At 40.7% G+C, this 115,343-nt stretch carries 100 protein-coding genes and 2 tRNA genes (1 of these 102 cut by a window edge); 43 read left to right on the top strand and 59 right to left on the bottom strand.

Annotation, left to right across the window (positions count from 1 at the left end; all coding sequences use genetic code 11):
• Positions 1 to 22 precede the first annotated feature (22 nt).
• Both apcB and CAL6303_RS07595 read left to right on the top strand, forming a co-directional pair.
• A complete protein-coding gene (gene apcB, locus CAL6303_RS07600; RefSeq protein ID WP_015197260.1) occupies positions 23 to 508 on the top strand; it encodes an allophycocyanin subunit beta in 486 nt (161 codons plus the stop codon).
• A gap of 234 nt (positions 509 to 742) precedes the next feature.
• The gene (locus CAL6303_RS07595) at positions 743 to 946 is read left to right on the top strand and encodes a phycobilisome linker polypeptide (RefSeq protein ID WP_015197259.1); all 204 of its coding nucleotides are present in this window, start codon (positions 743 to 745) and stop codon (positions 944 to 946) included.
• A gap of 134 nt (positions 947 to 1,080) precedes the next feature.
• Here the strand turns inward: CAL6303_RS07595 and CAL6303_RS07590 are convergent, their stop codons facing one another.
• Entirely contained in the window at positions 1,081 to 2,496 is a 1,416-nt protein-coding gene (locus CAL6303_RS07590; RefSeq protein ID WP_015197258.1) for an ATP-binding protein, read from the bottom strand.
• A gap of 410 nt (positions 2,497 to 2,906) precedes the next feature.
• The gene (locus CAL6303_RS07585; RefSeq protein ID WP_144051011.1) at positions 2,907 to 3,266 is read right to left on the bottom strand and encodes a PAS domain S-box protein; all 360 of its coding nucleotides are present in this window, start codon (positions 3,264 to 3,266) and stop codon (positions 2,907 to 2,909) included.
• Between the two features lie 419 nt (positions 3,267 to 3,685).
• On the opposite strand from CAL6303_RS07585, the gene CAL6303_RS07580 reads away from it, so the two are divergent.
• Positions 3,686 to 5,575 (top strand): FAD/NAD(P)-binding protein, encoded by a 1,890-nt coding sequence (locus CAL6303_RS07580; RefSeq protein ID WP_015197256.1) that lies wholly within the window; start codon positions 3,686 to 3,688, stop codon positions 5,573 to 5,575.
• Positions 5,562 to 6,104 (top strand): YbfB/YjiJ family MFS transporter, encoded by a 543-nt coding sequence (locus CAL6303_RS07575; protein WP_238993782.1) that lies wholly within the window; start codon positions 5,562 to 5,564, stop codon positions 6,102 to 6,104. Before CAL6303_RS07580 ends, CAL6303_RS07575 begins: the two co-directional genes overlap by 14 nt.
• Positions 6,105 to 6,325: 221 nt before the next feature.
• Here CAL6303_RS07575 and CAL6303_RS07570 read toward each other — a convergent pair whose 3' ends face one another.
• Complete coding sequence (locus CAL6303_RS07570; RefSeq protein ID WP_015197255.1) at positions 6,326 to 6,976, bottom strand: recombinase family protein; 651 nt, start codon at positions 6,974 to 6,976, stop codon at positions 6,326 to 6,328.
• Between the two features lie 102 nt (positions 6,977 to 7,078).
• Between CAL6303_RS07570 and CAL6303_RS07565 the strand changes: the two genes are divergently transcribed.
• Complete coding sequence (locus tag CAL6303_RS07565; protein ID WP_015197254.1) at positions 7,079 to 10,084, top strand: Tn3 family transposase; 3,006 nt, start codon at positions 7,079 to 7,081, stop codon at positions 10,082 to 10,084.
• An 81-nt stretch (positions 10,085 to 10,165) separates the two neighbouring features.
• Here the strand turns inward: CAL6303_RS07565 and CAL6303_RS29060 are convergent.
• Positions 10,166 to 11,403 (bottom strand): ISAzo13 family transposase gene (locus CAL6303_RS29060; protein WP_085953333.1). Its coding sequence is split into 2 segments (ribosomal slippage): positions 10,166 to 10,923 and positions 10,923 to 11,403, totalling 1,239 coding nucleotides; the frame shifts between segments, so codons are not numbered across the junction.
• A gap of 201 nt (positions 11,404 to 11,604) precedes the next feature.
• On the opposite strand from CAL6303_RS29060, the gene CAL6303_RS07550 reads away from it, so the two are divergent.
• The 10 genes from CAL6303_RS07550 (at position 11,605) to CAL6303_RS07510 (ending at position 21,097) form a co-directional block, all read left to right on the top strand.
• Positions 11,605 to 12,222, top strand: a complete 618-nt coding sequence (locus tag CAL6303_RS07550) for a YbfB/YjiJ family MFS transporter (protein WP_238993781.1) — start codon at positions 11,605 to 11,607, stop codon at positions 12,220 to 12,222.
• Positions 12,219 to 12,806 (top strand): glutathione S-transferase N-terminal domain-containing protein, encoded by a 588-nt coding sequence (locus CAL6303_RS07545; protein ID WP_015197253.1) that lies wholly within the window; start codon positions 12,219 to 12,221, stop codon positions 12,804 to 12,806. The genes CAL6303_RS07550 and CAL6303_RS07545 overlap by 4 nt, the downstream gene beginning before the upstream one ends.
• Positions 12,806 to 13,027: a hypothetical protein gene (locus CAL6303_RS07540; RefSeq protein WP_015197252.1), complete on the top strand. Its 222-nt coding sequence runs from the start codon at positions 12,806 to 12,808 to the stop codon at positions 13,025 to 13,027. The genes CAL6303_RS07545 and CAL6303_RS07540 overlap by 1 nt, the downstream gene beginning before the upstream one ends.
• Positions 13,024 to 13,197, top strand: coding sequence for a hypothetical protein (locus CAL6303_RS30255; protein ID WP_015197251.1), 174 nt, complete (start codon positions 13,024 to 13,026; stop codon positions 13,195 to 13,197). Before CAL6303_RS07540 ends, CAL6303_RS30255 begins: the two co-directional genes overlap by 4 nt.
• 76 nt (positions 13,198 to 13,273) lie before the next feature.
• Positions 13,274 to 14,449 carry an FtsW/RodA/SpoVE family cell cycle protein gene (locus CAL6303_RS07535; RefSeq protein WP_015197250.1) on the top strand — a complete coding sequence of 392 codons (1,176 nt, stop codon included), beginning with the start codon at positions 13,274 to 13,276 and terminating at the stop codon, positions 14,447 to 14,449.
• Positions 14,450 to 14,556: 107 nt separating this feature from the next.
• On the top strand, positions 14,557 to 15,117 hold the full coding sequence (locus tag CAL6303_RS07530) for a GNAT family N-acetyltransferase (protein WP_015197249.1): 561 nt from the start codon (positions 14,557 to 14,559) through the stop codon (positions 15,115 to 15,117).
• Between the two features lie 35 nt (positions 15,118 to 15,152).
• Positions 15,153 to 15,350 (top strand): 50S ribosomal protein L35, encoded by a 198-nt coding sequence (gene rpmI / locus CAL6303_RS07525; protein ID WP_015197248.1) that lies wholly within the window; start codon positions 15,153 to 15,155, stop codon positions 15,348 to 15,350.
• Positions 15,351 to 15,374: 24 nt separating this feature from the next.
• A complete protein-coding gene (gene rplT / locus CAL6303_RS07520) occupies positions 15,375 to 15,728 on the top strand; it encodes a 50S ribosomal protein L20 (protein ID WP_015197247.1) in 354 nt (117 codons plus the stop codon).
• Between the two features lie 1,938 nt (positions 15,729 to 17,666).
• A complete protein-coding gene (locus CAL6303_RS07515) occupies positions 17,667 to 18,494 on the top strand; it encodes an LEVG family PEP-CTERM protein (RefSeq protein WP_015197246.1) in 828 nt (275 codons plus the stop codon).
• 206 nt (positions 18,495 to 18,700) lie between these two features.
• The gene (locus CAL6303_RS07510; protein WP_015197245.1) at positions 18,701 to 21,097 is read left to right on the top strand and encodes a tetratricopeptide repeat protein; all 2,397 of its coding nucleotides are present in this window, start codon (positions 18,701 to 18,703) and stop codon (positions 21,095 to 21,097) included.
• A gap of 142 nt (positions 21,098 to 21,239) precedes the next feature.
• Here the strand turns inward: CAL6303_RS07510 and CAL6303_RS07505 are convergent, their stop codons facing one another.
• From CAL6303_RS07505 to CAL6303_RS07495, 3 genes are all read right to left on the bottom strand, one after another.
• Positions 21,240 to 21,941 (bottom strand): Rho termination factor N-terminal domain-containing protein, encoded by a 702-nt coding sequence (locus CAL6303_RS07505; protein ID WP_015197244.1) that lies wholly within the window; start codon positions 21,939 to 21,941, stop codon positions 21,240 to 21,242.
• 13 nt (positions 21,942 to 21,954) lie between these two features.
• Complete coding sequence (locus tag CAL6303_RS07500; protein ID WP_015197243.1) at positions 21,955 to 23,304, bottom strand: AAA family ATPase; 1,350 nt, start codon at positions 23,302 to 23,304, stop codon at positions 21,955 to 21,957.
• A gap of 239 nt (positions 23,305 to 23,543) precedes the next feature.
• Positions 23,544 to 26,069, bottom strand: a complete 2,526-nt coding sequence (locus tag CAL6303_RS07495) for a sigma 54-interacting transcriptional regulator (protein ID WP_041740338.1) — start codon at positions 26,067 to 26,069, stop codon at positions 23,544 to 23,546.
• A 13-nt stretch (positions 26,070 to 26,082) separates the two neighbouring features.
• Between CAL6303_RS07495 and CAL6303_RS30250 the strand changes: the two genes are divergently transcribed.
• Positions 26,083 to 26,226 (top strand): hypothetical protein, encoded by a 144-nt coding sequence (locus CAL6303_RS30250; protein WP_015197241.1) that lies wholly within the window; start codon positions 26,083 to 26,085, stop codon positions 26,224 to 26,226.
• Between the two features lie 65 nt (positions 26,227 to 26,291).
• Here the strand turns inward: CAL6303_RS30250 and CAL6303_RS07490 are convergent, their stop codons facing one another.
• Positions 26,292 to 27,170, bottom strand: a complete 879-nt coding sequence (locus CAL6303_RS07490; RefSeq protein WP_015197240.1) for a metallophosphoesterase — start codon at positions 27,168 to 27,170, stop codon at positions 26,292 to 26,294.
• Positions 27,171 to 27,305: 135 nt separating this feature from the next.
• Here CAL6303_RS07490 and der point away from each other — a divergent pair, with 135 nt between their 5' ends.
• Both der and CAL6303_RS07480 read left to right on the top strand, forming a co-directional pair.
• Entirely contained in the window at positions 27,306 to 28,673 is a 1,368-nt protein-coding gene (der, locus tag CAL6303_RS07485) for a ribosome biogenesis GTPase Der (RefSeq protein ID WP_015197239.1), read from the top strand.
• 62 nt (positions 28,674 to 28,735) lie between these two features.
• Positions 28,736 to 29,671, top strand: a complete 936-nt coding sequence (locus CAL6303_RS07480) for an energy-coupling factor transporter transmembrane component T family protein (RefSeq protein WP_015197238.1) — start codon at positions 28,736 to 28,738, stop codon at positions 29,669 to 29,671.
• A gap of 82 nt (positions 29,672 to 29,753) precedes the next feature.
• On the opposite strand, the gene CAL6303_RS07475 is transcribed toward CAL6303_RS07480, so the two are convergent.
• The 7 genes from CAL6303_RS07475 to CAL6303_RS07450 all read right to left on the bottom strand — a co-directional run bounded on the left by CAL6303_RS07475 (position 29,754) and on the right by CAL6303_RS07450 (position 39,499).
• Entirely contained in the window at positions 29,754 to 30,992 is a 1,239-nt protein-coding gene (locus CAL6303_RS07475) for a serine/threonine-protein kinase (RefSeq protein ID WP_015197237.1), read from the bottom strand.
• Between the two features lie 79 nt (positions 30,993 to 31,071).
• On the bottom strand, positions 31,072 to 32,727 hold the full coding sequence (locus CAL6303_RS07470) for a vWA domain-containing protein (protein WP_015197236.1): 1,656 nt from the start codon (positions 32,725 to 32,727) through the stop codon (positions 31,072 to 31,074).
• Between the two features lie 161 nt (positions 32,728 to 32,888).
• The gene (locus CAL6303_RS07465) at positions 32,889 to 35,525 is read right to left on the bottom strand and encodes a PAS domain S-box protein (protein WP_015197235.1); all 2,637 of its coding nucleotides are present in this window, start codon (positions 35,523 to 35,525) and stop codon (positions 32,889 to 32,891) included.
• Between the two features lie 280 nt (positions 35,526 to 35,805).
• The gene (locus CAL6303_RS29055; protein WP_015197234.1) at positions 35,806 to 36,111 is read right to left on the bottom strand and encodes a hypothetical protein; all 306 of its coding nucleotides are present in this window, start codon (positions 36,109 to 36,111) and stop codon (positions 35,806 to 35,808) included.
• 710 nt (positions 36,112 to 36,821) lie between these two features.
• Positions 36,822 to 37,562, bottom strand: coding sequence for a phycobilisome rod-core linker polypeptide (locus tag CAL6303_RS07460; protein WP_015197233.1), 741 nt, complete (start codon positions 37,560 to 37,562; stop codon positions 36,822 to 36,824).
• A 220-nt stretch (positions 37,563 to 37,782) separates the two neighbouring features.
• On the bottom strand, positions 37,783 to 38,538 hold the full coding sequence (locus CAL6303_RS07455) for a phycobilisome rod-core linker polypeptide (RefSeq protein WP_015197232.1): 756 nt from the start codon (positions 38,536 to 38,538) through the stop codon (positions 37,783 to 37,785).
• A gap of 97 nt (positions 38,539 to 38,635) precedes the next feature.
• The gene (locus CAL6303_RS07450) at positions 38,636 to 39,499 is read right to left on the bottom strand and encodes a phycobilisome linker polypeptide (protein ID WP_015197231.1); all 864 of its coding nucleotides are present in this window, start codon (positions 39,497 to 39,499) and stop codon (positions 38,636 to 38,638) included.
• A gap of 234 nt (positions 39,500 to 39,733) precedes the next feature.
• Between CAL6303_RS07450 and CAL6303_RS07440 the strand changes: the two genes are divergently transcribed.
• The 4 genes from CAL6303_RS07440 (at position 39,734) to CAL6303_RS07425 (ending at position 42,602) form a co-directional block, all read left to right on the top strand.
• On the top strand, positions 39,734 to 40,411 hold the full coding sequence (locus CAL6303_RS07440; RefSeq protein WP_015197230.1) for a response regulator transcription factor: 678 nt from the start codon (positions 39,734 to 39,736) through the stop codon (positions 40,409 to 40,411).
• 138 nt (positions 40,412 to 40,549) lie between these two features.
• Complete coding sequence (locus CAL6303_RS07435; protein WP_015197229.1) at positions 40,550 to 41,104, top strand: NYN domain-containing protein; 555 nt, start codon at positions 40,550 to 40,552, stop codon at positions 41,102 to 41,104.
• A 173-nt stretch (positions 41,105 to 41,277) separates the two neighbouring features.
• Positions 41,278 to 41,349, top strand: a tRNA-Asn gene (locus tag CAL6303_RS07430).
• A gap of 53 nt (positions 41,350 to 41,402) precedes the next feature.
• Positions 41,403 to 42,602, top strand: coding sequence for an aminotransferase class V-fold PLP-dependent enzyme (locus CAL6303_RS07425; protein WP_015197228.1), 1,200 nt, complete (start codon positions 41,403 to 41,405; stop codon positions 42,600 to 42,602).
• A gap of 478 nt (positions 42,603 to 43,080) precedes the next feature.
• Here the strand turns inward: CAL6303_RS07425 and CAL6303_RS07420 are convergent, their stop codons facing one another.
• The 5 genes from CAL6303_RS07420 to carA all read right to left on the bottom strand — a co-directional run bounded on the left by CAL6303_RS07420 (position 43,081) and on the right by carA (position 47,791).
• Positions 43,081 to 43,383 carry a DUF1816 domain-containing protein gene (locus CAL6303_RS07420; RefSeq protein WP_015197227.1) on the bottom strand — a complete coding sequence of 101 codons (303 nt, stop codon included), beginning with the start codon at positions 43,381 to 43,383 and terminating at the stop codon, positions 43,081 to 43,083.
• 117 nt (positions 43,384 to 43,500) lie between these two features.
• Positions 43,501 to 44,559, bottom strand: a complete 1,059-nt coding sequence (gene rlmB / locus CAL6303_RS07415) for a 23S rRNA (guanosine(2251)-2'-O)-methyltransferase RlmB (RefSeq protein WP_041740337.1) — start codon at positions 44,557 to 44,559, stop codon at positions 43,501 to 43,503.
• Positions 44,560 to 44,958: 399 nt separating this feature from the next.
• Positions 44,959 to 45,441 carry a Mini-ribonuclease 3 gene (locus tag CAL6303_RS07410; protein ID WP_015197225.1) on the bottom strand — a complete coding sequence of 161 codons (483 nt, stop codon included), beginning with the start codon at positions 45,439 to 45,441 and terminating at the stop codon, positions 44,959 to 44,961.
• Positions 45,442 to 46,062: 621 nt separating this feature from the next.
• On the bottom strand, positions 46,063 to 46,467 hold the full coding sequence (locus CAL6303_RS07405; RefSeq protein WP_083866296.1) for an STAS domain-containing protein: 405 nt from the start codon (positions 46,465 to 46,467) through the stop codon (positions 46,063 to 46,065).
• 145 nt (positions 46,468 to 46,612) lie between these two features.
• Complete coding sequence (carA, locus tag CAL6303_RS07400; RefSeq protein WP_015197224.1) at positions 46,613 to 47,791, bottom strand: glutamine-hydrolyzing carbamoyl-phosphate synthase small subunit; 1,179 nt, start codon at positions 47,789 to 47,791, stop codon at positions 46,613 to 46,615.
• Between the two features lie 111 nt (positions 47,792 to 47,902).
• Here carA and CAL6303_RS07395 point away from each other — a divergent pair, with 111 nt between their 5' ends.
• Positions 47,903 to 48,967: a TIGR02281 family clan AA aspartic protease gene (locus CAL6303_RS07395; protein ID WP_015197223.1), complete on the top strand. Its 1,065-nt coding sequence runs from the start codon at positions 47,903 to 47,905 to the stop codon at positions 48,965 to 48,967.
• Here CAL6303_RS07395 and trpD read toward each other — a convergent pair.
• Positions 48,912 to 49,952, bottom strand: coding sequence for an anthranilate phosphoribosyltransferase (gene trpD, locus CAL6303_RS07390; protein ID WP_015197222.1), 1,041 nt, complete (start codon positions 49,950 to 49,952; stop codon positions 48,912 to 48,914). The genes CAL6303_RS07395 and trpD overlap by 56 nt on opposite strands.
• A 240-nt stretch (positions 49,953 to 50,192) precedes the next feature.
• Between trpD and CAL6303_RS07385 the strand changes: the two genes are divergently transcribed.
• The 3 genes from CAL6303_RS07385 (at position 50,193) to CAL6303_RS07375 (ending at position 52,600) form a co-directional block, all read left to right on the top strand.
• On the top strand, positions 50,193 to 50,765 hold the full coding sequence (locus tag CAL6303_RS07385; protein ID WP_041739214.1) for a hypothetical protein: 573 nt from the start codon (positions 50,193 to 50,195) through the stop codon (positions 50,763 to 50,765).
• Between the two features lie 95 nt (positions 50,766 to 50,860).
• Positions 50,861 to 51,496 (top strand): lysophospholipid acyltransferase family protein, encoded by a 636-nt coding sequence (locus CAL6303_RS07380; protein WP_015197221.1) that lies wholly within the window; start codon positions 50,861 to 50,863, stop codon positions 51,494 to 51,496.
• A 156-nt stretch (positions 51,497 to 51,652) separates the two neighbouring features.
• Complete coding sequence (locus tag CAL6303_RS07375) at positions 51,653 to 52,600, top strand: NAD-dependent epimerase/dehydratase family protein (protein WP_015197220.1); 948 nt, start codon at positions 51,653 to 51,655, stop codon at positions 52,598 to 52,600.
• A 156-nt stretch (positions 52,601 to 52,756) separates the two neighbouring features.
• On the opposite strand, the gene CAL6303_RS07370 is transcribed toward CAL6303_RS07375, so the two are convergent.
• A tRNA-Thr gene (locus CAL6303_RS07370) sits at positions 52,757 to 52,828 on the bottom strand.
• 36 nt (positions 52,829 to 52,864) lie between these two features.
• Between CAL6303_RS07370 and CAL6303_RS07365 the strand changes: the two genes are divergently transcribed.
• Positions 52,865 to 53,158, top strand: coding sequence for a DUF3493 domain-containing protein (locus tag CAL6303_RS07365; RefSeq protein ID WP_015197219.1), 294 nt, complete (start codon positions 52,865 to 52,867; stop codon positions 53,156 to 53,158).
• Positions 53,159 to 53,503: 345 nt separating this feature from the next.
• On the opposite strand, the gene CAL6303_RS07360 is transcribed toward CAL6303_RS07365, so the two are convergent.
• Positions 53,504 to 54,553, bottom strand: a complete 1,050-nt coding sequence (locus CAL6303_RS07360) for a response regulator (RefSeq protein WP_015197218.1) — start codon at positions 54,551 to 54,553, stop codon at positions 53,504 to 53,506.
• Positions 54,554 to 55,023: 470 nt separating this feature from the next.
• On the opposite strand from CAL6303_RS07360, the gene CAL6303_RS07355 reads away from it, so the two are divergent.
• Both CAL6303_RS07355 and CAL6303_RS07350 read left to right on the top strand, forming a co-directional pair.
• Complete coding sequence (locus tag CAL6303_RS07355) at positions 55,024 to 55,284, top strand: chlororespiratory reduction protein 7 (protein ID WP_041739211.1); 261 nt, start codon at positions 55,024 to 55,026, stop codon at positions 55,282 to 55,284.
• Positions 55,285 to 55,641: 357 nt separating this feature from the next.
• Positions 55,642 to 56,067: a hypothetical protein gene (locus CAL6303_RS07350; protein WP_015197215.1), complete on the top strand. Its 426-nt coding sequence runs from the start codon at positions 55,642 to 55,644 to the stop codon at positions 56,065 to 56,067.
• Positions 56,068 to 56,205: 138 nt separating this feature from the next.
• On the opposite strand, the gene CAL6303_RS07345 is transcribed toward CAL6303_RS07350, so the two are convergent.
• The gene (locus tag CAL6303_RS07345; RefSeq protein WP_015197214.1) at positions 56,206 to 57,279 is read right to left on the bottom strand and encodes a WD40 repeat domain-containing protein; all 1,074 of its coding nucleotides are present in this window, start codon (positions 57,277 to 57,279) and stop codon (positions 56,206 to 56,208) included.
• A gap of 977 nt (positions 57,280 to 58,256) precedes the next feature.
• Here CAL6303_RS07345 and lysS point away from each other — a divergent pair.
• Positions 58,257 to 59,792, top strand: coding sequence for a lysine--tRNA ligase (gene lysS / locus CAL6303_RS07340; protein ID WP_015197213.1), 1,536 nt, complete (start codon positions 58,257 to 58,259; stop codon positions 59,790 to 59,792).
• A 93-nt stretch (positions 59,793 to 59,885) separates the two neighbouring features.
• Complete coding sequence (locus CAL6303_RS07335; protein WP_015197212.1) at positions 59,886 to 60,545, top strand: ribonuclease HII; 660 nt, start codon at positions 59,886 to 59,888, stop codon at positions 60,543 to 60,545.
• Between the two features lie 12 nt (positions 60,546 to 60,557).
• Here CAL6303_RS07335 and CAL6303_RS07330 read toward each other — a convergent pair whose 3' ends face one another.
• Positions 60,558 to 61,139, bottom strand: a complete 582-nt coding sequence (locus CAL6303_RS07330; protein ID WP_015197211.1) for a DUF1997 domain-containing protein — start codon at positions 61,137 to 61,139, stop codon at positions 60,558 to 60,560.
• A gap of 276 nt (positions 61,140 to 61,415) precedes the next feature.
• Here CAL6303_RS07330 and pheA point away from each other — a divergent pair, with 276 nt between their 5' ends.
• Entirely contained in the window at positions 61,416 to 62,288 is an 873-nt protein-coding gene (pheA, locus tag CAL6303_RS07325; protein ID WP_015197210.1) for a prephenate dehydratase, read from the top strand.
• A gap of 92 nt (positions 62,289 to 62,380) precedes the next feature.
• Here the strand turns inward: pheA and CAL6303_RS07320 are convergent, their stop codons facing one another.
• The 9 genes from CAL6303_RS07320 to CAL6303_RS07280 form a co-directional block, all read right to left on the bottom strand.
• A complete protein-coding gene (locus tag CAL6303_RS07320; protein WP_015197209.1) occupies positions 62,381 to 63,031 on the bottom strand; it encodes an LON peptidase substrate-binding domain-containing protein in 651 nt (216 codons plus the stop codon).
• Between the two features lie 185 nt (positions 63,032 to 63,216).
• The gene (gene rpsJ / locus CAL6303_RS07315; protein WP_015197208.1) at positions 63,217 to 63,534 is read right to left on the bottom strand and encodes a 30S ribosomal protein S10; all 318 of its coding nucleotides are present in this window, start codon (positions 63,532 to 63,534) and stop codon (positions 63,217 to 63,219) included.
• Between the two features lie 159 nt (positions 63,535 to 63,693).
• On the bottom strand, positions 63,694 to 64,923 hold the full coding sequence (gene tuf / locus CAL6303_RS07310; RefSeq protein WP_015197207.1) for an elongation factor Tu: 1,230 nt from the start codon (positions 64,921 to 64,923) through the stop codon (positions 63,694 to 63,696).
• Between the two features lie 22 nt (positions 64,924 to 64,945).
• Entirely contained in the window at positions 64,946 to 67,024 is a 2,079-nt protein-coding gene (gene fusA / locus CAL6303_RS07305; RefSeq protein ID WP_015197206.1) for an elongation factor G, read from the bottom strand.
• A 167-nt stretch (positions 67,025 to 67,191) separates the two neighbouring features.
• Entirely contained in the window at positions 67,192 to 67,662 is a 471-nt protein-coding gene (gene rpsG, locus CAL6303_RS07300; protein ID WP_015197205.1) for a 30S ribosomal protein S7, read from the bottom strand.
• Between the two features lie 548 nt (positions 67,663 to 68,210).
• Positions 68,211 to 68,591 (bottom strand): 30S ribosomal protein S12, encoded by a 381-nt coding sequence (gene rpsL / locus CAL6303_RS07295; protein ID WP_015197204.1) that lies wholly within the window; start codon positions 68,589 to 68,591, stop codon positions 68,211 to 68,213.
• Positions 68,592 to 68,758: 167 nt separating this feature from the next.
• Positions 68,759 to 69,208, bottom strand: a complete 450-nt coding sequence (locus tag CAL6303_RS07290) for a HesB/IscA family protein (protein ID WP_015197203.1) — start codon at positions 69,206 to 69,208, stop codon at positions 68,759 to 68,761.
• A gap of 141 nt (positions 69,209 to 69,349) precedes the next feature.
• The gene (locus CAL6303_RS07285; protein ID WP_015197202.1) at positions 69,350 to 69,766 is read right to left on the bottom strand and encodes a phosphomannose isomerase type II C-terminal cupin domain; all 417 of its coding nucleotides are present in this window, start codon (positions 69,764 to 69,766) and stop codon (positions 69,350 to 69,352) included.
• 255 nt (positions 69,767 to 70,021) lie between these two features.
• A complete protein-coding gene (locus CAL6303_RS07280; protein ID WP_015197201.1) occupies positions 70,022 to 72,040 on the bottom strand; it encodes a phosphodiester glycosidase family protein in 2,019 nt (672 codons plus the stop codon).
• A gap of 123 nt (positions 72,041 to 72,163) precedes the next feature.
• Between CAL6303_RS07280 and CAL6303_RS07275 the strand changes: the two genes are divergently transcribed.
• Together CAL6303_RS07275 and gltB are read left to right on the top strand one after the other, a co-directional pair.
• The gene (locus CAL6303_RS07275; RefSeq protein WP_015197200.1) at positions 72,164 to 72,538 is read left to right on the top strand and encodes a hypothetical protein; all 375 of its coding nucleotides are present in this window, start codon (positions 72,164 to 72,166) and stop codon (positions 72,536 to 72,538) included.
• A gap of 283 nt (positions 72,539 to 72,821) precedes the next feature.
• Positions 72,822 to 77,522, top strand: coding sequence for a glutamate synthase large subunit (gene gltB, locus CAL6303_RS07270; protein ID WP_015197199.1), 4,701 nt, complete (start codon positions 72,822 to 72,824; stop codon positions 77,520 to 77,522).
• A 405-nt stretch (positions 77,523 to 77,927) separates the two neighbouring features.
• Here the strand turns inward: gltB and CAL6303_RS07265 are convergent, their stop codons facing one another.
• The 10 genes from CAL6303_RS07265 to CAL6303_RS07220 all read right to left on the bottom strand — a co-directional run bounded on the left by CAL6303_RS07265 (position 77,928) and on the right by CAL6303_RS07220 (position 90,157).
• Positions 77,928 to 79,853 carry an SUMF1/EgtB/PvdO family nonheme iron enzyme gene (locus CAL6303_RS07265; protein WP_015197198.1) on the bottom strand — a complete coding sequence of 642 codons (1,926 nt, stop codon included), beginning with the start codon at positions 79,851 to 79,853 and terminating at the stop codon, positions 77,928 to 77,930.
• Between the two features lie 481 nt (positions 79,854 to 80,334).
• Positions 80,335 to 80,700 (bottom strand): hypothetical protein, encoded by a 366-nt coding sequence (locus tag CAL6303_RS07260; RefSeq protein ID WP_015197197.1) that lies wholly within the window; start codon positions 80,698 to 80,700, stop codon positions 80,335 to 80,337.
• Positions 80,701 to 81,177: 477 nt separating this feature from the next.
• The gene (locus CAL6303_RS07255) at positions 81,178 to 82,089 is read right to left on the bottom strand and encodes a polysaccharide deacetylase family protein (RefSeq protein ID WP_015197196.1); all 912 of its coding nucleotides are present in this window, start codon (positions 82,087 to 82,089) and stop codon (positions 81,178 to 81,180) included.
• A 760-nt stretch (positions 82,090 to 82,849) separates the two neighbouring features.
• Complete coding sequence (locus tag CAL6303_RS07250; protein ID WP_015197195.1) at positions 82,850 to 83,755, bottom strand: polysaccharide deacetylase family protein; 906 nt, start codon at positions 83,753 to 83,755, stop codon at positions 82,850 to 82,852.
• A 344-nt stretch (positions 83,756 to 84,099) separates the two neighbouring features.
• Positions 84,100 to 85,377 carry a membrane protein gene (locus CAL6303_RS07245; RefSeq protein ID WP_041739205.1) on the bottom strand — a complete coding sequence of 426 codons (1,278 nt, stop codon included), beginning with the start codon at positions 85,375 to 85,377 and terminating at the stop codon, positions 84,100 to 84,102.
• Positions 85,378 to 85,479: 102 nt separating this feature from the next.
• The gene (locus CAL6303_RS07240) at positions 85,480 to 85,848 is read right to left on the bottom strand and encodes an EamA family transporter (protein ID WP_015197193.1); all 369 of its coding nucleotides are present in this window, start codon (positions 85,846 to 85,848) and stop codon (positions 85,480 to 85,482) included.
• A gap of 30 nt (positions 85,849 to 85,878) precedes the next feature.
• The gene (locus CAL6303_RS07235; RefSeq protein WP_015197192.1) at positions 85,879 to 86,811 is read right to left on the bottom strand and encodes a glycosyltransferase family 2 protein; all 933 of its coding nucleotides are present in this window, start codon (positions 86,809 to 86,811) and stop codon (positions 85,879 to 85,881) included.
• Between the two features lie 15 nt (positions 86,812 to 86,826).
• The gene (locus CAL6303_RS07230; protein WP_255348461.1) at positions 86,827 to 87,495 is read right to left on the bottom strand and encodes a class I SAM-dependent methyltransferase; all 669 of its coding nucleotides are present in this window, start codon (positions 87,493 to 87,495) and stop codon (positions 86,827 to 86,829) included.
• A 106-nt stretch (positions 87,496 to 87,601) separates the two neighbouring features.
• Entirely contained in the window at positions 87,602 to 88,579 is a 978-nt protein-coding gene (locus tag CAL6303_RS07225) for a transposase (protein WP_083866358.1), read from the bottom strand.
• Between the two features lie 324 nt (positions 88,580 to 88,903).
• Entirely contained in the window at positions 88,904 to 90,157 is a 1,254-nt protein-coding gene (locus tag CAL6303_RS07220; protein WP_015197191.1) for a mannosyltransferase family protein, read from the bottom strand.
• Between the two features lie 400 nt (positions 90,158 to 90,557).
• On the opposite strand from CAL6303_RS07220, the gene CAL6303_RS07215 reads away from it, so the two are divergent.
• From CAL6303_RS07215 to prmA, 4 genes are all read left to right on the top strand, one after another.
• Positions 90,558 to 91,172, top strand: coding sequence for a hypothetical protein (locus tag CAL6303_RS07215; RefSeq protein ID WP_015197190.1), 615 nt, complete (start codon positions 90,558 to 90,560; stop codon positions 91,170 to 91,172).
• Positions 91,173 to 91,423: 251 nt separating this feature from the next.
• Positions 91,424 to 92,974, top strand: a complete 1,551-nt coding sequence (gene purH / locus CAL6303_RS07210) for a bifunctional phosphoribosylaminoimidazolecarboxamide formyltransferase/IMP cyclohydrolase (protein ID WP_015197189.1) — start codon at positions 91,424 to 91,426, stop codon at positions 92,972 to 92,974.
• Positions 92,975 to 93,233: 259 nt separating this feature from the next.
• The gene (locus tag CAL6303_RS07205) at positions 93,234 to 93,827 is read left to right on the top strand and encodes a hypothetical protein (RefSeq protein ID WP_015197188.1); all 594 of its coding nucleotides are present in this window, start codon (positions 93,234 to 93,236) and stop codon (positions 93,825 to 93,827) included.
• Between the two features lie 196 nt (positions 93,828 to 94,023).
• Positions 94,024 to 94,944 carry a 50S ribosomal protein L11 methyltransferase gene (gene prmA / locus CAL6303_RS07200; RefSeq protein ID WP_015197187.1) on the top strand — a complete coding sequence of 307 codons (921 nt, stop codon included), beginning with the start codon at positions 94,024 to 94,026 and terminating at the stop codon, positions 94,942 to 94,944.
• Between the two features lie 77 nt (positions 94,945 to 95,021).
• Here prmA and trxA read toward each other — a convergent pair whose 3' ends face one another.
• On the bottom strand, positions 95,022 to 95,339 hold the full coding sequence (gene trxA / locus CAL6303_RS07195; protein WP_015197186.1) for a thioredoxin: 318 nt from the start codon (positions 95,337 to 95,339) through the stop codon (positions 95,022 to 95,024).
• 139 nt (positions 95,340 to 95,478) lie between these two features.
• Between trxA and fabG the strand changes: the two genes are divergently transcribed.
• Complete coding sequence (fabG, locus tag CAL6303_RS07190; RefSeq protein ID WP_015197185.1) at positions 95,479 to 96,246, top strand: 3-oxoacyl-[acyl-carrier-protein] reductase; 768 nt, start codon at positions 95,479 to 95,481, stop codon at positions 96,244 to 96,246.
• Positions 96,247 to 96,339: 93 nt separating this feature from the next.
• Here the strand turns inward: fabG and CAL6303_RS28395 are convergent, their stop codons facing one another.
• The gene (locus CAL6303_RS28395) at positions 96,340 to 100,611 is read right to left on the bottom strand and encodes an FG-GAP repeat domain-containing protein (protein ID WP_015197184.1); all 4,272 of its coding nucleotides are present in this window, start codon (positions 100,609 to 100,611) and stop codon (positions 96,340 to 96,342) included.
• A gap of 454 nt (positions 100,612 to 101,065) precedes the next feature.
• On the opposite strand from CAL6303_RS28395, the gene CAL6303_RS07180 reads away from it, so the two are divergent.
• Entirely contained in the window at positions 101,066 to 101,338 is a 273-nt protein-coding gene (locus CAL6303_RS07180; protein WP_015197183.1) for a YiaA/YiaB family inner membrane protein, read from the top strand.
• Positions 101,339 to 101,659: 321 nt separating this feature from the next.
• On the opposite strand, the gene CAL6303_RS07175 is transcribed toward CAL6303_RS07180, so the two are convergent.
• From CAL6303_RS07175 to CAL6303_RS07165, 3 genes are read right to left on the bottom strand one after another with little or no spacing between them, the layout of a single operon-like run.
• Positions 101,660 to 102,124 (bottom strand): ferredoxin, encoded by a 465-nt coding sequence (locus CAL6303_RS07175; protein WP_015197182.1) that lies wholly within the window; start codon positions 102,122 to 102,124, stop codon positions 101,660 to 101,662.
• Complete coding sequence (locus CAL6303_RS07170) at positions 102,124 to 102,510, bottom strand: DUF1257 domain-containing protein (RefSeq protein WP_015197181.1); 387 nt, start codon at positions 102,508 to 102,510, stop codon at positions 102,124 to 102,126. The genes CAL6303_RS07175 and CAL6303_RS07170 overlap by 1 nt, the downstream gene beginning before the upstream one ends.
• Before the next feature lie 35 nt (positions 102,511 to 102,545).
• Positions 102,546 to 102,755 (bottom strand): DUF2997 domain-containing protein, encoded by a 210-nt coding sequence (locus CAL6303_RS07165; RefSeq protein ID WP_041740331.1) that lies wholly within the window; start codon positions 102,753 to 102,755, stop codon positions 102,546 to 102,548.
• An 847-nt stretch (positions 102,756 to 103,602) separates the two neighbouring features.
• On the opposite strand from CAL6303_RS07165, the gene bioU reads away from it, so the two are divergent.
• Positions 103,603 to 104,628, top strand: a complete 1,026-nt coding sequence (gene bioU / locus CAL6303_RS07160; RefSeq protein ID WP_015197179.1) for a (S)-8-amino-7-oxononanoate synthase BioU — start codon at positions 103,603 to 103,605, stop codon at positions 104,626 to 104,628.
• A 285-nt stretch (positions 104,629 to 104,913) separates the two neighbouring features.
• Here the strand turns inward: bioU and CAL6303_RS07155 are convergent, their stop codons facing one another.
• The 5 genes from CAL6303_RS07155 to CAL6303_RS07135 all read right to left on the bottom strand — a co-directional run bounded on the left by CAL6303_RS07155 (position 104,914) and on the right by CAL6303_RS07135 (position 108,902).
• Positions 104,914 to 105,471 carry a YqeG family HAD IIIA-type phosphatase gene (locus CAL6303_RS07155; protein WP_015197178.1) on the bottom strand — a complete coding sequence of 186 codons (558 nt, stop codon included), beginning with the start codon at positions 105,469 to 105,471 and terminating at the stop codon, positions 104,914 to 104,916.
• A gap of 203 nt (positions 105,472 to 105,674) precedes the next feature.
• Complete coding sequence (locus tag CAL6303_RS07150) at positions 105,675 to 106,247, bottom strand: DUF3727 domain-containing protein (RefSeq protein ID WP_041739200.1); 573 nt, start codon at positions 106,245 to 106,247, stop codon at positions 105,675 to 105,677.
• A gap of 229 nt (positions 106,248 to 106,476) precedes the next feature.
• Positions 106,477 to 106,965: a Holliday junction resolvase RuvX gene (ruvX, locus tag CAL6303_RS07145; protein WP_415748900.1), complete on the bottom strand. Its 489-nt coding sequence runs from the start codon at positions 106,963 to 106,965 to the stop codon at positions 106,477 to 106,479.
• Positions 106,966 to 106,987: 22 nt separating this feature from the next.
• Entirely contained in the window at positions 106,988 to 108,244 is a 1,257-nt protein-coding gene (locus CAL6303_RS07140) for a GNAT family N-acetyltransferase (RefSeq protein ID WP_015197175.1), read from the bottom strand.
• Between the two features lie 451 nt (positions 108,245 to 108,695).
• Positions 108,696 to 108,902 carry a hypothetical protein gene (locus tag CAL6303_RS07135; RefSeq protein WP_015197174.1) on the bottom strand — a complete coding sequence of 69 codons (207 nt, stop codon included), beginning with the start codon at positions 108,900 to 108,902 and terminating at the stop codon, positions 108,696 to 108,698.
• 355 nt (positions 108,903 to 109,257) lie between these two features.
• Between CAL6303_RS07135 and CAL6303_RS07130 the strand changes: the two genes are divergently transcribed.
• Complete coding sequence (locus CAL6303_RS07130; RefSeq protein WP_015197173.1) at positions 109,258 to 109,827, top strand: Uma2 family endonuclease; 570 nt, start codon at positions 109,258 to 109,260, stop codon at positions 109,825 to 109,827.
• A 92-nt stretch (positions 109,828 to 109,919) separates the two neighbouring features.
• Here CAL6303_RS07130 and CAL6303_RS31400 read toward each other — a convergent pair whose 3' ends face one another.
• Both CAL6303_RS31400 and CAL6303_RS07125 read right to left on the bottom strand, forming a co-directional pair.
• Complete coding sequence (locus CAL6303_RS31400) at positions 109,920 to 110,054, bottom strand: hypothetical protein (protein ID WP_255348450.1); 135 nt, start codon at positions 110,052 to 110,054, stop codon at positions 109,920 to 109,922.
• A gap of 233 nt (positions 110,055 to 110,287) precedes the next feature.
• Positions 110,288 to 112,369 (bottom strand): NAD(P)/FAD-dependent oxidoreductase, encoded by a 2,082-nt coding sequence (locus tag CAL6303_RS07125; protein WP_015197172.1) that lies wholly within the window; start codon positions 112,367 to 112,369, stop codon positions 110,288 to 110,290.
• A gap of 164 nt (positions 112,370 to 112,533) precedes the next feature.
• Between CAL6303_RS07125 and CAL6303_RS07120 the strand changes: the two genes are divergently transcribed.
• Entirely contained in the window at positions 112,534 to 112,770 is a 237-nt protein-coding gene (locus CAL6303_RS07120) for a hypothetical protein (protein WP_015197171.1), read from the top strand.
• A 317-nt stretch (positions 112,771 to 113,087) separates the two neighbouring features.
• Here the strand turns inward: CAL6303_RS07120 and CAL6303_RS07115 are convergent, their stop codons facing one another.
• The 3 genes from CAL6303_RS07115 to rplY all read right to left on the bottom strand — a co-directional run.
• Positions 113,088 to 113,588 carry a hypothetical protein gene (locus tag CAL6303_RS07115; protein ID WP_015197170.1) on the bottom strand — a complete coding sequence of 167 codons (501 nt, stop codon included), beginning with the start codon at positions 113,586 to 113,588 and terminating at the stop codon, positions 113,088 to 113,090.
• Positions 113,589 to 113,598: 10 nt separating this feature from the next.
• Positions 113,599 to 115,143, bottom strand: a complete 1,545-nt coding sequence (locus CAL6303_RS07110; RefSeq protein WP_015197169.1) for an AAA family ATPase — start codon at positions 115,141 to 115,143, stop codon at positions 113,599 to 113,601.
• A gap of 185 nt (positions 115,144 to 115,328) precedes the next feature.
• A protein-coding gene (gene rplY, locus CAL6303_RS07105) for a 50S ribosomal protein L25 (RefSeq protein WP_015197168.1) crosses the window boundary here: on the bottom strand, positions 115,329 to 115,343 show its 3' end. The gene runs 285 nt beyond the window's last position; 15 of the gene's 300 nt are visible here — the last part of the coding sequence; its start codon lies beyond the right edge, outside the window; its stop codon occupies positions 115,329 to 115,331.

Genomic DNA, 115,343 nt, shown 5'->3' with positions numbered 1-115,343 from the left:
TTGGAAATAAGGAATTAACAACATGCAAGACGCAATTACTGCCGTCATTAACTCTTCAGACGTTCAAGGTAAATACCTTGATAACAGCGCATTAGAAAAACTCAAAGGCTACTTTGCAACTGGTGAATTGCGCGTTCGTGCAGCTACCACCATCAGCGCTAACGCAGCAGCTATCGTTAAAGAAGCTGTAGCTAAGTCCTTGTTGTACTCTGATATCACCCGTCCCGGTGGTAACATGTACACAACACGTCGTTATGCAGCTTGCATCCGCGACTTAGACTACTACCTTCGTTATGCTACCTATGCAATGCTAGCTGGCGATCCATCCATCTTGGATGAGCGCGTTCTTAACGGTTTGAAAGAAACCTACAACTCCTTAGGTGTACCCGTTGGTGCTACCGTTCAAGCTATCCAAGCTACCAAAGAAGTAACTGCTAGCTTAGTTGGTCCTGACGCTGGTAAAGAAATGGGCGTATACTTTGACTACATCAGCTCTGGCTTAAGCTAAGACTAAATTTGCACTCTGAATCAATGATTTGATTGCAAATTAATTAGGACTGGAAATCAAGTGTGAGTGCTAAGACGTTTCTTGCTTATTAAATCCGATGAACTTCTGGATAATGAGTGTTTAGTGTCTCAGTATTGATATTTGGTTTCCAGTCTTGGAGTGAATAGACAAATATTCATTACTGCAATTTTGAAATAAAAAAATTATTACCATCGCCACAGGAGACGTTGTATCATGCGGATGTTTAAGATTACGGCTTGCGTACCCAGCCAAACCAGAATTCGTACCCAACGCGAACTACAAAATACTTTCTTTACCAAATTAGTTGCGTATGACAACTGGTTTAAAGAACAGCAACGGATTCAAAAAATGGGTGGAAGAATCGTTAAAGTTGAACTTGCCACAGGTAAACAGGGTGCAAACACCGGACTTCTGTAAATCTTAATCGCTTCAAAACGACATTTATGACTTATTTATAGAAAGTTGTAGAAGAGGTCAGAGAAGACCTCTTTTCTGGTTTGATAAATATTCATCGAAAAATTTCACTTTAAAACCCACTCCCTTCACTTTGCTCAAGGGTTATCATCTTCGCGTATTATTTTAGTCGGAATTTGAATTGTAAATTGCGTACCCTTTCCTGGTACTGAAAAACATGTTAGCTTACCTCCATGATTTTTGGTGATAATTTTGTAACTGATAGCCATTCCCATTCCTGTTCCCTTACCGACAGGTTTCGTTGTGAAGAATGGATTAAAAATGTGTTGTTGAATTGCTTCTGGAATTCCAGTTCCATTGTCTGCAATCACGACTTCAACCCATTGTGAATCAACAACAGATGTGCGAATTGTGATCTGACTAGAGTGATTTTTAATTTCCTGATACGTCCATTTAGCGTTTAACTCTTCAATCGCGTCGATCGCGTTTGCAAGAATATTCATGAATACTTGGTTAAGTTGCCCAGTGTAGCATTCTACTAGTGGTAACTGATTATAGTCTCGAATGACTTTTATCTCTGAAGACTCTGCTGTCAATTTCAGTCGATGTTGCAAAATCAGTAGAGTACTATCAATACCTTCATGGATATCAACTGCTTTGATTTCAGCTTCATCCATCCGCGAAAAATTACGGAGTGATAAAACAATCTGAGTAATTCGCTCTGTACCCATTTCCATCGATCTTAGGATTTTGGGAAAATCTGTTTGCAAAAACTCAATGTCTATCTTGTTAGCTACTTTTTCAATTTCTAATACTGGGTTAGGGTAATATTTTTGATACAATTTGACAAAATTTAGTAGGTCACATATGTACTCTTGCAAATAAGCAAGATTACCAGAAATAAAGTTGACTGGGTTATTAATTTCATGTGCGATTCCTGCAACTAATTGCCCTAGACTAGACATTTTTTCTGTGTGAATTAGTTGAGCTTGGGTCTGTTGTAACTCAGTCAGTAACTTTTGTAGTTGTTCAGCTTCCATTTGCAATTTGGTATTAGCTTCACTCAACTCTTGAGTGCGTTTAGCTACTTGTTGTTCCAAACCTTTGTTGACTTCTTCTAGTCTGCGCTTTGCTTCCCTTTGTTGAGTCACATCTCGTAGCACTAAAACTGAACTTGCAGAATCATCTGTTTCTGTCAAATCACTTGTAATTTCTACAAACGACCAAGCAATTTCCAGAATTATAAATTGCTTGGACTTCTCAAATTCATAACATTCTTTACCACTTTTTCTTGTCTCTAGAGCAATCGTAACAGGATGAAGGTTGGCAGAGAGCAATTTTCCATCAATTAATAAAGGTAGTTTATCTACTAACGAATTTCCAAGAAGTAACAAACGAGTCTTATCGAAAAAACGTTCGAGAGCAGCATTACACCACTTGATTCTACCCTGACGATCTGTCCAAACAATACATTCCTCAACTGTACTCAGGGCAATTTCCATTTTACTGAGAGTTGATCTAAGTTGTTTTATTTGGTAATCTGAATCAGACATCTGGTTATTACTTATTACTTATTACTTATTACTTATTACTTATTACTTATTACTTATTACTTATTACTTATTACTTATTACTTATTACTTATTACTTATTACTTATTACTTATTACTTATTACTTATTACTTATTACTTATTACTTATTAGACTAATTATGATTTAGGTATCTAGCATATTTTCTTGTAGGATCTGTTCCACACTGCGTTTATATTTAAACATAGCGATGAGACTTATAGTGTCACGCACCAATCGTGGTTGTGACACTTATATAAATCCTGACTCAATTTAAAAACACAATGCCAGAGATTCAGTTTTATAGAGACGCGTATAGCCTTTTGGGCATTCAAAAAGCGTAGCTTCTCGCTTTGCAAGGCAAGTATATGTTACTGATTTAATCATTATGCATCTATGCCATTTCCAGAGGACGTAACTTTGCAGCAAAAAGCCATTGCCCATCTTGTTTTTCAGCAATGATAAAGTGTTCAGATTCAATTTCTCGATTATCTTTTGTAACTGCTTTGAGATTTAATGGGTGATTGAGAACAGTAGCTTGCCCAGTGGCAGAAAAGCGAGCAAATCCTAAATTATGGGAGTCCCGAAAAAATGCTGGAAGAATCACCGTCAACGGCTGACCAATAATTTCTTCAGCAGTCCACCCAAAAATGATTTCAAAATTACTATTTATATCCACCACGATTCCCTCATGATCTGCAACGATCACTGGTACGTCACTTTGTTTAAGTTGATCAATTGTCGGAGTTGACATTGTTGACATTGTTGACTTTGTATTCGTTATATATAACTTATCTTCACAAATTGTACCCATTTTTTTCGGAAATTAAATATACTGCATTTTTTTAGTTACTAGTTTTTACTGATATTCGTTATTTGCATATCTTTAGAAAAGATGGAGAGATTTAACATACTTCAGTCTCTATAAGGATTCTGCTTAAAGCATAATTAATTTTCGAGGATGCTGAATATAGTAAATTTCTGATGTTTTGTATAAATACCTTATTTATTCTTTTATTTTTTCATTAGAGTTTAACCCAGTTTTTGGGGAAGTATAAGATTTAGAGTGCAAGTTGGGGAATGATGTTTTCAGACTTTTCCAGAGTTTGCTTCATTCTTCTGCCAACGAAATACGAACTATAGGAATATTTTTTTAGTCAAATAGATAAAATCATGGAAAAAATTTTAAACAATCAAACAAATTTTGTATTTGATTTGAGTAAGTGGATTGGACCGAATCCTGTTTCAGTGGCGATTATTGGATCTGGTCCAAGAGGTTTAAGTATTTTGGAGCGTATTATCACCTTTGCTAGGGCAAAACAGTTTCAGGTAGATGTAAATATTAGTATTTTTGATCCAAATTCCTTTGGTGCAGGTTGCCATTATCGTAATCAAGCAGAGCATTTACTGGTTAATACTATTGCTAGTCAGATTACTATTTTTTCAGATCATACTGTTCAAGGTTCTGGCTTGATTTTGGAAGGTCCCTCTTTCTATGAATGGCTTTGTGACCACATCTGTGAATCACATGACCCAAATGGATATTATTCTAGAGGTCTACTGGGTAAGTATCTACAATGGTGTTTTCATTATCTATGCGATTTTGCACCTGATACCCTAAACATTACACCTATTTCACAGCGTGTCATTTCTGCTTCTCCATCATCTACGATATGGCAAATCAAAACAGAGAATGGCAAAATGTATCACAAAGATTATGTTTTTTTAACAACAGGACATGAACATGAAATCTTGAACAAAGAGCAAGCAAAATCTCGTCTGTTCTCCGCTTATCCTCTCGACATATCCACATCAAATATTGAATCTCATGAAACGGTCGCAGTGGAAGGTCTGGGATTATCAACATGTGATGTTTTATCGATGCTAACAATAGGTAGAGGAGGAAAATTTATCCGTAATCAAGAGGGAATTCTTTGTTATGAAGCATCACAAAAAGAACCAAAAATAGTCGCATTTTCTCGTTCGGGATTACCACTATCTGCGAGAGCCAATAATCAGAAAGAAGTCCGTGAACAGTATAAAGCTAATTTTCTCACACGTCAAGCAATTAGTGAACTTAAAGAGAAGTATCAAAAAATAGATTTTGTCGTTCATATTCTGCCGTTATTATTAAGTGATATGGAGTTTGTTTACAGTAAAACTTATGTCAAAAAACATCATGGTTACATTGCAGCAAATATATTTGCTAATGCATATTTAACTACCAAAGAAGATGAGCGTAAATCTTTAATTTTGAATTATATTCCTCCACAACATCAGTTTATTTGGGAAAATCTTGTAGACCCCATACCATTAACAGCTTTAGAATCACAAGCTAACTTTAATCAATGGCTTGATGGTTATTTACATGAAGATATTCTCAATGCTAATGAAGGAAATGTATTAAATCCTCTAAAATCTGCCTGTGATATCTTAAGGGATTTAAGAGACAATCTCAGATATGCTATTGATTTTGCTGGACTCACAGAAAGTAGTCATCGCTGGCTTTTATCCTCATTTATTCCTGTGATGAATCGCTTGGCTGTGGGTCCGCCAAAAATCAGAATTGAGGAAATGCTGGCATTAAAGAAAGCTGGAATATTAAAAATTGATCTGGGAATAAAACCTAAATGGAGATTTGATGAAACAAGTAATTTATTTGTCATTAATGGTCAGTTTGAGACTATTAAAGCTGAAGTTTTTATTTGTTCGCGTATTGCCATGCCGATTCCTCAGGAAAGCTCAAATTTGTTGATAAAGCAACTAATAAATGATGGTTTTGCTCGCTCATTTTTTAATAATCAATTTCATCCCAATGGTTTAGATATTTCAGCAGATTTAAATTTGATTAACAGAGAAAATAAGATTTATCAGAACTTTTGGGTATTAGGAACGCCTACCGAAGGACCGAAGTTTTACACCTTTATTTTGCCACGACCTTTTGTTAACTCGACTGCTTTAGTTGATGCGGATCGAGTTGTCCAATCCTTGGCAAATCAAATCAGCATCAAATATACTCCTATTCGCAATCAGCAGATGGAGAATGTTTATGGCACTAAATAAACCTGGTTTCTGGTTAGCGGGTTTAGCTGCTACCTTCGTCGGCAATGGGATTGGGCGTTTTGCCTATATCACATTGATGCCTGCCCTAATTCAAGCTAATTGGTTCTCCAAGGAAGATGCTGCTCAATTAGGTGTAGCTACCTTAATTGGTTATTTACTTGGTCCAATATTTATTCAACGTGCAATCAAACGAATTAGTAATACGGTTTTGGTGCGATGTGGGATGATTTTATGTTCTTTGAGTTACCTTGCTTGCTCATTTCCCGACATGAGCTTTGTATGGTTCTATAGTTGGAGATTTTTGGCGGGTTTTGGTGGAGCAATTTTGATGGTTTTAGCTGCTCCGATGATTTTACCCCACGTACCCACCAATCAACGGGGACGTGTTGCTGGAGTGATTTTTTCAGGTATCGGACTGGATGCAGCTTTAGCTGGTTTGCTGATTCCTTTGATGGTGAATATTCATATCATTTTTGCCTGGTTGGCAATGGGCATCACTTGTGCTGTGTTAGGGACTTCCAAAGAATAAATTATTCCAAAAAAAGGAAAAGACAGGTTGATTTAAAGAATGATAATCATTTTGAGGGGGAGAAAAGGGTTTGCCGTCGGCAAGCCCTTTTCTCCCCCTCATTTATGCATAAGAGTCTATACACTTGTTATTTGAAGTTAAACAGTGTAAATAAGGGATATTTTGCCGCTAAAGGGGTGAAATGAGCAATCGTACAGAAACTTACGCTAAGGCTGAAACAGCTACTGGGCAAAGGTTTCAGATTCACTTACCGTCGAGTCCGATTTCTTGCTTGATTCCCTGTGGCGTTTTACAATATCGTTGACCGTTGTCTTACTAAGATTGAGTTTTTCTGCAATTTTGCGGTAAGAATACCCTGATTCCACCATTTGCAACACTTTGGGTTCAAACTTATCGGCTTTCACCCGTTGTCCCGGTTGTCTGCCAAACTTGTGACCTCGTGCTTTAGCCGCTGCCACCCCCGAACGTACCCTTTCTCGCACCAAATCCCGTTCAAATTCAGCCAAAGAAGCCATTAGATGGGCAATTAGCCGCCCTTGTGGAGTATTTAAATCAAATTGCAATCCAGTTTGGGCAATTAAGGAGACATGCCAACTATGAAGTTCTTGCAACGTCTCAATCAGATCAATGGTGCTACGCCCCCACCGGGTCATCTCTGTAACCAAAATGGCATCAATGCTATGGCTTTGAGCTAATGCCATAACTTTTTTGCGCTCAGTGCGGTTGTGTTTAATTCCACTCGCTGTTTCAAACCAAACTCCAACCACCTCAAACCCTGACTTTTCGGCATATTCCAGCAAGTCCCGTTCTTGTCGCTCACAGGACTGATCTGTTGTGGAAACCCGACAATAAATGGCGACTTTTTGTACCAATTAAACCCTCCAGAAAAAAGGGGTATCAAACCCGTGCTGTGCCGTTTGAATTTAGTGTACCAAACAGAGTAAACTTTAATTAGTACAAATTAGGGCTTATGGATGGGATTCCTTACTCTCGAACAGCGGCAACGCTACGGACGCTATGAGTCGGAACCAACACCTCGGCAATTGGCTCGGTACTTCCATCTTGACGATATGGATAAGGACAGCGTGAAAATTCGACGTGGGAATCATAACCGTCTGGGTTTTGCATTGCAGCTCGTTAGCGTCAGGTTTTTAGGGACTTTTTTGGAAAATCCAATTGATGTTCCGCCTGGTGTTATCACTTATATAGCTACTCAATTAAATATCGTAAATTACGATTTTTTGCCACGCTACCTTGAGCGCTCAGTTACCCATTGGGAGCATCAGGGCGAAATTAAGCAGCGCTATGGCTATCGAGATTTCAGCGCACAACCAGGAAACTGGCAACTGACTCGTTGGCTGTACGGACGTGCCTGGGTTGGTTCGGAAGCTCCTAGTGTTCTATTTGACTTAGTTACAGCTAGGTTGGTTGAACATAAAATCCTTTTACCAGGAGTTACAGTTTTGGAGCGTCTAGTTGCTAGCGTGCGGGAGCGGACTGCTAATCGTTTGTGGCGAATTTTAGCCAAAATTCCTTCGGCGGAACAACGATTAAAGCTTGAAGCCTTACTGGTATCTGACAAAAAAACTTGGTACACACCACTCGACACATTGAGGCGCTCTCCAACTCGTCACAGCGCTCCGGCTCTAGTCAATGCCTTAAATCGTCTGGTTGAGGTACGTTCCTTTGGTATCAACACTTTGAATTTCTCAAAGCTACCAGCTAGCAGATTAAAAGCTCTTGCTCGCCACGCAGCAACAATTCGAGTAGCTGCAATCGCCCGGATGCCATTTGAGCGGAGAATTGCTACTCTCGTTGCCTTCATTCAAGTGCTAGAAGCTACAGCCGCCGACGATACCCTCGATGTGTTGGAATTGTTGATCAAAGATTTACTCTCCAAGTCGGTGCGGGATGGGAAAAAGGAACGGTTACGCACGATAAAAGACCTGGATGCCGCAGCTTTGCGGTTGGGTGAAGCATGTTCCGTTATACTTGACCCCAATTGTGAAGATAAAAGTGTGCGTGAAGTTGTTTTTCAACGCATCCCTCAAGAGAAATTACAATCTGCTGTGACAAAGGTGGAAGAACTAGCCAGACCACCAGAAGATGACTATTACCCAGAACTGCTGAAGCGTTGGGCACATGTTCGCAGATTTCTCCCTTCACTATTACGGACAATCGATTTTCAAGCCACAAAAGCTGGTCAGTCAATTCTTAAAGCTGTGGAATTTCTCAAAAGTATTGAAAAAAAAGCGAATCCCAAGATGGATGCTGCTCCACTTAATGGTATTACTAAAGGCTGGCTACAATTAATTGTACAACCGAATGCAGATATCGACCGTCGCGCTTACACTTTTTGTACCTTAGAGCGATTGTGTGAGGGATTGCGCCATCGGGAACTGTTTATCACTCCTAGCATACGTTGGAGTAATCCCCATGCTAAATTACTACAAGGTTCATACTGGGAATCAGCCCGACCACAAGTTTGTCGAGCGCTGAACCTACAACCAACACCCGAACCGGAACTGTCCAAGTTGAAGCAGCAACTTGAGGAAGCATTTCATCGTACTGCCAATAATCTGCCTAGCAATGCAGCGGTAAGGGTCGAACCTAACAAAAAAGGACGTGATACTTTAACAGTAACCAACCTGGATAAGTTGGAAGAACCTGCAAGTTTAAAAGCTCTCAAAACACTGGTAGCTTCCTTACTCCCCTGTGTGGACTTGCCTGAAGCCTTGCTGGAAATCCATGCGAAAACAGGATTTATGGATGAATTTAACCACGGTAGCCAGGAAAGCTCACGAGTAACTGATTTACCCATTAGTGTCTGTGCAGTGCTGATAGCGACTAGTTGTAACATAGGTCTGAAGCCAGTGATACGCGCAGACATTCCAGCCCTAACTCGCAATCGACTGGCTTGGGTGCAGCAAAACTACCTTCGTTCTGAAACCTTGATTCGTGCTAATGCGCGGCTGGTTGATGCTCAAACTCAGATTCCATTGGCACAGACTTGGGGTGGGGGAGAAGTCGCCTCGGCTGATGGATTACGTTTTGTGGTGCCTGTGCAGACACTAAATTCTGGACCCAATAGCAAATATTTTGGTCGGGGTCGGGGTATTACTTACTACAACTTTACCTCAGACCAGTTTACTGGTTTTCACGGTTTGGTGGTTCCTGGAACACTGCGCGACTCTCTGGTTGTGTTGGTTGGGCTTCTTGAGCAACAAACCAGTTTGAGTCCCAGAGAACTGATGACGGACACAAGCGGTTACAGCGATGTGATATTTGGACTATTCTGGCTACTAGGCTACCAGTTCAGTCCTCGGCTAGCAGATGTGGGAGAGGCTCGCTTTTGGCGTTTAGATTCGCTTGCAGATTATGGGGTTCTAAATGGAATAGCACGCCAAAAAGTCAATACCTCTTTTATTGAGAATTATTGGGATGACATGCTACGAGTTGCTGGGTCTTTGAAATTGGGAACGGTAAGCGCGTCAGAAATTATGCGAACTTTATACCGAGGTGACAAACCTTCTGTTTTGGGTCGAGCGATTGGAGAGTTGGGACGTATAGCCAAAACTTTGTACCTATTAAACTATGTCGATGATGAGGCGTACCGTCGTCGAATTTTGACTCAGCTAAATCGAGGTGAAGGACGACATGGGCTTGCCAGAGTTATATTTCATGGTCAAAAGGGTGAGTTGCGTCAACGTTACCGGGAGGGACAAGAAGACCAACTTTCGGCTTTGGGGTTAGTCGTAAATGCTTTGGTACTATGGAATACATATTATATGGATGCTGCACTTACCTCTATCGGTTTACAGCAAAGCATAAATCAAGAGGATATAGCGCGGCTATCGCCTTTGGGGCATTCCCACGTCAATATGTTAGGGCGTTATCAGTTTTCTTTACCTCTGGCAGTTATGCAGGGAGAAATGCGTCCATTACGCGATCCAAATGACCCAAATGAGCAGGAGGATTAAAACGCTTATGTAGCAGGCGTTTCAGCCTTAGCGTAAGTTTCTGTACGATTGCTCATTTCACCCCCTAAATAAATGTTGCTATTAAAATGAAATCACGTTTGTTTTACTACAACAAATATCAATAAACCAATTACCTAAATTTGGGAAAACTTCATGATTAGAATCGGTTAGCCGCTCAATCTGTTTTTCGATTTGAGCCATAGCTTTTTTTGTAAGCTTTACCCCATTCTCATAAGTTTCGTGTACTAGCTTAACGACTGGATGTTTCCCGTTCCATTTCATAGTGCTAGCAAAATTTAAAGCCGTTTCTAGTTCATCTAAAATACTCCCATTCCAATGATTTTCTAGTACTGCCCATGTCCTTTCTATTGGATTGTATTTACTATGATAGGGAGGATAATAAGCTAAACGTATATTTACTTGATGTTTGTGAGCAAACTCTACTATACGTTTCATAAATTGGGTACGCCGCGAACTATTCTGCGGACCATTATCTTGATTCAGAAGTAGTGTTTTAACTTCAGAAAAACGATGCTTTTCACAAGACCAAAAATCTTCTAGAATATCAACGATAAAATCACTTGTAACTTTCGATTCTGTAAAGTACAAAAATAACTCGTCAAGCTCTGGAAGAAATATTCCATAAGGAGTTACAGTTGTTTTCGGATTATAATCATGGTCTGATGCTTTCACCCCATCCCGGCTTTTACCCCCTCGGTCAAATGAGCCGATCTTAACACAGGCTTTTCCGTCCATGCTTAGACGTAAAACACTCTTATCTTCATCTGCATCTTTATTTACTACATCTAATTGCTCAAAGATTGCATCAGTTTGTGGGATTTTTTTTGAGGCTGAACTTTCTTTACCCTTCTGAGCTTATAACCTAAATTATTTAATTTGACTCGAATTGTTTCTGATGTATGTAACTTTTCATCACTATAACCAGACTTTTCGATTAATTGCTTTCTAACTTCGGCTGCACTGAGTCTAGTATATAGTCTTTGACTTTTAAAACTCGGATCGGTTTGACTATAGAAGTCAACTATTTTTTTGATATCTTCTAAAAGATTTGGCAGATGTTCTTCTGCTTTGTAACGTCCTTTGCCACTCATGTTATCAACACAAGTAATACCGCTTTTTAATTCTCTTGTTCCTTTGCGAATTGTGTCTCGATTCCATCCTAATTCTGATTGTGCAAGTCTTTGCCCTCCTAAACCTAAGCTTTGAACTGTCGAAGCCATAAATCTACGCTTTTCTGCACCTTTTAATTGAGATGCAGTTTCAATGAACAACTTTTTCAGAGAATCAGTTAATACTATAGTCACCAGTTGCTACACTCAAAAACTCAGTCATTATTCAAATTACTACAAAAGGGGGATGAAGGGGCTGCCGTCGGCAGCCCCTTCATCCCCCTTTAAAATGATTATCATTATTTCCAATGGAATAGTTTATTTTCTGGAAGTCCCTTAAGTGTAATCACCTGGAAAATTTGGGCAGAAATATCTGCTGCATCCACTCCTGTGAATTATTCGCCCATTGGAGATGCAGGAGTAAGCTTTTGGCGAAATCATAGTATGTGGTACTTGTTGATAGCTTACGGGTTTAACGCTGTTGGTTTTTTGCCCCACACCTTATTTTGGGTGGATTTTATCGTGCGAGAGTTAGGGTATTCTTTGGGGGTGGGTGGTGTATCTTGGTCTTTATTTGGCATTGGTGCAGCTGTTGGTCCATTGTTAACTGGTATATTAGGCGATCGCTGGGGATTTAAACGCTGTTTATTAGTCTGTTTTAGTTTGAAAGCTTTAGGTGTGGCTTTACCTTTGGTAAGTACAAATTTGTGGGTATTACATTTTTCGGCGTTTTTGGTGGGAATGTTTACACCAGGAATTGTCACTTTAGTCTCAATGTACGCGCTAGAAATAGTTGGAGCCAAGCAACATCGTGGTGCATGGAGTGCTATGACTTTTTCATTTGCTTTAACTCAAGCCTTTGGCGGCTTTTGTATGGCGTTGTTCATTAGGGATACTAATTCTTATTTACCTTTATATGCCATTAGTGCTACAGCTTTAGTAATTTCAATTTTCTGTATTATGGCTACTAATCCTCAGCATTCCCAACAATTAACGCAGGATACATGAAGCTTTATCTTAATGATACTTCTCCATTTGCACGCTTGATTTTGATTTGTGCGCTGGAATATGACATCAAAGGAATGGAATTAATTTGGGTTAATCCTTGGGAAATGCCAGAAAACTTATTGGCAATAAATCCATTTTCAACTGTTCCAGTTTTACAATTAGATAATGAAGATATTTTATATGAAAGCAGTATTATTGCTATGTACTTAACATCTAATTCATCATTTTCTACGTTGCGAGATTATCAGCGGTTCGCTTTGGGAAAAATGCTAATAGAAACTGCATTTCGCCATGTTAGTTTAGTACGATATTCAGCAGAAAATTCTACTCCTCATCCTTTTATTGCCAGAACAGAGCAAATTCTCCAACAAGTATTAAAGGGGCTTTTAGAGGATGATTTACCTACTTTTAGTGCCAATGTCGTACCTGATGTAGCCAGCTTGCAATTAGCTGTGGCTTTAGATTATCTGACTTTCCGTCTTCCCAATTTAGTACAAGCTTATCTGCACACTAAAGTTAGCGAACAACTCAGTGCTTTCCAAGTACGTCAGAGTTTTGTATCAACTACATTGAAAAACAAGTAATGAGTCTATTTTGTGACGGGGATGCTTTTCCTGAAGTTGTTGTATATGGTGACAACGGTTTTTTGATTATGCGATCGCATCTTCTCTCTTGGCACCATTTTACAATGTTCAAGAGCCTTTTGCCTAAAATACTGCTCTGGATACTTGGTATTAAAATAAGTGTTGTTGCTGAAGAACATCAGTATATATTAGCTTTGTACCTGAATTTCAAGCAAATATGACTAATTTACTTCGATTATTGGTTACTATATCTTTGGTGTTAGGTATAGTGTCACCATCCTTAGCTAATTCTAGTAGTACAAAGGCTGAAAAACATTTTCAAGGTGATTCTTTACCAGATAAAACACCAGCACAGTATAAGTTTGCATACCATATCAAAATACTATGGTGAACAAGTTACAATGTTGCAAATTTCGACAGATGCAGTGTCATAATTTTGTATTCTATCTCCTGACTTCGACCAACCCGTGAAAATACTTCGTCGTCTTATACCATTTCTAGATGATTCTGTCAATACCTGGGCGCTAGAAGCGCGATTATTACGCTGGCTGACACTAATTTGGTTATTTATTGGCTTAGTGATGCTATTTTCTGCATCCTATCCCTCAGCTGGAATTCGCTACTTCCAACTACAGTTAGTCTGGGTAGTAGTGGGTTTGGTGGCATCCAACATTTTTATCAATTTGCCGTTGCGCCGCCTGTCTAATATTTCCCACTGGTTCATTATCCTTTTACTGTTACTAATTTTTGTCACCTTAATACCCGGATTAGGTAAAAGTGATTTGGGTGCAGCCCGTCGTTTATTAGGACCATTACCAATCCAGCCTTCAGAATTAATTAAACCCTTTTTAGTGATCCAAAGCGCCCGGTTATTTGGACAATGGGAAAAAGTTAGTTGGAAAGTGCGAGGATTTTGGTTAAGTATTTTTACGCTAATTGTGCTAGGAATTCTCGCTCAACCCAACCTGAGTACAGCATCCCTTTGTGGAATGACAATTTGGCTAATTGCCCTAGCCGCCGGACTCCCATATAAATACTTGGGTGGAACTGCCTTCGGTGGTATCCTCCTGGCAACATTGAGCATTAGTATCCGCGAATATCAACGCAAGCGGGTAATGTCGTTCCTAAATCCTTGGGCAGATGCCACTGGTAACGGATATCAATTGGTACAAAGCTTATTGGCAGTAGGTTCAGGCGGAAGATGGGGGGCAGGATTTGGACAATCGATCCAAAAGTTATCTTATCTGCCAATTCAAGATACTGATTTTATCTTTTCTGTATTTGCAGAAGAATTTGGCTTTGTTGGTTGCATGGTGTTATTTACGTTACTTGCCCTCTATGCCACCTTGGGTTTAATAGTTGCCTTCAAAGCTAAAAATCAAGTATATCGACTAATTGCGATTGGTATTACCACGGTGATGGTAGGTCAATCTTTGCTACATATTGGTGTAACCACAGGTGCATTACCCACAACAGGTTTACCTTTACCTTTATTTAGTTATGGAGGTAATTCGATGATTGCTAGCTTAGTTTCAGCTGGATTACTAATTCGTGTAGCGAGGGAAAGTAGCGAAGCGGAAGTAGTACCAATTAATCAAGAAGTGTCACGAGTCAAGCGTAGGCGCACCACAACTACAAGGTAAGTGGCAGCTAAAAATATTTATACATTCCGGAAACCCGAAAACCTGGGGATTGCTTGCGTCGCCATGACGGAAATTGCTAGTTAATACATCAGTCCTTCAAATAATAGATGGATAAAGCGGAAAAGATCGGTGATATGATTCGAGATGCTACAGAATCGGATTTGCCGCGAATTGTGGAAATTTACAATGCCTCAATTCCTGGAAGGATGGCAACTGCGGATACAGTGTCAGTCACAGTAGAAAGTCGCCAAAGTTGGTTTTTGCAGCATAATTGCACAAATCGTCCACTATGGGTATTGGAACGTGAATTGGTATCCGATGCTAATAGTTATGAGATAATTGCTTGGATTAGCCTTAACTCATTTTACGGTCGCCCAGCTTATAATAAAACGGCTGAGTTTAGTTTGTATGTTGCCCCAGGTTATCAACACCAAGGTGTTGGCTCCTATTTGTTACAAGCAATAATTGATAGTTGTGGAAAATTTGACGTAAATACCCTTCTGGGATTCATCTTTGGACATAATATTCCTAGCTTGCGACTGTGTGAAAAATTTGGTTTTAACCGTTGGGGATTACTGCCGGATGTGGCAGAATTAGACAGCCAAAAACGAGATTTAGTAATTATGGGTTTGAAAATAAAGAATCAGCACATAACGGCTAAAAGGTAGTAATATTGTAGATTGTGTTGTTTTAATAGCTAGTTATGCCTAAACTTAAGACTCGCAAAGCTGCTGCGAAGCGTTTCCGCGCCACTGGTACTGGAAAAATCGCTCGTCGTAAAGCTTTCAAAAGTCATCTTCTCGAACACAAATCCGCTAACAAGAAGCGCGATATGTCACAGATGGCACTGGTAAATGAGTGTGACGTGCCAAACGTGCGCGGAATGCTGCCTTATTTGTAAATTTTCATAGGAACATCGTAAGTTATGACACGGGTAAAACGCGGTAATGTTGCTCGCAAACGCCGCAAAAAGATTCTGAAATTAGCTAAAGGTTTTCGTGGTTCTCACTCAACTTTGTTTAGAACCGCAAACCAACAGGTAATGAAAGCGCTTCGCAGTTCATACCGCGATCGCAAAAAGAAAAAAAGAGACTTCCGCCGTTTGTGGATTGCTCGGATCAATGCCGCAGCACGTCTACACGGGTTGAGCTATAGCAAGTTGATCGGAAATCTGAAAAAGGTAAACGTCAACCTGAACCGCAAAATGCTGGCACAACTGGCTGTACTAGACCCTGCTGGTTTTAGCAAGGTTGCAGAACTCGCTAGCCAAGCAAAATAAAGGCTCACTGACGGGGCATTTTTCGCCCCGTACTTTTGAGAAAAACCCAACTATAGTTCTCTTTATTTATATTTTTTCCCCTGCCTCTTAGAAAACTCCACAAAAAAGATGATCCAATATTGTGGAATAGGCAGCGTTCGATGGTTCCTGAGCCTGTCGGAACGAAGTGTACCGGAGGTAAGGACTGACTTGTACTGAGCCTAGTCGGAACGAAGTGTACCGGAGGTAAAGTAGCGCTCACGCCGAAGTCTTGCCTGTTTTTGTATTAGTAACAGGCAAGATGCCTACAAGAAATTTTGGGATATTTTTTTATTTGGAAGTCTCTTATTGAATAATGGTGGTTTTGGAGCTTAAACACAAAATTCGCCCCACGGTTTTCCTCCAAAGTGCATAAATTTTGAGCTTTTAAATCCCATAACCTTCCACTTGTTTAGTTTAAAAATAGTTAAAACTCTGATTGGGCAAAGGTTATAGCTTTAATCAGCAAGCCCTACTTACACACAAGTTTTTGAGATTTGCATCACAGGCTTTTAACAAAGTCTGGGATTATTTTGTTGCTGCACACAGATGTATATGCACCGTAGACTAGAAAGCCCCCTTCCCCTCTGCCTCTTCGGTGACGCTGCGAGAATATTTGAAGGAAGCAATCAGACTTATTTATTATTTATAGCATCACGCACCAATTACTGACTGTCAGGACTTAGGCAATGACTACGCAGTTATGTCATTGCAACGCAAGGTAGACGCAAAGTGGCTTGTCGTTCCCCAAAGGGATTGCCGTTCACGTAGGCTAGGCTAGCATAAGGCCGAAAGGCTGGCTTATGCCTACTCAAAGGTAAATCCCTCACTCCACCTGGGATTGAAAATCCCAGTCTCACAACACAAGTCCATTTCAATGGACTAAAAACCAAAATATTCAGTCATCTTGTAGATGACTTTAGCTATTAGATGGCGGTTTCAACCGTTGGCGGGCGTAGGATTATAGAAAATCTAGAGAATTCAAGACTTGTGTGTACACCCTAGCCTTTTAGCTACGGTGTACACACAAGTACTCTCAGCATACGTTTCAGGGATTTCAACCCCCTTAAATTGTCCGAAGCGAGGAGGAACGACGTTGCTTGCATCCCGCAGGGTAGCAATCGCAAGGTGCTGGGATTGCTTCGCTTCGCTCGCAATGACAGGTTTTGAGCGATTTTATCTGAGTTTAAAACTCCCTTCCAGGTAGGATTTTAAGACTTCTGTGTACACCGTAGAGCCTTTTAGGGGGAAAGTTTTTGCTGGGAATTCAAGCTTCCTCCAAAAACCCCCCTCCTGCCTTCATTGACAACTATTCATACGTGCTACTTAGGGGAACCACTAATTTTTAATGAATCATTTATATAGATGCCGTAAAGTATCCTGTTGAGTACAAATTGTGAGGAAGGAAAACTTTTTAGAAGTTAACTATTTTTAGCAACATACACAAATAAAAGTATATTTTACAACACTCAATAGGCACTGATACATATATAAAATATTTGATTGCAGCTTTTTAAATCATTTAATCTCCACAAACTTTGATATTTCAATATCTCCAGATACCATAGTTTCCTTTTGAAAAAACTAAATTTTCTGCTTAAAGAATAATCTTTATCTAATTACTGTTTTTTTGATAAAAATTTTACAAAAATTCATCAAGGATTTTATTTATGTGTGTATGAGCGGAAAATATCTAGTTGCTTTAATAACTTTTTCTATACATATATCAACGAGAGATCTTGTCATTAGTTTTACGTAGTTTACCAAAAATTTGTCAGACAATCAAGTTCAAATGAACCTTGAGATTAGGGGATGACACTTACGTGAAAGCTCCCATAAGATGTGTACATAAGCAAAGGACAAGACGCAGAAAACAAACTGCAAACTACCTAGTAACACTGAATTAACAAGATTAAAACCATGAAAAAGTTAACATCAATCGCTAAAATCGCAACTGCTACCACCATCAGTATTGGTGCTTTAAGTATCTCCTCTGCAGCACATGCAGCAAGCTTTAACAGCTTTGATTTGGGTGCAGAAGGTGAAGTTGCACTGACGAATAATGGTTCTACTTGCCTTTCCAACGCAACTTGTTTACAAACATCACCTTTTGGTTTCACAGTTACAAGTCTTGATTATGATGGCACCAGTTCCAGCAGCAACAAACCCAGTCTTTTATTCTCAGATAACAGAGACACTGCTAACACCTACGCAACAAAATCAGGTAACTTTGGTATTACTTTCTTCGGTCAAGATAATGCCACTGTAGATGAAGGAACTAACACTACACTAGGTGAATACTGGCTACGTCCAGTTGCTGTAGACAAGAAAGGTAAACCATTAGAAAAAGGTCGCTTGGAAACTGGTTTATTCAAGTTTGATTTCCAGGAAACCGTGTCAAAATTAGTTTTGAACTTGTTTGATGTTGAGTACGCGGACTCCACTAAAGTCATCAAAATTAATGGTGTAGCTCAAACACTCGCATCGCTTGTAGCTGCTGGTGATCTTGGTGATAGCAATATTCAACAAATCACATTGAGAAATGTTGACAATTTTGAAATTCAACTAGGTCAATTAGGTCCCAACTCCGATCCAAATGGTACCAGTTTCAACACTGGCGATGGTGTTGCACTCCAAGGTACAGCGGTTCCTGAACCTGGTGTGAATGCAAGCTTGGGTGCTTTAGGTTTGGCTGCAATGTTTGGTTTGAATCGTCGCCGCAACAGCAAAGCTGTTAAGTTCAACTAACACTTAGTTCCAAATATCTTTGATTGAATTCTCACGATCCAGGTAATTAGGGTTTGTATCTACTTTTAGCATCTACTTTTAAAATATAATCCTTCTCGTTTTGATACTCAATGGGTAGATTAATTTCTACTCATTTTTTTTGTTCGGATTTATGGCTAAATATAATACAGGTTTATTTATGTATATTTAACCACTACCTATAAACTATGCAGTCGCGTTATTACTTATATTTAGCAGTTAGCACCCTGACATTGGGAATATCTAGTTTGTTATATCAGGGACTATCTCAACCTGGGAAAAAAATTCCCACTCCGCAAATAGCAGCGCAGCAAGCAGAAAAACTAACTCCAGAACAACTAACGCAAGTTGAAGTCGATGAAGAAATTCGGGATAAGTTGCGAACTAATCCTGAATGGATGGAGATTGCCGCAGCTATTCGTCAAGATATTATGATTCTGAAATGGGGAAAGGGTAAACCCCAAAACCCAGTTTGGAAGAAATATGGAGCAAAAGCTTATCCCCTACTGGACTATTACACCCGTTCCAAAGATGCTGTGCGTCAAGAATACGCAGTGCTGGGGATTCGCAGTTTGGGGAAACCTTACACAACTTTATGGTTAACTCGTCAGATTCAAAGAAAACTAACTACACCAGACATTGGTTTGGTGACAACCAGTCTGAAAAACCTAACTGATGGCACCTATGATGATAAAAATGAAAAAGCTTGGCAGAAAGAGTTTGGTTTAGACGAAAAAGCAACACGCGATCGCTTAATTAAACTAGCCCAACAAAATCTGCAACCAGAACCGTCTACCTTAGAGTATCGCAATTATTACCAGTTTAATGAGTCTGAGTTCAACAAAGATTTTTTAGCAGCGGTTTTAGGTTATGACAAAGTATATCCTTCGCCACCAGAAAACACAGAATCACCGCTAAATTTACCTGAATGGTCTAAATTTGAGCGTTTGACAAAACCTAACTCTAGTCAAATCAAAAGTGCAATAACTTACTACCGCAATCTGCCAGTAACAACCCAGGAACGCTTACTGGTAGAACGTTTAGGACAAGTTAAAGCGGGGAAAATTTCCCCCATTGGCAAGGCTGTTTTGCAATCTGAAGCCAATGATCCCAAATCAAAGGATCAAGTTTGGGCAATAGCAGAACTGGAACGTCACGGAGATACCCAAGGTATAAAACAATTACAACAAATAATTAACGGCGACCTCAGCCAAATCCATCCCCTCACCCGCGTTACTGGTTACGAAAGCCATACTATCAGAAATACTCACGCTTACTATCTCCTAATTAACATTGCTCAGAAATACCCACAATCTAAATTTATCAAGGGATGCCACGAGTACGGAGATTTAATAGGTGCATCTTACTTTGATCACGCTGAACGTCCTAAAGCCATCCGAGAGCGCAACGCCAAGAAAACAGCCGCCCAACATAGTCAAGATTGGCAACAGTGGCTCAGTAAATATCCCAATCATCCAGGTGCTGATGATGCCACCTATCATTTAGCTCGAAGTTTGCAGAATACCAATGATGTCATGGGAGCAATGCGGTTGTGGAATAAATTGATGACTCAATCTGTGGGTGATGGAGATGCAATATATCTAGCTTATCCCTATGTGCGATCGCTACTTGATGTCGGCTTAACAAATGAGCAACTGGAAACCCTAATAACGGAACCAGCAATCAAACCTATGGTTCCTTTATTGCAGTATGCTCTATCTGTGCGGTATGCCAGAGGTCAAAATTATGCCAAAGCCTTAGAAACTTCGGCAAAATTAGACTTGACAAAAATGTCTAATAATGTTTTAGGTAGTTATTATAACTACAATCCTTACTGGTGGGCTGGTAAATCGAACTCTCCAGTGATTGAAGTTCAAAAGCAAATGCAAACCATGCTGACAGAACAGCGGCAACGCTGGCAAAATCTGCTAAAACTGCAACAGGAAAACACCCCCGATTCCCAATACCGTTTAGCTTCAAATTGGGCAGGTGCAGGTGGTTGGAAAAACGGCTACATGGCAATTTGGGATGGTTTTCGAGCTTGGCATGTTCCTTTTGAAGATTGTGGAACTTGGTGGGTTTGTAACATGAAAATAAGGGATTCTAAGTTAGTGCGATCGCTCTATCAAGATTCTAGCCAAAATGCCGTAGGCATATCTCAATATCAAAAATTGCTAGCGAATCCCCGCATTACACCACAGTTGAAGGAAAAAACCCTGTATATGGTGGCATCCACATTGCTATGGCAATGGGAAAATCATCCCAAGGGTGAAACTCTCCGCATCCATCCCCCTGCTGGTGTTCCAGGGAAACCGCAAAATTTCTTCTTTGATGTTGATTACTCCTATACTGGAGATCTTCAAGATCCTTACAAGCAGATACAGCAAAATTATCAAAGCCGTGTAGATCAAATCATCAGCGAATTAAAAATCAGATTTCCTCAGAGCAAATATATAGATGATTTGTTATTTTCTAGCTATTACCTGAGCGGGAAACCAGAACATTTACAACAAATTGTACAGTTCTATCCCACAAGCGATCGCGTTGGTGAAGCAAAGTTTCTTTTGGAAAACCGCTCAAAATAAATAATCTGCCCTAGATCCCCGACTTATGCGAGAAGTAGGGGATCTGGACATCCGTGAATCTTATGTTTGACAGTCTTGACTCAATCAAATCTATGATTCTATGCACTAAACAGGCTTTTAAATACCAGGTTTTATTTGCAGATTAACTTACTGATAATAAGGCAACTAGCTCTTGCTTTTTTTTCTTGCTATATCCAGGTATTTTTTTATCTTTTGCCATATTTTTAAGTTGTGTAGTTGTCAAATTATTTAATCCCTGATTAGCATCTGTTGTCACTTTCTTTGTAATAACTTCTGAGCTAGGTTCAGGAGTTAGGTAAAAAACCTCTTTAAGTGCATCCAATTTCTTCCCCTTAGTGATGCCACATTTCAAGTTTGTAATCGGCTCTAAGTTTTCCCAGCTTTGACGTGGAGCCTCATCAATACGATTAGTGGCAATCGCCAATTTTATTCCTTTTAACTCAGTATTAGGTTTTTCAATCAAATATTCTAAGGCTGATTGAATTTCATCTCTGGTTGCAGTTGATAAATTAACTTTAGGTATTAACTCACCAGTCAAAATGCTGGTTAATTCAGATGTTTTATCACTAGAATCTGTAACAATGCACCATACTCTTTCTAAGTTTACTTCCTCAGCGATCGCATAAACAAAAGAGTTACCAATAACTTGATATTCATCTTCGGCAATTTCTTTCACAATCACTGGAACCCAATTACGTCCACCTGATTCAATTAATGCTTTTGCTGCTGCTTTAATTTGAAAATCTGGTACATTTGTGGCTTTCCCTGGTTTAATTTCAGTTCTGTAAAGACACATCAAATTTCCGACATTACTTAAACTCATATTTTTAAATATCCTATTGTAAAAAGTATTCTTTCGCTAATGCTACATAATGCTCGCAGGCTGTCTTATTTTTATAAGCAGCAGGTACACGAGTAAAAGCCGCAGATGCGATATCAGCGTAACTGGGTATACCAAAAATGTGTTGATCTATCTTGGTTGAAGTCGATCTCGGATAAAAATATGGTGTTAAATTAATCGGATTAGATTTATCCTTACCAGATTTGACTATAATTTCGTTTATTGCCTGTTCTGCACGAATTTTTGCAGCATCTGTAATCGACTCACCATTAAAAAAGATAGGTAGGGCAATCGGACCACCATCTTTCCTTTGACTCTGAATTTCCGGAACGAAATTTTTAATTACAGACACCGCATTTTCTAAAGAAAAAATACTATTATGCTTGGTGGGAATCAAAACCACATCTGCTGCACAAATCGCACTCCGGCTAAAAAATCGCCAGTTTGGTGGAGAATCAATTAATATATAATCATACTTCGATTTAAATGCCTCTAATGCTTGTCGTAATCTGACAGGGCTGATCATTCGACGCAATTCATGTTCTTCTGAATATTTAAGTTTTTCATCACTAGTAATGATGTCAAACTGCCATACAACACCTGACTTTGGTGAAAATTTACATTGCTCGATTAATTCATTAGATGGTGTATTATTCTTATTAACCAACCATGAATATATAGTATCTCCTTTGGGCTTGAGACCTAGTGAATTTGTTAAGTCTTGTTGGTTAGGATCAAAGTCTATAATCAGCGTTCGCTTTCCTAAACGTGCCAATGTTGCGGCTAAATTAACTGTGGTTGTAGTCTTACCTACGCCACCTTTGTTGTTATAAACTGCTACAGTCAAAGCTCTTTGTGACTCATCTATTTTCTGTTTAATTGCTGAAACAATCTTATCTACGTTATCTGGAGTAACTTCCAAGCATGTGGATGCAGGATGAATCACCTTGCCGTGTTTTCTAAAAAGCTGAATATGATTACCATTGGTAATAATTCCCCATTGAGCAGATTTAGATTTTGGGGCGAGTAAATAGCGTTTAATTTGATGAACTGCTGCCTTATATTGTGCTGAATTTGGACTGAGGTTAATATTTCTTCCTTTTGCCTCTAGTAACAAGTAGGGATTTAATTGAGTGTTTACAAAAATGTCGTTGTCAACATTTTTGCGAACAGCATAATCAACAGAATCACTGCTATTCCCAGTAGCAAACTGTGGAACAGTTTCCATTGAGCTAAAACCTAGTGCTTCTAGTAATTGTGGAATAATAAATACGCTACAAACGATTGGCTCTGGTGCTGCATTTGGAAGATTAATAAGTGCTTGTTTAAGCTTGGTAGAGTCCATAAAATTGAATATTTATAGGCAAACTCAGGTCGCCTTTAGGAGGAATATATACTTAGTGTATTAAGTAACCTAGTATTTGCCATCCCTAGAAATAACGATATAGAAAAGTAGCAAGCTGTGGAGAGGGCTTCTTTTGATGTGTGGAAATCACGTATCTTTAACTGAACCTTATTGGTATTTTGACTAGCATATTACATCTTTCCCAGGCGATGAAAAATAGCTTGGGGAAGACATAAAGCTCAAAACACAATAATAATCACCCACATACTAGCAGCCAACCCAGTAGCCGCAAGGTGTTGCCAAAGCAGTGTTTTTAAAGGTTGGCGTGCGATTTTTTGCGTTAACACTATTGTTAACAGCAGGGAAAATATGAGGGTACTGCCTTGCAAAAAGTCAATGACTGCGGGGTGTGCTATTAATACGGGTAACTGCTCGCCGCTCAAACCAAAGGTAGCAAATGTCACAGGTAAAATTCGTCCACCTTCTTCTAAGCCGAAGCGCAAATAATGGGCAAAGTTACCTCCTAATACTAATGGAAGGTAGCCGTAAGCAAGCTCAATAAATTTTTTGGGCTTACGTCCAGAATTAGATAGTTTGATGCAGCTATAGGCAACTAAGCAAACTGTAACTGGAACAATCAGAACTACCAGAGACAATCCTAAGTGCTGCCAAAAAATATTTAAATCTAAGTTTAGCCCTAACCAAGTTTGCAATTCTGGCAATCGATGCAGGTATACACCACCCAATAGCAAAAATAACAATGCGACTTCATAGCTGTGGGCTACATGAGTTGTCCACAGTTCAATTCCTGGGGGACGTAAGTTAAATTCAACTGAACGATGGGGACAGGCTTTGAGGCAAGTCATGCACAACACGCAATCTCTGTTATCTTCCAACTGGGCGGGGTGTGAGTACAAAGGACAACCGTTAGTTTCCATCCCTTCGCCTTTTTGTGGTCCACCTTTGTAGCATTGATAAGTGGTGCAAGTGGCGGAACAGATGCCTTGCTGGGCGCGGAGTTCTGTCATGGAAAGTTTGGCAAATAAACCATTCATTCCCCCGATTGGGCAAAGATAGCGGCACCAAAATCGCCGCTCAAAAATGGCGGAAAATATCATTGCCCCGGCGGTAATTAATAGCAGCAAGCAAGCTGAGAGATAAGCGGTATTTTCTAAGTCCCAGAGTTCTTCCCATAAGAAAATGAGGGTAAATAGCCCAAATAAAAACCAGCCGCCCCATTTTTCGGCTTTCTCTCGTTGCCAGCGCTGGAGTTGTCTTGGAAACAACCATAGAGATAATTGCTGCGTAATTTCACCGTAAATCATAAAAGGGCAGATAGAACACCAGATCCGCCCAAGAAAGGGGAATAGAAATAGGAAAAAGGGCCACCACCAAGCCCAAAATAGGTTTAAAGCGAAATTGCGATCGCGTGTTTGAGGACCTATAAATAATACACCCACCATAAAGGCAAAGGCGGCAAAGGTAAAACCATAATTAATGCGATCAGTCCACCAGTCACTACGCAAAAACCGCCGCAACGCTGGATAAGCATTTAATAAATTGACGCGAAATTGCTTTTTCTGTGGTTCTGTTGACCAAAATATCTCTTCTGTAAGTTCTTTCCTTTCTCCTGCTTGAACAATCGCTCGTTCTACCAAATTTTTCAATTCTTTGAGATTACCGGGAAAATCATACGACTGCAAGCGGCGCAAGGCTTCGGGGGTAATACGCTGTTTCTCCAGACCCCTAGCACGGCTGTAAAGACTGGAATAATATTGCACCTGGGCTTTGATATCAGTTTTACGTACCCGTAACGGTGGTACTTTAATTACATGACCTACACACCGTTCAATCTGAGAATCAGCTTTTTCGGAAACAATCAGAATTCTCGCTTGACTGGTGCGAGGTTCAGCTTTTGCTTCTCCAGTGCGACTAACGGGAGTATATGTATTTGTTTGCAGTAGCTGGGTGATTTCTGGTAATAATTCTTTTGGTAATTCTTGGATATTATTCAGGATTAAACTACCTTCCCCCAACCATTCCAACAGTCCTGCTTTTCCCCCAGCGCGACCAAATAAATCTGCGCCACTAGTTTGGAGAATGCTACAATTGACTTTAATAATTGGTTCTCGCCGTTTAAGGGAACTAAAGTGAATTAGAGTAGCAATATTATCTTTTTCTAAACCTGGTTCACCAAAGATTTCGACAGATTTCCTATCACTGGCAGCTTCCCGAATTTGCTCACGTAGACGTACCGCGTATCTACTTGTACCAACAATTCCCCGCTGGGCTTTAGTTACTAAATATGGACGCAAACCTACAGCCCTTTCTTGTTCGTAGGTTAAAGCAGATGTCACCTCTGCTAATTCCTGCACCAATAGCCGCGAAAAAGCCTGATTAATTTCTGGGTATTGAGTCACTAGGGTGTGAAATTTGTCAGCGGATATAACCCATAAGCGACATTCGGAGAGGGTAGTAATTGCGAAGGGCGTTAACTCATCTAAAAGTAACTCTTTGAGGTGAATCACTTCACCAGTTAGGAATCCACGAGGTAAAGCTGAGTTTGTTTGACTTGTTTCGCTTTCTAATTGACCATGTTGGACAATATAAAGCGCTGGCACAGGAGTACCCTCACTAACTAAAGTCGTGTTCGCTGGCACAACTTCTAATTCCATCACTTGCGCGATCGCTTCCAACACAGAAGGTGAGAGAATTTCTAAAGCTGTGCGTTCTTGTAGCCAAATCAATCTATCTGAAGATGTCATCATTTGGTTTTCCATGCAGCCCGGTTACGGTATAACAGAAATTATCCCTGATAATGGTTACGTGATGAGTTGGTCAGATGTCCCTAATCTCTCGGTTCCTTTGGCAATGTTAGGTTTAATTGTAGTCGCAGCGGTGTTTTTCAGTCGTAGTCGTTAAGTGTCGCTATGGCAGATGATCTGCTAGAACCCCTAATTCTTCAAGAAGTCGGGGATCTCCTACGTTTACGCAGCCGCATTTAAGGTGAACACTGTGATTTCTGGACGACTATTAAACCGTAAATGCAATCCAGTCATACCAATACCACGATTGGTATATAATTTCATTTCACCAAATTGATAAAGCCCTTCATAGTATTTCTCCCCTAGAGGTGGTAAAACTAAAGGACGAAAAAAGGGTAAACGCATTTGTCCAGCGTGGGAATGTCCAGAAAATTGTAAATCAAAACGTTTAGTTGCGGCACTAGTATCAGCAAAATCGGGTTCATGCGCCAGGAGGATGGTTGCACCTTGTGGAGGCAGTTTTTCCAAAACCACATCTAAACGGCTTTTCCCCACCCAAACATCATCAACTCCAGCAATATTTAGCTTTGAGTTACCGCGTTCAATAGTGTAGATATCATTTTGCAGTAGAGAAATATTAGCTTGTTTGAGTGCAAATGCGATCGCATTCGCATCTGCCCAGTAGTCATGGTTGCCTAAAACTGCTACAGTTTGATCTCTGGGATGAAGTTGAGCGATAGAATTTTGGAGATTGGGAATAAATCGTTGAGCATGTCGAGTCACAAAATCGCCTGTAATAGCGATCAAGTCTGGTTGTTGTTGATTTACGAGTTGAAAGAGATGATCTAGCCGCTTTGGTGTCATTGTCCTGTCTGTATGGATATCGCTAATTTGCACTACTCGATAACCATTAAATTCTGGGGCAAGATGAGGTAATGTAATTTGTACTTGCCGAATTTCGATCCAGTTTGGTTCAATAAAATAGGCGTATATAAATAGGCTGATTCCCAACAACAGTGAAAAGACTTGTACCCTGGGAAAAGTCGCCTTGATAAGTTGTTTTTTTCGGGCTTGCTTTTTTCGGAAATATTTTTTCACCATTTGCCTATTTTTTTGCAAAACTAATCAAATTTACCTGCGATAACTTAGCTGCACCCCGTTTCTACCGAATTTTTTTAAAGTTGACCTTTGCCAATTGTCGTTAAAATCAGGTCTTGAAACCTGAATCTATCTGTTATGAAGTTACCTATTGTTGCTATTATTGGTCGCCCCAATGTGGGCAAATCCACATTTATGAATCGCCTTTCGGGCGAACAGACTGCCATTGTACATGATGAGCCGGGAATCACACGCGATCGCACTTACATGCCATCCTTTTGGCGAGATCGGGAATTTTTGGTGGTGGATACTGGTGGTTTGGTTTTTAATGATGATACTGAGTTTTTACCCCTAATTCGTCAACAAGCAATGCTTGCCTTAGCTGAAGCCAGTGCGGCGATTTTTGTTGTGAATGGACAAACTGGACTCTGTGCGGCTGATGAGGAAATTACTGAATGGCTACGTCAGCAACCTGTCCCGGTGCTACTAGCTGTGAATAAGTGTGAATCTCCAGATCAAGGTTTGATTCAAGCTGCTGAATTTTGGAGTTTGGGATTAGGTGAACCTTTCCCAATTTCTGCCATCCACGGCAGTGGTACAGGTGAGTTAATGGATAAGTTAATTACCTATCTCCCTGATACCAGTAATATTGAGGAAGTGGATGAAATTAAAGTTGCCATCATTGGACGACCAAATGTCGGTAAATCAAGCTTGCTAAATGCATTTGTGGGCGAAGAACGGGCAATAGTTAGTCCCATTTCTGGAACCACTCGTGATGCAATTGATACAATTGTTGAGCATGATGGACAAACCTACCGAATCATTGACACTGCGGGAATTCGGAAAAAGAAAAATGTCGAATATGGTGCCGAATTCTTCAGCATCAACCGCGCATTTAAAGCGATTCGGCGGTCAGATGTGGTATTGATGGTGATTGATGCTATTGATGGTGTCACCGACCAAGATCAAAAATTGGCAGGCAGAATCATTGAAGATGGTCGCGCCTGTGTAATTGTGGTAAACAAGTGGGATGCTGTGGAAAAGGATTCCTACACAATTTACGATCACCAAAAGCAGGTTGAACAGCGGTTAAATTTCACCGAGTGGGCAGATATGATTTTTGTCAGTGCTCAAAGTGGACAACGGGTAGACAAAATTCTCGATTTGGTGAAACCAGCAGCAGAATCGCACAAGCGTCGTGTAAGCACATCGGTAGTCAATGAAGTATTGGAAGAAGCTGTGCGCTGGCACTCACCACCAGTCAGTCGTAGTGGAAAACAGGGTAAAATTTACTATGGTACCCAAGTCAGTTCTGGTCCACCTGCGATCGCGCTATTCGTCAATGATGCTACACGCTTTAATGATAACTACAAACGTTACATTGAACGCCAGTTCCGCGAGCAATTAGGATTTAAAGGGACTCCCATCCGTCTATTTTGGCGCAGTAAGAAGGTTCGAGATATGGAAAGTGTAGGTCCAGGTTCAAATCGCGCGACTCGCGTTTAATCTAGTTATGAGTTATGAATTATGAAGATTCTTAACTCTAACTTCTCACCCTATATTTCCCAATGGACTTACTTCGTTCTTTACCAATTGGACTTTACCTCGAACAACCACAAACCTGGATGCATAAACTTGATCCTAGGGTCAAGTTTATCTGGTTGATGAGCTTTTTAACTACCTATTTGTTTGCTAATAATCTTTGGCGAATTTTACTGGTGGGGTTACTAATTGCTATGACTCTCATCGCTAGAATACCTCGCCGAGTTTGGCAACAACAGATGGGGTGGTTATTAATGCTATGTTTTTTTGTGTTGGTGATTGGGGCAGTGACTCCCGATGGATTGGGAATTAGCTATCAACCCCGTTTACCTAGTGCAGGAGTTGTCAAAGTTAATCCCCAAACAACACCACAAGCGACAGCAGCGCCCAAACTTGAAAATTCCACTAAAAGCTCTAAAGATTATAAATATACATTATTTGAGGCGGGTCCAGTTAGGGTGACTCGCCGTTCTTTAAATTTATCGATTCGCCTCAGTACAATTTTATTTACGGTTATATATAGTACTAATTTGTACTTGTTAACGACCGCACCAGAGGAAATCACTTCGGCAATGGAAAACCTGATGCAGCCGTTGAAAAGGTTCAAAGTACCCGTGACAGAGATTACTTTGACTCTAACTTTGTCGTTGCGATTTATACCCTTAGTCTTAGAAGAAATTCAAAACCTCATTCGTTCAGTTATGACAAGGGCAATTAACTGGAAAAAATTAGGTTTAAAAGGTGGGGCAAAAGTTTGGCTATTAGTAGCCGAAAGACTACTACAGAACCTATTATTAAGAGCAGATCAAATGGCAAACGCGATGACAGTTAGGGGGTTTACCAGTCCTAACGAACACCGCGTAGAGTGGTACGAATTAAAAATGCGATCGCGTGATTGGTGGGCGATACTAATTTTGGTAGCTTTTTGGGGAGTAAGATTCGTAATTGGTAATGAAGCTTAAGTTAACTGTTAGCTGAGGGTGTCTCTTCTCCCCATGCCTCCCCTGCCTCCCCTGCCTCCCCTGCCCCCTGCCCCTCTGCCTCCTAGGGATGAATCAAACCATCCGGCATAATTGCCCCCTCCAAATCCACACTTTCTAAATTTGCCCCGATTAAGTTAGCATTACTCAAATCAGCACCTTTAAGGGATGCACCGCGTAAATCAGCACCAGCTAGGTTAGTACCAGTTAAATTAGCGTTTTCCAAATCAATGCTGCGTAAATCAGCAGCTTGCAAATCCAAGTAGCGCAAGTCACATCCCACACAGCTTGTTCCTAGTTCTGGACGGGGAATTCTCCGCTGATGACGATAATGGTGGTGTTTGTAAGGAGTAATTTCATATTGTAGGGGAAGAGGGCGAGGTTCGGATTCCCGAAAAAGTCCCAAGGATGTCATCGCACCTGCAAAAATAAAGCTGAGTGTGACTATTTGGGGAATTCTTCGACTTAATTTGACTTTGGGGGTGCTAACTACTTGAAGTTGTCGCAGTTCATTTAAAGCTGTAACTGCATCAGGATAACGTTGTGTAGAATTGGGTGCGGTGATTTTTTCTAGCCAATTTTGCCAGCGAGGGGCAATATTTGGTAGTAGTTGTTTGATGTTGAAGCGAAAGGATTCATCTACTAAGTTACCAATTTGAGCAGATGGGGTTTTGGTTAGTAAGCAAATTAGGGTTGCACCTAAGCTATAAAGATCGGCTGATTTGCTTAAGGAGCGTCCAAATATCTGTTCTGGTGGCATGAATCCCAGTGTACCTTTAACTGTGGTACTGGCGCTCATTTGCTCTTCATCGCTGCGTGCTAAACCAAAATCTACCAGGTAAATCTGGGATTGGGCATCCATGAGGATGTTTTCGGGTTTGATGTCTCGGTGAATGATTGCAGGTTGTTGTTGCTGAAGGTAGATGAGGATTTCTAGAACTCCGATGGCGATTTTTTCGATGTCTAGGGGGGTGAATTGCCGTGGTGTTGCTAGCGATGGTGCTTCTTTGTATTCTTGGACTAGGCAAAATCCGGATGGGGTTTCAAAACAGTCGAGACATTTGGGGATTTGGGGATGGTTGAGTTGTCGTAAAAGTTCAATTTCTCGCTCAAATGCGGCAAATCCTGACCATGTAGCGCCAATTTGAGCAAATTGAAATTGTTTGATGACGACTTTTTCTTGAGTTTCGAGGATGTTGGCTTTGTAGGTGATTCTTCCTCCGCTGAGGTTGTGTCCGAGGAGGGTTTCGATGCTGTAGCCTTCGTTGCTAAAGTCGGGGAATTGGGGTTTGTTGGTGAGCATTTTTTTAAGAGTTTTAACGCAGAGAAACGCAGAGGGAAGCGCAGAGTTCCGCAGAGAGGAAGAGAAGAGAGAGGAAATTTTAGACTCTTTTCTGTAGGGTTTTTGTTTTTTCTACTAAGCGAATAAATTCTGCACGATATCCGTCTAGGTCGCTTCCTACCGATTGACGTGCTAGTTTGAGAATGGTGTCTAAGTTTGTGTTGCCTTTGCTGGGGGAGTTTCGTAGTACCATGGCATATTGGGTTACTGATGCGGCAAATTTGAGGTTGTTTGAGGCGTTTTCTAACTGTAAACCTTGATCAGCGATCGCATAACTCAATAATTGGGATTTTTCAGTTTGGGGTGGTTTGTATCGCAGTTTCACTTGCATAATTTCGTTGCTCTTGACTGCGTTTTGAGTGATTTGCTGGTTTTGGTATTTTAAAGGGTCGATGTTTCCTTGGACTGCATTGCTGTTTATACCTGCGGGGACTATTTCGTATAATGCTGTAACTGTATGTCCTGCACCTAGTTCTCCTGCATCTTTTTTATCGTTGTTAAAGTCTTGGCTTTGTAGGGTGCGGTTTTCGTAGCCTATTAAACGGTATGCTTGGATTTTAGCTGGGTTAAATTCAACTTGGATTTTTACGTCTTTGGCAACTGTGAGTAAGGTTGCACCAAGTTCTTTAACTAATACTTTTTTGGCTTCTAGAAGGCTATCTATGTATGCATAGTTACCGTTGCCCTTGTCTGCAAGTTGTTCCATTTTGCTATCTTGCAGGTTGCCGGAACCAAAGCCAAGAACTGATAAATATATGTTGCTTTGTCGCTGTTTTTCAATGAGTTTGACTAATTCATCATCGCTGGAAATACCGACGTTAAAGTCTCCATCGGTGGCTAAGATAACTCGGTTATTACCGGATTTTATTAAGTTGTCGGTAGCAATTTTATAGGCTAGCTTTATTCCTTCTCCCCCAGCGGTTGAACCTCCGGCTTCTAGTTTGTCCAGTGCTGCCAAGATTTTCGCTTTTGCGGAGCCTGGTGTTGCTGGTAATACTAAGCCTGCGGAACCTGCATAGGCAACTATTGATACTTTGTCGGTTGGTCGCAGTTCATTCACCATCAACCGTAAAGCTGCTTTTAATAAGGGTAATTTATCTGCATCATTCATCGAACCCGATGTATCCAGTAAAAAGACAAGATTATTTGGTGCTAATTTCTCGATTCCGGGATTCTGGGATTTCATACCAATTTGTACTAACCGGTGTTGAGGATTCCAGGGAGTTGTGGCAACTTCCGTTGTGACTGCAAATGGTTGTTTACCCGCAGGTTGAGCATAATCATATTTAAAATAATTAATCATCTCCTCTACCCGCACTGCTTCTGGTGGTGGTAGTTGTCCATCGTTAATAAAGCGGCGAATATTGCTATAGGAAGCAGTGTCAACGTCTATGGAAAATGTTGAAAGTGGGTTGGAACTAACTTTTTGAAACTCATTTTCTGGCAGACTGCGATATTTTTCCCCGTTTGGTGCTTCTTGGGAGGAATCTAAACCCTGCTCTTTTGGCTTAGAGGAACTCAATGGCGGTTCCTGCTGGGTTTTGGCAACATTCCCACCTTGATTGGCACTCCCTGCTGGATTACTGTTGACGGCAGATTGGGGAACACTTGAACTTGTTTTTTTATTGGATGCTTCACAACCAATAATATTTATTACTAAAAAAGCAATTCCGCAATAAGTTAGTATGTGGCGCATATTTTATGGAACTAAGTGATAAAGCCAGGAATTTGAGTTCAGGTTGATAAATTTTGGCTTCTATCTCCCCTGATTCAAAAAAGACTTAATCTAATTTGTACTACTGTTCGCCATAGATCTAATGCTTGGTTACAGAAAATGCAACGCCGAAAATCATACCCCTATTTAGACTTTTCTATTACATAAGTCCTAAATGGTAGTGTGACTACACAAGTTGTCCCAATTCCAACTTCACTAGTGATACTGATATTACCTTGGTGCAAGTCTACACACTTTTTGACTACGACTAATCCCAACCCTGTACCAGGAATACTGCGAACATTTTTACCACGATGAAACGGCTCAAAAAGCTGTTTTTGATCTGTTAATGGAATGCCAATACCCTGATCGTGGACTTGGAGAATAAATGTGTCTAATTTAAACTCCAAAGCAAGGTGAACATTTCCCACTTGAGGAGAATATTTAATCGCATTCAACAGCAAATTAGAAAGAATCGAACGCAATAATCTTTCATCCACGCAAGCGGAAACGGCTTTTCCCTGGCAAGAAAATGTTAATGTGTGTTCTTCTCCTATACTCAGGCGCATTTCTTCCAAAAAAGAACTACAAAATGCTTGTAAATCTAATGGCTTGGGATTAAATTCTAGTTTTCCAGTTTCGGCTCGATTAATGGTCAAAATATCATCCAACATCTGCACCATATTTTTCACAGATATTTGAATCCGCTGTAAGTTTCGCAGTCTTTTCGAGGAGTTGTCCCACTCATCCTGACAGTTTTCTAATAATTGGGCAGCTGCTAAAGCTGTACTTAAAGGAGTGCGAAATTCGTGAGATGCCATTGAGAAAAAGCGTGTTTTCAAGATACTTAGTTCTCTTTCTCGCTCTAATGTTAATCTAATTTCATCTAACCGCTTGCGTTCTGTAATGTCACGACAATTAACCATAATTCTGGTATCTGCTGCATTATCCACAAACCTTTGACTAATAGCTTCTAACGTCCGCCACGAACCATCTTTGTGCTGACAACGAAACTCGATAGGGGCAGCTACTTTTGGATTTTGGATGGTGGAAATTAAGCTATGGTAAGTATTAGGAGAATCATCTTGGTGAATGTAATTCAATAAATTTTTGCCAATTAACTCTGCTGCTAGATAACCCAAAACTTTTTCTACTGAAGGACTTACATAGCTAATAATTCCATCTATATCAATAATTTTGACTATATCTAATGTATTTTCAATCAATGATCGAAAGCGTTCTTCACTCTGCTTTAAAGCTTGTTCAGCTTGTTTGCGCCCGGTAATATCCCGCTGAATTGATATCCAGTGGGTATAGTAGCCTGTTTTATCTGCTACAGGAACAATGCTCAATTCATTCCAGAATTCTGAGCCATCTTTGCGGTAATTGATGACTTCAACGGTGACTGATTCCCAACTCAAAAGGGCAGCGCAAACTTTATCTAGTTCGATGCGACTTGTTTTGGAACCTTGAAGAATTCGGGGTGTTTTGCCCAAAACCTCTTCCAAGCTATAGCCTGTGGTACGAGTAAATGCTTCATTTACGTAGATAATACGCGGTCCAGGTTGATTAATGGGTTCTGCTTCAGTAATAACTACCGCATCATTAGTATTAACAACAACAGATTGTAGCAGCCGTACTTGTTCTTCTCGTTGCTTTTGTTCTGTGATGTCAGCAATTACCGCCACTATGCCATTAATAGTATTGTCGCTATCATACAAAGGAGCCGCAGAGAAAATAATATCTATTGGAGTACCATCTTTTTTTAGAGGTCGTAATTCAAGCCTGGTATAGGTTGTTCCTTCAAATATACTTTCTCGGAGGGTATTGTATTCTGAGGTTTTGTCATCTAAAAAAATTGGGCTAGGACGATCAATTACCTCTGCTTCTGTCCAACCAAACATGCGTTGTGCAGCAGGGTTCCAAATTTGGACATTGCCGACTAAATCAATTGTGAAGATAGCACGAGGAGAGGCATTTATTAAAGCTTGTAGCGCTGCTTGTGTGCGTTGACGTTCGGCAATTTCTGCCCGCAGGGAAATATTAGCTTTGGTTAACTCTGAAGTTCGTTGTTGGACGCGAAGTTCTAGGGAAGCGTTAAGTGTTTGTAGTTGTTTGTAAAGTTCTGATTGTTGGATGGCAATAGCTACCTGGGTTGCAAGTTGCTTCATCAATTCAACTTCCCAGCACTCCCATTTGCGAATGCGATCGCACTGATGGGCAATCAGCAATCCCCAGAGATAAGGGGTAGAAGTTGCTCGATCTGCTTCCCGATTTTCTTGTAATATTGGTACTACTAACTTCGCCTTGACACCAAACTGTTTCACGAAGTCCTTCAGACATGGCTCTACATCTTCTTGCTCAACGTTGGTGATTGTACGAGTTTTCCCTAGTGAATATGCATCATGATATTCTTTAGGAAATACCTCTTCCGGAAAAGTTTCGCCTAAAATTTTTATATAATTAGGCAATGCTGCTTCAGTAATTGCACTACCTGTACCGTCCTTCCAAAGGCGATAAATTAGCACCCTATCTGCTTGGAGAAACTGCTGGACTTCCGCAACGGTAGTAGCTAGAACCTCATCTAAATCTAAAGACTCACGGATATGTTGAGCAATCTGGTTTACCAGTCGTTCCCGCTCAGTTTGTTGACGTAGCACAACTTCTACCCGTCTTCGTCTAGTTACTTCCTGGTTGAGAAAATAGTAAAGTCCTCCCAGGATAACAATACCAAAGCCAACGGCGATAGGTGTAACGCTAAGAATGCTAAAGTTAGGCATGAGCGGAGAATGAGAGAATGAGTCTAGAAAATAGATTGTCAATCATAAACAATTGACTTGAATTTAAAATATTTTTGTCTGCTGTAGAGACGTAGCACTGCTACGTCTCTACAATGTTTTTGGTTCTATCTGAACTGTATTGGAATTTAATCTCAATCCTGATTACTGAAATAACGTATTTCTAAAATACATTTGACTCCAATAAATTTCAGTAAATAGACTTGGGTGAAATATTTAATTTCTAATATTTAATTATAACTAATTAGTAGTAATTTTTTTATCAACAACGTTGATCGAATCTAGTGTATAAAGCACCATATTTAAACCAGTATTGCTTTAAATTATGACAGGGCGTATGCAAACTAGCTTTGGCACGATAAAGAATAACCTGGCGATGATCGCCCATCCACATTTTATCAATAGGTTCAACGGAAATTAATGTTCCTCCAAGAGCTACTATAGATTGGCTAAATCTCTCAACACAGGAATAGTCTATGCTTTCAAATATGAAAAAGTTACCCGAACAGATTAAATGACGGCTTCGTATCCAACATTTGAGTTTTTTCTCTGCTTGTGGTGGCAACATTTTTTTCTATTTTTCGCTACAAATTAAAAATCAAATAATCGGCGAAAATTGATGCGGAAACACACATAGATCAAGATGATTCAGTTAGTCGCAAAAACCCTAAACTGGATAGGTTAGCAAACAAGCAAACTCACGAAGATGTTGGGTTACGCTCCACCCAACCTACAATTGCTACAATTACTGTAGGGATAAAGCGCATTGATTATTGGTGTCAACTTAAGCTAAAAACCTCTTGAAATCTCGTTTCCAGCCTCTGGCTAGAAATGCATTCTTTGGAGGCTCCTGCCTCCTTATGTGACCTACGGTGTACACACAAGTCGGTAAATCCCTCACTCCGTCTCTTGTTGAAAATCCCAGTCTCACGGCACAAGTCCATTGAAATGGACTAAAAACTAAAAATATTCAGTCATCTTGCAGATGATTTTAGTTATTAGACGGTGATTTTAACCGTTGGCGAGGGTGGGATTATAGAAAATCTAGGGAATTCAAGACTTGTGTGTACACCGTAGCCTTATGTAACTGGAGGCGGGAGCCTTCAAGACAGGCGCTCCCACGCAGAGCATAGGAGCGAGATTGGGCGAGGCTTTCACGTTAAGTTGAGACGTATGAGCACTGCTAAACTCCTACCAATCCATGTGTCGTATTATTTTTCCAAATTGGTATTTATCTGGGTATCACCACGCCTTAATTTTGACCAAATTGGTAACGTACTAGTATCCACCAAATTTTGGAAGGAAACCAAATGCGGGTAGTAGGTTAAAAGAGATAATCAAAAACACAACAGAAGCGAAGATCCATAGAATCAAGTCCAGATCAGGACGACGTAGGAATGTCTGTAAGTTGAAAGGCTCAACTTTCCTAGATGTCATCGTCAGATGTGGTAATTTATCCCGATAGTCTTTGCCGTAGCGAGCCATTCTTTCAAAAGGTAATTCGCCTTCAGAACGTCCTGCTAACATCCGTCGTCGTTGATAGGGGACAGTGTTATCACCGAAGTTACTCAAGTATTCTTCACTATTGAGTAAGTCATCAATAAATCCTTGCAGTCCTTTAGTCGCTAGTACAATTGACCAGGCGAGTTTTTCGCGTTCGTTGTATACTTCACGTCCTAGAATTCGCTGGATACAGATCTGTACAAAGCGATAATTATTATTACTGTCGTAGGTCAGTCGTCGAAATGAATCAGAAGTTACTAATCCCCGAATAAAGTCTTTGACTGTGATTTGACCGGATCGAATCTGAGATTCCAAAAATCTTTGACGATTGCTGGATAGCATTTGTTGTTCGTTAAATATCTGGCGGTAGGCTGCGAGGATAAGAATATCCATCTCCAGAGATGACAGTAGATTTTCGGTGTTATGTATTCTAGGTTGCTCATCTCCAGGAATTTCATATCCACGGACGCGATTATTTTGAGAGATGGGGGAGTAACTGAGTAAAGGAATCTTCATAGGTAATTCAAAATTATCAAAACGAAAGTTTCTGTTTTTTAGGAGCTTTGAGGCTTTTTTTGAGAGTGTTCTAAGAAAATGTTTGAAAAGCTCTGTTCTAGGTAGGAAGAAGTGTTAGATTCCACTAAATCCAGAGGAATAGAACGGGAGGAAAATTCACACTGCTTTTACCTGCCTTTAAACAAGGGAACTTTAAGAACTTTCCCTATTGAAGTTAGGTTCAGGTAATCTCGGTGATGCTCACAATTTTGCCGGAAGTACGATTTATTCGCTGGATTTGGGAAGTCATATTATCGCCTGCAACAGTGTAGGAAGTTGCGCTGCGACGGCGAGGACTATCAAATTTGGAACCTTGTACTACAATCTTGAACATTTTTTTGTTTGCCTCACCGGAACCTCCTAAATTCAAGGATGCGGGTGTGACGTTATTTGCACTATTAGTTGCTACTGCATAGACAAGCTGGGAAGCTTTGACTGCGCTGCTCACCTGTGATGGTCCTCTGTCAAGGGTAAACATCCGGTTATAACCGACTTGCTTTTGTCCGATTTGGGTGCTGTTACCGCGATAGTAGGGGACGATGTTTTCTCCAAAGGCTGTCTGATACTCGTCGCTGTCAAGATAAGAATCAATTTCAGCATCGTAGCCTTTTTCAATACAAAGGCGAATATGTTTGGATATTTCCTCTTGACTGAGGGGAGCACGTCCTAGTATATGCTTGAAGTTCAATTCGACAAAGCGGTAGGGAGCACATTTTTCAAAATAGCGGCTCCTGTAAAAGGCTGATTTTGCCACTGCTCTGACAAACTCCCGTACACTGAGAGTGCGATCGCTTAACTGAGATTCTGCACTAATTAGGCGTTCACTGTCCATGACGTGGGGATTGCCTAAAATCTGTTTGTAGACTGCACGAATAATCGACTGTACCTCATCTACGCTGTTATTTACGCACAATTCATATTTGTAGGTAGTTGCCATTTGAATCTCCGAAATTATTAATTTGTCAGAAACCTTTGTATCTAGCACTCTCTATCTTTATAAAAATGCCAATTTGTACTAGTAATCCCTTATTCGTCTAGTTAACAGAAGTAATGCTGGCAATCACGCCACCTTGTCGGTGAATTCTCTGATATTCTTGCGATAGTTTATCAAAGGGTACAAGATAAACTTGGTTACTACGTCGAAACTGAGAAACCCGGTTGAGTTTATTTGATCGATAACCAGTGACTTCTATTCGATATACCTTGCCATTTTCGCTTGCATCCACACCATGACGTGTTCTAGAAGTTACAGGTGGATTGCGGAATTTCGCACCACTGCTAGCTGGTGAAATTACAGGGGTGGGTGTACTTTGAATGACTAAACTGTTTAATTTGGGTTGCTTGCCTGCTAAATCACCCTTCAAGCTGCTACTGGAAGCTCCCCGTACCATTTGAAATATGTGGGTAAACTGCACCATGTTCTGACAGGCTTCAGTTTTGTAACCTCGGATATAAGGTACAAAGTCTTCGCCGAAATTACTTTGATATTCGTCACTGTCGATATAGGAATCAATTTCAGCGTCAAAACCTTTTTCGTCCAAGATCGTGCTGTGAACACGCATTTCTTCCAAATCGATGGGAGTACGACCAAGAAGATGTCTAAAATTTAACTCTATTGCTCGATAACGAGGGCAACTTGTGAAAAAGCGAGAACGGTATAAATCTGACTTAGCTACTCTGCGTACAAATTCACGAACGCTGATTTCTCCAAGCTTAAACTGTGATTCGATGACAGTCAGCCGTTCGCTTTCCATCACATAGGCATTACCTAATATTTGTCTGTACACAGCCTTGATCACAATTTCCAATTCTTCTGGCGAAGAACCAGATATACACTCAACTGGTGGAGTTTCGTCAAATAGGCTGACACCTAAACGTGAACTTGGTCCAAAAGCCATTTTAATGAAAGTCTCCTGTTTGAAGATAGAGTTTTTTACAGGGTCTTCAGGAGGTTATGAAAAATCCCCACAGAATAGACAATTACATGACAAAAGTAAGGAAATGGGTCAGGAGATTGTAAAGAAATCGGAAAGAATCAGCAAAATAAATAAATTGTTACTTTTTGCAATCTTTTCTCAAGGATAGTTGCCAGATTGTTTTAAAAATATTTTGATGGTGACAAAACTACACTTATGCGAATTCTCTTGATTGAAGATGATGTACGTCTTGCTGAAACTTTAGCAGAAGCCCTCACAGACCAACGTTATATTGTTGATGTGGTGATGGATGGTGAGGGAGGGTGGAATCAAGCTAAAATTCTGGATTATGATTTACTGCTGCTGGATGTAATGCTGCCAGAACTAGATGGAATAAGTCTTTGCCATCGTCTGCGATCGCATGGTTATACTATGCCTGTTCTGATGCTCACTGCCCGCGATACCGTCACTGATAAAATTACTGGACTTGATGCTGGTGCTGATGATTATGTCGTCAAACCAGTGGATTTACAAGAACTATTTGCTCGGATTCGAGCTTTATTACGTCGAGGTAATGTTTCATCACCACCAATCCTAGAATGGGAAAACCTGCGCCTCAACCCTAGCACCTATGAAGTAAGCTACGGACAAATTATGTTGCATCTGACTCCAAAAGAATACGGAATCTTGGAGTTGCTGCTACGCAATGGTCGTCGTGTCCTCAGTCGTAGCGTGATTATTGAACATGTTTGGTCACTAGAATCTCCTCCAGAAGAACATGCTGTGAAGGTTCATCTCAGAAGTCTACGTCAAAAATTGAAAGCAGCAGGAGCCTGTGAAGATTTGATTGAAACCGTTCACGGCATCGGTTATCGTCTCAAACAACTTGATTGATCATTCAAAACGCGTATTTTAAAGATATTGTTCTTTTGACTAGTTCGGGTTTTGTAGCATGGTGTTACAAGATAAGCTTAGATTACTATGAGAATAACGAATGACTTTGTTAACTCTAGAAAATTGTGATTAAAAACCATGTCCCGTTCCTCAGCACCAGCCGTGCTCTTAGTAGACGGCTACAATATCATTGGCGCTTGGTCGTGCCTAAAGAAAACCCGTGACCAATCTGGACTTGAAGCTGCACGTTACGAGTTAATCGAATCTCTGACCAGCTATAGTGCTTTCCATGGCTATGATACTCAAATCGTCTTTGATGCCCACTATCAAAATACTTGCAGCCATCGGGAAGTAATCACAGAACTTTTATCAGTTCATTACACAGATTTTGGTCAGACAGCAGATACATATATTGAAAAATCCTGCGCTGGACTGCGACAGCAATTAGCTCAATCATTAATTTCTCGGGTAATTGTCGCCACATCTGACCGGATAGAGCAATTAATGGTGGGTGGATATGGTGCAGAATGGTTATCTGCTCTGCAATTATGCCATGAGGTACAGTTGAGTGTTTGTCGGGCAAGAAAAAATTATCAATCCCGAAAACAACCAAAAGGTAGATTTTTAATGAATACCATAGATCCAAAAGCTCAACAAAAGTTGGCAGCGTTACGTATGGGGATGAGCCAATAAATAAAAACCCTCCAACTAAAACTGAGCAGACTCTCTGAAACCTTTAGAGAGTCGTGTCTTGGTGAATAAATTTTTGGCTTTCTAGTTTGGCTGAAAAAAATATGGAAAAATTTTCTAAAAAGACTTGCCATTTATTTTTTTTACCGCTAGTATGTTTAATGTAATTAGAGCATTCCTCAGTAGCTCAGTGGTAGAGCGATCGGCTGTTAACCGATTGGTCGCAGGTTCGAATCCCGCCTGGGGAGTTTAAAAAATATAAATACGGCTTTTGAATTTTTGTTGCGTTTGAGGTAGACAAGTGGAGAATACAGATTCAAGACTCCAAGCCTCATACTCAAAAAGGTTTTGGCTACTGGATCGTGAAATAACTTTCCTGAATCATGGATCATTTGGTGCTTGCCCTCGTCATGTTTTGGAGGTTCAAGCAAAAGTGCGATCGCAACTTGAAAATGAGCCTGTAAATTTCTTTAACCAGCAATGGGAACCCCTAATAGATGCTTCACGGGAAAAACTAGCAGCTTTTGTCGGCTCAGATGTTGAGGACTTGGTATTTGTCCCCAATGCAACCACAGGAGTTAATTCAGTACTACGTTCCCTTTCGTTTCAACCGGGTGATGAACTTTTAACAACAAATCATGAATACAACGCTTGTCGTAATGCTTTAGATTTTATTGCTAATCGTACAGGTGCAAAGGTTGTAGTAGCAGATATTCCTTTCCCCATCGAATCATCGCAGCAAATCACTACAGCAATACTAAGCAGAGTCTCCTCAAAAACACGTTTAGCCTTAATTGACCATATTACTAGTCAAACAGGACTAATTTTTCCAATTCAAGAAATAATTCAACAACTCCAAGCACGGGGAATAGATACGTTAATAGATGGTGCCCATGCACCGGGAATGCTACCCTTAGATTTACGGGCAATTGGCGCAACTTACTACGCTGGTAATTGCCACAAATGGCTATGTGCGCCAAAGGGAGCAGCTTTTTTGTACGTACAACGGCAAAAACAGCCAGAAATTCGTCCTCTGACAATCAGTCATGGAGCTAATTCACCATTAACCCACAAAAGCCGCTTTCAACTAGAATTTGATTGGACGGGAACCAGCGATCCTACACCTTACATTTGTGTGGGTGAGGTGATCCAATTTCTAGGTTTATTGTTACCCGGTGGCTGGGGTGAATTGATACAACGCAACCACGATTTGGTATTGGAAGGAAGACAAATAATTTGCGATGCGTTAAAAGTAAAAGCACCTTGTCCGGATGAGATGATCGGGTCAATGGCGGTTATCCCAATGCCGAAAGTTTTAGATAGTTATACTCACACTTCGTTGCACGATCAATTATTGGATCAGCACGGGATTCAAGTCCAGGTAGTACCTTGGGAAGGAATGCATCGATTATTATTGAGAATATCCGCACAGCTTTATAATTCTCTCGAAGATTACCAGTATTTAGCAGAAGTATTGACAAATTTAGAGTACTCCAACTAACAAATATCCAATTGCCATTGTGTAATTTACTTCCCGGTTAGCAGATTCATAGGGAGTATCCAGTTTTTACAAATAGCCCATTAGGCTAGAAGCCTGGGTAAGCGATACCCTTGTAGGGTATTTCTTCTAAAACGGGATACTATCGATTACTATAGGATGCCATTGGTGAATCATGGGTAACGTCCCTGAGTATCTCGAAGTTCACCCTCACCCTAGAAGGGCGCGGTAGCCGTATAAAGCCCACCTCCGTGGGCTAAAGCATTCAGGGAGATGGGCTTCATATCGATAACCCCCATGCCGTTGGGCTTTACGCTTGATAATGCGAAACAGACAAGCAAGCTACGGAATGACAGGTTTTGGATCATTTATTCGTTGGAATACTATAAAAGTATTTTTTTGTTTAAGAGCATTGGGTGACGGAGAACAGAAAATTTATTTCCACCTCTCCATACCCACATACCCTTTTTTGAGCCTTATGTTACATTTGACCGCTAAAGACAGGCTTCACTTTACGGTCAATCCATTCCCCCAAGTCTTCGGCAACAGTTAGGACAGATGGTTTACAACGCTTGACGTTAATTTTCAAGCCTTGTGCACCCTCTTGCTCAAGATCTTCGATGTAGCCTTTGATTGCGGCTTGGGCTTCGGTGGAATTAAGAAAAGGTCCAAAATAGTAGGTACAACGAGGAGTTTGTGTTACAACCTCTACCCACCAAGCTAAACCAAGATTCTGAAATACGTTGGTTACAACTTCTCTAAGGTTATTCCAAGTGCTTTTCATGGTTTTCAGCAATTTCTTTCTAAATTTTGTACAGCGTGTAAAGGAGTATTTGGAGATTTTAATTCGTTTAAACTTCTTTATACTCTTTTACCCTGGTTTTTACCACGATAATGTTGCCTACTTATCAAGATGGAGTGTATTTGCCCAACGTTGACGGAAAATTTCATACAATGCCATACCCGCTGCCACCGAAGCATTAAGGCTAGGAGTCTTTCCTGCTAAGGGAATCGATAGCAAAACGTCGCAGCAGTGCTGTGTCAACATGCTTAAACCTTCACCTTCAGAACCAATGACCAAAACAATTGGGGTTGCTTTTTGATGATGATCTTTACGACTAGTAAATTCTACAGTATTTAGTGGGACGCTACCATTTACAGCAGTTCCATAAATCCAGAATCCTGCGGCTTTGAGTTCTTCTAGGGTACGACTGAGGTTAACAACTCTCGAAACCAAAAAGTTTTCTAAAGCTCCTGCGGCAACTTTCATGACGGTGGAGGTGATACCCGCTGCTCGACGTTGGGGGATCACTAATCCTTGCGCTCCTAACGCTTCTGCTGTACGAATCATTGCTCCTAAGTTTTGAGGATCAACTATACCATCTGCAACTAAAATCACTGGTGAATCAGTGACGGCAAATGCTTTGCTCACCATTTCTTCTACATCAATGTAGGCATAGGGCGCAATTTGGGCTGCGATCCCCTGATGGTTGGCATAATTGGTGAGTTGGTCTAAACGTTTTGGATCAACTTCATCAACCACTGTGCCGTTTTCCTTGGCGCGGGTAATTAATGAATGATAACGGGAGTCGTAGCGTAGACGGGGTGTGATCCAAATTCGGTTAAGTTCTCTTTCGTTTTCGAGAGCGCTTAAGACAGGGTATTTTCCGTAGATTAGGTCGGTGTCTTGGGAAACTTCGGTAGAGATGGGGGGACGGGAAATTTTACGATATTTCCGTGAGGTATCAAAGCTACCATCTTCGCTATTTCTAGATGTGGTGGGTGTGGAGGATATGTGACGACGAGTATCTACTTTCCGAGATTCACCTTGGGAATATCGTACTGGTTTGACTTCACTACTGTCTTCATGTCTTCTTAGTGGTGCAGATACTGGGGCGGTTTGACGATGCGATCGCCCTTTCGGTGCATCCCCGTCCCATGAATAACTATCTTTACGTATGTCATCTCGTGAATAACGGTTTCTTGGTGCAACTTCATCCCGTGAGTAGCGACTTTTGGGTGCTTCATCTCGTGAGTAACGAACTGGTTTAACTTCGTTACCATCTTCTCTACTTCTAGATGGTGCGGAGAAGGAAGATATGGGGCGACGCTTGGGTTGGGGTTGCTCACCAAAGGCATCTTGGTTGTCTCTTTTGCTGGTACGGATGGGATGGGAAATTACGCGTTTACCTTTAATTGCCACAGGTTTTGGGCGGCGTGATTCACTGGAGGTTTTGATTTTTTTTATCTTAGCCATGACGTTATTTTGATTGGGCGGATGGATATGGCAGCACTCAGTTATATACCTCAATGTACATAGCCTTCCGGAGATCGGCTTGCCAAATTGAGACAAGAGTGCTTATTTTGATTCAAGATTTAATTTTTGCAACAGTTCTGTTAAGCGAGTTTCATCTGTAAGGAAGAGGTATCCGATTAAGGCTTCAAAACTTGTTGCTTGCTGGTAAATTTGGGGATCGAGGCGTTTTGGTATTCCTGTCGCAGCATTGCGACCTCGACGGACAATTTCTAGCTCACCACTTAGCAGATGGGGAATTAGCGATCGCAAGTGAAGCGCTTGCGTTTCTGCTCGTACCTGCGCCACTACCAGATTGTGGTACTGATCGACACGGGACGGTGGTAATAGATAAAACGTTCTCACATACAATTCATAAACCGCATCTCCGAGGTAAGCTAGAGATTTAGGGGAAAGTTTTTTTAAATCAGCCTGACTAATTGATTGTACTAGTGAGGCTGTCACAGCCTTTACAGCTTGATTACAAGATGATTTCTGCTGACCAATTTCATCTTGTTTGGCTAATGATCCTTCCTCCTGTGATGTCACAAATTCATCTTTCCTTAACAGACTATATACGGGAAATTTATGCAGGGAAAACTATTTTAACCATATCTAGACCCACAAGTCTATAAAGTATCATTGCACTATTGACATCTTTCCTACTGAAATTCGGAAAGGCTGATAATCTCAAGAATTAATTCTTAAATTTCTGGCTGCAAATTGAAGTGCGGGGAAGCTGCTGAAAATCTCCACACTATGGGATTACAAATCTAATGTCGAACAAAAAGTGAGTCTTTCCGTTTATGCTTGATTCATAAGCATTGCAATGTACTGAAGCAATAGTGATAAATATTAACTATACTTTTATGATAATTTATTTGCAGTTTAGGTTTCCTTGATGTAGCTATAACTAAATCAAGTTACTTACTTGTTGGTGCTTTAATTTCAAGATTTAGAGCCTTGATCATCGCCAGTAGTTTCCTTTAGCAGTTCCTGTTTATACTTCAGGAGCTAAATCCAGCAGCAAAACCTCTTTAGTTTTTTAGCAATTCCACTATGATATCTCTATTTTGGTTTTCTTGCACTAGATAAATGAGATTTTTCACAAAATTAAGCTATCCGGTTAAAACATCGGATAGCAAAATTTTTTTTAATCCGGTCAAGCAATTAAAACGACTTGATGTTTTCTAGAGCGGCATCAACAGATGTTTGCAACATCAGAAATTTCTCCAAGCGGACAAGCTTGACCGTTTGAGTAACGCGAGCATTGGTAACAATTTGTAAGGTACCTTCAGCGCTTTGAGCTTGTTTTGCTAACTGTACAAGCGCTCCCAAGCCGGAACTGTCAACAAAGTCAATTTGAGACAGATCCAAAACAATATGCTTGGGACTTTCTTCAATTTTGCTGCTGAGAACCTTGCGAAATGTTGGCTCCGAAAAAGCATCTAACAAGCCTGTGAGACGGAATAGTTGGCAGTTATCACGAACTTCACGGGTGCCTCTCAGGCTGACGGTTAGATTAAGTGACTCAGCAATAACTCCCTCCTCATTTGGGCTAACGCTCCAGTATATGTGTTTTGTTTGTACGTTGTCTATAAGCTATGTGTAGAAGAAAAAAAGTGACTTCAAATTGATCAGAATCAAATTCAAAACTTGACTTGATTCTAATGTCCTTGAGCCTCTAATTTTGATCTCTAGCAAATAGCCTTTTTCTGTTTTACATCACGCTGGCGATTTTTGCTTGTTTTGCGGTTCGCATAACTTGAACAAACTGCTCAAATAAGTAATCAGCGTCATGGGGACCGGGACTAGCTTCAGGGTGATATTGAACAGAAAAAATTGGTAGATTCCGGTGACGCACCCCTGCAACGGTTTGATCGTTGAGGTTGAGATGGCTAATTTCAACGGTTGTGTTTGGTAAAGATTTGGGATCGAGGGCAAAACTATGATTTTGGCTGGTGATTTCCACCCGTGCTTGTAAATCAGACGGCAAACCTGCTGGTTGATTTAAACCACGATGACCAAATTTGAGTTTAAACGTCTCTGCTCCCAATGCATGACCAAGAATTTGGTGTCCCATACAAATGCCAAACATGGGTTTTTCGCTTTTGAGCAGTTCTTTTGTGGTTTCGATCCCTTCTGTAACGGCAGATGGATCTCCTGGTCCATTGGAGAGGAAGATACCATCAGGGTTGTGCTTCATGATTTCTTCAGCGCTAGTGTGGAGGGGAACAACGACCACTCGACAACCATAGCTTGCTAAACGACGAAGAATATTCCGTTTAACGCCAAAGTCCAGAGCAACAACTGTAAAGGTTTCATTTGCATTTGTGTGACAATTGGGATTAAATTCCCAAATCTCGGTTGTGGGTTCAGACCATTCGTAAACTGAGGAAGTTGTCACTTCGCGGGCAAGGTTGAGTCCTGCCATGGTGGGGGCTGTTTGGACTTTTTCCCATAATTCGGCTTCGTCCAAAATTTCCGTGGAGATGCCGCCGTTCATTGCCCCGTGAATGCGAATTTTACGGGTTAGAGCGCGGGTATCGATACCGTAAATTCCAGGAATTTGATTTTTTTTCAGGTAGTCAGGTAATGACTCGGTAGAACGCCAGTTACTTGGCTTGTGACAAATATTACGGGAGATAGCACCGCGTACCTGAGGACGTTCTGATTCTTCATCTTCTGAATTAACTCCGGTGTTGCCCAATTCTGGATAAGTGAACACAACTATCTGACCGCAATAGCTGGGGTCGGTTAGGACTTCTTGGTATCCAGTCATGCCAGTGTTAAAGACGACCTCACCAATGGTGGTTCCGGTGGCACCAAAAGACCAACCACGATAGGATGTACCATCTGCTAATACTAATAAAGCTGGGGTTGGGTCAGATAGAGGCATAAGAATTAGGGTTGTAAAGGTCTGGGGGTTGATGGATGATTATTTTTTCAAGAAAAATCATAACTACTAGTAGATTTGTGTCCCTCCAGAAAGTTAGAATAGCAGACAATTATGCTTCAATTTTCTCTGTTGCGTTCAGCACTGTTACTTGTATCGGTCGCACTAGTTGGTTTAACTGTTGGCTGTCGGCAGGACAAACAGACAACTTCTGCTAGTGAAAGACATCAAAGTGTTTCTAGTGCTTCAAGTCCCACAAATTTTCCAGCACCCAGTGAAACACAACAGGTGTTAGCTGCTGCCAAATCAGAACCGAATTTGTTTGAATTGGGTTTAAATCGAGCGGCTGGTGCTTATAGTATCAGTCAAACGGCGAAATCTGGTGATGATTGGCTGTTGGTTGCGGGTCAATACCAAGATGCGATCGCATTATTGAAACAAGTGAATCCCCAAGATTCCAGTTACGCGATCGCGCAATCTAAAATTACCGAATATCAACGCCGGATCAAAATCGCGCAACAAAAAGTCACGTTACGTCCCCAACAAGAAGTAGCATCCCCCACTCCCAAGGAAACTATTGTTGTAGTTCCCCAAGCAGTTGTATCTGCCAAAATCCCGACCGCTTCACCTCCAACCCAAACTAAAATCATCCCACCTCCAGAACCAAAAATTACCAAACCCCTAATTATCCCCAATTCGGAATCTACAGAACTACTCACACAACAAACCCCAGTTTACACAGTCCCCATCAAACGTCGTGCTGGTGGTACACCCGTAATTGAAGTTACTTTTAACGGGAACCAAAAGTTTGAGATGATTGTTGATACTGGAGCTAGTGGTACAGTAATTACTCAAAAAATGGCAGCAACCTTACCAGTTATCGCCGTTGGTAAGGCTAAAGCAAATACTGCTAGTTCCAAATCGGTGGAGTTTGCCATTGGTTATGTCAACTCCATAGAAGTTGCCGGGGTTCAGGTAAATCGAGTGGCAGTTGCCATTGCTGGGTCAGAATTAGAAACAGGTTTATTGGGACACGACTTTTTTGGAAATTATGACATCACCATCAAGCAGAATGTCGTAGAGTTCCGTCCCCATCTCCAAACATCTACCTATTCTTCCGGAATTAACTCTTTAGAAAATCGACCAGCTGTACCAATTTATCCCAAGCCGCCCCGCTAGTTAGGATTTCCTTTGCCATTGCTACTGATTTAGCATGATCTCGAAATTCCACCACACCCCCAAGTTGTAAAGCTAACCCGGCATTTAACGCAACCGCATCTTGTTGAGCGCCAGTTCCTTTTCCCTGTAATACTGCTGTCAGAATTTGCTTATTTTCTTCCACGTCACCACCCTGTAACGCTGTGGTGGGTGCCGGGGTCAATCCTAGTTCTTCAGGATTCAAAGTATCTAATTTAACAATACCATCAGCTAATATTGCTACATCAGTAATATCAGCTAAACCAGCTTCATCCAGCTTTTCCCGTCCATGCAATACAAAAGCCCTTTTTATACCTAGTTGTTGTAGTGCTTCCGCCATGGTTGTTAACAATTTTGAGTCAAATACACCAATAATTTGGGCAGTTGGGTGTAGTGGATTTACTAATGGACCAAGTAAATTAAATACAGTCCTTACTTTTAAATTCCGCCGTAAAGTCGCTACCGATTTTAAGGCTGGATGCCAACCTGGAGCAAATAAGAATGTTATTCCCACTGCTGCCACTGCTGCCCTGACTCGCTCACTAGGTGCAGTTAAATTTACTCCCAAAGCTTCCAGAACATCAGCACTACCCACACGACTCGATGCCGAACGATTACCATGTTTAGCTACGGGTATCCCCGCAGCCGCAGCAACAAATGCAACAGCGGTGGAAATATTAAAGGTGGAAGCACCATCCCCCCCAGTCCCACAGGTATCAATCAAAATCGGAAGCCCTAAATCCTGAGATTGGGAAGATTGAGATTGGAGAACTTCAGCCATACCTGCTAATTCCACTGCTGAAACACCCTTAGCTTGGATGGCAATGAGAATTGCACCTGATAATTCTAGGGGTATAGCTTCAGCTAACCAACCCTGCATCAATTCAGCAGCTTGAATCCGAGTGAGTGATTCGTGGTTAAGAAGTTGTTGGAGTAAATTTGACCAGGTATCGGGGGAAGTATTCATGATATGTATTATGATTTTGCGGCTGGAGATTTTAAATACCCCAAGCGTATGCTGTGAATAGGTATGGGAAATATGGTACCGAAAATCATGCCCAGCTGCGAGATTTTTCGTAAATTAGCCGATTAATTAATTTAAAGGAATTATTTTTGAATCCTCACTTATTGCATAAAGTGGAATTACTCAACATATACATGTGTAAGTTGATTCATGCCACCTGTACAAGCGAGAAGATTGAGCAAAATGTTTCCTACTCAAAAATCACTTTCTAAAGTTGCTGTATTTATCCCTTCCCTACTCACCCTCCTTATTAGCACCCCCATCACAATTAGTCTCACTCCCTCCAAAGCTGAAGCTTTATGTGTCGCTTTACCTTACGACAAAGGTTTTGAGGAACAAAATGCTCAAAGAGTTAGTGGAAAATGGGCTTCTGAAGGTAGAGCAGGTATAGATAGAGGTTTAAACTATAGTCGTACAGGAAAAAATAACGCTTGGATGCGTAATGTCTCAGGATGGAATGGAATCCGTCAGCGAATCACCCTGCAACCAAATACTCAGTATAAGTTAACAGCCTACGTCCGCACATCCGCCAACGTTACAGATGGTTATTTTGGGGTTAGAGATGCAAGGCAAAAGGTTTATTCTGAACTCAAGTTTGGTAGTTCAGCTAATTACAAAACTCTGACATTACAATTTAGAACCAATAGCGAAACTGAATACAATATTTTCACCGGATTTTGGGCATTAGGGCAAGATAGTTGGGTACAAGTAGATGATTATTCACTTACAGGTGGATCATGTAACGATACACCATGACGATATCCGCGAAAAAGTCGGCAATTTTATCACAAATCTAGTTACAAGCTGCTGTATGCTAGTTGTATTTGATTGAGAGGAATGTCCAAACGCCCGTGGTTAAAAGTCGAGAACCATTTGCTAGTTTGCTGCTGTACCATACCTTAAAATGGTCAATTATTAGCCCCATGCTTCATAGCTATTTCCGGGGAAAGATTTATGGTGCAGAAAATGTCCCCCCACAAGGACCATTAGTAATAGTCAGTAACCATGCTAGCAACTTTGATCCACCAATCGTCTCTAATTGTGTCTGTCGTCCAGTTGCTTACATGGCAAAAGAAGAACTATTTAAAGTTCCTTTGTTGAATAAAGCGATCGCACTATACGGAGCATACCCTGTAAATCGTGGCAGTGCCGATCGCCAAGCGATTCGTTCCGCTCTAGAATTTTTAGAACAAGGTTGGGCAGTCGGCTTATTTTTAGAAGGTACCCGCACCCCCGACGGACGTATTAATGATCCCAAACGCGGTGCAGCTTTAATCGCAGCAAAAGCCAAAGCACCCTTACTACCTGTTTCTCTCTGGGGTACCCAAGAAATCGAAAAACAAGGTGGTTTTCCCCGTTCAGTTCCTGTAACTATCAGAATTGGTACAGTTATTGAGGCTCCAACTTCTAGTAATAAGGAAGAACTGGAACTAATCACCCAGAACTGTGCAACGGCAATAAATGAATTACACTCCCTCGGCAGATAAGTATCTTTAGATTCATATAAATTAGTTTGACCGTACAAATACTTAAAATATCAGAGTCATTGTAGTCCCAAGCTTTTAGACTGAGGGGATCTTATACAGCCTTGTATAAAATTAATATAAGATCGAATCTCACAACGTATCAAACAATCATTACTTATGAGTAAGAATATTGTTACAGGAGTAGCGGGCTTTATCGGCTCCCATATTGCCGAAAACCTTCTCAAACAGGGACAGCAAGTAATTGGTGTTGATGAAATCAATGATTACTACGACCCAATATTTAAGCAGAAAAATATCGCCCATCTACAAAGTTATCCGGGGTTTGAATTCATCGAGCGCGATATCCAACTACTCAATTGGCAAAAACTTTTACAAGACACTGAAGTAGTCTACCACCAAGCGGCACAAGCTGGAGTTCGAGCATCTTGGGGTCAGGGTTTCCGTTCATATACAGAGCGCAATATTAACGCTACACAAATATTGTTAGAAGCTGCAAAAGATGCCACCACTCTCAAAAGGTTAGTATTTGCTTCCAGTTCCAGTGTCTACGGTGATGCAGAAACCTTCCCCACCCATGAAGGAATTTGTCCAGCACCAGTTTCACCCTACGGGATTACAAAGTTAGCCGCTGAATCTCTATGCGGACTATATTACAAAAACTTTGGTGTGCCCTTTGTGGCATTACGCTACTTTACCGTTTATGGTCCTAGGCAACGTCCAGATATGGCGTTTCACAAGTTCTTCAAAGCTGTAATTGAAGATCAAGCAATTCCAGTATTTGGAGATGGTGAACAAACTAGAGATTTTACCTATGTTAGCGATGCAGTCGCTGCAAACTTAGCTGCAGCAACAATTCCTGAAGCAGTTGGTCAAATTTTCAATATTGGTGGTGGCAGTAGGGTGATATTGTCAGAAGTGTTGAATATGATGGAGCAAATTGTCGGTAAACCCATCAAACGTAACTTTATTGACAGGGCAATAGGTGATGCTAGACACACCGGGGCAGATATCTTCAAAGCACAGAAGCTTCTTGGTTGGCAACCACAGGTGTCACTACGTGAAGGTTTGAGTCAAGAATGGCAGTGGCTTAAGGGAATATATTAATTGTGAATATTTTTAAATCTGGGTGACGGTATTGGAAAATTTTGGACACAGCCGAAAATCCAGATAGTCACAATTATCCTGACTGAAGAGGACAAACATAAAAATGAGGCGACTAGAGTTCGACTCTTTTTTTTATCGTTGCCACGCCCCAATTAAAGCCGATGGCGGGATTTGAACCCGCGACCGCTCGATTACGAATCGAGTGCTCTACCACTGAGCCACATCGGCACAAACAGTAATGAATCATAACACAATCAGCAGCCAATGGTGAAATCAAATTCTCAAAATCGCAATCCCAAGAAACTTGACCCGGAAAAATATGCTCGTCTGAAAGCTGAAGCAACTGCCCCGTTTCGCAGCCTGCGAAAGTTTTTTTACTTTAGCTTTGGGGCTTCAGGAATGATTGGGGCTTTTATCTTCTTGATGCAATTTCTGGCTGGACGAAATACTGAAGATACGTTACAAAACTTAGCGCTACAAATAGGTGTGGTTTTCTTAATGGGTTTTTTGTGGCGGTTAGACTCACGAAACGGGAGTCAAGGCGAAGACAAAAAGTGAAAAATCTTAGATTTTTCATGCTTGCCTTATATTTCTTTATATAAATTAATATTTTTGAGCTATTTCTGGCAAAAAATTAAGAAAATCTTATAAAACTTGAGATTTTGAAAATTTCTGAGATGCTGTTATTGTGATCAAACGGGGTCAGCTAATTTAAAGACCCTGAAAATAAAAAAACACCATAGTTTACTTAAATGGGTCAATTTTAGATTAAAACCCAGTTTTTTAAAACCTATTTATCTGGAAACGCCGAGATAAACACTGTTTACCTCGGCGTTTCTATCTGTAATGGGTTCTTATAAACCACTTTTGCGCTTTCTGCCTACTCACCTTTGCCTTCATGTACTAGACTAACTGTGATGGATATTCCATTTGCTTGAGAATAATCCGATTACGTCCATGTTCTTTGGCTTCATATAGTGCCTTATCGGCAATAATCACCAAATCCTGTGGTGATAGATCAAAGTTAGGAATAATTGTGGCGACTCCTAAACTCAATGTTACATACTGACTCACTGCCGACTCCATATGGGTAATTTGCAATTCTCTGATGCCAGCCTGAATAGTTGCCGCAATATGAACAGCACCAGTAGCTGGGGTACGAGGCATAATTACAGCAAATTCTTCACCACCGTAACGGGCAACTAAATCTTGATGTTTTTGAGCAGCACCACCCAGAACATCTGACACTTTCTGCAAGCAAGAATCACCAGCTGGATGACCATATTTGTCATTGTAACGTTTGAAAAAATCAATATCACACAAAATCAATGACAAAGGAGCTTTATCCTGAGCCAAAGTCAACCACTGTGAGTTCAAATGTTGATCAAAATGACGGCGATTGGCTACTCCTGTTAACCCGTCCATATTAGCCAAGTGTTGTAATGCTTGGTTGGCAGCTTCCAGTTGTTTGTAAAGTTGTGCTTGTTGTAACAATCTACGTACACGTTGACGTAATACTGCCCAATGAATTGGTTTGGTGACAAAATCACTGGCTCCCGATTCAAAAGCACGATCAACTGATTCTGGGTCATTTAAACCTGTGATCATCAAAATTGGAGTTTTTTCCCACAAGCTGGAAATAATGTTACTGCCAAATGAATCGCCATTCTCAAAATTTGCCAATGCAAGTACTAAATTATTTCTGGCAATTTGAATAAGATGTTTACAACATGTGAAACCATCCATCTCCGGCATAATGGCATCCATGAGAATCAGATCGGGTTTCATTTCTTGAAAAGCCTGTAAACACTGTTTGCCGTTGCCGACTTCGACTACTCGGTAGCCTTCTTTCTCCATAAATTCCCGCAACAATAGTCGTATGGTCTTATCGTCATCAGCCACGAGAATGAGAGGGGGTTGATTCGAGATATTGGTAGGACTTATGCCTGACATGGGTTGCGTTCTAATGAAAATTAAATTCTGGAATAAAAAATTGTTGGTTTGGTAGATACATAAGTACTACTAGGTAAAAATTAAATTAATCTGCGGGGAAAATTATTTGCATAATTAAATGGTTTGTGAATGCCAGTGTTATGGTTTAAGGAATATTATTATTTATAGTTCCCAATAAATAAACCACAATTTTCATAATCTGGAAAACTATGGGAATATCTTCTAAGATTCCCATCATTGTCTTAATTGCTGGTATTTAAAGGCTGAAAATATTTATTCAGTGATCTGAGCATAATACTAACTTGTATGGGCTGTATTTTTATAGACTAGCCTAGCACTAGTAGAGAGTCGGTATAATTAAGGCGTTTTATAGTCTTGCGTATAGTCATGGCATTCCAGAAACGTGAAGCTTGTGCTTCGTTACGCTGGGAATCACCTAAATTAGTTGTTTATAGAGGTAGTAATTTATTGTGGCAAATTCGTTAATGTATCAAGAGGACAATTATGTCGTCTTGGAAACAGACCAACCCGAACAGTTTTTAACGGAACCAGAATTGCTAGAAAAGTTACAATCAGTTTTGCAACTATTTCAGAGTGAAGACCTGCCGGAAGATTTACAAAGGTTCAATTCAGTGGAGTTACAGGCTAAACATTTACTGGATACAAGTTGTGAGTTGGATGTGGGTCGGGGAAAATACTTACAGTGGTATGCGGTGCGTCTCGAAAAATGACTTTAAGAAGAGGCTGTCACGATGAAAAAAATTTTTTCACTGTCAAGGATGTAAGGGATTTTTCAACTGCTGCCTACTCACTACTCTCTACTTACTTAGCAGGGTGGTTTCATACTAAAAAAGAAAAATCAGAATGCGGCAGATGTCGATTCGACAAGGTGGCTTTTGGGGGTCATCCGACTCTCGAAAAGTGCCGTTCCCACTGTAGTTTGTATCCCGCAGGGGTTATGAGAACCACTTAGTAGAAGTGGGGGAATCAGAAAGACACCTTTATGTTATATCTACTACTACTGAGAATTATGGTTGTGTCCTGTTCTTTGTTTTTATGGGGCGTTTTCTGTTCAAATGTATCGGTATATGTCCATTATTTTTCCCAAGCGACTGCTACTTTTAGTTATTTGTGTTGGATTGGCGTTTTTGCTTCCTGAGGTTAAGCTGATCGCGCAAGTTAGCACTCAGGCTGCTTTTGCTGTTAGAGAGATTTCGCCGTTGCACGGTGAAGCTTCCTCTAGCTTGGCGAATGTGCTGCAAGCTAATAATCTTAGACAACAGTATATAACTCCTCAACAACTTCAGCGCCAACAAGCTGTACGGCAACGTCGTAATTTAGAGATTCATAAAGTTTTGAATTCTGATCAACAAGGAGATTTGAGGAAACTCGTTCACGGTGGGAATAGTTTTGATCAAGCGATCGCTAAATTGGAAATATCATCTAAACAGCGTGAAATCCTACAAACAATTCAACAACTGTATACTCTCAAGTTGGAAGCGTTGAAAAAATAGAAAAGAAAAAAGCAAAAACAAACCCGGTTTCTCAATCTAGAAACCGGGTATATCTTGGTTGTGTGCATAAATTATGACAAACTCGACAGTTTTGAGAAGCATTGATAAGCCAAAACTGGTTTTGTGCTTATATTTCTTCTAGCTGTGTTGCCAAATCCTGGTGACACCATCAGCACTGGTACTTGTCAAAATTTGCTGATTGGGGTTGAAAGTTACATACCTAACAGCGTATTTATGACCTACTAATGTTTCTATTTCCTCTCCTGTTTCTAGGTGCCACAGTTTAATTGTGGCATCACCACTGCCGCTAGCGAGGGTTTGTCCATCAGCACTAAAAGCCACGGAGTAGACTTCATCTGCATGTCCTGTGAGGGTTCTCAGAAGCTTTCCTGTTTCTAGGTGCCACAGTTTTATGGTTCCATCACCACTACCACTAGCAAGAATTTGTCCATCTGGGCTAAAAGCTAAGGAGTATACAGGTGAGGAATGCCCAATTAAGGTGACTATCTCGGTTCTGGTTGACAAATCCCACAATTTAATGGTTCTATCATGGCTGGCACTGGCAAGAACATGACTATCAGGGCTAATACTAACAGAATTCACCCAATCTTGGTGTTGCAGAAATGTAGTTGTTGGTTGCTGTGAATTGGGATTCCAAATTTGAATTGTTTTTCCGCGATCGCAACTGACAAATAATTTACCATTGGGGCTAAAGGCGATGGAATTTACTGCGTATGCGTAGGGGGCAAATTTGCGGATTTCTTCTTGAGTTTCCACATCCCATAATTCAATACTTTGGCTTAAACCAGCGCTAATTAGGGTTTTACCATCGGGACTAAATGCCAATGTTTTGAGAATCCCGGAATATCGTTTGAAAGTACAAATTAGTTCTTTAGTTTCTAAATCCCAAAGTTTAATATGAGTGCTGCCGCTTGCTAGTTTTTTCCCATCTGGACTAAATGCAACAGCATAGGAATCACATGTTAATGTGCGTACACATCGCCATTCTGATAAATTCGCGGAGGTATTGGTATTGTTTAATTCTAATTTGTCAATGTAACGGGGAAATAAGTTGGTAACACCAGAACCAACGACTGCGGAAAATAAGTTTTCTTGAATTTTCTCTTGAGACTGGTATCCAAGGCTATTGGCAATATTGTTTGTAGATAAAGCGCGAGAACTGTTGTCGGATTGGCGGGATGGTGTATACATAGGTTGCTTCCTGAATACTATATTAATGATGTTTTTTGATGTATTTTTTGACTCAAAATTCCAACAACATCCGGGGTAAGTAGAGGAATAAAAAGCTACTTACCTAGGGATATTTGTTTTAACCCATGACTGAATAATTGTTAAATTTTGATTAAGATTGTTAGAACCCATCTAGATAATAATTGGGTATAACTAACTTTGATGTGAGTACGTATCTCTGTAATTTCTCTTTGGTTGTAGCCTGATGACAGCACTAGCGTCACTGGTACTTTTACTGAACAAAATTTAAATCAAAATCTCTGATCTTAAAATGCTCTCAAGTGCTTGTGTGTTATGGATTCAAACAGCACCAGTTAGGAAGCAGAATACGTGTAATTTAATAAACTTTTGTGAATCTGCTGTCAGTATATTATTGCTCTACCTCAACTTATTATTTTAAATGTTTACAATCCTTAGGAAGTTGTAACGAATAACTTTACTCAATGATAACGTTTTGATTGCATTAAGAAGGTTACATCGCTTACAAAAATTAGGTGTTATTTATTCTTGGTATTCTTCGATTGATTGTGCGGTAAGGCTGAGTAGTAAAATTACTCATACCCTAATTATGTGAAAATACTAACTACTTGATTTACGTGTATTCACCCTTAACTAATGGATTACAGGAGAAAATTTGGATTTAATAACTGCTGCTTCTTTATTCTATCAGTGTATTTCCCTGGGATACGGACGCTAGTCTGGCAATTATGAATGTACAATTTGGCTGGTCTGATCCATTAAAAAAGTTATCAGTTATCAGTGAACAGTTATCAGAGGGAGCCTTGAGGACGAAGCTCAGTGACACTTCTAAACCACTGCGGGCAACGCAAACTGCATTCATGTGGTGGTAAGAACTGGGGAACTTTGATCCTATGATCTGATAACTGTTGACTATTCATTATTCACCGTTAAATTTGTCCTGAACAAGTTTGTTAACCATGTCGGAAGAAGATATCCGTGCTACACGGCTAGAAAAAGCAGAACAATTAAAGCAGTTAGGGATGAACCCTTATGCTTATCGCTGGGAAATAACCCATCACACCGAACAGTTGCAAGCGCAATTTGTCGATTTGCCCAGTAGTGAAGAGGTGAATATCGATGTTGCGATCGCAGGACGCATCATGACACGTCGGTTTATGGGTAAACTGGCGTTTGCCACTCTCCAAGATGAAACTGGTAAAATCCAACTTTATCTTGATAAGCAAGCTGTTGATGATGGCATGGGTGAAATAATTCCCAATGCCTTTAAATCTCTAGATAAACTCATGGATATCGGCGATATCCTGGGTGTAAAGGGAACCATTAAACGAACGCAAAAGGGTGAATTATCGGTCTATGTGAAGGAATTTGCGATTTTAACAAAGTCGTTGTTACCTTTACCAGATAAGTGGCATGGTTTAACAGATGTTGCTAAACGTTACCGTCAAAGATACATAGATTTAATTGTTAATCCTGAGGTACAACAGACTTTTCGTCGTCGTGCCAAAATTACTGCGGGTATTCGCAGATACTTGGAAGAACGTGATTTTCTAGAAATTGAAACCCCAGTATTGCAAGCAGAAGCAGGTGGTGCTGATGCGCGTCCCTTCGTGACTTACCACAATACCCTAGATATTCAGCTTTATTTGCGGATTGCCACGGAGTTACACCTGAAACGGTTAATTGTGGGTGGTTTTGAAAAGGTATTTGAGATGGGGAGAATTTTCCGTAATGAGGGAATTTCTACCCGTCATAATCCTGAATTTACTTCCATTGAGATTTATCAGGCTTATGCCGATTACGATGACATGATGAACCTCACGGAGGGAATTATCACCACCGTTGCCCAGGATGTTTTGGGAACTTTAAAAATTAACTACCAAGGACAAGATATAGATTTGACACCACCTTGGCGACGGGTGACAATGCATGATTTGGTAAAAGATGCCACTGGCTTAGATTTCACAACTTTTTCCACTGTGGAAGAGGCAAAAACGGCATGTAAAAATGCGGGAATTCCTGATGTTGATGAACACACTTCAATTGGTAAATTATTGGTTTTGGCTTTTGAAGAGAAGGTGGAAACAACTTTAATTCAACCAACATTTGTGATTGATTACCCAGTCGAAAATTCACCCTTAGCAAAACCCCACCGTTCTAAACCTGGTTTGGTGGAAAGGTTTGAGTTATTTATTGTGGGTAGGGAAACAGGGAATAGTTTTTCTGAGTTGACAGATCCGATCGATCAGAGACAAAGACTAGAAGCACAAGCTGCGAGGAAAGCTGAGGGGGACTTAGAAGCGCAGGGAGTTGATGAGGACTTTATCACAGCTTTGGAGTACGGAATGCCTCCTACAGGGGGTTTAGGCATCGGTATCGATAGATTAGTGATGCTACTTACAGATTGTGCCAGTATTAAAGACGCGATCGCATTCCCATTACTAAAGCCGGAAAAACCGGATTCTGATCAAATTTCATCTGAATCCCCAGAGTAATTTCACCCCGTAGAGACGCGATCTATCGCGTCTCTGAGTTCCAAGGGGAAAGACTACAGCAACGCGATCGCGTTTAGAAATATAACAACTAAAATGGTAAAAAAAAAGCCAGCAATTCCAAGTTTGTTTCCCGAAACATCTAATTGGCTTGAACTATCTACATTATCTAATACTCAAGGAATTATAGCTGGTGTGGATGAAGTGGGACGAGGTGCATTATTTGGTCCAGTTGTAGCAGCAGCGGTGATTCTCCCAACCACTGCATTACCCGAATTAGCTGCAATGGGAGTCAAAGACAGTAAAAAGTTATCAAGTTTACGTCGCACTCAATTAGCACAGCAAATTTGTCTGCTTGCTACAGACTGGAAAATCGGTTTTGCTTCAACTGCCGAAATTGACAGTATTAATATTTTACAGGCTTCATTGTTGGCGATGAAGCGCTCTGTACTCAAACTGAAAGTACAACCGACACTTTGCTTGGTGGATGGCAATCAATACATTCCTGATTTAGGAATTCCCCAACAAACTATAATTAAAGGTGATTCGTTGTCGTTAGCGATCGCGTCTGCCAGTATAGTCGCTAAAGTTTGGCGCGATGACTTGGTAATTCGGTTAGCATCTAAGTATCCAATGTATGATTTACACCGCAATAAAGGCTATGGTAGCCAACGCCATCTAGAAGCTATTCAACAATTTGGTACCTGTATACTGCACCGTAAATCTTTTAGTCCATGTCAAGACAAACAGTGCTGAAGAAATTCTTCTTTAATTTAGCAGCTTTCCATCAGGATTAACCCCACTAGCATCCACATTTTTAGTTTGGGAAATAGCCCATTGTTGATAATCTTTTAAAAGGTACCGTAGCAATCTTTGCTGAATTGTCATTAACACGCTTTTAAGTAAACCGTTTCCAGCCGTCTCCACAATCATTTTCGGCATAAAAGAAAATGGTGGTGGTAAATCTACCTGTACTTTTAAATCAGCTTGCCCTTTTAAACGAGTTCCAGCTTTTGACTGTTCTGGATATAAATACCCTTTCAACTGAAGTGAAAACCGTTGATTAATATACTCAACTCCAATAATTTCACAATCTACCGATTCGAGACAAACTATACCATTTGCCCCCGTCCAAACCCTCATATCAACTGTTGGCTGAATACTTACCGACATAAACGACAGGGGACGCATCTTTAACCGAAATATTTCTTCTGATAGTTGAACTATCCGACTAGGATCAACTAGTGCGTTGACCAGACGCTGAGGTTGACGTAGGTAATGCTGAATTGGAATTGGTTGTTCAGCAACATCTATTTCTAAGGATTGGGCAGCTGTAAACTTAGTCAGCATAAATTAATGTAAACGTTTATGTTAATAATTCTAATATCTTTTAATAAATAGAATATCTTTCCCTATAAAAACAAGATATCTTAATTTTAAACAATATAATCATCCAGATCCGTACAGTTTTAGTCATAAAAATTTATACTTACTAGTCAACTTTCTCTTTTGATTCTGGACTTGAGAATGTTATATATTTCAGTTACCGAGATCAGAAGTAATATTGCATGTTACTAAATTTCCGCTCCTAATTACCTAAAAACTAGATTTTAAGGATATAACTTGATGAATCTTTCAATTGCACATTTAGGACCGCCTGGAAACCATAGCGAACAAGCTGCACTTTACTATGCTAATTGGCTTGCCCGAACCACCGGGATAAAAGCTATTTTGTGTCCTCATCCCAGCATTGCCCAATCCCTCAAAGCTGTTGCTGAAGGTAAAACAAAACTTGCGGTTGTTCCAGCGGAAAACTCAATTGAAGGCAGCGTGACAATGACAATGGACGCAATGTGGCAACTAGACACATTGCAAATTCAATTAGCATTAAATATGCCAATTGTTCATGTTTTGATATCTTGTGCTGAAAATTTAGAGCAAATCCAAACAGTTTATTCCCATCCCCAAGGTTTAGCACAATGCCAAGTTTGGTTGGAGAAATTTTTACCAAATGTACAGCTAATTGCCACAAATTCAACAACTTCGGCGTTGCCAACTTTAGAACAAGATACAACTGCTGCGGCGATTTCTTCACACCGTGCTGCACAACTGTATAATTTGCCTATTCTGGCAGATGGAATCAATGATTATCCAGATAATTGTACGCGTTTTTGGGTTGTGAGTCAGAATGCTACTCCACCAATTATTGACTCGTCTAAAATCAATCCAACTCATACTTCCTTAGCATTTAGTGTCCCAGCAAATGTACCTGGTGCATTGGTCAAAAATCTCAAAATATTCGCTAATTTAAATCTAAACCTTAGTAGAATCGAGTCTCGTCCCACTAAGCGATCGCTTGGTGAATATCTCTTCTTTATTGATATCGAATCAGGAAGCATTAATGAGCCAATGGAATCCGCTTTCACAGAATTAGCAAGCAATACGGAAATTTTAAAGATTTTTGGCAGTTATGGTGTTCTCTCAAGTAACAACCTGTGAACTACCCGATCCTTCGGCTAAAAAATTTTGCAAGTACACAACATCTCAACACACCGAAGGGGGAGTAGGGGCAATTTGAATATATTCCTGAATTACAGCTTTTGATTAAAAGTATCTTTCAATACTGTGCGAGCAGCTAAATGATTACGAGTTGAGGTCAAAATTTCTGCTTCCCGCTCTAAACGAGCAGCAGTATCCTGTAATTCTAATAATGCTTGTTGTTCTGGTGCAACACCATGTAAATTACTAGCTACCCAATAAGATAGTTCAGTCGGTAAATCTGGTAGATCTTCAGGTAATTCTATATTTTGCTCAGTTAGCTTTCCAGATAAGCGGACGACATCCCGTAGAAGTTGTTCAACTTCTGAAGCTAAGGGACGTAAATCATCGGTTGGTGTTTCATCTTCGATCCATTCAACCAAACCAACTCTGTAAGGCTTTTCCCGGACATATTCTAGCACTCGAAAACGCTGCTGCCCCAAGGTTAACATTTTCATCCTGTCATCAGGCAAGCGTTGATAATGAATGATTTCTGCACAACAACCAACGTTTGCCACTGTTCCTGTGTTTGGATCAATCATTAAAATACCAAACCTGCGATCGCTTTCCAAAATCGTGTTCATCATGATTCGGTAGCGAAATTCAAAGACATGTAGTGCTTGTGGGCGAGTTGGAAACAAAACTAAATCCGGTAATGGAAATAGAGGTAGTTCACGAACAGCAATTTGAGGAGAGGATGCCATTTTTGCCTTGGTATAAGTTTAATCTTTAAAAGTTATGACTTTATGTTGACTTAGTAATATTCTATCATTTTGTTTTACAGCAAATAGAAAGCCCTGAAGAAATATATCTCAGGGCTAGTATTAATTATTACAATAATTATGTAAAGTTGGTAGTCTTACGTTTCTACTCAACAAGTTATCATTTCTTACAACTTCACTTCAATATCTACACCGGATGGTAAATCCAATTTCATCAAAGCATCAATCGTTTTAGAAGATGGTTGATAAATATCAATGATGCGTCGGTGAGTACGGGTTTCAAAATGTTCGCGGGAGTCTTTATCGACGTGAGGCGATCGCAACACACAATAAATGCGGCGTTTAGTAGGTAAAGGAATCGGACCTATAGCTGTAGCGTTTGTTCTGTTGGCAGTTTCCACAATCTTTTCACAAGATGTATCTAGCAAACGTCGGTCAAAAGCTTGTAAACGGATTCTAATTTTTTGCTGCTGTAGCGTTGCCATTTCAAATTTTCCTGGTTCTAGTGATTTTGGATTTTAGATATTAGATTTTAGAGTTAACCCAAAATCTAGAATCTAAATTCTTTTGGGGAGACATAAAAGAGCAGAGACGATGAATTATATCATCTCTGCTACTTTCTTCAATTAAAAAATGTACAGTTTCTACTTGATAATTTTAGAAACGACACCAGCACCGATGGTACGACCACCTTCACGAATCGCAAAGCGCATACCTTGCTCAATCGCTACTGGGTTGATTAGCTTCACTGTCATTTTAATGCGATCGCCTGGCATTACCATTTCTGCTGCACTACCATCATCAGAGGTAAAAGCATCAATTGTTCCAGTTACATCAGTTGTCCGCACGTAGAACTGGGGACGATAACCAGCAAAGAAAGGAGTCTTACGACCACCTTCTTTTTCGGTCAAAACATATACTTCACCTTCAAATTCGGTGTGAGGGGTGATGGAACCTGGCTTTGCCAATACCATTCCGCGCTCAATGTCAGTTTTTTGGATACCACGTAGCAACAAACCAGCGTTGTCACCAGCCATACCTTCTTCGAGACTCTTCTTAAACATCTCGATTCCAGTTACGGTGGTAGCGCGGGTGTTACGCAAACCAACCAACTCTACGTTGTCACCAACTTTAACTTTCCCACGTTCAATCCGTCCGGTAGCAACTGTACCCCGACCTGTAATCGAGAATACGTCTTCTACCGCCATCAAGAAAGGTTTGTCAACTTCCCGCTCAGGGGTAGGAATGTAGGAGTCTACAGCGTCCATCAAGGCGTAGATTTTGTCTACCCAAGTGTCTTCACCCCGTTGGGTTTTAGGCGCAGAAGCCATTTTTTCCAATGCTTTCAAACCAGAGCCTGTGATGATGGGGATATCATCGCCGGGGAAATCGTAGCTGGAAAGAAGTTCGCGTACTTCTAACTCAACTAATTCTAGTAGTTCCGCATCATCCACCATGTCTTCTTTGTTCAAGAAAACCACCAAGCTAGGTACACCCACCTGCTTTGCCAACAGAATATGTTCGCGGGTTTGGGGCATAGGACCGTCTGCTGCGGAACAAACCAAGATGCCGCCGTCCATTTGTGCTGCACCAGTGATCATGTTCTTCACATAGTCAGCGTGTCCAGGACAATCTACGTGAGCGTAGTGACGGTTGTCAGTTTCGTATTCTACGTGAGCGGTGTTAATTGTAATACCGCGTGCTTTTTCTTCGGGAGCAGCATCGATTTGGTCGTATGCCTTAGCAACAGATTTTCCTGATGCCGCTAAGGTCATAGTGATTGCTGCTGTTAAAGTGGTTTTACCATGGTCAACGTGACCGATGGTACCAATGTTAACGTGGGGTTTATTCCGTTCAAACTTCGAGCGTGCCATGAATAGTTGTTTCCTTTTTTAGTTATGCGTTCCCTTTGCTTTTCGCTATGATTGCCTCGGCAACGTTGCGAGGTACTTCTTCATAGCTACTAAATTCCATTGAGAAGATACCCCGACCTTGGGTTTTTGACCGAATGTCAGTGGCATAGCCAAACATTTCTGCCAATGGAACTTTTGCCGTGACTTTAGCAAGACCTTGTTCAGATCCCATCCCTTCGATTTGTCCACGACGGGAGTTCAAATCACCCATGACATCACCAAGGTAGTCTTCGGGAACTTCTACCTCGACTTTCATCATCGGCTCTAATAACACAGGTGAAGCTTTTAGTACGGCTTCTTTCATTGCCATAGAACCAGCAATTTTGAATGCCATTTCCGATGAATCGACATCGTGGTAAGAACCATCAATTAATGTCGCTTTGACATCAATTAAAGGATATCCTGCCAGAACTCCTGATTCACAGCTTTCTTTCATTCCAGCTTCAGCGGGACCAACGTACTCTTTAGGTACGGAACCACCGACAATTTTGGAGACGAATTCAAAACCTGTTCCGGCTTCACCCGGTTCTAGGTTGATGACAACGTGACCGTATTGTCCCTTACCACCACTTTGACGGATGAACTTACCTTCAACTTTGTTGACGGCTTTACGAATGGTTTCCCGATAGGCTACTTGGGGTGCGCCAACGTTAGCTTCAACTTTAAATTCCCGTAGCATCCGATCTACTAGAATTTCTAAGTGTAATTCTCCCATCCCGGCAATTACGGTTTGGTTTGTTTCTTGATCGACTCTGACGCGGAAAGTTGGATCTTCTTCGGAAAGAGATTGTAAAGCTTTAGACAGCTTATCCATGTCATTTTTGGTTTTTGGTTCCACCGCAACCGAAATAACTGGCTCTGGAATAAATAGAGATTCCAGAATTACTGGTGAGCCTTCATCAGTAATCGTGTCACCTGTTAGAGTATCTTTTAAACCTAACGCTGCACCTAAATCACCTGCCCGTAGTTCATCTACGTCTTGGCGATCGTCTGCTTTCAAGACAACCAAACGGGAAATTCTTTCTTTTTTCCCTTTGGTGGCATTAAGAATATAGCTACCTTTTTTCAGGATGCCGGAATAAACCCGGACGAATGTCAGACGACCATAGGGGTCTGCCATGATTTTGAAGGCGAGTGCTGATAGTGGCTCAGTGTCATCAGCGTGGCGTTCAACTGGATCGCCGTTGAGGAGGGTACCTTGAATTGGAGGTACTTCAGCAGGTGAGGGCAGATAATCCACTACTGCATCTAGTAGTAATTGGACACCTTTGTTTTTGAAGGCAGAACCACAAATCATGGGGACAATTCCACCGGAAATTGTTCCTTTACGTAGAGCTGTGCGAATCTCTTCTTCGGTTAACTCTTCACCCTCAAAATACTTGTTCATCAAGTTGTCGTCAGTTTCGGCTACAGCTTCAATAAGCTTGCGGCGATACTCCTGAGACAACTCCTCCATATCTGCGGGGATATCTTGCTCTTGGATATCAGTGCCTTTGTCGTTCGTATATATATACGCACGCATTTTAACTAAATCTACTAATCCTAAAAATTCAGTTTCGGCACCGATGGGTAGTTGAATGGGAACGGCATTTGCGCGTAAGCGATCGCGTACTTGCTCATACACCTTATAAAAGCTAGCCCCAGTTCTATCCATCTTGTTCACAAAGATGAAACGAGGAACTTTATAACGGTCTGCTTGCCGCCACACTGTTTCTGTTTGTGGTTGTACACCACCTACAGAACACAAGACGGTGATCACACCATCTAGTACACGCATGGAACGTTCGACTTCAATTGTGAAGTCTACGTGACCAGGAGTATCAATAATGTTTATTTGATGATCTTTCCAGCTAGTGCTAATCGCAGCCGCTGTAATGGTGATTCCCCGTTCCCGCTCTTGTTCCATCCAGTCGGTAACGGCGGTTCCTTCATGAACCTCACCAATTTTGTGAACAACCCCAGAATAAAATAAAATTCTTTCTGTTGTTGTTGTTTTGCCCGCATCTATATGCGCCGCAATACCAATGTTGCGTACCCTCTCTAACGGAGTTGTACGTGCCACAGCTGCCTCCTATAGCTTTCGCCTCATGATATCTTTTATATTACACTTTGTTAAGATTCTATACTTTTACGGAAAACCGCCAACCTTTTTAAACACCTACATACCACGACTTTGCGGTGGCGATATATTGATTTTCAAACATGAGGCGATCAGATATTCCGCTTGTATTAGTATCGATAATGTGCAAAAGCCTTGTTCGCTTCTGCCATCCGGTGAGTCTCCTCACGCTTTTTGATGGCACTTCCGGTTTCGTTTGCAGCATCCATTAACTCGTTTGCAAGTCTAGCTGCCATTGTCCGACCAGGACGAGAACGAGAATACTGCACTAACCAGCGTAGCGCCAATGTTGTGCCACGTTCTGTACGCACTTCCATTGGTACTTGATAGGTTGCACCACCCACACGTCTGGCTTTGACTTCAACTAGTGGGGTTGCGTTCCGCACTGCTCTTTCAAAGGTTTCGAGGGGATCGCTACCAGTGCGTTCTTCGATTGTTTTCATCGCATCATAAACAATGCGTGCAGCCAGCGACTTTTTGCCATGACGCATAATGCGACGTATGGTCATGCTTACCAGACGACTGTTGTAAACTGAGTCAGGCGGGACTTGACGCCTTTGAATAACACCACGACGAGACATACTTAACCCTTAAATTCGGCTTTGGCAATAAAATGACGTTTGAGCGTTTTGGAAAGTTGTAACTGGGTTGAACACCGTTACGTTACATTTTTTCCCAGAGTTTTGCTTTTCACGAAGTCAGAGGAAAGCCCGTCGTTGCACGGCGAGGTCTCTCTGACTACATTTGCAGCGATGCTGACTTAGAAAATACTTGCGATCTCAACCAGATATGCAAGGCGACATTAATTATATACTTTAATGCCCAATCAGAGTGTGGCTGACACCCACAGCATCTCAAAATTTTCTACACTCGCGCTTGGGCAAGCTATAAACGAAGCTCTACTAATTTAACGCGATCCGAGCAATTAGACCAGCAAGTGATTTGACTGCGCTTGTTGGTGAGGCTAACTTGGATTTTAGAAGTAGGAAGCAAGAGATCTGAGTAGAAAGTCAAGCTTGGACTTTGCCGCCCAGAATATCATGCTTATTGTTCTTGACTGGTTGAGTCTAGCCTAAAAAATGCGATGAATCGATTTGTTAGGTAGTTAACTGCCTAATGTCCAAATTAGTTAGGAAGCAGCTTTCGGACGCTTAGTTCCATACTTGGAACGACCTTGCTTACGGTCTTTGACTCCAGCAGTGTCCAGAGTCCCACGAATGATGTGGTATCTTACACCCGGTAAGTCTTTCACCCGACCGCCACGGATCATAACAACTGAATGTTCTTGGAGGTTGTGACCAATTCCGGGAATGTAAGCTGTAACTTCAAATCCGGAAGTCAGACGCACCCGAGCAACTTTGCGAAGTGCAGAGTTCGGTTTTTTGGGTGTGGTTGTGTACACCCTGGTACAAACGCCCCGACGTTGCGGGCACTGTTTGAGGGCTGGGGACTTGGTTTTCTGACGCGCTTTTTCGCGTTCGTTTCTGATGAGCTGCTGTATAGTTGGCATGAGTTACAGCGCGTGAAGCTGTGTAATGGTCTAACTTTTAACAAATCCTGATTATATCTTTTTTGATCGTGTTTTGCAAATAAATAATTTTGTAGTAGCCAATAGGGTTGTGAATTAAGTCTTGGTCTTTGTAGAAAACTACAGTTTTCAAGATAGACGAGGTTTAGTCACGAAAGTTCACTGATGGAGAAAGAGTTTCCACATCCACAGGTAGCTGTAGCTTGGGGATTATTGAAGCGAAAACCTCCACCCATTAGATCTTCTGAATAATCTATTGTGAGATCGTGAATATATTTACAGGTCTCAGGGTCGGAAATTATCTTGATGCCATTGGCGGCAAATATATCAATTTTAGTGTGAACGTGCTTTGGGCGGTTTGCTTCGATAACATCACGTAATGATTCTTGCGAGGTAGCACCATGTTGATGGTTTTCTGCCAGTGGTGAATCTTCTAAGATAATATTCCCTTGGTGGTCAACTGCTAAAAATGATAAATCGTAAAATAAACCGGAACACCCACCAGATCTAACCGCCAAATTAACCACTGTGTTTGGCTGTTGCTGCTTTGATTGTAATCGTTTAATTTCGTTGATGGCAACTGGGCTAAGAGTAATCATAAATTTCTGGCAATATTGCAAATTGAAACCCCATCTTAAAATTTTAAGATGGGGTGGTGACAAAGAGATTACACCTGAACCTATCTAGGTTTTTCTTTTTGTACTGTGATTTACTTGAAATATACAGCTAATCGCCAATATCTACTTCTTCTCAGTACGGGAATAATCATCTTGATAACGTACTATGTCGTCCTCCCCCAAATATTCGCCATTTTGGACTTCAATCAAAACTAAGGGGATAACTCCGGGGTTCTCTAAACGATGTGATGTACATTGAGGAACGTATGTGGATTCGTTATTACTGAGCAAAATTTCATCGTTTCCACAGACTACTTTAGCTGTTCCGGAAACAACAATCCAATGTTCACTGCGGTGGTGGTGCATTTGTAAACTTAAACGGTGTCCAGGTTTGACTTCAATCCGTTTGATTTTGTAACCGCGTCCTTCTTCCAAAATTGTAAAAGAACCCCAAGGACGTAGTTCTGTGGCAGCAACACCACGAGTAGTTGCAGATGATGGCATGGGTAAAGTGTTGATTTGTGCTGTTTCTTGAGCCATAGTTACCTCTTGTGGAAATAGAAATTGGAGAGAAAAAGAATTATTGTTTGCTTCTATACTATTGATGAGAAAATATGGTGCAATATCGCAACCGTGAAAATCAGCAATTCAGATGTCTTTGGCTAACATAGCAAAATCACAATGGGGGGTGTAAACAACAGCTGCTAAATTTACGGTGTCTATATCAAGTCTTTATGAAATTAAATAGCAGCTTGTTGTTAACTTTAAACAAACATGGGCAAATTAAATGTTCGATTATTTCGATCTAAAGATGCCGATACCATTGTGAACTCTAGCTGCGGTACTAGGGGAACGATCGATTAGTTGTCCTCCTAAATAGAGGCTGGTGGAACTTCCCCCATCAAGGTTGAGGGCATTGGTACAGCCCAATTGCTGCATCAATTGAGCATGTTCTGCTAATGTTGGTCCGGCACCACCTGAACGATTGTGAATTGTGACGAGTGATATTAAGCCTTTAGCATCTGTACAAATGCCGCTACGAATCGCTTTTTCTCGAATGAAGGCATTGCTAAAGTTTTCTAATTTAGCATCTAGAACTATTTGATTATTTTGAATAAGTAATGGTCCAGCACCAATAATGTTGGGATAACGATTAAATTCGTCGGGAATAGTACGACTTTGAATATTGATTTTTGTGCCAATTGGGAGTAAATTGGCACTAGTTGTAGTATTACCCCGAAACACCAGCAGAGAGCCTTGAGGAGGAATTGGAACCGGATTTTTGGTGGTGGAGGTGACGGGTATTTGATTGGTAACTTGGTTATTTTCTACTATTAAGATAATTTCGGTGTCGGTGAGTGGGGTGTAATCTTTTCCCCAAGCTGCTGTGTAGCGGGCAATGCTGCTTTGAACATAGCCGCTGTTGAGGAAAGAAATGGGGATTTTTCCAGAACCTGGATTATCTATAATAGTTAAAGTTTCTTCTAAAGCCAAGCGACCTACGTAAAACTGCCCAAAATCATTCCACGCGATCGCACCTCGGTTCAAAATAGGACTGGATAACCATGTTCCTTGACTACGGATGGCTCCCAAAGGCAACCTATTATTACGGTTAAAGAATCCAGCGTTGATTGCACCTGCTGCTTCATATTTTGGTGCTGTTTGAATTAATGCAGCGGTACCAATTAAGGTGTCAGGATTACTAACTATAGGTTTTAGTTTGACTCCCAACCGGGGATTTATTTCTAAGCGCACCACCGGAAAACTATCTTTTCCTAAGCTTAACCACTGTTGCTGCCATTTGATTCCCGGTGCCCAAGTAATAGTTTTACCTAATAAAGCATCAGGACGGATTTCTACACTTAAATACCGACTATTGTTTGAGGCAGATGAAATTCTCGGTGCATAACCGAAGGGAACACTGATTCTAATCAATGTCTGATTATTAACAACTTGGACTTGTTTAACGGCAGATTCTGCTGCCGGGGCAATTGGTGTTGGTTCTGGGGTTGGTAATTGTTTGAGGAGATTGGGTAAAGGAATCGGTGCAGTTGGTGTCGGTATAGGAATAATTGGTGTGTAGCGTTCAACTAACCGTTGATCAGCAATTCCATCGAGGATAATTGTCCATTCCCGATTTGGTGGTGCTGTCGGTTGAGGATTCACCGCATCAGCATCGACAACTTTTTTGACTGGTGGTTCTTGACGAATTTGCCAAGGTACAGGAACATCCAAATCAATTCCCACTAATTGGATGGGAGGTGTTGCCAACAGGTTAGTTTCCCGAATATCGGTGATTTTGGCAGTCGGTGTCGAAATAGTTAAAATATTACCCTGAACTTGAATTTGCCATCCTGATGTTTTAGATAAGTTTGTTACATCTAGATAGCGGTAATTGCTTATGAGTCTAGCTGTGAGAATCTGAGGTTTGTTGGTAGGTGAGAACCATCGAATTGGTTGTTTACTGGGATTATTCGTATCTAGTAGTTCCACTCCTACTAATTGTTGTAACGTGCCATCGGCTATGTATGTGGTGACTTGATTTTTACTCCGTGGTTGCTGCCGCCAAAAACCTGTAACGGTACGTCCATTGAGGATAATTTGATTACCTGATGTCGCTGGAGGTTTATTCGGTGTGGGGAGGCTTTGGCTAATAGTGGTGTAATTTTCAGATGCAAATGCCCTATTCCATTGGCTATTCACTATAAAATAAGGTATTGTTGCAGCTACTAGTAAAATCCAAAACTTAGACGATTTCAATAAGTTCTGGAAATTGTTTAGCTCAGTTAAGTAAAATTGCTGCCATTTCATCATATATTTTGTTACCTATGTTTAAATTTAGTAGCCAAATTACCAATATTGAGGGGAATTCTCGAAATATCAAAAGCTAAATTAGATAACTTTTGTTGCAGAACATGATAAATTTATTGTGGGTCTTTGTCTTTTGTTAGCCAATCAACAGTTTTCCTACCAGATACAAATGATTTACTAGCGAAGTTCAGCGCTAGTTACGACCAAATCCGGGAGAACGGTTTTGGTGCAAATGACCATCTAAACTTTAATTCCTCGCTCATGTTTGCCGCTGTTTGCTACTTAAGTGAGGTATTTACGAAGTCAGAGGAGGTTTCTCTGACATTGGTAACAACACAAGTGACAAATAATCATGAGCGTAAGAATCGAGGCAGTATCAGAATGATGATCAAGAATTGTCAAATGAGTATGTATTGTAATACCCTAATTCTGTTGGTGGATACAGAGATTTTCCCCTCGGTTAGTAGAACAGATGAAACATTAGGCATTGCCACAAGCTGAATCAGCAAGAAAAAGCTTTTAATTGAGATTGGGAATTGAGGAAATACATCGCTTCGGTATATAAATAGAAAACTGCGCGAACTAAGGTAGTTTCCCGAACTCAGCAAAAACCCAAAAAAATAACGGTATGATTTTAACACGGGTGCATTAAATTAAAACACCTGGAGTTAGGATTTTTTTCCCTAAATTTTGGTGATAGTTTGCTTTCTCCATCGTTATTTTTTAAGAAAACTTTTGATCCGATTAGTAGTAAAGACACAGGAATTAATGTCAGGGACAGTCTATGAATAACCAATCAGAAAACCAAGTCGAAGTAGCAAATTCTGATTCCTCCATAAGGTGCAATTACCAAGGACAACGTTGGCTAGTGGAAGAACGTGATGCTTGTGGTGTGGGCTTTATTGCCCAACGTCAAAATCGTGGAAGTCACGAAATCATCACTAAAGCCCTAGCAGCTTTAACCTGTTTAGAACACCGTGGAGGTTGTAGCGCTGACCGCGATTCTGGGGACGGCGCAGGTATTTTGACGGCGATCCCCTGGCAACTGTTCCAACAAGAATTAGCAGCAAATGGAGTGGAAATTCCTACTACCGAAAAGATGGCAGTAGCAATGCTATTTTTACCCCAAGACCAGCAAATAGCGCAACAAGTTCGTAACATATTTGCACAAGTAGCTGGCGAAGAGAAATTAAAGGTACTGGGCTGGCGAGAAGTTCCAGTGCAACCAGATTTACTTGGTGTGCAAGCAAAAGATAATTTGCCAAAAATTGAGCAGGCAATTTTAGTATCAGAAGATAAACTTGGTGATGATTTAGAACGTCAACTTTATATTTTTCGCCGCCGTTTATTTAAAGCAGTAAAAAACACTTCCGATGAATTTTATGTAGCATCCCTATCTAGCCGGACAATTATTTATAAAGGGATGGTACGTTCGGCAGTTTTAGGTGATTTCTATACTGATTTGAAAAACCCTGCCTACACTAGCTCCTTTGCAGTGTATCATCGGCGTTTTAGCACCAACACCATGCCCAAATGGCCCCTGGCGCAACCAATGCGTTTACTGGGACATAACGGTGAAATTAATACCCTATTGGGTAATATCAACTGGATGATGGCACGGGAAGCCAGTTTAGATCATCCCATTTGGGAAGGACGTTTTGCCGAACTGAAGCCATTTGTACAGTTAGATAATAGTGATTCAGCAACATTAGATAACGTGTTTGAGGTGTTGGTACGTTCAGGACGTAGCCCCTTAGAAGCATTGATGATTATGGTGCCGGAAGCATACCGAAACCAACCTTCCTTACATGATTATCCAGAAATTACGGATTTTTACGAATACTACAGCGGTTTACAAGAATCTTGGGATGGTCCAGCATTACTGGTATTTGGTGATGGACGTACCGTGGGGGCAACCTTAGATCGGAATGGCTTAAGACCTGCTCGTTACTGTATCACCAAAGATGATTATATTGTGGTGGCATCGGAAGCAGGCGTAGTGGAGTTTCCAGACGAGGATATTATTGAAAAAGGTCGATTGGGACCAGGACAAATGATTGCTGTGGATTTGGAAACCTGTGAAATTCTCAAAAATTGGGAAATTAAACAGCGAATTGCCAAACAGCATCCCTATGGGGAATGGTTGAGCCAAAACCGCGAAGATTTGAATAGTTTGGTGGCAAGCCAATCCACGACAAATGGGAATGGAAACGGACATTATAGTAATGGCAATAGTAATGGGAATGGTTACAAAACAGATTCTGCCAACCCCATAGATAGAAAAGCACTCCTCCAACAGCAAATCGCCTTTGGTTATACTACCGAAGACGTGGACATGATTGTGGAACCGATGGCACAGGATGGGAAAGAACCCACCTTCTGTATGGGAGATGATATCCCCCTAGCGGTACTTTCGGAAAAACCCCACCTGTTGTATGACTACTTCAAACAGCGATTTGCCCAAGTTACCAACCCAGCAATTGATCCATTGCGGGAAAACTTGGTGATGTCTTTGAAGATGGAACTGGGTGCCAAGGGGAACTTATTAGAACCTAAGGCAGAATATGCCCGCCGCATTAAGCTAGAGTCACCAGTATTGATGGAGGCTGAACTAGCAGCAATCCAAGCCTCCAGCTTTAAGACTATAGAGCTTTCCACACTGTTTGCCCTAGCACTTGGTCCAGATGGCTTAGAAACCGCTGTTAAAGAACTCCAAGCAAAAGCCGTTGCCGCTGTTCAAGATGGGGCAAATATTATCATCTTGAGTGACAGTAGTGACACAGGTATCAGTACCGAATATAGTTACATTCCCCCCCTCCTCGCCATTGGTGCAGTGCATCACCACCTGATTAAAGCTGGTTTGAGAACCCAAGCATCACTGGTTGTGAAGACGGCACAATGTTGGAGTACACACCACTTTGCATGTTTAATTGGCTACGGTGCCACCGCAGTATGTCCGTACATGGCATTGGCAACTGTACGGGATTGGTGGGCAGATCCTAAAACCCAACAGTTTATGCAACGGGGTAAAATTAATCCCCTTAGTGAAATCCAAGCCCTAGGAAACTATCGCAAAGCTGTAGAATCTGGATTATTCAAGATTCTCTCGAAAATGGGCATCTCCCTCCTTGCCAGTTACCAAGGGGCACAAATATTTGAAGCAATTGGCATTGGTGGAGATTTATTAGAATTAGGTTTCCGAGGAACCACCTCCCGCATCGGTGGTATCAGTTTGGGGGATTTGGCACAGGAAGTTCTTTCCTTCCATGCCAAAGCCTTCCCGGAACTCAGTTTGAAGAAGTTGGAAAATTTAGGCTTCTTCAACTACCGTCCTGGTGGTGAGTACCACATGAATAGCCCGGAACTTGCCAAGGCATTACACAAAGCAGTTAATGGCAAGCAGTATGACCATTATGAAGTCTACAAGAAACATCTGCGCGATCGCCCTGTAACAGCACTGCGAGATTTATTAGACTTCCAAAGCGATCGCGCACCGATTGAAATTGAAGAAGTAGAATCAGTAGCAGATATCGTGCAGCGCTTCTGCACCGGGGGAATGTCCTTAGGTGCATTATCACGGGAAGCACACGAAACCCTTGCTATTGCCATGAACCGCATCGGTGGTAAATCCAACTCTGGAGAAGGTGGAGAAGATCCTGTTCGCTACAAAGTCTTAGATGACGTAATCGAAGGGCTTTCCCCCACATTACCCCACCTCAAAGGCTTGAAAAACGGCGACAGGGCAGCTAGCAGCATCAAGCAAGTAGCATCAGGTAGATTCGGTGTCACACCAGAATACTTGATGAGTGCCAAACAAATCGAAATCAAGATTGCCCAAGGTGCAAAACCAGGAGAAGGTGGACAACTACCAGGTGCAAAAGTTAGTCCTTACATCGCCATGTTACGCCGTTCTAAACCCGGTGTCACCCTAATTTCACCACCACCCCACCATGACATTTACTCAATTGAAGATTTAGCACAATTGATCTTTGATTTACACCAAATCAACCCCAAAGCCCAGGTTTCCGTGAAGTTGGTGGCAGAAATTGGCATCGGCACCATCGCCGCTGGTGTTGCCAAAGCAAACGCCGACATCATCCAAATCTCTGGACATGACGGTGGTACAGGCGCATCACCACTGAGTTCTATTAAACACGCAGGCTCACCGTGGGAACTGGGATTAAGTGAAGTTCACCGGGTACTGATGCAGAACAGTTTACGCGATCGCGTGATTCTGCGAGTGGATGGCGGCTTAAAGAGTGGCTGGGATGTCCTAGTTGGTGCATTGATGGGGGCAGAGGAATTTGGCTTTGGTTCCATCGCCATGATTGCTGAAGGCTGCATCATGGCGCGGATTTGCCACACCAACAACTGTCCTGTGGGAGTCGCTTCCCAGAAGGAAGAACTTCGCAAACGCTTTAGCGGAATGCCGGAAAATGTAGTGAACTTCTTCATGTTCATCGCCGAAGAAGTCCGCAGTCTCCTGGCTAAATTGGGTTATCGTTCCATCGCCGAAATCGTGGGACGTGCCGACATCTTAACCACCCGTACAGGTGTCAAGCTCACCAAAACCCAAGCTTTGAATCTAGATTGCCTCTTGCAGTTACCCGACACCAAAGAAAATCGCAGTTGGTTAGTGCATGAAGAAGTCCACAGCAACGGTGCAGTTCTAGATGACCAAATCCTCGCTGATGCAGATATTCAAGCTGCCATCAGCAATCAAACCAACATCAATAAAACCTTTAAAGTCGTCAACACCGATCGTACAGTTGGTGCGAGATTAGCAGGTCAAATTGCCGTCAAATACGGCGATGATGGCTTTGCTGGACACATCAACCTGAACTTCCAAGGTAGCGCTGGACAAAGCTTTGGTGCCTTTAACTTACCAGGAATGACCCTAGTATTGGCAGGGGAAGCAAACGACTATGTGGGTAAAGGGATGAATGGTGGTGAAATCATCATCAAACCGCCAGTAAATGTCAACTATGACCCAGCACAAAATGTGATAATTGGCAATACCTGCCTTTACGGGGCAACAGGTGGATTCTTGTTCGCCAATGGGTTAGCAGGAGAACGCTTTGCCGTACGTAACTCCAAAGCCACAGCCGTAATTGAAGGTGCAGGCGACCACTGTTGTGAATACATGACAGGTGGTACCATCGTCGTCTTGGGTGCAGTGGGACGTAACGTTGGGGCTGGAATGACAGGAGGAATTGCTTACTTCCTGGATGAAGTTGGGAACTTCCCCGAACTAGTCAACCCAGAAATCGTCAAAATCCAAAAACTTAAATCCTCTGCCGGAGAAAAACAACTCCGTGACCTGATTCAAGCACATAGCGATCGCACAAATTCACCAAAGGCGAAAATCATCCTCGCCAACTGGCAAGAATACCTACCTAAATTCTGGCAATTGGTTCCACCTTCGGAAGCAGATAGTCCAGAAGCCAAATCTCAAACTGAAAAAGAACCAACTTCTGTATATTAAACAGTTGTCAGTTATCAGTAAACCGATCAATCTGGTAGGGGTATAGCTTGCTTCTCCGTTTCGGAGTACGGCGTTTGCCCCTCCTGTTTTATGATGATTAGGAATACCCCTTTCAAGGTGGGCAGCGACTAACGACCGAAACCCGGTTTCTTCAGTTAGAATACGAAAGATTTTTGTATTTAGTCGAGAGAAACCGGGTTTCTCGGCTAAACGAAAAGTTTTAAACAACGTAAAATCAAGCTTTTTTAATTAGCAGCTTGAAAGGGCTAGTTCTACAAGTGGAAACCCAGTTTATTGAGTTAGCTTATTATTTCACAAAAATTTTAGATCGCTCCACTCCGTTACGCTTTAGAAGGGTAAAAAATAAAAGAGCAGAGGGGAAAAGGGGAAAAGTATAAAGGGCTACTAGAGAGTCCTCCCGAACCCACAAACAACACGAAAACCAAAATTGTTGAAGATATAGTCGCGCGAAGAGCTGAAGTAACGGTACGCAGAACGGCAGAAACCAGGATCGTTGTACCAGGAACCGCCGCGCAGCACCGGATTACCCGTTTTTTCAGAAAGATTATTATTTTCATTGTCAAACCAAGGAGTACCATCTTTTGGCGCTCCCGTATAATTAATGTGACAATCATCCAAACACCATTCCCACACATTGCCGTGCATATCGTATAAACCAAAAGCATTCGCTGAAAACTGCCCGACAGGGGTAGTTTGTTGGCGATATTCTCCTTTAGCTTGTTCTGCAAAGGTATTCCTAGCATCGTAATTCCCTAACTTGCTAGTAATGGTTTCGCCAAAGTGGAAGGGTGTCGTAGTTCCAGCCCGACAAGCATATTCCCATTCGGCTTCGCTGGGAAGACGGTATTCTTTGCCTGTTTTTTTGTATAATCGTTCACAAAATTCCACCGCATCGTACCAAGATACTTGTTCTACAGGTCGGTTATCGCCTTTAAAGCTAGATGGTTCTGCTTTCAGTTTGCGGTTAATTTGGGGTAGTGCTGCAACAGCTTTCCATTGGGCTTGAGTAATTGGGTATTTACCCATACAGAAAGCAGGAACAGTGACTTGATGCTGTGGTTTTTCTCTCCTATAACCATCCCAATTAAATTTTTTAACAAGTCTCTCTATTTCTGCATCTTCGGTACCCATCATGAAGCTACCAGCAGGGATATAAACCATATCCAAGTTGATACCATTGCCCAAATCTTCACGAAAATACTCAGCTTCGCGTTTTTCTCGGTTAACTTCCTTTCCTTGTTGATTTACCGTCACCACATCAAACTGGAAAGAAGCTAATCCCCCAACCCCCTTCCATCTCAGGGAAGGGGGAGAATTTTGATTATCTCCTCTTGAAGAGGTTACTGTCTGGATATTAGTTGTGGTGCGGGTATCTTGCCCGCTAGAATTTCTAAGAACATCTTGCCCACTACTAATCCTTACAGCAATTCTTTCAATTGCTTCAAATGCTTCTAAATCATAACCAACAGCAGCAACAACCCTTTTCCACAATTGCTTGGCTAAAGATAAATCACCCTTGTTTTCAGCTTGAGATGCTTGGTACTTCAATAAAATCACATCCTGAAGTCTGGCAGCTTGCTTCAACAAGATAAAATACATTTTGTAAGGTGGTTCTGCCTTTAAATAAGGGTTTTGTATTGGCTTTTTATAACTAGAATTAATTTTTGGGACGTTGTAGCGCAAATATTGGTCTAATCGTTCAACTGTCGCGCAACTAAATTCTCCCTGTAACCGCAATCCTTCCAGTAACGTATGGGTAAATGCACCATGCTGTAATTCATCAATTTCCCAAGATTGTTGATTCGCATTACAGGAATAAAACGTAATTACCCCTTGATGTTTCTCCTCACCAATTCCCAATCCTCCCCGACTACCTTCATCCCGACAAGCATCCAACAACAACACCACATTATCAGCACCACAACGTCGCAATCGCTGAGTGATATAATCCACAGAAATAGCCGTTGTGCTATCTGTCGGGTCACTATCGGGAAACATTAAATAGTCTTGGTCATTGTACCGTTTTCCATGCCCAGCAAAGAAAAACCAGAGATTATCCTCTGGATTCAGCAAAGGTGTTTCAAACTGAACATTCAAAAATCGCCGAAAGCGAGCATTAGTAGGTTGTGTAACTATGGGTGGATTTGCAGGAATTGGGGGAGAATTTTCTGTAAAGAGAAAAATTTGGTCAAACTTCGCTTCCTCTCCAAACCAAGCAGCCATAACTTCAGCATCACGCTGGGCATATTTGAGAGATTGTAAATTATCGTAGTTGTTAATTCCGATTGCGATCGCCCAATTTTTCCCCATCTTCAAAATGCCTATTCTTCTCGTTTAGATCAATTCTTTGTGTTAGCAAAGCTTACCAGAAAGGCTAGCTGTATAGAATTTTACCCCACCCCCTACCCCGCTGGCGGGGAGGGGAATATAGCGGTTTTCAGATGAGTGAAATACGTTGATCTTGCTCCCCTTCCCTTGCAGGGAAGGGGTTGGGGGTTAGGTCGGTGTATTGGATACAACCGAGAAACGCTATAGAATCATGTTCCCTCCTCGCTAGCCTACGGTGTACACACAAGTCTTTTAGAGTTGCCTACCAGGCTTTTTGATCCTCCAACCCCCTTAAAAAGGGGGCAAACGTCTCTCAAAGTCCCCCTTTTTAAGGGGGATTTAGGGGGATCTACGACGATTTTGATTTTGTACAGAGATGTGTATACACCGTAGCCTCGCTAGCGGGGAGGGTTAGGGTGGGGTTCTTTATTCTGCAACTTCATATCAAATTCCTACAGTAAATTTAACCTTTGCGTTTAAATTTAAAAGTCATAGCACCTTTGCCCCCTGCTTTTCCACCACCAAATCCCAACAGGCTAATTTGCCCTTCTCCGTTGATTTCCACCAATAACTCAACCTCATTCAACTGCATTTTAGAATCAGGTTGTTCAGCTTCATCAAGCACTTCCCGCATCGCTTGCAAAAACCCTGACATTTCCTCTTTGAGTTTTGCTACCTCAAGCATTTTTCTTTTGGTAACAACAACTTCAGTTACTTTCGTAATTTCCCCACCAATTCTTCCACCAATATCACCACCACTTCTAGAACCACTGGTAGTAGTAGATGTTTCGGCTATTTCCTCGGTGATAATCCAAATTTTATCAGTCATATCATTCTAGAATTGGCAACTATTATTATTTATACAGTACGTAGTTAGAGATTACGGAGTTAAACCTCATCTAAGCTGGGTAGCAGCTAAATCCTATAAATTAAAAAACTATAAGCTTTGTGGTGCGGGCATCTTGCCCGCTTTAGATATACAAATTAGGCGCGTAACAGCTTATCTTGACAATTCTAGTTTTTTATAAAGACCTTGAAATTGCTACCTTGCGTCGCAATGACGCATTTGAAACGCTAAAAAATTTCGGGTTTCATCATCGACGAAGTTTATACCAATTCAAATAATGATTGCAACACATCAAACAGTAGAGACGTAGCAGTGCTACGTCTCTACAAATATCTATCTTTCGCATTGTTTTTTCAAATTGGTATTATCCATAGCATCTCAAAAAAATGGAGACGTTAAATTTAACGTCTCCACCACCAGATATGAAAAAAGAGCTTATTATGCTTTTTAATATCAAGATTATTTTTTAGCAGTAATTGTCTTCTGTTCCTTATCTTCAATTTCTAAAAGTTCAGGAATAGTGACAAATTTATAACCTTGGTTTCTAAAATTGCTAATAATTTCCGGTAAAGCAGCCACTGTATTAGAACGATTCCCACCACCATCATGCATTAAAACAATACCGCCAGGTCTGGCTTCCCGCATGACATTACTAACCAATCGAGGTACGGGAGGACGGCTATAATCGTTGGAATCAGATGACCAAAGAATAATTCCATATTTACGATTTCTTGCATAATCTGCAACTCCGTTATGCATAATTCCACCTGGTGGACGGAACATGTTTGTTTTAACACCAGTAGTTTTATAGATTAAATCTGTAGTGCGATCAATTTCATTCGCTGCAACTTGAGGACTCATGTGTTGATACCAATGATGCCATGTATGATTGGCGATCGCATGACCTTCTGCAACTACCCGTTTACCTAAATCGGGATACTCTTGCAGCATTTGCCCCAGAACAAAGAAAGTCCCCTTAATGTTATTCTGTTTGAGAATATCTAAAATTTGCTCAGTAGAGCCTTTCCTTGGACCATCATCAAAGGTGAGGGCAATTACTTTCTCTCCTTTAATTAACTTTGCTTCACTTAGAGTTACACCTTGAAACCTTGCTGGTAATACGTAAGCAAGACCTCTTGCCCTAGCCTCAATTTCCCAAGTATTGAGCATCGTTGTCTTAATAGTTTCTACCCGTTCCTGATTCCCAAGGGTTAGGGTAGTATCTTTGACATCAAGATTATTTTGCTTGGATTTACCATTTGGGATACTTTGAGTAATTGGCAGTATTAAAGCTAAACTCAGACAACCCGCTAAACCTAGCAAAGCAAATAAAATGCCTTGCGACCAACCAAACGACTTATTCTGTTCCACTTCATGGCTCCTTCACAAATCCAACCACCAGTCATGCTCCTGACGGTGCTTCATAGCACAGTTTATTTAAATATTAGATACCAAGTTAGTCGTTAATTATCCTGAAAATAACTAATTAAATTAACAAAGGTTTAGATCAAAACCTAGTTGTTAGTTTCATTATGGCTTTGAATAATCGTTCCTGAAAATAGGTAGATAAAATACTTATTGTTCACTGGTAACTTATATTTGGGGTCTGCTGTATAGCCCTTTCGGGCATCCAAGAAACGCGTAGCGCAGCGTTAGCTGTAAAAGTCTTCTAGTGAGTGCAGGGAACAGGGAACAGTTTTACCTTTATTTTTTCCGTTTTTTTATAGTCCAATAAATCTGAATGCAAGTTTTTGAAACCTCAAACCCTTATTTCCTTGCACTTTCGCAGGATAAAAAATCCTGAAAGCATTGATAAGTAAGTGTTTTATAGTTATCCAGCAAGCCCTATATGGCTGTACCCTTTTTGATTAGGACATCTATATTTTAACTGTTCCCTTTTAGACAAATAGTATGTCCTAACCGAGATGTCCACTGCTATATCTGTCGCATTGTTTTTTCAAATTGTTATAAGCAATAAAAAAAGCCAGTTCCTGATCGAAACTAGGCTTTTAATACAGCGAATTTATTTAGGGAATTCCAACAAAATAATTTTCCAATAGATGCATTGGTGGAACAGGCTAGAAGCCCGCATCACATGAGGATTTTTTAAATTGGAAGTCCCTTATTCTGACTATTTTTTCGCTACTATTTGCAATTGTTTATCTTCCATTTCCAACATTTCTGGCATCGTGACAAAACGATAACCTGAGTTCCGAAATTTCTCAATCATTGCTGGTAATGCTTTAACTGTACTATCACGGACACCACCGCCATCATGCATCAACACAATACCACCTGGCTTTGAATCGCGCATGACGTTACCAACTAAACGGGCTGCGGGTGGGCGTTTGTAGTCGTGGGAATCTGCTGACCACATAATTACTGAGTACTTTTTACTCCTTGCATAGGCAGCAGGACCATTACCTAAAACACCTCCGGGTGGACGGAAAAGATTTGTTCTCACTCCAGTGGTTTTATAAATAATTGCTTCTGTAGCGTCTATTTCATAAGCGGCAGCTTTAGGACTCAGACGATGATACCAATGATGCCAGGTATGGTTGGCGATTGTATGACCATCGGTGACAATACGTTTGCCGATTTCGGGAAAGTTTTTCATGTTGTTCCCAATCACAAAAAACGTTCCTTTGACGTTATTTTTTTTGAGAATATCTAATATTTGTTCTGTATACTTGGGCCAAGGACCATCATCAAATGTCAAAGCTACTATTTTATCTTTTTGATTTGGCTTGACTGCATTGAGGGTGACTCCTTGGTAGCGTTTGGGTATTTCTTGATAAACACCTTTTTGCTTGGCTTCTTGTTGCCAACTGTCCATCATTTCTTTTTTCAGATCTGTGATGCGCTTAGTTGCAGTGGCTGGAATTGCTAAATCACTGGCAACTACAGTTTGCTGGAAGAGGATATTGGAAATATTTTGCTGAATTGGTATTGCCATTCCGGCAGTTAAAGTTACTGCTAAAGCAGCTAGTCCAAAAAAGACAAATTTTGGTAATCTAAAAATTTCTTTGACGTTCACACCATAGCTCCTTCACCCTAAATTATTTTGGTTATATTGGCGTTTTTAATAAAACGCTTTAATAGAGTTATTCAAAATTCCTCCGAAAATAACTGGGCGATTGTTCTGAGTAATCACAAAAATTAATTTAATAAATTAATTTCAAAAATTAAATATAGAGTAACAGATATTACACCCATACATAGAATTACTTCTTCGCGGCATCGAAAATATTGAATAATCGAATTTTGTGTAATTTATACAAGAATCAGGAAGAAATATATCAATAACAACTATCTTGTCAGATTGCGATCGCTCCGGACAAAGAAGTGGCTATTTTCCAATAAATCTGAGTTGTTGGATATTTAAGCTAGCCACATATCCTGGGCAAATAGGAGTGAAAATAACACCATCAATATGGCAAAGAATACCATGGCTGGATATCCCCACCGAGGATGACGAGAAAGCAGTAATCCCAGTGCGAAAGACAAAGGCGCGATCGCATAAGTATACCGTTCCACTGACAATACTAATCCAGTATTCAAAATGATTCCATAGGTAGTAAAACCATAGGCAATGGCAGAAAAGGGGAGTTGTGAGCGATAGTACCACAACAGCGCTAAACCACCAAAAATAATTGTCATTTTGACTAATGGTTCACCCAGAAAGATGTTATTGCTGGGAGTTGCCCGTGTTTGTAACCACAAGCAAAACCAAAACAAATAAAATCCATAGCATGTCCAGATTTCACCTAATCGCTGGTGAAAGCGCCAAATAAAGCCAACACCTACTAAAATCAGGGTGACTATGATTGGATGCGTAATGTTTCTGATATTACCCTGTTCTACATTCTCACTCCCAAGGAAAATTTGCATCAGTAATTGCAACCAACCCTCTCCTACGAACCCTACTGAAGTCCGCCAACCTCGCTGGGCTTGGAGGAAGGCGAAGCCATCACCAAATTTGAAGAAACAAAACAAAATGTAAAGTAATAAGCCTCCAGCTACTGCACAACTGGCTATGTAAGCTTTTATTGGACGACGCTCTTTTAATGATGTGAGTAAAAAGGCGGGGATCAATGCTACTCCGGTGATGCGGGTGGCAGTGGATAGTGTTCCCCACAGTGTTACCCAACCATATTCTCGACGTTCAAATGCCCGTAATGCAGATGTGCTAAATAGTAGGAATAAACCTTCGGTGTAAATTACTGTCCCGTAGATGGAATAGGGACACCATGCTAAGGCTGCTGTCCCCCAACGGGCGGCGTTTTCGCCGTATTTTTCGTCTACCCAACGATATAGGACTATGAGGGCTGCTAAGAATGCTAAGTTGTTGATTAGTAGGGCTGCCCACGGGAAGGGGATTCCCAGTAACATCAGAATTTTGATGGTGAGGGGATATAAGGGGAAGAAAGCAACGGAATATTGTTTGCCGTCTAAGCCGTAGTTGTAACCTGAATGAACTATTTGATGGTACCAAATGCTATCCCAGGCGAAGAAGACATCCCACCATCCGTATTTTTGAAGTTCAGGGTTTTTACTAATTATTGGCAGGATAATTAGCATGACTAGGATGAGGAGGATGCGGCTTGATAGCCACATTAATGTGGGGAATATGAGGTTTTTGGTGGGGATTTGGAACATGAGGAGGAGGAAGAGAGGAGGAAGATTTTTAACGCAGAGTAGCGCGGAGTTAAGCGCAGAGTAGCGCAGAGAAATATGGAGGAAGAGGGGGAAGTTTTCTACCTATTTCTGCCAAACTACTAGGATGACTCCACACACGATTAAGCTTAATCCGAGGTATCTGATTGAGGGGATTGTTTCTTTGAAGATGAAGTAACCAATTAATACTGAAAAGACGTACACTAGGGAGGCTGATGGTCCGGCGACGCTGATTTTGACTCTGGTTAGTAGTAGGATATAGGCGATCGCTCCAAAGCCGTAACAAAGTAGTCCGAATAGAAGTTCGGGGGTGGTGATAATACTTGCGATTTGATTGAAAATGTTGCTGGTGTTGACTTTGCCTAGTTTGTTGGCTCCAAGTTTGAGAAATAGTTGTCCGGTGACGCTTGCCATGACGGATATTAGTAATAAGGCAAATTCTTGGGGGTTCACAGATTTTTTATTTAATAGATTTAAACGGGTTTATTCACTGTTACTGATTTCTTTTACTGTGTAAATTGGACGACCTTTTACTTCTTCGTATATTCGCCCAATATATTCTCCTAATATTCCTAAGCAAAGTAGTTGAACTGAACCGAGGAAGAATAAGGCGATGGTAATTAATGTGTAACCTATTAATGGTGTTGCTAAGTCGATTAAGCGCCAATACAATACCATGAATATCATTAGTATGGCGACAGTTGCTGATATAATTCCTAAGTATGTTGCCAATTTTAAGGGCATTTTTGATAAAGATACTATGCCGTTAATGGCTAGTCCTAATGATTTTCCAAAGGTGTATTTTTCTTTGCCTGCAAAGCGGGGATCGCGTTCAAATTGTACCGCAGTTTGACGAAAACCTACCCAGGCTCTTAACCCACGTATGTAACGGTTCCGTTCTGGCATAGAATTAAGTACATCGACGACTTGTTTGTCCATTAAGCAGAAGTCTCCGGTGTCGGCGGGGATATCAACATCTGCTAAGATTCTGAGGATGCGGTAAAAACTGTATGCCATGAAGCGTTTGAACCAGTTTTCTTTTTTCCGCGAAATCCGCTGTGCATACACGACTTGATATCCTTGCCGCCACTGCTCTACCATGTCTAAGATGAGTTCGGGTGGATCTTGTAAGTCGGCATCCATGACTATGGTGACTTTACCACGGACAAAGTTTAAACCTGCGGTGACGGCTATTTGATGTCCAAAATTCCTGGCAAAGCTAATGTAACGGATTCGGCGATCGCGTTGATGAATTTCCCGCATAAAATGGAGAGAGCGATCGCTACTACCGTCATCCACTAGTATTACTTCGGTTTCTCCTTCTAATTTTTCCATCACCTCTACAATCCGACGGTACATTTCACGGATGTTTTCTTCTTCGTTATATATCGGTATCACGATTGAGTAGATTACCAATTCACCACTCCTCTTCTACTCTGCGATTTTTTGCACGACCACTAAGGCTGACACTCCAAATGGTAAACGAATACGTCCCATAAAATGACGTTCACTAGCAAATAAAGTCGCTAAAAGTTGATTGATGGGTTTACTTGGAAGTTTTAAATCGTTGCTGATACTGGCTTTGCTTTCAATTTTCAATAGTTTTTGCAGCAGACGGACTAAAGCAACGATGGGAAATAGGAAACTGTTGAAGTATGTGGAATATTTAATTTTATATCCCCCTTGACGAGTAACTTGACTTAATTGCTTTAATGTGTATCGGCGTTTATGGTGGTTAATCTCATCATGCTGACTCCACAAAAACTGGTACGCTGGAACTGTGACTAACAACCAACCACCAGGTTTTAAGCGTGATTTTAGGGCTTCGAGTGCAGCTAAATCATCATCTAAATGTTCGATGACATCCAAAATTAAAATCAAGTCGTATTCTGCGGTGAAGGGAATTTCATTTGGTAAGCTACCTTGTTTTACCAAAGTTACTTGACGTTGATTGGCAAACTCGCAAGCGGTTGTTTCCAACTCCATCGCCGAAACCTGCCCGTGACGGGATAACATTTTTAAGTTACCACCAGTTCCACAGCCTGCTTCCAATATTTGGGGATTACTAGGCAACTTTAACTGACGAATTACTCGATCTATTATCCGCCGACGACCAACAAACCACCAATGTTTATCTTCGACTGCTGCATATTGGAAATAAAAGTCTTTAGGACTTACGCATTGACAGGAAAGCTAGTTTATGTATTCAAGCGGCACAACTAGCATTCAAGTTATCCAAAACATATTCACGAATAACTTTTGTGAATAGATTCCTTTGTACTTCATACCAATTGTCAATGATGTTTTCAGAACGCATTTTCTCTAAACGAACAAATGCTTGAAGTGAGCAGAATATATGTGTTTTGATTGCGTGGCTATCTCTAACCATAAACCTACAAATGCCACATAGCTGTTTTACTGCTCTATGGAAACTTTCAATACCCCAATGTGTGTCATGAATAGTGATAAATTCAGTTCTAGTTATTTGTTGTAAGACTTCTTTCTGATTCTCGTCATCAGGCTGATAAAATATGTAGTGTCTAGAGTCTTCTTTCTTAAACACTTTCCTAAACAACTTTACAAATCCAAATTCTCTTAAATGAGTTATCAAACCTTCATCGTAAATCTCTAAAGTACTTACCTGACAGTACTTTCCAGGCTCATTTGATACTGTTCTATTTTTTTCAACTCCGAATAAAAAACCTAATTTCTGGTTTCTCAAAAATTTCAGATTTTCTACTCCTGAGTACCAACTATCCCCTGTGACTATTCGCGGCTTTAATCCCCAATCAGTCACTTCTATTAGCATCTCTTGGAAATAATCATTTTTGGTTTTTCCCTCCTTCTTATCGTATATCCTGTAATTTATGGGAACACAATTGCCTCGAATATCGCTGTAATAAAGTGTTATTAAATTTAAACCTTTAATCGTTTTATGATATTTACCAGACCAAAAATATCCAATTAATTCTGCGTATTTTGGGTTGCTGTACAGCTTTTCTATTACTGTATCATCAACACTTAAAATCCCTCCTTCTATATTGATTATCTCTTTTACTATGTCAAATAAATCTTTTGGCTCGTATCTTTCTCTCAGCAAAAACCTATTCACACTATCATGTGAAACATCTCCCAAGATTTCTGCCAATCGACTGCACCCTCCATGCTTTGGCTCCGATAGCAAGAACAGGGTGTAATGTTCCAAATTACATTGTGCTGTCGAGGGTTTGCTGATTTCTCTAATTGTCCGATACCTTGAAAGTAGACGACACCGTTTTCCAATGCATTATTTTACCATCCCGTCAATGCGTAAGTCCTAGTCTTTATCCATGAAGTATCTAAACAGAATGAATTATCGATATTAAACCTTGCTATTTTCGGAAGTCTAGTTTTAGTCAAGATTGTAAGTAGGCGTAGCCAGCCCTACGGGCTTATGCTTTCTTACATCGCAATGACAAAACTTCGCTTTTCGTGATGGACTAGGTTTAGTTCACTGTTCACTGTTCCCTCATCCTACCCACAAATCTTGAGCGAATCTAATGCCAAAAATGACTAATAATAGTCCGCAGAAACCCAAACTCATGTAACCCCAACGAGGATGACGGGATAATAGAATCCCAAATGCGATGATGGGGGAAATAATTCCGAATACTAAACGGGTTAAAGACCAGGCTTTACCGGAAAATATTAATATCCCAAAACCTGCCAAACCGTAAAATAGGGTGACTGGAGTTAGTTGCTGACGATAGTGCCAAAGTAAGTATACTCCTCCTAGCACTACCAGAGTATTTAAGAATGGATCTCCTGCCAGTAGCCATAATGCTAAAAATAAAATTCCGAATCCATAATCCCGTTGTGCTGGGGTGACTCGATGACGGAAATACCACAGTAAGCTAGTGCAGATGGCAATTAAAGAAAAAATCAAAGGATGTAGAGGTTCTTTAATTCCCCCATGCTTCCAATTGGCAGTACCAATGCAAATTTGCATTAACATTTTCCACCAAGATGACCAGTCAAATCCGAAAGTTGGTCGCCATGCTTTTTGTCCATTAATGAATGCTAATGGATCAGAAAACTGTATTGCACAATACAAACTAAATAAAATTAATCCTGTGGCAGTAGCTAAAGCTGCTAAATAGGCGATGGGAGGTCGGCGTTGTTTCCAAGCTGCTAAAATTAGGGCAGGGATGAGTGCAATTCCCGTTGGACGTGTGGCAGTTGCTAATGCACCACAAAAACTTGTCCAAGCATAGCGTTTTTGATCAAATGCTTGGAGAGTGGCGGTACTCAGTAAAAGATATAATGCTTCAGTGTAGATGGTGGTGGCGAAAACAGAGGTGGGAAACAAACATGCGATCGCTACTGTCCACCGAGCCGTATAATCGCTATGGTTATCTTTTACCCAAACATATAAAAGGCAAACTGTACCCAAAAAAGCCAAGTTGCTAATTAACACACCTGCAACTTCAAAAGATAACCCCAAACTACCCAATCCATGAATCAGCAAAGGATATAGGGGAAAGAAGGCAATATTACCTTTACCATCAATATAGCTGTAACCGGAAGTAGCGATCGCTCGAAAATGGATTGTGTCCCAACCATCAAATACTCCCAAACCAAAACTAGCTGCAATCCCATTTGGTGGTGCAGGTAATAATGGGGCAATTATCAACATAGCTACCCAAATTAATAGCCTACTTGATAGCCATGTAGTAATTGGGAATAGCAATGTATTCTTGGATAGGGATTTGGCTACTATCATCTCAACTTTATCCGTTTGTCGCAATGCTTTGATCCAATACTGAAAGGGTTTAGAAAATATTACTTTGATTTTTGATTTTTGATAAGACTTACACAACTAGCAACTAATCAACTGTGTTCATAATGAAAACTGAACTTCTGTCATTGCACATGTTTCGGCTTCACTCCTCCGGAGAAGCAAGCTACATAGAGTAGCAACCTCACAATCTTGACTTGAAATTACGGTTCTCAAAATAGATAAGGTTTATCAGGGTTTCTAGTGTCACTCACCAACGATTAATTATGACAATATCGTCAGACGTATTTCTGTGAAACTTAGTTCACATAGTCTATCTGCCGGAAAATTGCTGTAATCTCGAAGTATCAGTTTTGCGGTTATAGCTTAGGTGAGGACTTTGGTAATGAGGTGGAAAATAACTTTATTTTCTCTTTGCTTAGTGGGAAGTAATATCTTACCCGCTGAAGCTACTTTCAAACGGCAGAAAGTGAATACTGTCAAGGGAAACTGTGGAAAACTTAATTGTGGGAAAGTTCTCAAAGACTTGCGTACTCTTTACCCAGATTATGTATGGGAATTTGAAAAAGCATGTCCCTATCCCCAAATTCTTGGTTTACAAGTAGGTGTCGGTGAAAGAGGTTCACAACAAGTTTGGTTTAATTGTTGGGAAGCAAAGAAAGACAAGAAAAACCGTTACGGTAGTTATATAGGTACTTTACCATTGCGGGGAAATGAATCGAAGTTTTTGATCCCTTTGCCAACTTCTTCACCCTATACCCCAGAATTAAATACACGTTACGCTGATGCGATTGAAAAAGCTCAGTTTAAATGTGCCACTAAAAGCGGTAACTTTAACATCTTAGACGAACAAAAGAATGCTGTACAGCTACAGTGTTATTTTCAAGCTGGTGTACAACCTGTAGATTTAAACAACGATTTTGCATCTGATGGGGAAGTATCTAGAGGTGCTGGTGTTGATGAAATTTTAGGAATATTTCCTATAAGTGGGAATATCTAAAAAAATCTTAGCACCTACGAAGCTCTTGTTTTTAAGCAATCGATATTTAATCTTTTCTGTCAATGTGTAAATCCTGTTGGCATATTTGTACCTGTAGGGTGTGTGACACTTCGATAAATTGTGTGCGTTAAATAAGGGTTTGTACTGTCACGCACCAATGATAGATTCTCAAAAGACAAACTTGAGAACAATAGTCTGTAAAATGTTCTTCTGCCCAAAGTAATCATTCGACGTAAGGATTTAGGGGAATTATGGCGCGTTTAGCACTGCTGAGTGTATCAGATAAAACCGGATTAGTGGAACTGGCAAAAAGTTTGGTAGCAGAGTTTGGCTTTGATATTATCAGCAGTGGAGGTACTGCAAAAACTCTCAAAGATGCTGGTGTAGCTGTAACAAAAGTATCTGAATATACAGGTTCTCCAGAAATTTTAGGAGGAAGGGTAAAAACACTGCATCCCCGCATCCATGGTGGTATTTTAGCTCGCCGCGATTTACCTGAACATGTGGAGGATTTGGAAAAGAATCAAATTCGCGGCATTGATTTGGTGGTGGTTAATCTTTATCCCTTTGCAGAGACGATTGCGAAACCAGGAGTTAGTTTAGCGGAAGCTGTGGAACAAATCGATATTGGTGGACCTGCTATGCTAAGGGCAGCATCGAAAAATTTTGCTCACCTAACGGTGTTGTGTAATCCTGATCAATATGCTGGATACTTGGAGGAATTACGTCGTGGTGATGCACCTTCTCTAGAATTTAGGCAGCAATGCGCTTTAAAAGGATTTTTGCATACTTCCAGTTATGACCAGGCAATTTCAACCTATTTGAATAATTTAACTCCCGATGTTGAAAGTCAGGGAGAATTACCAGAAACCTTGAAAATATCTGGAAAACAAATCCAAGCATTACGTTATGGAGAAAACCCCCATCAACCCGCAGCTTGGTATCAAACTGGGGAAACCCCTAGCGGATGGGCTGCGGCAACAAAGTTACAGGGTAAGGAACTCAGTTATAATAATTTGGTGGATTTGGAAGCAGCGCGAAAAATTATTGCTGAATTCACCGATACACCCGCAGCAACAATTATCAAACATACCAATCCTTGTGGAACAGCTTTAGGAAATACCCTCCACGAAGCTTATACCAAAGCTTTTAATGCCGATTCCACTTCAGCCTTTGGGGGAATTGTCGCTTTGAATCGGGAACTTGATGCCGATACCGCAACAGAATTAACTAAGACATTTTTGGAATGCATAGTTGCACCAAGTTGTAGTGAAGCTGCAACAGAAATTATTGCGAAAAAGACAAATCTGAGAGTTTTGGTGTTGCCAGAATTGGGTAAGGGAGAAAAAGCAAATATCAAAGTCATCGCCGGGGGTTTTCTGGCTCAAGCCGCTGATGATATGATTACCGATACTAGTGAATGGAAATTTGTCACCGAGAAACAACCAACAGATAAAGAATTAGCAGAATTATTATTTGCTTGGAAAATTTGTAAACATGTCAAATCTAACGCCATCGTTGTCACACGCGATCGCGCTACCATTGGAGTTGGTGCTGGGCAAATGAATCGCGTTGGATCTGCTAAAATTGCCCTTGAACAAGCTGGCGATAAAGCCCAAGGTGGATTTTTAGCTAGTGATGGTTTTTTTCCTTTCGATGACTCTGTACGCACCGCAGCAGCAGCCGGAATTACCGCCATTGTTCAACCTGGTGGTAGCATGAGAGATCAAGATTCCATTCAAGCTGCTAACGAACTCGGTTTAGTGATGGTGTTTACCGGGATTCGCCATTTTATGCATTGATACATCAATCAGCATTCTGATTACAGCTATTTTCAGATAAATAGACAGACGTTGTAGGGGTTTAGCAGTGCTAAAACCTTACAACAGATGTGCTTCAAACAGGTGAAACTTGCCGTAATACACAGATACTTGATTCATTTTATTTCCTTCTGCCTCCTGCCCTCTGCCTTCCCTACATAAAAATAACAATTTATTCCTACTCAACCCCTAGACTTACTGATTTGCGGTAGCATAGCCTTGGCTGCTTGGAAAATAAATAATGCTAAAAACTTCAAAAAATAAACTTCTTAATTATAGCCGACTGGGCGCTTTTCTCGGAATTAGCGTTACCGTAACTGCTACTTCCCTAGCTACCCTCACCTTTCCAGTCTTAGCTGAGGTAGATATGGTACCTACATCATATCTAAACGACTACCGTGTTTGTGCTGCTCGGTTATTAAAATTAGGTGTTCGTGCAGAAGATACATCCAAATCCTGTGCATCTGTGTTGCGTCCCAGAGAATTCTCTGTTTGCATTAATCAGATTCAAAAAAAGACACAACTCAAAGCTGAGGATACCTTAATACCCTGTCGTCAAGCACGTCGTCCTGAAGAATTTGCTGCTTGTGTCGTCAGTATCAGCGCTAAAGAGCAAGAAGCGATCGCACCCACTGCTTTAAGCTATTGTGGTCGTAGTTTGTTACCTGTAAGGTTTGCCCAATGTGTAGTTGGTGTACGGAGCGAAACAGATTTTGCTTCTGTACAAGCAATGGATACTTGTATTGATGCTAGTGATAAACTAGGAGATCTGTTGCCAATTACCCCACCCCGCGTCATTGCACCCCCAACAAATCCCGGAAATCCGCCAAAATAATCTATTTATTGGGTATTATTTATTACCAGCTTATTGTCTTTGTCTATGTATAAAGAATATGCTGGTAATATCTTTTAGGTGAGTACTCCTTGGCAGAAGCAAGCTACAGTAGCTAATAAAATACCGCTTTCTAGCCAATTGTCCTCCACTTATTTTTTTCACTCCTGTCTCCCTACTGTTTCTAACCCCAAATTATATGGCTAATACTTGGTGGGAATTACAAATTACTTGTGAACCCGAACTCGAAGATTCAATTTTTTGGCGGCTAGAGGATTTTGGCTGTCGTGGTACAGCAATCGAGAAACAGGGAGTCACCAGCGTTGTAAAGGCTTATATACCCCAATTTAAGGTACATTTCGTCGATTTAGCAGCATTGTCCTTGTGGTTGCGTCAAGATGCTTTGTGCATTGGTTCATCTTCCCCTGTAATGGTATGGGATTTGATTGATGAACAAGATTGGGCAACTAGTTGGAAGCAATATTGGCATCCCCAGGAAATAGGCGATCGCTTTCTGATTAATCCGGCTTGGCTGGAACCACCAACTGATTCTACACGTTTAATTATTAAATTAGATCCTGGTGTTGCTTTTGGCACAGGGAACCATGCCACAACTCAACTTTGTTTAGAAGCCTTGGAAATGCGATTTAGTGACTATGGAGAAGGCTTTAAACATCAGAATAACTCAACTACGAATGTGGTAATTGCGGATATTGGTTGCGGTTCAGGTATCCTTTCGGTAGGAGCATTAATGTTGGGGGCAAAAAAAGCCTATGCAGTGGATATTGATCCTTTAGCAGTGCAAGCCACCATGGAAAATGGGATTATGAATAACATCAATCCTGATACTTTAATTGCCGCAGAAGGCAGCGTTGAAAAAGTTGCAGCACTGATGTCAGAACCAGTGGATGGAATTGTTTGTAATATCTTGGCAGATGTCATTATAGATCTGGTTCCAGAAATTAGTGCGATCGCTAAATCAACTACATGGGGAATATTTAGCGGTATCCTAGTGGAACAATCTAAAAGTGTTGTCGATGCTTTAGAAAAGCATGGTTGGATTGTAGCAGCACTTTGGAAGCGTAAAGAGTGGTGTTGTCTGAATGTTCGCCGTTGTTAAGGCTAATAGTTGCAAAAACTTGGGAAATATACCCGACTTTGAGTATAAGTCGGGTATCCCTCTAAATATCCCCCCTTCTACAACTTTGCTTCCAAATGACGCACCAAATCGGGAGCCTGCATAACACCCTCAATTTTGTCAATAGGTTCGCCCTGCTTAAATAAAATCAGTGTTGGCAAAGCATAGATTTGATACTTAGTGGCAATTTGGGGATATTTTTCAGTATCAATTTTGGCAACCTTCATCCGTCCTTGTAACTGAGCATTCACTTGTTCCAAAACTTGACTCATAATCTTACAAGGACCACACCAATCAGCATAAAAATCCACCAACACAGGTACGTCGCTGCTAATCAGCATTTCTTCAAAACTACCGAATTCTTTCTTTGTCGCCATATATCTAGTTACCCGTGAATTATATTTTAATCATTTCAATACTAATTCAAGCATGGAAAACAGAGTTCTGATTTTACCTTGTTACCCCTTCCCTGTAATATAAATTAGCGCGGTGATTCAGAATCGGAAGGAATAATCAATGGAATTGTTGCCAGAAAACTTACAAACTTTGCGAGGACAAGTTGCAATTGTTACGGGTGCATCACGGGGAATTGGACGTGCGATCGCACTGGAATTATCCAAGCAGGGAGCCACTCTCGTTGTCAACTATGCAGCTTCCAGTAGTGCTGCCGATGCAGTAGTTGATACAATTACCCAAGCTGGAGGTAATGCAGTTGCTCTTCAAGCAGATGTTTCCAAAACTGAGGAAGTAGACGCACTCATCAACGCAGTTATGGAGAAATTCAAACGTGTTGATATTTTGGTGAATAATGCAGGTATTACCCGTGACACTTTACTTCTCCGCATGAAGCAAGAAGACTGGCAAGCAGTAATAGATCTCAACTTAACAGGTGTATTCCTTTGTACCAAAGCTGCTAGTAAAATTATGCTGAAGCAGCGCTCTGGACGCATCATTAATATTACCTCTGTTGCCGGACAAATGGGCAATCCTGGACAAGCTAATTACAGCGCTGCCAAAGCCGGAGTTATCGGGTTTACCAAAAGCGTTGCCAAAGAACTAGCACCCAGGGGAATCACTGTAAACGCTGTTGCCCCTGGCTTCATTGCTACTGATATGACAAGTAATCTAGGCAACACTGAAGAAATTATCAAATTTATTCCCCTGGGACGTTACGGACAACCAGAAGAAATCGCCGGAATGGTTCGCTTCCTTGCCTCTGATTCTGCTGCTGCATACATCACCGGGCAAGTTTTCAATGTCGATGGTGGTATGGTGATGGCGTAACTCAGATTCTCATCTTCGAGAGAAACCTGGTTTTCATCGTTGATATCAGTAATCATCATACTGAGTGATGGAAAAACCAGGTTTCTGGATGCGCTAAAACACCATCTGCCAGTTGGTATCTTTAATCTGCTTAAAGAAGAAAGTAGTCTCTACCGAAGTATCTTTCAGTCTCCAAGCGGCATTTTCTCCAGTATTTTGATTTTGCCAAACAATATGTAATTTTCCATCTCCAGCAAAGTCAGATACCCCAGTTATTTTCCATTCCGGGCTGGCTGAATCTAAGTATATCCCTTCAAGCTTCTTAACTCCATTCATCAACCAAATGGCATTTTTTCCTGATTGACGGTTACGCCAAAGAATATCAACTTTACCATCACTGTCGAAGTCGGCAGTTTCTATCATATCCCAATTTAGGTCTTCAACTGGGTCAAATAGAACATCTAACCCAACTTTAAATCCATCCATCAATAAAACAGCATTTTCACCTGATTTACGGTTGCGTCGATAAATATCAACACCACCATCACCATCAAAATCGGCTACTCCCACTACTTCCCAATTAAATTCGATTATAGGCAGGCTATATCCTTGGGATAACTGACTATTTTTCATTTGCCAAATAGCCAGTTCACCTGACTGATGTTGATACCAAAGGATGTCTAATTGTCCATCTTGGTCAAAGTCTGCAACAGCCTCAATGTGCCAGTTGAGATCCTCAACTGGGGTAATATATTTGGTATCGGTGACTTTTGTGCCATCCGTAAACCAAATTGCATTTTCCCCCGTTTTATAGTCACGCCACAATAAATCAGTATTTCCATCCCCATTCATGTCACCTAGGGCATCGACTTTCCAGCTAGGTGCTACCTGCTCTAGAAAAATTCCTGTTTCTAATTTACTACCATCCATCAACCAAATTGCAGTTTCCCCAGAAGAACGATTCTGCCAGAATAGATCAGGAATGCGATCGCTATTAAAGTCGGCACCGCTTCCACCCTCATCATTGACGATGGTACCCACTCCATTTCTATCTGTCACCATGAGTGAGGCATTTTTCAAATTATCTAAACGGATTTTGAATGTCTCGTTTTCCTCAAATTTCGTATCACCTTTGACATTCACAACAATGGTTTTCTGAGTTTCACCAGGATTAAAGGTGAGTGTACCATTGGTTGGAAGATAGTCTTCTTTGGCAACTGTGGCAGATTCATCAATGGTGGCATAATCAACCATGATGAAATCATCGCTACTGTTGGATAAGTCAACACTAAATTCAAAGGGACTAAAATTCTGATTCCCTTCTCGCTGACGCACATTATTAATTTTAATTACAGGTTGAGCATCATCGTTGACAATGGTGATATTGCTGGATTTTTTACCCAAAGTCACATTATTGGGGTTACTTAAATTCAGTTTGAAGGTTTGATTTGCTTCAAATTTCGTATCACCTTGAATTTTCACTTTGATGGTTTTACTGATTTCACCTGGTTGGAAGGTTAAAGTACCGCTATTGGCAATATAGTCATTGTCTTCTGTGGTGGCAGTTTCGTCTTCAGTTTGATAATCAACAGTAACTATTGCTGTACTTGCCTTGGAGAGGTTTACGGTAAATTGATACTCAGTAGTAGCACTATTACCCTCCGTAATACTAGTAATTGGGGGGTTGATATCAGCAAATAAGGGGTTAACGGTAATTGCAAAGGTTTGAATTTGGGAAACATCCACACCACCATTTGCTGTACCACCACTATCTTGAACTTGAACGCTAATTATGGCAGTGGTGGGTGTGTCTAGCTTGTTAGTGGGTGTAAATGTGAGATTTCCTTTACTATCAATACTGGGAAGAACATCAAATATTTTCGGTTCACTGTTGTTGGTGATGATGTATTGTGAAACCGTTTGGGTAATTTCGTCGCTACTTCCAGCTACAAAGTCTTTTGCCCATTGAGTAATTAGTTGTTTACCTGCACCCGCAGTGACGGCAATATCTGTCCCTTTGGTGAACCGAGGGGCATCATTGACAGAATTAATTATAATATTAAAGGTTTGGGCTTGAGTCGAATTAATCCCACCGTTTTCGACACCACCATCATCCACCAATTTAATTGTAACTGTGGCAGTACCATTGGCATTATTTGCTGGTGTATAAGTCAGGGTACCATCGTTGCTCACGGTTGGTTGCACCGCAAACAAATTGGGTTTGTTATTGCTAACCTCAAATTTCAGCTTTTGTTGCGATTCATTTTCGGCACCTTTAGAGATATTTCTTGCCCAGTTTTGAATAGTTTGGCTACCTGCATCCTCATTGATGATTTGATTTTCACCCAAAATGAAGCTGGGTGCATCGTTGACAGATTTTGCAGTGATGGTAAAGGTTTGGGTTGTAGAGACATCAATCCCATCACTAATTTGGACTGTAACATTCGCCGTACCAAAGGCATTGGGAGCCAACTTATAACTGAGGGTACCACTTTTCCCGTCTAGCGCGATCGCTGGTTGTCCATCTTGGGCAAATAAGCTATTGTTGTCATTCTTGATAATAACTTCTATAATTTGTTCGGCTTCATTTTCGGCACCTTTGGAAATATTTTTCGCCCAGTTTTCAATAATTTGTGATGGAGCATCTTCGCTAACAACTAAGTCACCCCCTTTGGTGAAAGTGGGAATATCATTAACTTGATTAATTGTAATGTTAATTGTATCTTCATCCTTCCCGATATCACCTTTACCTGTATTTCCTTGATCTGTCGTGATAACATCAATCTTCGATTGTCCATTAAAGTTGATCCTTGGTTTATAAATTAATCCATTGAGGATATTATTAATGTTATCTACAGTTCCAGTTAAAGTTAATTTTTCGCTGCTATTTCCATCTATTTTGACACTATTACTACCATTAACTATCAGCATTCCACTTTCTGCTGTTAATGTCACCTGAATAGGATTGGTACCTGCATCAATATCGGTTATAGAAATTAACTGTTGACTCTGATTTGAAAATGTAAAATTACTATCTTCATCGATGGTAATAGATGTGGGAACATTATTAACTGGCGCATCATTTACTCTATCAACATTAATTGTAAAATTTTGAATTACTGAGCGATTAATTCCGCCATTCTCAGTACCCCCATCATCTTCAGTATAAACGCTGACGGTCGCACTACCACTCAAATTATCACCAATGCGATAAGTTAAAGTTCCATCACTAGCTATTTTTGGTAATTCAGCAAATAAAGCTGGATTATTTGTATTTATAAAAAATTGAACAGTCTGATTTGATTCATTTTCCGCACCTGGAGAAATATTTTTCACCCAATTATCGAGTTGTTGCCTACCTGCATCTTCCACAATCGAAATATTCTGTTCAATTACAAAGCTGGGTGCATCATTTACAGAGATGACATTAATATTTACAAAGTCTTCGTCAACATTATTACTAGTATTTAGATCATCACTAATAATCGACAGTTTTGTGACTCCATTAAAATTTGATTTTGGCTTGAATATTAATCCCTGATTAGAATCTAAGCCAGTGATAACTGCATTAATGTTGTCGATAGAACCTTTAAGGATAATTTTTCCACTATCATTTCCAACAATATTAATTACATCACTTGTATTCGTGACACTCAGTATTCCATCAACTACACTTAATGTCACCTGGAAATTATTTACTCCTGAACTATCAATGTCATTAATTTTAATTGCATTGCCGTTATTTTTAGAAAAAATTAAAGTACTATCTTCACCAACAAATTGAGATTCAGGAATAATATTAAAAGGAGCATCATTGATGGGATTAACAACAATAGATGCAATTTCTTTTTCTAAACTAAAAGCGCTATTTCCAGATAGAGCATTTGTATAACTACCATTTAAACTACCATCGGTAGTATCCCAGGCTCGGAAACTGAGGGCTGATGCGATCGCGCCATTGAAATCAGGGTATGCTTGAAAGTAAATCCTGGTACTGTCATTTGCGACTAGTACTAATGCTTCAGTATCAGATGCAAAGTTAATTTCTTTCCAAGAATTGCTATCAGTGCTGTAAAACCAACTACCACTATTAGTGTTTATTGCTGTAATTGCTATACCTGTAATTGCACTACTATCAGTATCAGTAACGTTAACACCTAACTTTACCAAACTAGAAATTAGAGTCCCTACAGTTCCGGTTGGTTTTCCCACATCTTCATTTACAGAATTGAGGCTAACATCTGTATCTTTGAGAACTGGTGTAAAGTTTGTCGAATTACCCCCACTGCTCAATGGAAATACTTGAGGAGTACTATTAGTCAACGAATTAGTTTCACTTAAAGAAATAGATGAGCGATTCAGTTCTGTTGATAGATTTGCTGCCACAATTAAATCCTTGATTTTCACGATAATAAATAAGGGCTTTATTAAATACAGGAAGCTAAATCCTGTACTTCAACTCAGCCAATACATCTAAGTATTTTTACTTGATTTAAATTAACTACGAAAAACGTTACTTCCGTAATGCTTGGGATCATTATTCCCAAGTAACACGCAAATATAACAGCATAACTACAATCTTTTTTGATGAATATACGAAATACCACCATAAATACTGGGTATAGACTGCGTAAAAGCCTATTCACCTTATGTAAATATATATAGACACAATATCCTTCTATAACCTTAGTTTTGCTGCTTTGTGTCAATTGCTAACTGGCATTAGACAACTCCGAAGGATTATTTCCATTGATAAAATGGGCAATATGTAGCGTAAGTATTAAATAATGCTTGCCAACTACTTTCCTGTATCTCTCATCCAACTAGATAAAATAATGATATGAAACACCCAAATCCTCAAAAAGATAGTTCTGCTTGGATTATCCAAACATGGGCTGCGTTTATCCTCTCCATCTCCATGACTACAATTGGTATAGTTAATTTACCTGTGAATAATTGGATCAAAGGTTTTATGGGTATGGGTTTATCCTTTACTGTAGGTTCCAGTTTCACAGTTGCTAAAACCATGCGAGATTTACATGAAACTCGCAAACTAACCGCTCGAATTGATGAGGCAAAAGTTGAGCGTTTACTTTCTCAGCATGACATCTAAATCTATGCTGATGGGATTTTGAAAAAACTTAATCTGTAGTTTTATACCAATTCAAATAATAATTGCAACAGATTTAATGCTAGAGACGTAGCACTGCTACGTCTCTACAAATATCTATCTGTCACCTTGTTTTTCAAATTGGCAGAACTTATACAATTTATATCAAGTCTCTGAATCTCAAATTGTTTTAGTCATCAAAATAATAAAAATAAGGGCTGTATTTTACAGCCCTCAAAACTTCTATAATTTTATAAACTTTCTCTGCCAAATTAGTTGCAACTTACGCAACCACCTCAAGAAGAAATCTCTACATCAGCCTGATTAATAACTCGGCTTTTTACTATTTTTTGATTTAAGTTTATTTCGCCGTCGTTGTGTTGCAGCTACAGCTGCTTCCACCGGATATCCAATTACTGGAATTACTTGGAATCTACGTTCTTCTTCCAATTTTTTTAATTCCGTATAATCTACCCACTGAATACAATTAACTGGACAAGTATCAATTGCTTCTTGGATAATTTCTTCCGAATCACCATCTTGTCTGACTACACGCGATCGCCCATAGTCTGGTTCGATATAAAATGTGTTATTAGCAACATGGGCACAGTATTTACAGCCAATACAGGTAATCTCATCAACATAAACACCTTTTTGGCGGAAGAAACCACCCAATTCTGGTTCAAAACCAGAACGTTCGGGTTCATCTCGCAACAAACCTCCAAGTTCCGGTTCTAATCCAGAACGCCCATCTTCTTGATTGTCTGATGACGGGGCAAAATCAGCCATTACGCACTCCAGCGCTGCACTACCAAGCGGATTGAACCATCTTCATTTTTTTGTTGTTCTGCAACTTGAAACCCGGCACGGGCGGTTTCTTTCATTACAGTGTGGAAAGCATAACGCTGCGTAATTTGACGTAGAAATCCTTCTACTGATAAATCTTGTTGCCAATATTGTAAATCAGCCACCAACTCGTATTCTTGACCATTCCATCTGAAGCCAACATCATAACCATTTTCCTGCTGGATGGTAACTTCTGCATCATGGGTTTGACCGCGATAACCACGCACCTGACTTGGACCCGATTTCCAATCCACATTTAAATCATTTAACGCATCTTTTAAAGAATCAAGGTTACGAATTTGGGTCTTGATTTGACTAAAGTGTGACATGATGTTTTTTATTTTATACAACTAGTTTGGACAATTTACCAATCACTGAAAGCGGATTGTGTATTTGCCAATTCTGATGACAGGTGTTGTTTGGCAAAAAATTCTGAGGTTGGCTGCTGATTTACCACTTTTCCTAACTGCGCTTCGATTGCCGCAGTTACTTCAGCACAGGAAGCCCCAACAATGCCAGTGACTTTTTCTTGTACCCGTCCATCCGGATAAATGATAAATTCTAATGTTTCCATATTTTGCCAACCATAATTAAGTACGCTCACAATGTACTGGTGTAGCAGAAGGGTGACATCTCCTAATACTGGTGTAAGCATACATACAGTATAGGTTTCTCAACTATTCCGGCTATTGCTGAGGAGGTGTTGAGTTCTAGTTTTGAGTCTACGTGATGCCTTATCGCAGACTATAAATTTATTAAAAGGTGGCTTTTATGGGACAGATGTCTAACAAAATGTGCCGCCTAATTACAGTATAGATGTGGGGCTTCTGTTGTTTTAGCTAAAATTTAGCTATCGGAAGCTTTAATTACAAACTTGTGGTTTGTCTATTAATGTTGTATCTCCCAAATAAATATGTCTCAGAAAATTTACAAAAATTATGATCTTGTCTAGTTTTTACTGCTGATATATGTAAGTTTCCCTTAACCTTTGACATTAGTCAAGCATGAAAATTAGGTGTCCTGATTAGTGGCAAAAGCACTACAGGTAAGGGATACAGCCAGATATGTCAATTATTAAGAGGTTGAATTAGATGAAAATTATTGAAAATATTTATTATTATTTTCCCTAGGTATGGGGTTTTCTGCTTTCATAATCGCTAATCTTATCAAAAATTTACCTAAACCTCGTCTATCTTGACAACTGTCGTTTTCCTCGAAGAAGGCAGTAGGGGTTTTTGAGACAAGCTACAGACAAGGCAGGTTTTGGAGATCATCCGACTCCCAAAACCTGCCACTTGTTTTAATGAGTGACATACTCCAGGTTTTGATGATGGAGGAGTTTTAGAACTTAAAACGAAATTTTTCACCAAGAAACTGATGGGAAAGTAAGATCCGCCGGATAATAAAATTTAGTGGGAGTTATGGCAATTGTATTAGGTAAATCCAAATTGACTATGAATGCAAAACAAGCGCGGATTGGAGTATTAGGTTTCGGTGGACTAGGACAAGCTGCGGCTTGTGTACTGGCTCCAAAAAGTGAAATGATTTTGGTGGCAGCAGCAGATAAGGCTGGTTTTGCATATGCAAATGACGGTTTAGCCGCGAAGGAATGTATTGAAAACTATCAAGCACGGGGTTCTGTAGGATACTTTGAACCATTTGGAACCTTATCTAACCACAGCATTGAGGATTTGCTGGATGGGAATCATCAGGTGGATGGATATTTTCTGGCTTTGCCAAATTTGCCTAATGATTTTATACCTTCTGTCACCAAGCAATTTATTCAAGCTGGTTGGCGCGGTGTTTTGGTGGATGCAATCAAGCGCACCACGGCGGTTGAGCAACTGTTGGCAATGGGTGAGGAACTCCGAGCAGCGGGAATTACTTATATGACTGGGTGCGGAGCAACACCTGGATTACTAACTGCGGCGGCTGCCTTAGCGGCACAAAGTTATGCGGAAGTTCACCAAGTTGAGATTACTTTTGGTGTGGGAATTGCTAACTGGGAGGCATACCGGGCAACTGTACGGGAAGATATTGGACATATGCCAGGTTACAGTGTTGATGTTGCCAGGGCAATGACTGACGCTGAGGTGGAAGCGTTGTTAGATAAAACTAACGGTATTCTCAAGTTGGAGAATATGGAACATGCGGATGATGTAATGTTGGAATTGGCAGGAATTTGTGGACGCGATCGCGTTACAGTTGGAGGCATTGTGGATACTCGCAATCCCAAAAAACCCCTCAGCACCAACGTCAAAGTCACTGGACGCACTTTTGAAGGTAAGATTTCCACCCATACTTTTACTTTGGGTGATGAAACTAGTATGGCAGCTAATGTTTGTGGACCTGCTTTTGGTTATCTCAAAGCCGGGATGCAACTACATCAACGGGGAATCCACGGTATTTTTACTGCTGCGGAAGTGATGCCAAAGTTTGTGAAGTAAGCAACTTAGCATTAATACGTAGGGTGTGTGACGCTAGGAACAATTCTCGGATATCAAGATTAATCTGGAATTGCGTCACGCACCGACTATAAACGTAAAAACTCTAAATGCGTAAAGCGCCAGTTCTCTATAGGTGAGAACCGACGCTTTACAGGCTATATAATGACTTATTAACTTTCAGGGTTTTTATGTTTTTTGACCCCGTTTTAACTAGTATTTATATTCGCAGATTTTGATCCCCAAAAAGATTTCCTTAATGTTTTCTTTATAATTGTTGCTGAGAGTTTAATTATCTGAAGATTTGTGAACACCTGTAACTCTTTGTTTCTTAGCTGGAATCGATACACCTAAAATTTGGGAAATCAAAACTTCCAGGTTTTGGATGGGATGCGATCGCAGTGCGGCACCAGGATGTATGATTGGGTCAACTAGGATTGTAAACATTCCCAATCGGTTCCCAGCAACAACATCTGTAAACAAGCGATCGCCTACCATCCCCACTTCGTTAACAGGTAAATCCATTTGTTGCAATGCTGCTCGAATTTTGCGGCGAGATGGTTTAGCAGCACCTAAGTAGTAAGGTAGATCTAAAGAGCGAGCAATTCCACCAATGCGATTTTCGCTGATGTTATTACTAACTAAACACAAACTAGCAACTTTTCTAATTTCCTCAATCCACCCTCGTAATTCAGTGGACACTTCAGCCGTTTTCATTGGTACCAAGGTTTCATCCACATCCAAAACTAAGCCTTTTAAACCATATTTTTGAATCATCCCTGGTGTTAAATCGAGAATTGGTGCTTCTAAAATTAAATCGGGCTGTAACAGATTGTTCCAAGTCATAATTAATTATTAATTGTCTACAGTCAGAAAACCAGTTCTAAATTTTCCAGGATCCTACTTTACGACAGATTCCCCCAACCTGTAAAAGGCTGAAGGAATAAATTTCGCTCCTATTCCCTATTTTCTCATCAGTTCTACCGCCAACGGGATCAAAACAAAGTTAAGCAAAATCTCTTTTTAATTTTTGATTTTGAATTTCTAATTTATTCAACTTCATTGAATAACTGTTCTTCTAAAAGCGGTTGAACCTTACGGAATTCTTCGGGTGATAAAAGTTCTGGTTTACCTGATTTGCTTGTGCGTGCAAAAAACAGAAGTGGATCGAGTGGTGTATAAATTGAATACTCTTGTTCTTCGTGGTAGAAAGTGGCAAGCAACTGAAGTTGTTCCGGTTCTAAATCGGCATTATCGTCTTCAATTTCGAGGGTGAAGAGTTCAGACTCTTCAACAGGTGGTAGTTCCCCTGCGACGGTGAGTGCATACGCTGTATTTTTGAGGGCTAAATTTTGCTCAGAAAGGACAGCTTGTGCTGTAGCAAAAATTTCGTCAATGGTAGCATCATCTTCCACTAAAATTGCTTCTTCTTCCTCATCATCACCCTGCCAAGCAAAAATCTCGACAGGGGAGTCAACAGGCAGAAGTAAGACGTACTCTTGCCCTTCTACTAGAAGCGAGTGTTCGACATAACAATCTAGTAGCCGTCCTTGCTCATCTGTTAAAGTGATGGAGGCATTTTGATCGTTGTCATTGTCTTCGGGAAATTGAGAGGAAAACATAGCCAAGGTATATGACTTAATAACTACTAGCGATCGCATGAATCAACTAACTCGTTGTTGGTTAAATTTAACGGTCAATTTAATTTCATTACCACTAGTATTAGATTTCAGAATATCACGGTTGCTTGGAACTTTACGAAAAACTCAGAATCAGGGGTAGGGGTGTAGTTTGCATCTGTGTTTGGGAGTACGGCTATTTGCTCTTACTTACGCAGTTTTCAGCAGAGGTTTAATATTTCCGATTTTCCACATTTATCTTACGAGCATCTAGCCACTGTTGCAGAATCAAGGCTGCGGCTTTACGATCGATTAATCCTTTATGACGTGAGGGGGATTTTCTTTCTGCTAGTAGCATCTGTTCTGCTTGGTAGGAAGTTAACCGCTCATCGACATATTCCACAGGCAACTTCAGAATTTTACTAAGTTTTTTGGCGAATTTTTGAGTTTGTTTGGCTTGAAACCCGATGGAACCATCCATAGAGTAGGGCAAACCAACTACTAAAATGTTGATTTCACGTTCTTCCACCAACTGACGAATTTGTTCAACATCAGATTCCCACTTGGTACGTTCAATTGTCGTAATTCCAGTAGCTATTAACCCAGTGCGATCGCATCCTGCCACACCAATGCGTTTTGTGCCAACATCTAAAGCCAAAGCCAAAACATACTTAGAGTTTTTTTGCTGCGACTGAGGAGAAGAAACAACTTCTTCCCCCAACGACTCAACTATTATTTCATCTTCATGAACCACTACGTGGCTCCTGCTGCCCTTGAGGTACTTCACTGTTACCAGTTGATAACTCTACATTACAGGGTTTGTAAGGAAACATAACCGAATTATTCACAGAATTCTTTTTGATAATTTGCTCTTTCAGCTTGTTTTTCGGCTCTTGCCAAGACATTCCCCCAGGAATTGGCTTACGCGCTGGTTGCAACCCTTGTAACATCTCTGGTAATTGAATTCCTTCCAAAGAGACAAATTTGGACTCCCTGACTTTGTGCCACACCGAGCGAGACATAATTAATGTATGTTCAATTCTGTTTGCACCAATTCGCTCCAAATATTCTTCTCCTTCTGGGAGATAATCAGCCGACGCAATTTTTAACGACTGCTTAGGAAACTCCTGGACAACATGAGCAAGTTGTGATAACAACTCTGGATATAACCAAGTGTATGCTGGGTGAACCGTCAGTGTTGCCGTGTGTGCTGCCTTCCCTTTGCGGTGCAACACAATCTCAAAATAACCAATCGCAGCTTTACGTTGAGGTTCAAATACATAACCACTAACAACTTCTACTTGATTTAGCCATTGTTTGGCAGCATGAGTTAATGCTTCAAAAAAAGTGGTTTTAAAATCATGGGTTTGTCGATCAAATACCTGACGTACCAATGGGGGCATTGATGCTGTATCTAGTTGATACAATAGTTGAGCATCAGCATTACTCACAGGTAACAAGTTGGGTAAATCCGGCTCCGACTGCGCCAGATCTGACAACAACTCAGGCGTAATTTCCCAATAAGTAATTTCCGCAAGACGTTGGAAACCATTTTTACGATAAAGAGCTAAAGCATCCTTATCATTAATATTGACTTCAAGAATCCAAGTTCGGGCTTCTAAAATTGACTCAAAGCAGTAGCGTAAAAGTTGTGAACCTACCCCCAAGCGTGCCTGACCCCTTTCGAGAAGAACCTGATCTACTCTCCAGGTACTACGCGTGCGGTTGAACGGTGAGACTTTAATCATCCCCAACAGCACCCGTCCCTGTTCGGCAACATAAGCGCACAAACGGTATCTCAGCGGATTGGGGAACCAACTTGCAAATTTTAGCAAGCCATACCAACGACGCAGCCACTGCATTTGCTGCTTATCAGAGCCTTCTCCCTCTGGAGTACAAGCTGTAAAGGACTCTTGATTGAGGCGATCAATACTATCCAAGTCCCGGTATTGTACTGGTCGGATAGCAACGCTGAGATTTTGGGGTAATAATGGAGCCATCTTGATTTAAGCCGCCATTCAGCTTGAGTTAACTGGGTAAAGTAAATATATGTTTCACTAATGATAATAACGGTTTTTAGTGTTTTATCACTGTTCCTAAAGAATAATCATTGATATATAGATTTAAAAGCAGACCTGCAATGGCTATTTTGCCAGTTTTGTCAAGTCCGCTTTCATTAATCCCATTATATTTTATTTTTGCTCAAATAATTTAGCAACCTCAAATTTTTGAAAAAATTGGGTTAATGTATTGAGTGCAGCTTTGAAGCTAATTAACTTCAGTGAAGCTAATTAACTATGACATACGTCAATTCCGATGAGTCGGAAAGTAGGATAGAGCCGTGCTTTAGGGTAATGGATATGTCGGCAGTTAACGCATATTTTATCAAGTGTAAGACTCGTTGCAAAGAAACACTATTATGCTTCTTTTTACTTCTCTTAACTAACTTATCTAGTTTGCTTGCCGTGAAATCAGCTTTTCAAAATCAGCTTGAGTTTGATGCAACAATTTTTCTCTACTACCTTCAGTAGTATGGTTCAAAGTTGGTACCAAATTACGTGCTTGTAGTGCCATGTGAAGCTGGAGATGGGCTACGTACTCGCTAAAGTCTTCGCGTACGATTTCTTTACCCTTTTGGAAGCTGGATTCTGTTGTCACTTTTTACGTCTCCTAAGTTGGGTCTGTTAAATCCGAGTAGTTGCTGAGTATGCTCAAAACCTATCACGCTGTGATGCATATGTTTCCACTTTGTAATCAAGTTTAACTAAAGTTAGGCTTGACAAGACTGTTAGATTATTTTTTGCGTAAATATTTACAGTATTCAAACCCCAAGTAGTCTACCTAGTAAAGGTTGGCGTAAATAAACAGACCACTATTGAACCATAAAAAGCCCAATAATGAACACTCACTAATGCCTTGATGTATTAGGAAGCAATATCGCGTGCCTGCCCTTTAGCGATTATGGGACAATAGAGAAAAGTATTACTTTATAATAAAAATCAAGGGAAAAATTATGCAGTCCCCTGTAAACATGTTCACCATCGAAGAATACCTGAAGTTAGAACAAACCAGCGAAATTCGTCACGAATACTTTGGTGGGCAAGTATTTGCCATGTCTGGAGGTAGCAAGCAACATAATCTGATATCTGGAAACACATACTCACGCTTACGCTCTCATTTACGGGGTGGTGACTGTAGCGTTTTTATGGCTGACATGAAAGTCAGGATCGAACTGGTTAATCAAAATAAGAATATATATTACTATCCCGATGTCATAGTTAGTTGCGACTCTCAAGATCAAGAGCGTTTTTTCTTAAATTATCCCTGCTTAATTATAGAAGTCCTATCACCTAGCACAGAACTTACAGATAGACGGGAAAAGCTAGTTAATTATCGCACTTTAGAAAGCTTGCAGGAATATGTATTAATTTCCCAAGATGAAATCAAAGTAGAAGTTTATCGTCGAGATGCTGAAGGTAATTGGTTGTTAGAAATCTTAGGGAAAGATGACGAGTTGCAGCTAGATTCCATTAATTTCAATTTGATGATGGCAGAAATTTACGAAGATGTAATCAAAATTTAAAATCCGAATTAGGTGTATTCTAGCTGGGATGCGATCGCGTTTGTCGTCTATCGAACAATAATTTTATGAAATATGGATTCAACAACTGAATCTTAAATCTTGGTAAACCATTTGGTGTCAACCTCCACAGACTCAATGATTGTTATTTTGACACCAAGTTCTAACTCTTTCAATTGTTGAACCAACTGCTCACCATCAATTAAAGCGCTGACAGTGAAACAAAACATGAAAGCTCAAGAATCCATTAATACGAGCAATACTAAAACCATCAATGCCACCATCACCTGATTTCCCTGTAACTTGAACCTGAATAAGCCCTAAATAAGCTGCAACGCATCTAATTTGTATATAAGATACGGGCAGGATGCCCGCACTACAATCATTTTGTGTTTTTGACTTATATAATTTAGCTGCACATCAGCTTGTTATTCTCGTTGCTTCCTGCTCATTTTCCTCTTCTTCAAGCCTCAGAAATAGTCTTTGTTATTGATTTGAGTGGGGGAAACTCCCGTTTTTCTGGTGGTTTCCCGATTTTGATGGCATAACTAATCGTCAGTAGTCGCAACCATAAAGCGGGATAGCGAGATTCTAACCAGGATTGATTCCGGTAAATCCAGTTTGGAAACCAGCTAGCAAGTACAATACTAACAATTGTGTGGCGGGAAAAATTGATATAGTTGCCTAGCCACCGCAGCAAATCTTTTGTCCCTGCTAACTCCCAAATCCACAACAGTAAAGCTGGGTTTTTTCGGGCAGCTTTGAGGGCAAGTCGATTGAAGGTAAACCAATCAAATCTATCTTTGATGAAGTTGTCTGCGACTTCCATTGGTTCATCTGCCAATAAGCCAAAGAAATTATTCAACATGGAGTTGATTCTTTCTGGGGGGATAAATTTTCCAGTGGGAACCATCATTCCCTTAGAAAACATCCAGGTGACAGCAATATTACTTTGGAAGGCACGGATTTGGTTGAGGTGGTGTGATTTGAGTAAATTATGTTTGAGTGCTGTATCAAGGAGGGTAGTAAGACGTTCTAAATTCCGTACCAAGGAACCAAATCCAGTGAAAACCAACGGTGATTGTAGAGAAGCGGCATCTCCTATCGCTACTAAGCGGTCAAATGCCACAGTGCGATCGCGTCCACTCGTACTAAAATGACCCGGTATATATCCAAATGTTGGCTTTTTCCACACCAGTTTATCCATATCGCAACGGCGATACTCTGGCAAAATTGTAAAAAAGTCTTCGTACATTTCCAACAGAGAACCAGGATTTTCGGCGTTGACTTGATGATAGTGGAATAGGTAAAAGGTTAATTCTTCATCACTTGCTGGGAATAGTTCCCAAATTAACTGTCTCCCCCTTGACACATCTCCATGGCTAAATAAGACATCTCCATATTCAGAATCCCATACTCCCGGCTCAAAACCACTCTCAATTACAGCCCCTACTGTTGGGCAAACACTATCAAAGGCACGAATTCCATTTAATTGCCAAGCAATGGGTGATGCAGTTCCCATTGCATCTACTAATAGTCTGCCATGAGCTTGTTTTTCCGTCTGATTTCCTAAGTTTTTGAGATTTAATGTCACTTGGGAATCAGAAATTTTGACATTCAAAAATTCTGTTTCATCCCAAATCTCACCACCCATCGCTTTGAGTTTTTGCCCGCACACTTGCAGTAGTTTTTCTGAATCTAAACCAAGATTCAACACGTTGGGAGTATGTAAAATTGGGGCTTTGAGATGGGGAGGATTATTACTATCAAAGAACTTATTAAACCCATCTTTGTATTCACGGGCAATGATAGATTCCACTTCAGATGAACTTAATAACCCCAAATCTACTAAACATTGAATTTCATCACGGGAAATATTCCATTCTCGATTCATTCGACCAAAGGGTAATCTCTCTATCAACAAAACTTTATAACCCAGTTTTGCCATTGCCGCTGCATGGATTACACCCAAGGCACCACCAATATAGATTAGATCATATTTTGGCACAGAAGCTGAAGGTTTTTCCCCAATTTCCCCAAAAATGACCTGTTTCGGCTGTTGGGGATTTCTCACACCCTCACGCCACCGCTTTTCCCACCAATAAACACGCTGCAAATCATATTCCCCGTTGGGCATTTTTTGAAAATATTTTGCCGTGAGGGGATAATATGGTTCCAAAGCTGCAAAAATTGATTGTTGAGATAAATCAATTGCTGGTGGCTCTGGATAGTTGTGGGGAAAACGGATTCTAATATCTTTGATTAAATTTTGGATTATTTTTCCTTCCCCAGGAAAAATACTTTCACCCCAGCGGAATACCTTGAGGTAAGTAGTGCGTTGTACAGACCAAACAAAAATAGCTAGTTCCGTCAGTAAATTTTCGGGAATTGCTCCTTTTGTAGTTGTATTACCAGACATTCTCAGGCAACAACCTGAGGTCGTTGATCTTTTCTCTCCAATTCCCGGTACAAATTCTGTTTGTAGCCAATCGCGCACAGAATCTGTATCCGGAGTGGGAATTTCAAGGTAAAGTAGTTCTCTCATTTTTGTCAGTATCCAGTAAATCTATTCACTCAGACAGATTTAATAACAGGGCAAAATGCGGTAAACTCCGCGCTATTAGTTGAATAAATGAAAATTCAGTTACAAAACTTTAAGATTTGACTCAAAATTATCATCTCTATTAAACTCGCTAACTAACTCACACCATGAATTATCCCATTCCCGATAACCCTCAAGAAATCTTTGACCTACGGCAAAAGCCAATTGATGAAGAATTAGTCGCAGCTGCCATTGCAGGTGTGATTAAAGTTGTTCGTGATCAAGGTCAATCTTTAGAAGAACTCAAATCTCAAATACTCGCTGATGATAGTTTACTGGATCGTCAACAACGTCGGTGGTTAACGAGCGTAGTGTCTCAAGCTTGGCATAGTTTTGCCCCCTAAAACCAAATTTCAAAGCAAGTCTTGAATTCCCTAGATTTTCTGTAATCCCACGCCCGCCAACGTTTGAAACGGCTGGCTAGTAGCTAAAGTATTGCGTAGCTTGCTTCCCACCCTTGGCGGGTATTGCGAATTGTTTTAATGGACTTGTGCTGTCAGAGTGGGATTTTCACTCCCAGGCGGAGTGATGGATTTACCGACTTGTTTGTACACCGTACACCGTAGATACACACTGGAGGGAGAGCCTAGGCTCTCCCTCCAGCAATGTGTTCCCAGGCAGGTACTGAGTTATTTGACAACAAAAGTATCAGTGTTTTCCCTTACCTTTCCCAAAACTTCAAATTAATCTGCCCACTAGGACGACGAGAACGACGTACAGGCATTCTCCGTCTTTTTATGGTGACTTTAGGCAACAACTCCACATCAGTTTCCTCTGATAGTTCTTTCGATAGGTCAGTTTGAGTTGTTTCTTTACTCTCCCAAAAAGCAATAATCATGCCTCCGCCGAAACCAGCCAGACACCCTAGTAAAACACTAAAAGGTGGCGTATATTTCATCAGCACAAAACCTGCTAAGAAAAACAGCCAATATTTTAGCCCGGCATCAATACCCTCAGAAGTCCCCAAAGTTTGGGGTTGCGAGGCGTTTTTACTTGCTTCACCCAATAACGTGAGGGTAAAACCCGACGCTATCCCTAAAAATATACTCCAGGTGGGACTCCAGCCAATCATGAGTAAAATTAGTGTCAGAAACAGCCCAAATACTAATTGGGAAGTAAAATTAGGTGGAATAGAGAACGGATTATTATTATTTTTTGCCATAAGAGAAATACTACTGGCGAATTACACCATTTAATTGTGCCGTTAATGGCTCAGTTGTGTTCAAAATTTTTACATAGATTTTCTCAGCATCAGTGAATGGTTCCACTTGCTGAAGCTGTGATGTTAGCAAATCGGCAGTTGCATCGGCAATATCACCCTGACGCTTTTCTAAACGTTCTTTGAGAATTTCTACTGGTGCGGTGCATTGAATAATTTGCAAGGGGATTTCTTGGGCTGTTGCTGCTTTAATTACATCTTTTCGTGTATTTTGGCGATCGTACTTAGCATCTAATATGACTGTGTATCCCTGATCGGCTAGTAAGATTCCCAATTTCAATAAACGAGAATAGGTCTTTTCTGTCATCTCCGCCGAGTATAAATCATTGCTGCCTTTTTCATATAGCGGTACGCCAGCCAAATGCTTCCGGACTGCATCAGAACGTAAATGAATTGCCCCTAACTGCTGTGCTAAATACTTAGCTGTGGTGCTTTTTCCGGAACCAGATACACCGGACATCAAAATCAATTTACCTTGGCGGGGTTTTGTATAGTTCCAAGCCTGTTGATAGTATGCTGCTGCTGTTTGACTAGCTTCTGCTTTCACATCCGCAGGTACACTAGGGTCATCAAGTAAAAATGAAGTTACTTTTGCCCTAACGTAAGCTTGCCGACTTTGATACAGAGGTAATAACTGTAAACCTTCCCAATCACCTGTTTGTTCAATGTAGGTGTTTAGAAAAACATTAGCTAAATCAGGACGTTGTTTCGCTTCCAAATCCATAACTGTAAATGCCAGTTCGTACATCACATCTACAAATCTAAATGGCTCATTAAATTCGATACAGTCGAATAATAAAATTTGATCGTGCCACAAACAAATATTTCTCAGGTGCAAATCTCCGTGACATTCTCGGATGAAGTTTCCAGCAATCCGACTTTTGAATAGTTCTGTTTTGGTGGCAAAAAAGTTGTCGGTATAATTTTTGGTTTCTTCAAACTGTTGGGCTGTTTGGGGACCACCTATATAGTTTACTGTTTGTTGATAGTTTTCATCGAATGCAGCCCGCACTTGAGGAATTTCACCAAAACTAGATATGTATTCATTTGTTTGAATTTGGGAGTGGTAAGTAGCAACTACCTTCGCTAATTCGGCAATTTCAGCTTCACCTATTTTTCCCTGTTCAAACATGGTGCTGAATAAAGCATCATCAGGGAATTCCCGCATTTTGAGGGTATATTCAATTGCTTCTTTGCCGCCAGCTAACTGATATTTTCCCCCTTCCTGGGTAATGGGTAATACTTCTACATATAATTGTGATGCACCGCGTTGATTAAGGCGTAATTCTTCGTTGCAAAAATTTTGTCGCAGTTCTAGTGTTGAGTAATTGAGAAAGCCGAAATTAACGGGTTTTTTCAACTTGTAGACGAAATCGCCAGTCAGCAACACATAGGAACAGTGAGTTTGAATTAGTTGAATTGGTTCTTTAACCTGGTGAGGATAAAAACCCGGTTGCAGCATTTGTTGAATTAAATCTGGCAGTATAATTTCAGTCATGATAAGAATCTACTTTCTGTGTGACATTTAGTCCAAGGCAGCATAACAAAAATACCAGAGTAATAACTCTGGTACTTAGATGCTTCTTCAAATCTTTATCTTCAAATATTAAGATTTTAGGGATTCAGATTGCCTACTTCTTCAAGAAGTCGGGGATCTGAGGGGATGTAGAACTACTAGTTAAGTTAACCTTTCGCATT

The organism is Calothrix sp. PCC 6303, assembly GCF_000317435.1.
In the GTDB taxonomy this organism is placed as follows: Bacteria; Cyanobacteriota; Cyanobacteriia; order Cyanobacteriales; family Nostocaceae; genus PCC-6303.
The sequence above is the reverse complement of the archived record's forward strand: the minus strand, read 5'-3'. Positions and strand labels throughout refer to the sequence as shown.

Bases quoted from the DNA above. Each gene is read 5' to 3' on its own strand.
- CAL6303_RS07490 (WP_015197240.1), bottom strand. From the start codon at position 27,170: ATGGTGAAAAAATATTTCCGAAAAAAGCAAGCCCGAAAAAAACAACTT.
- pheA (WP_015197210.1), top strand. From the start codon at position 61,416: ATGAATCTTTCAATTGCACATTTAGGACCGCCTGGAAACCATAGCGAA.
- CAL6303_RS07260 (WP_015197197.1), bottom strand. From the start codon at position 80,700: ATGACTGATAAAATTTGGATTATCACCGAGGAAATAGCCGAAACATCT.
- CAL6303_RS07420 (WP_015197227.1), bottom strand. From the start codon at position 43,383: ATGAAAAGCACTTGGAATAACCTTAGAGAAGTTGTAACCAACGTATTT.
- CAL6303_RS07505 (WP_015197244.1), bottom strand. From the start codon at position 21,941: ATGAGTTTAAGTAATGTCGGAAATTTGATGTGTCTTTACAGAACTGAA.
- CAL6303_RS07540 (WP_015197252.1), top strand. From the start codon at position 12,806: ATGAGTCTATTTTGTGACGGGGATGCTTTTCCTGAAGTTGTTGTATAT.
- rpsJ (WP_015197208.1), bottom strand. From the start codon at position 63,534: ATGGCAACGCTACAGCAGCAAAAAATTAGAATCCGTTTACAAGCTTTT.
- fabG (WP_015197185.1), top strand. From the start codon at position 95,479: ATGGAATTGTTGCCAGAAAACTTACAAACTTTGCGAGGACAAGTTGCA.
- CAL6303_RS07335 (WP_015197212.1), top strand. From the start codon at position 59,886: ATGGTAAAAAAAAAGCCAGCAATTCCAAGTTTGTTTCCCGAAACATCT.
- carA (WP_015197224.1), bottom strand. From the start codon at position 47,791: ATGCCTCTATCTGACCCAACCCCAGCTTTATTAGTATTAGCAGATGGT.
- CAL6303_RS30255 (WP_015197251.1), top strand. From the start codon at position 13,024: ATGACTAATTTACTTCGATTATTGGTTACTATATCTTTGGTGTTAGGT.
- lysS (WP_015197213.1), top strand. From the start codon at position 58,257: ATGTCGGAAGAAGATATCCGTGCTACACGGCTAGAAAAAGCAGAACAA.
- CAL6303_RS07360 (WP_015197218.1), bottom strand. From the start codon at position 54,553: ATGTCAGGCATAAGTCCTACCAATATCTCGAATCAACCCCCTCTCATT.
- CAL6303_RS07455 (WP_015197232.1), bottom strand. From the start codon at position 38,538: ATGGCAACTACCTACAAATATGAATTGTGCGTAAATAACAGCGTAGAT.
- CAL6303_RS07205 (WP_015197188.1), top strand. From the start codon at position 93,234: ATGCTAAAAACTTCAAAAAATAAACTTCTTAATTATAGCCGACTGGGC.
- CAL6303_RS07320 (WP_015197209.1), bottom strand. From the start codon at position 63,031: ATGGCATCCTCTCCTCAAATTGCTGTTCGTGAACTACCTCTATTTCCA.
- CAL6303_RS07585 (WP_144051011.1), bottom strand. From the start codon at position 3,266: ATGTCAACTCCGACAATTGATCAACTTAAACAAAGTGACGTACCAGTG.
- CAL6303_RS07580 (WP_015197256.1), top strand. From the start codon at position 3,686: ATGGAAAAAATTTTAAACAATCAAACAAATTTTGTATTTGATTTGAGT.
- CAL6303_RS07125 (WP_015197172.1), bottom strand. From the start codon at position 112,369: ATGAGAGAACTACTTTACCTTGAAATTCCCACTCCGGATACAGATTCT.
- CAL6303_RS07170 (WP_015197181.1), bottom strand. From the start codon at position 102,510: ATGTCACACTTTAGTCAAATCAAGACCCAAATTCGTAACCTTGATTCT.
- rpmI (WP_015197248.1), top strand. From the start codon at position 15,153: ATGCCTAAACTTAAGACTCGCAAAGCTGCTGCGAAGCGTTTCCGCGCC.
- CAL6303_RS07575 (WP_238993782.1), top strand. From the start codon at position 5,562: ATGGCACTAAATAAACCTGGTTTCTGGTTAGCGGGTTTAGCTGCTACC.
- CAL6303_RS07435 (WP_015197229.1), top strand. From the start codon at position 40,550: ATGTCCCGTTCCTCAGCACCAGCCGTGCTCTTAGTAGACGGCTACAAT.
- CAL6303_RS07590 (WP_015197258.1), bottom strand. From the start codon at position 2,496: ATGTCTGATTCAGATTACCAAATAAAACAACTTAGATCAACTCTCAGT.
- CAL6303_RS07155 (WP_015197178.1), bottom strand. From the start codon at position 105,471: ATGACTTGGAACAATCTGTTACAGCCCGATTTAATTTTAGAAGCACCA.
- CAL6303_RS07265 (WP_015197198.1), bottom strand. From the start codon at position 79,853: ATGGGGAAAAATTGGGCGATCGCAATCGGAATTAACAACTACGATAAT.
- CAL6303_RS07150 (WP_041739200.1), bottom strand. From the start codon at position 106,247: ATGTTTTCCTCTCAATTTCCCGAAGACAATGACAACGATCAAAATGCC.
- CAL6303_RS07345 (WP_015197214.1), bottom strand. From the start codon at position 57,279: ATGTATACACCATCCCGCCAATCCGACAACAGTTCTCGCGCTTTATCT.
- CAL6303_RS07365 (WP_015197219.1), top strand. From the start codon at position 52,865: ATGGTGAAATCAAATTCTCAAAATCGCAATCCCAAGAAACTTGACCCG.
- rplT (WP_015197247.1), top strand. From the start codon at position 15,375: ATGACACGGGTAAAACGCGGTAATGTTGCTCGCAAACGCCGCAAAAAG.
- purH (WP_015197189.1), top strand. From the start codon at position 91,424: ATGGCGCGTTTAGCACTGCTGAGTGTATCAGATAAAACCGGATTAGTG.
- rpsG (WP_015197205.1), bottom strand. From the start codon at position 67,662: ATGTCTCGTCGTGGTGTTATTCAAAGGCGTCAAGTCCCGCCTGACTCA.
- CAL6303_RS07385 (WP_041739214.1), top strand. From the start codon at position 50,193: ATGTTTCCTACTCAAAAATCACTTTCTAAAGTTGCTGTATTTATCCCT.
- CAL6303_RS29055 (WP_015197234.1), bottom strand. From the start codon at position 36,111: ATGTTGCCACCACAAGCAGAGAAAAAACTCAAATGTTGGATACGAAGC.
- CAL6303_RS07175 (WP_015197182.1), bottom strand. From the start codon at position 102,124: ATGGCTGATTTTGCCCCGTCATCAGACAATCAAGAAGATGGGCGTTCT.
- CAL6303_RS07330 (WP_015197211.1), bottom strand. From the start codon at position 61,139: ATGCTGACTAAGTTTACAGCTGCCCAATCCTTAGAAATAGATGTTGCT.
- CAL6303_RS07290 (WP_015197203.1), bottom strand. From the start codon at position 69,208: ATGATTACTCTTAGCCCAGTTGCCATCAACGAAATTAAACGATTACAA.
- CAL6303_RS07350 (WP_015197215.1), top strand. From the start codon at position 55,642: ATGTCCATTATTTTTCCCAAGCGACTGCTACTTTTAGTTATTTGTGTT.
- rpsL (WP_015197204.1), bottom strand. From the start codon at position 68,591: ATGCCAACTATACAGCAGCTCATCAGAAACGAACGCGAAAAAGCGCGT.
- trxA (WP_015197186.1), bottom strand. From the start codon at position 95,339: ATGGCGACAAAGAAAGAATTCGGTAGTTTTGAAGAAATGCTGATTAGC.
- CAL6303_RS07545 (WP_015197253.1), top strand. From the start codon at position 12,219: ATGAAGCTTTATCTTAATGATACTTCTCCATTTGCACGCTTGATTTTG.
- CAL6303_RS07180 (WP_015197183.1), top strand. From the start codon at position 101,066: ATGAAACACCCAAATCCTCAAAAAGATAGTTCTGCTTGGATTATCCAA.
- CAL6303_RS07495 (WP_041740338.1), bottom strand. From the start codon at position 26,069: ATGACATCTTCAGATAGATTGATTTGGCTACAAGAACGCACAGCTTTA.
- CAL6303_RS07120 (WP_015197171.1), top strand. From the start codon at position 112,534: ATGAATTATCCCATTCCCGATAACCCTCAAGAAATCTTTGACCTACGG.
- trpD (WP_015197222.1), bottom strand. From the start codon at position 49,952: ATGAATACTTCCCCCGATACCTGGTCAAATTTACTCCAACAACTTCTT.
- CAL6303_RS07110 (WP_015197169.1), bottom strand. From the start codon at position 115,143: ATGACTGAAATTATACTGCCAGATTTAATTCAACAAATGCTGCAACCG.
- CAL6303_RS07395 (WP_015197223.1), top strand. From the start codon at position 47,903: ATGCTTCAATTTTCTCTGTTGCGTTCAGCACTGTTACTTGTATCGGTC.
- CAL6303_RS07280 (WP_015197201.1), bottom strand. From the start codon at position 72,040: ATGATGAAATGGCAGCAATTTTACTTAACTGAGCTAAACAATTTCCAG.
- CAL6303_RS07460 (WP_015197233.1), bottom strand. From the start codon at position 37,562: ATGAAGATTCCTTTACTCAGTTACTCCCCCATCTCTCAAAATAATCGC.
- CAL6303_RS07530 (WP_015197249.1), top strand. From the start codon at position 14,557: ATGGATAAAGCGGAAAAGATCGGTGATATGATTCGAGATGCTACAGAA.
- gltB (WP_015197199.1), top strand. From the start codon at position 72,822: ATGAATAACCAATCAGAAAACCAAGTCGAAGTAGCAAATTCTGATTCC.
- CAL6303_RS07165 (WP_041740331.1), bottom strand. From the start codon at position 102,755: ATGGAAACATTAGAATTTATCATTTATCCGGATGGACGGGTACAAGAA.
- CAL6303_RS07115 (WP_015197170.1), bottom strand. From the start codon at position 113,588: ATGGCAAAAAATAATAATAATCCGTTCTCTATTCCACCTAATTTTACT.
- tuf (WP_015197207.1), bottom strand. From the start codon at position 64,923: ATGGCACGCTCGAAGTTTGAACGGAATAAACCCCACGTTAACATTGGT.
- CAL6303_RS07285 (WP_015197202.1), bottom strand. From the start codon at position 69,766: ATGGCTCAAGAAACAGCACAAATCAACACTTTACCCATGCCATCATCT.
- CAL6303_RS07220 (WP_015197191.1), bottom strand. From the start codon at position 90,157: ATGATAGTAGCCAAATCCCTATCCAAGAATACATTGCTATTCCCAATT.
- CAL6303_RS07140 (WP_015197175.1), bottom strand. From the start codon at position 108,244: ATGGCTCCATTATTACCCCAAAATCTCAGCGTTGCTATCCGACCAGTA.
- der (WP_015197239.1), top strand. From the start codon at position 27,306: ATGAAGTTACCTATTGTTGCTATTATTGGTCGCCCCAATGTGGGCAAA.
- CAL6303_RS07470 (WP_015197236.1), bottom strand. From the start codon at position 32,727: ATGCGCCACATACTAACTTATTGCGGAATTGCTTTTTTAGTAATAAAT.
- CAL6303_RS07515 (WP_015197246.1), top strand. From the start codon at position 17,667: ATGAAAAAGTTAACATCAATCGCTAAAATCGCAACTGCTACCACCATC.
- CAL6303_RS07595 (WP_015197259.1), top strand. From the start codon at position 743: ATGCGGATGTTTAAGATTACGGCTTGCGTACCCAGCCAAACCAGAATT.
- CAL6303_RS07245 (WP_041739205.1), bottom strand. From the start codon at position 85,377: ATGTTCCAAATCCCCACCAAAAACCTCATATTCCCCACATTAATGTGG.
- CAL6303_RS07565 (WP_015197254.1), top strand. From the start codon at position 7,079: ATGGGATTCCTTACTCTCGAACAGCGGCAACGCTACGGACGCTATGAG.
- CAL6303_RS07465 (WP_015197235.1), bottom strand. From the start codon at position 35,525: ATGCCTAACTTTAGCATTCTTAGCGTTACACCTATCGCCGTTGGCTTT.
- bioU (WP_015197179.1), top strand. From the start codon at position 103,603: ATGGCAATTGTATTAGGTAAATCCAAATTGACTATGAATGCAAAACAA.
- CAL6303_RS30250 (WP_015197241.1), top strand. From the start codon at position 26,083: ATGCAGCCCGGTTACGGTATAACAGAAATTATCCCTGATAATGGTTAC.
- CAL6303_RS07450 (WP_015197231.1), bottom strand. From the start codon at position 39,499: ATGGCTTTTGGACCAAGTTCACGTTTAGGTGTCAGCCTATTTGACGAA.
- CAL6303_RS07375 (WP_015197220.1), top strand. From the start codon at position 51,653: ATGAGTAAGAATATTGTTACAGGAGTAGCGGGCTTTATCGGCTCCCAT.
- CAL6303_RS07500 (WP_015197243.1), bottom strand. From the start codon at position 23,304: ATGGACTCTACCAAGCTTAAACAAGCACTTATTAATCTTCCAAATGCA.
- prmA (WP_015197187.1), top strand. From the start codon at position 94,024: ATGGCTAATACTTGGTGGGAATTACAAATTACTTGTGAACCCGAACTC.
- CAL6303_RS07475 (WP_015197237.1), bottom strand. From the start codon at position 30,992: ATGCTCACCAACAAACCCCAATTCCCCGACTTTAGCAACGAAGGCTAC.
- CAL6303_RS07215 (WP_015197190.1), top strand. From the start codon at position 90,558: ATGAGGTGGAAAATAACTTTATTTTCTCTTTGCTTAGTGGGAAGTAAT.
- CAL6303_RS07130 (WP_015197173.1), top strand. From the start codon at position 109,258: ATGCAGTCCCCTGTAAACATGTTCACCATCGAAGAATACCTGAAGTTA.
- apcB (WP_015197260.1), top strand. From the start codon at position 23: ATGCAAGACGCAATTACTGCCGTCATTAACTCTTCAGACGTTCAAGGT.
- CAL6303_RS07480 (WP_015197238.1), top strand. From the start codon at position 28,736: ATGGACTTACTTCGTTCTTTACCAATTGGACTTTACCTCGAACAACCA.
- CAL6303_RS07440 (WP_015197230.1), top strand. From the start codon at position 39,734: ATGCGAATTCTCTTGATTGAAGATGATGTACGTCTTGCTGAAACTTTA.
- CAL6303_RS31400 (WP_255348450.1), bottom strand. From the start codon at position 110,054: ATGTTTTGTTTCACTGTCAGCGCTTTAATTGATGGTGAGCAGTTGGTT.
- CAL6303_RS07510 (WP_015197245.1), top strand. From the start codon at position 18,701: ATGCAGTCGCGTTATTACTTATATTTAGCAGTTAGCACCCTGACATTG.